Annotated in this window: 87 protein-coding genes, 1 tRNA gene and 1 pseudogene (1 of these 89 running past the window's edge); 34 read left to right on the forward strand and 55 right to left on the reverse strand. The window is 44.1% G+C overall.

Annotated elements, in window-relative coordinates; genetic code table 11:
• The 3 genes and pseudogenes from VB073_RS09215 to VB073_RS09225 form a co-directional block, all read left to right on the forward strand.
• Positions 1-289, forward strand: a pseudogene (locus tag VB073_RS09215) (hypothetical protein); the annotation flags it as partial.
• A 620-nt stretch (positions 290-909) separates the two neighbouring features.
• Positions 910-1,035 (forward strand): hypothetical protein, encoded by a 126-nt coding sequence (locus VB073_RS09220; RefSeq protein ID WP_323403873.1) that lies wholly within the window; start codon positions 910-912, stop codon positions 1,033-1,035.
• Between the two features lie 44 nt (positions 1,036-1,079).
• The gene (locus VB073_RS09225; protein WP_323403874.1) at positions 1,080-1,736 is read left to right on the forward strand and encodes a hypothetical protein; all 657 of its coding nucleotides are present in this window, start codon (positions 1,080-1,082) and stop codon (positions 1,734-1,736) included.
• Positions 1,737-1,806: 70 nt separating this feature from the next.
• On the opposite strand, the gene VB073_RS09230 is transcribed toward VB073_RS09225, so the two are convergent.
• The 13 genes from VB073_RS09230 to VB073_RS09290 form a co-directional block, all read right to left on the reverse strand.
• On the reverse strand, positions 1,807-2,940 hold the full coding sequence (locus VB073_RS09230; protein WP_323403875.1) for a DUF4861 domain-containing protein: 1,134 nt from the start codon (positions 2,938-2,940) through the stop codon (positions 1,807-1,809).
• Between the two features lie 93 nt (positions 2,941-3,033).
• Positions 3,034-3,825 (reverse strand): gluconate 5-dehydrogenase, encoded by a 792-nt coding sequence (locus VB073_RS09235; RefSeq protein ID WP_323403876.1) that lies wholly within the window; start codon positions 3,823-3,825, stop codon positions 3,034-3,036.
• A 60-nt stretch (positions 3,826-3,885) separates the two neighbouring features.
• Positions 3,886-4,728: a 5-dehydro-4-deoxy-D-glucuronate isomerase gene (gene kduI / locus VB073_RS09240; protein WP_323403877.1), complete on the reverse strand. Its 843-nt coding sequence runs from the start codon at positions 4,726-4,728 to the stop codon at positions 3,886-3,888.
• 89 nt (positions 4,729-4,817) lie between these two features.
• Positions 4,818-7,649: a glycoside hydrolase family 88 protein gene (locus VB073_RS09245; protein WP_323403878.1), complete on the reverse strand. Its 2,832-nt coding sequence runs from the start codon at positions 7,647-7,649 to the stop codon at positions 4,818-4,820.
• 124 nt (positions 7,650-7,773) lie between these two features.
• Positions 7,774-9,051 (reverse strand): family 16 glycosylhydrolase, encoded by a 1,278-nt coding sequence (locus tag VB073_RS09250; protein WP_323403879.1) that lies wholly within the window; start codon positions 9,049-9,051, stop codon positions 7,774-7,776.
• Positions 9,052-9,163: 112 nt separating this feature from the next.
• On the reverse strand, positions 9,164-10,612 hold the full coding sequence (locus tag VB073_RS09255) for a DUF6600 domain-containing protein (RefSeq protein ID WP_323403880.1): 1,449 nt from the start codon (positions 10,610-10,612) through the stop codon (positions 9,164-9,166).
• A 106-nt stretch (positions 10,613-10,718) separates the two neighbouring features.
• The gene (gene rsxA, locus VB073_RS09260; RefSeq protein ID WP_323403881.1) at positions 10,719-11,303 is read right to left on the reverse strand and encodes an electron transport complex subunit RsxA; all 585 of its coding nucleotides are present in this window, start codon (positions 11,301-11,303) and stop codon (positions 10,719-10,721) included.
• Positions 11,304-11,315: 12 nt separating this feature from the next.
• Positions 11,316-11,915 carry an electron transport complex subunit E gene (locus VB073_RS09265; RefSeq protein ID WP_323403882.1) on the reverse strand — a complete coding sequence of 200 codons (600 nt, stop codon included), beginning with the start codon at positions 11,913-11,915 and terminating at the stop codon, positions 11,316-11,318.
• The gene (locus tag VB073_RS09270) at positions 11,908-12,600 is read right to left on the reverse strand and encodes an RnfABCDGE type electron transport complex subunit G (RefSeq protein WP_323403883.1); all 693 of its coding nucleotides are present in this window, start codon (positions 12,598-12,600) and stop codon (positions 11,908-11,910) included. Before VB073_RS09270 ends, VB073_RS09265 begins: the two co-directional genes overlap by 8 nt.
• Positions 12,593-13,558: an RnfABCDGE type electron transport complex subunit D gene (locus VB073_RS09275; protein WP_323403884.1), complete on the reverse strand. Its 966-nt coding sequence runs from the start codon at positions 13,556-13,558 to the stop codon at positions 12,593-12,595. The genes VB073_RS09270 and VB073_RS09275 overlap by 8 nt, the downstream gene beginning before the upstream one ends.
• A 13-nt stretch (positions 13,559-13,571) precedes the next feature.
• Positions 13,572-14,909 (reverse strand): electron transport complex subunit RsxC, encoded by a 1,338-nt coding sequence (gene rsxC, locus VB073_RS09280; RefSeq protein WP_323403885.1) that lies wholly within the window; start codon positions 14,907-14,909, stop codon positions 13,572-13,574.
• A gap of 18 nt (positions 14,910-14,927) precedes the next feature.
• Positions 14,928-15,782, reverse strand: coding sequence for an RnfABCDGE type electron transport complex subunit B (locus VB073_RS09285; RefSeq protein WP_323403886.1), 855 nt, complete (start codon positions 15,780-15,782; stop codon positions 14,928-14,930).
• Positions 15,783-15,821: 39 nt separating this feature from the next.
• Positions 15,822-16,262 carry a SoxR reducing system RseC family protein gene (locus tag VB073_RS09290; protein ID WP_323403887.1) on the reverse strand — a complete coding sequence of 147 codons (441 nt, stop codon included), beginning with the start codon at positions 16,260-16,262 and terminating at the stop codon, positions 15,822-15,824.
• Positions 16,263-16,569: 307 nt separating this feature from the next.
• Here VB073_RS09290 and VB073_RS09295 point away from each other — a divergent pair, with 307 nt between their 5' ends.
• From VB073_RS09295 to VB073_RS09310, 4 genes are all read left to right on the forward strand, one after another.
• Positions 16,570-18,825: an aconitate hydratase gene (locus tag VB073_RS09295; RefSeq protein WP_323403888.1), complete on the forward strand. Its 2,256-nt coding sequence runs from the start codon at positions 16,570-16,572 to the stop codon at positions 18,823-18,825.
• 4 nt (positions 18,826-18,829) lie between these two features.
• Entirely contained in the window at positions 18,830-20,089 is a 1,260-nt protein-coding gene (gene icd, locus VB073_RS09300) for an NADP-dependent isocitrate dehydrogenase (RefSeq protein ID WP_323403889.1), read from the forward strand.
• Between the two features lie 121 nt (positions 20,090-20,210).
• Complete coding sequence (locus VB073_RS09305; protein WP_323403890.1) at positions 20,211-21,566, forward strand: citrate synthase; 1,356 nt, start codon at positions 20,211-20,213, stop codon at positions 21,564-21,566.
• Between the two features lie 4 nt (positions 21,567-21,570).
• A complete protein-coding gene (locus VB073_RS09310; protein WP_323403891.1) occupies positions 21,571-22,800 on the forward strand; it encodes an NADP-dependent isocitrate dehydrogenase in 1,230 nt (409 codons plus the stop codon).
• Between the two features lie 148 nt (positions 22,801-22,948).
• On the opposite strand, the gene VB073_RS09315 is transcribed toward VB073_RS09310, so the two are convergent.
• Positions 22,949-25,105 (reverse strand): elongation factor G, encoded by a 2,157-nt coding sequence (locus tag VB073_RS09315; RefSeq protein WP_323403892.1) that lies wholly within the window; start codon positions 25,103-25,105, stop codon positions 22,949-22,951.
• Between the two features lie 432 nt (positions 25,106-25,537).
• Between VB073_RS09315 and VB073_RS09320 the strand changes: the two genes are divergently transcribed.
• Positions 25,538-28,213: a calcium-translocating P-type ATPase, PMCA-type gene (locus tag VB073_RS09320; protein ID WP_323403893.1), complete on the forward strand. Its 2,676-nt coding sequence runs from the start codon at positions 25,538-25,540 to the stop codon at positions 28,211-28,213.
• 42 nt (positions 28,214-28,255) lie between these two features.
• On the opposite strand, the gene VB073_RS09325 is transcribed toward VB073_RS09320, so the two are convergent.
• The 11 genes from VB073_RS09325 to VB073_RS09375 form a co-directional block, all read right to left on the reverse strand.
• Complete coding sequence (locus tag VB073_RS09325) at positions 28,256-29,452, reverse strand: PLP-dependent aminotransferase family protein (protein WP_323403894.1); 1,197 nt, start codon at positions 29,450-29,452, stop codon at positions 28,256-28,258.
• Between the two features lie 205 nt (positions 29,453-29,657).
• Positions 29,658-30,083, reverse strand: coding sequence for an ACT domain-containing protein (locus VB073_RS09330; RefSeq protein WP_323403895.1), 426 nt, complete (start codon positions 30,081-30,083; stop codon positions 29,658-29,660).
• A gap of 73 nt (positions 30,084-30,156) precedes the next feature.
• Positions 30,157-31,452 carry a phenylacetate--CoA ligase gene (locus VB073_RS09335; protein WP_323404274.1) on the reverse strand — a complete coding sequence of 432 codons (1,296 nt, stop codon included), beginning with the start codon at positions 31,450-31,452 and terminating at the stop codon, positions 30,157-30,159.
• A gap of 66 nt (positions 31,453-31,518) precedes the next feature.
• Positions 31,519-32,139 carry an indolepyruvate oxidoreductase subunit beta gene (locus tag VB073_RS09340; protein ID WP_323403896.1) on the reverse strand — a complete coding sequence of 207 codons (621 nt, stop codon included), beginning with the start codon at positions 32,137-32,139 and terminating at the stop codon, positions 31,519-31,521.
• A 164-nt stretch (positions 32,140-32,303) separates the two neighbouring features.
• Positions 32,304-33,875 (reverse strand): thiamine pyrophosphate-dependent enzyme, encoded by a 1,572-nt coding sequence (locus VB073_RS09345; RefSeq protein ID WP_323403897.1) that lies wholly within the window; start codon positions 33,873-33,875, stop codon positions 32,304-32,306.
• A 376-nt stretch (positions 33,876-34,251) separates the two neighbouring features.
• Positions 34,252-36,414: a polyribonucleotide nucleotidyltransferase gene (gene pnp, locus VB073_RS09350; RefSeq protein ID WP_323403898.1), complete on the reverse strand. Its 2,163-nt coding sequence runs from the start codon at positions 36,412-36,414 to the stop codon at positions 34,252-34,254.
• A 302-nt stretch (positions 36,415-36,716) separates the two neighbouring features.
• A complete protein-coding gene (locus tag VB073_RS09355) occupies positions 36,717-37,835 on the reverse strand; it encodes an OmpA family protein (RefSeq protein ID WP_323403899.1) in 1,119 nt (372 codons plus the stop codon).
• 151 nt (positions 37,836-37,986) lie between these two features.
• The gene (locus VB073_RS09360) at positions 37,987-40,674 is read right to left on the reverse strand and encodes a collagen-like protein (protein ID WP_323403900.1); all 2,688 of its coding nucleotides are present in this window, start codon (positions 40,672-40,674) and stop codon (positions 37,987-37,989) included.
• 163 nt (positions 40,675-40,837) lie between these two features.
• Positions 40,838-41,215 carry an HU family DNA-binding protein gene (locus VB073_RS09365; RefSeq protein ID WP_323403901.1) on the reverse strand — a complete coding sequence of 126 codons (378 nt, stop codon included), beginning with the start codon at positions 41,213-41,215 and terminating at the stop codon, positions 40,838-40,840.
• A 472-nt stretch (positions 41,216-41,687) separates the two neighbouring features.
• Positions 41,688-43,517, reverse strand: a complete 1,830-nt coding sequence (locus VB073_RS09370; protein ID WP_323403902.1) for an ATP-binding protein — start codon at positions 43,515-43,517, stop codon at positions 41,688-41,690.
• A gap of 401 nt (positions 43,518-43,918) precedes the next feature.
• Positions 43,919-45,016: a helix-turn-helix transcriptional regulator gene (locus VB073_RS09375; RefSeq protein ID WP_323403903.1), complete on the reverse strand. Its 1,098-nt coding sequence runs from the start codon at positions 45,014-45,016 to the stop codon at positions 43,919-43,921.
• A 27-nt stretch (positions 45,017-45,043) separates the two neighbouring features.
• Here VB073_RS09375 and VB073_RS09380 point away from each other — a divergent pair, with 27 nt between their 5' ends.
• From VB073_RS09380 to VB073_RS09395, 4 genes are all read left to right on the forward strand, one after another.
• Positions 45,044-45,187: a hypothetical protein gene (locus tag VB073_RS09380; protein WP_323403904.1), complete on the forward strand. Its 144-nt coding sequence runs from the start codon at positions 45,044-45,046 to the stop codon at positions 45,185-45,187.
• Positions 45,188-45,200: 13 nt separating this feature from the next.
• On the forward strand, positions 45,201-46,358 hold the full coding sequence (locus VB073_RS09385; RefSeq protein WP_323403905.1) for a TlpA disulfide reductase family protein: 1,158 nt from the start codon (positions 45,201-45,203) through the stop codon (positions 46,356-46,358).
• Between the two features lie 142 nt (positions 46,359-46,500).
• Positions 46,501-46,971 carry a transcription elongation factor GreA gene (gene greA / locus VB073_RS09390; protein ID WP_323403906.1) on the forward strand — a complete coding sequence of 157 codons (471 nt, stop codon included), beginning with the start codon at positions 46,501-46,503 and terminating at the stop codon, positions 46,969-46,971.
• 220 nt (positions 46,972-47,191) lie between these two features.
• Positions 47,192-47,581, forward strand: coding sequence for an HIT family protein (locus VB073_RS09395; RefSeq protein WP_323403907.1), 390 nt, complete (start codon positions 47,192-47,194; stop codon positions 47,579-47,581).
• A 41-nt stretch (positions 47,582-47,622) separates the two neighbouring features.
• Here VB073_RS09395 and coaA read toward each other — a convergent pair whose 3' ends face one another.
• Together coaA and htpG are read right to left on the reverse strand one after the other, a co-directional pair.
• Positions 47,623-48,573: a type I pantothenate kinase gene (gene coaA, locus VB073_RS09400; protein ID WP_323403908.1), complete on the reverse strand. Its 951-nt coding sequence runs from the start codon at positions 48,571-48,573 to the stop codon at positions 47,623-47,625.
• A gap of 315 nt (positions 48,574-48,888) precedes the next feature.
• Positions 48,889-50,784 carry a molecular chaperone HtpG gene (gene htpG, locus VB073_RS09405; RefSeq protein WP_323403909.1) on the reverse strand — a complete coding sequence of 632 codons (1,896 nt, stop codon included), beginning with the start codon at positions 50,782-50,784 and terminating at the stop codon, positions 48,889-48,891.
• Positions 50,785-51,125: 341 nt separating this feature from the next.
• Here htpG and VB073_RS09410 point away from each other — a divergent pair, with 341 nt between their 5' ends.
• Positions 51,126-51,644, forward strand: a complete 519-nt coding sequence (locus VB073_RS09410; protein WP_323403910.1) for an RNA polymerase sigma factor — start codon at positions 51,126-51,128, stop codon at positions 51,642-51,644.
• 152 nt (positions 51,645-51,796) lie between these two features.
• Here VB073_RS09410 and lon read toward each other — a convergent pair whose 3' ends face one another.
• Positions 51,797-54,241, reverse strand: a complete 2,445-nt coding sequence (gene lon, locus VB073_RS09415) for an endopeptidase La (RefSeq protein ID WP_416349532.1) — start codon at positions 54,239-54,241, stop codon at positions 51,797-51,799.
• Between the two features lie 238 nt (positions 54,242-54,479).
• Here lon and VB073_RS09420 point away from each other — a divergent pair, with 238 nt between their 5' ends.
• The 11 genes from VB073_RS09420 (at position 54,480) to VB073_RS09470 (ending at position 62,012) form a co-directional block, all read left to right on the forward strand.
• Positions 54,480-55,190 carry a tRNA1(Val) (adenine(37)-N6)-methyltransferase gene (locus VB073_RS09420; protein ID WP_323403911.1) on the forward strand — a complete coding sequence of 237 codons (711 nt, stop codon included), beginning with the start codon at positions 54,480-54,482 and terminating at the stop codon, positions 55,188-55,190.
• A 118-nt stretch (positions 55,191-55,308) separates the two neighbouring features.
• Positions 55,309-55,845 (forward strand): hypoxanthine phosphoribosyltransferase, encoded by a 537-nt coding sequence (gene hpt / locus VB073_RS09425; protein ID WP_323403912.1) that lies wholly within the window; start codon positions 55,309-55,311, stop codon positions 55,843-55,845.
• 58 nt (positions 55,846-55,903) lie between these two features.
• Positions 55,904-56,641: a TonB family protein gene (locus VB073_RS09430; RefSeq protein WP_323403913.1), complete on the forward strand. Its 738-nt coding sequence runs from the start codon at positions 55,904-55,906 to the stop codon at positions 56,639-56,641.
• A 69-nt stretch (positions 56,642-56,710) separates the two neighbouring features.
• Positions 56,711-57,688 carry a polyprenyl synthetase family protein gene (locus VB073_RS09435; protein WP_416349533.1) on the forward strand — a complete coding sequence of 326 codons (978 nt, stop codon included), beginning with the start codon at positions 56,711-56,713 and terminating at the stop codon, positions 57,686-57,688.
• A gap of 43 nt (positions 57,689-57,731) precedes the next feature.
• Positions 57,732-58,427, forward strand: a complete 696-nt coding sequence (locus VB073_RS09440; protein WP_323403915.1) for a hypothetical protein — start codon at positions 57,732-57,734, stop codon at positions 58,425-58,427.
• Positions 58,424-59,200, forward strand: a complete 777-nt coding sequence (locus VB073_RS09445) for a TatD family hydrolase (RefSeq protein WP_323403916.1) — start codon at positions 58,424-58,426, stop codon at positions 59,198-59,200. Before VB073_RS09440 ends, VB073_RS09445 begins: the two co-directional genes overlap by 4 nt.
• A gap of 188 nt (positions 59,201-59,388) precedes the next feature.
• Positions 59,389-59,476 (forward strand) — tRNA-Ser (locus tag VB073_RS09450).
• A 126-nt stretch (positions 59,477-59,602) separates the two neighbouring features.
• Positions 59,603-60,394 (forward strand): MotA/TolQ/ExbB proton channel family protein, encoded by a 792-nt coding sequence (locus VB073_RS09455; protein ID WP_323403917.1) that lies wholly within the window; start codon positions 59,603-59,605, stop codon positions 60,392-60,394.
• A gap of 5 nt (positions 60,395-60,399) precedes the next feature.
• On the forward strand, positions 60,400-60,882 hold the full coding sequence (locus tag VB073_RS09460) for a hypothetical protein (protein ID WP_323403918.1): 483 nt from the start codon (positions 60,400-60,402) through the stop codon (positions 60,880-60,882).
• Positions 60,883-60,921: 39 nt separating this feature from the next.
• Entirely contained in the window at positions 60,922-61,551 is a 630-nt protein-coding gene (locus VB073_RS09465) for a biopolymer transporter ExbD (protein WP_323403919.1), read from the forward strand.
• A gap of 2 nt (positions 61,552-61,553) precedes the next feature.
• A complete protein-coding gene (locus VB073_RS09470) occupies positions 61,554-62,012 on the forward strand; it encodes a biopolymer transporter ExbD (RefSeq protein WP_323403920.1) in 459 nt (152 codons plus the stop codon).
• Here the strand turns inward: VB073_RS09470 and VB073_RS09475 are convergent.
• Positions 62,009-63,229 carry an anaerobic sulfatase-maturation protein gene (locus tag VB073_RS09475; protein ID WP_323403921.1) on the reverse strand — a complete coding sequence of 407 codons (1,221 nt, stop codon included), beginning with the start codon at positions 63,227-63,229 and terminating at the stop codon, positions 62,009-62,011. The two genes, VB073_RS09470 and VB073_RS09475, sit on opposite strands and share 4 nt — an antisense overlap.
• Positions 63,230-63,399: 170 nt before the next feature.
• Here VB073_RS09475 and VB073_RS09480 point away from each other — a divergent pair, with 170 nt between their 5' ends.
• Positions 63,400-63,795 carry a DoxX family protein gene (locus tag VB073_RS09480; RefSeq protein WP_323403922.1) on the forward strand — a complete coding sequence of 132 codons (396 nt, stop codon included), beginning with the start codon at positions 63,400-63,402 and terminating at the stop codon, positions 63,793-63,795.
• Between the two features lie 120 nt (positions 63,796-63,915).
• Here VB073_RS09480 and VB073_RS09485 read toward each other — a convergent pair whose 3' ends face one another.
• From VB073_RS09485 to VB073_RS09505, 5 genes are all read right to left on the reverse strand, one after another.
• The gene (locus VB073_RS09485) at positions 63,916-65,124 is read right to left on the reverse strand and encodes an ABC transporter permease (protein ID WP_323403923.1); all 1,209 of its coding nucleotides are present in this window, start codon (positions 65,122-65,124) and stop codon (positions 63,916-63,918) included.
• Entirely contained in the window at positions 65,108-66,319 is a 1,212-nt protein-coding gene (locus VB073_RS09490) for an ABC transporter permease (RefSeq protein WP_323403924.1), read from the reverse strand. Before VB073_RS09490 ends, VB073_RS09485 begins: the two co-directional genes overlap by 17 nt.
• The gene (locus VB073_RS09495; protein ID WP_323403925.1) at positions 66,316-67,314 is read right to left on the reverse strand and encodes an HlyD family secretion protein; all 999 of its coding nucleotides are present in this window, start codon (positions 67,312-67,314) and stop codon (positions 66,316-66,318) included. Before VB073_RS09495 ends, VB073_RS09490 begins: the two co-directional genes overlap by 4 nt.
• 51 nt (positions 67,315-67,365) lie before the next feature.
• Positions 67,366-68,892, reverse strand: coding sequence for a TolC family protein (locus VB073_RS09500; RefSeq protein ID WP_323403926.1), 1,527 nt, complete (start codon positions 68,890-68,892; stop codon positions 67,366-67,368).
• Positions 68,893-68,963: 71 nt separating this feature from the next.
• On the reverse strand, positions 68,964-69,404 hold the full coding sequence (locus VB073_RS09505) for a MarR family transcriptional regulator (RefSeq protein ID WP_323403927.1): 441 nt from the start codon (positions 69,402-69,404) through the stop codon (positions 68,964-68,966).
• 491 nt (positions 69,405-69,895) lie between these two features.
• Here VB073_RS09505 and pepT point away from each other — a divergent pair, with 491 nt between their 5' ends.
• The 3 genes from pepT to VB073_RS09520 all read left to right on the forward strand — a co-directional run bounded on the left by pepT (position 69,896) and on the right by VB073_RS09520 (position 73,300).
• Positions 69,896-71,125, forward strand: a complete 1,230-nt coding sequence (gene pepT / locus VB073_RS09510; RefSeq protein WP_323403928.1) for a peptidase T — start codon at positions 69,896-69,898, stop codon at positions 71,123-71,125.
• A gap of 1 nt (position 71,126) precedes the next feature.
• Positions 71,127-72,212, forward strand: a complete 1,086-nt coding sequence (gcvT, locus tag VB073_RS09515) for a glycine cleavage system aminomethyltransferase GcvT (protein WP_323403929.1) — start codon at positions 71,127-71,129, stop codon at positions 72,210-72,212.
• Positions 72,213-72,304: 92 nt separating this feature from the next.
• Complete coding sequence (locus VB073_RS09520) at positions 72,305-73,300, forward strand: lysylphosphatidylglycerol synthase domain-containing protein (RefSeq protein ID WP_323403930.1); 996 nt, start codon at positions 72,305-72,307, stop codon at positions 73,298-73,300.
• A gap of 69 nt (positions 73,301-73,369) precedes the next feature.
• On the opposite strand, the gene folD is transcribed toward VB073_RS09520, so the two are convergent.
• The 6 genes from folD to VB073_RS09545 form a co-directional block, all read right to left on the reverse strand.
• Positions 73,370-74,251: a bifunctional methylenetetrahydrofolate dehydrogenase/methenyltetrahydrofolate cyclohydrolase FolD gene (gene folD / locus VB073_RS09525; RefSeq protein ID WP_323403931.1), complete on the reverse strand. Its 882-nt coding sequence runs from the start codon at positions 74,249-74,251 to the stop codon at positions 73,370-73,372.
• Positions 74,252-74,442: 191 nt separating this feature from the next.
• The gene (ffh, locus tag VB073_RS09530) at positions 74,443-75,771 is read right to left on the reverse strand and encodes a signal recognition particle protein (protein WP_323403932.1); all 1,329 of its coding nucleotides are present in this window, start codon (positions 75,769-75,771) and stop codon (positions 74,443-74,445) included.
• A gap of 261 nt (positions 75,772-76,032) precedes the next feature.
• Positions 76,033-76,536 carry a DUF4488 domain-containing protein gene (locus VB073_RS09535; protein WP_323403933.1) on the reverse strand — a complete coding sequence of 168 codons (504 nt, stop codon included), beginning with the start codon at positions 76,534-76,536 and terminating at the stop codon, positions 76,033-76,035.
• A gap of 125 nt (positions 76,537-76,661) precedes the next feature.
• Positions 76,662-76,787, reverse strand: coding sequence for a DUF6994 family protein (locus VB073_RS17450; protein WP_416349534.1), 126 nt, complete (start codon positions 76,785-76,787; stop codon positions 76,662-76,664).
• Positions 76,788-77,020: 233 nt separating this feature from the next.
• Positions 77,021-78,346, reverse strand: a complete 1,326-nt coding sequence (locus VB073_RS09540) for a MutS-related protein (protein WP_323403934.1) — start codon at positions 78,344-78,346, stop codon at positions 77,021-77,023.
• A gap of 26 nt (positions 78,347-78,372) precedes the next feature.
• Positions 78,373-79,767, reverse strand: a complete 1,395-nt coding sequence (locus VB073_RS09545) for an ATP-binding protein (protein ID WP_323403935.1) — start codon at positions 79,765-79,767, stop codon at positions 78,373-78,375.
• 276 nt (positions 79,768-80,043) lie between these two features.
• Here VB073_RS09545 and VB073_RS09550 point away from each other — a divergent pair, with 276 nt between their 5' ends.
• The 4 genes from VB073_RS09550 to VB073_RS09565 all read left to right on the forward strand — a co-directional run bounded on the left by VB073_RS09550 (position 80,044) and on the right by VB073_RS09565 (position 84,230).
• Entirely contained in the window at positions 80,044-80,967 is a 924-nt protein-coding gene (locus VB073_RS09550; protein WP_323403936.1) for a cation diffusion facilitator family transporter, read from the forward strand.
• 78 nt (positions 80,968-81,045) lie between these two features.
• On the forward strand, positions 81,046-82,335 hold the full coding sequence (locus VB073_RS09555) for an MATE family efflux transporter (RefSeq protein ID WP_323403937.1): 1,290 nt from the start codon (positions 81,046-81,048) through the stop codon (positions 82,333-82,335).
• A 158-nt stretch (positions 82,336-82,493) separates the two neighbouring features.
• On the forward strand, positions 82,494-83,051 hold the full coding sequence (locus VB073_RS09560) for a DUF3267 domain-containing protein (RefSeq protein ID WP_323403938.1): 558 nt from the start codon (positions 82,494-82,496) through the stop codon (positions 83,049-83,051).
• 108 nt (positions 83,052-83,159) lie between these two features.
• On the forward strand, positions 83,160-84,230 hold the full coding sequence (locus VB073_RS09565) for a DUF3810 domain-containing protein (protein WP_323403939.1): 1,071 nt from the start codon (positions 83,160-83,162) through the stop codon (positions 84,228-84,230).
• A gap of 36 nt (positions 84,231-84,266) precedes the next feature.
• On the opposite strand, the gene VB073_RS09570 is transcribed toward VB073_RS09565, so the two are convergent.
• The 3 genes from VB073_RS09570 to VB073_RS09580 form a co-directional block, all read right to left on the reverse strand.
• Complete coding sequence (locus VB073_RS09570; RefSeq protein ID WP_323403940.1) at positions 84,267-85,586, reverse strand: TolC family protein; 1,320 nt, start codon at positions 85,584-85,586, stop codon at positions 84,267-84,269.
• 205 nt (positions 85,587-85,791) lie between these two features.
• Positions 85,792-88,848 (reverse strand): efflux RND transporter permease subunit, encoded by a 3,057-nt coding sequence (locus VB073_RS09575; RefSeq protein WP_323403941.1) that lies wholly within the window; start codon positions 88,846-88,848, stop codon positions 85,792-85,794.
• Between the two features lie 6 nt (positions 88,849-88,854).
• The gene (locus tag VB073_RS09580; RefSeq protein ID WP_323403942.1) at positions 88,855-89,961 is read right to left on the reverse strand and encodes an efflux RND transporter periplasmic adaptor subunit; all 1,107 of its coding nucleotides are present in this window, start codon (positions 89,959-89,961) and stop codon (positions 88,855-88,857) included.
• 309 nt (positions 89,962-90,270) lie between these two features.
• On the opposite strand from VB073_RS09580, the gene VB073_RS09585 reads away from it, so the two are divergent.
• Complete coding sequence (locus VB073_RS09585) at positions 90,271-90,972, forward strand: SGNH/GDSL hydrolase family protein (RefSeq protein WP_323403943.1); 702 nt, start codon at positions 90,271-90,273, stop codon at positions 90,970-90,972.
• A 101-nt stretch (positions 90,973-91,073) separates the two neighbouring features.
• On the opposite strand, the gene VB073_RS09590 is transcribed toward VB073_RS09585, so the two are convergent.
• The 5 genes from VB073_RS09590 to VB073_RS09610 all read right to left on the reverse strand — a co-directional run bounded on the left by VB073_RS09590 (position 91,074) and on the right by VB073_RS09610 (position 101,858).
• A complete protein-coding gene (locus VB073_RS09590) occupies positions 91,074-92,342 on the reverse strand; it encodes a fimbrillin family protein (RefSeq protein ID WP_323403944.1) in 1,269 nt (422 codons plus the stop codon).
• Positions 92,343-92,735: 393 nt separating this feature from the next.
• Positions 92,736-95,453, reverse strand: a complete 2,718-nt coding sequence (locus tag VB073_RS09595; RefSeq protein WP_323403945.1) for an alpha-L-rhamnosidase — start codon at positions 95,451-95,453, stop codon at positions 92,736-92,738.
• A 21-nt stretch (positions 95,454-95,474) separates the two neighbouring features.
• Entirely contained in the window at positions 95,475-98,258 is a 2,784-nt protein-coding gene (locus VB073_RS09600) for a family 78 glycoside hydrolase catalytic domain (RefSeq protein ID WP_323403946.1), read from the reverse strand.
• Positions 98,259-98,373: 115 nt separating this feature from the next.
• Positions 98,374-100,989 (reverse strand): alpha-L-rhamnosidase, encoded by a 2,616-nt coding sequence (locus tag VB073_RS09605; protein ID WP_323404276.1) that lies wholly within the window; start codon positions 100,987-100,989, stop codon positions 98,374-98,376.
• 29 nt (positions 100,990-101,018) lie between these two features.
• Complete coding sequence (locus VB073_RS09610; RefSeq protein WP_323403947.1) at positions 101,019-101,858, reverse strand: DUF4886 domain-containing protein; 840 nt, start codon at positions 101,856-101,858, stop codon at positions 101,019-101,021.
• Between the two features lie 355 nt (positions 101,859-102,213).
• Between VB073_RS09610 and VB073_RS09615 the strand changes: the two genes are divergently transcribed.
• Positions 102,214-103,890: a hypothetical protein gene (locus VB073_RS09615; protein WP_323403948.1), complete on the forward strand. Its 1,677-nt coding sequence runs from the start codon at positions 102,214-102,216 to the stop codon at positions 103,888-103,890.
• 417 nt (positions 103,891-104,307) lie between these two features.
• Here VB073_RS09615 and VB073_RS09620 read toward each other — a convergent pair whose 3' ends face one another.
• The 7 genes from VB073_RS09620 to VB073_RS09650 all read right to left on the reverse strand — a co-directional run.
• Positions 104,308-107,070 carry a family 78 glycoside hydrolase catalytic domain gene (locus VB073_RS09620; RefSeq protein WP_416349535.1) on the reverse strand — a complete coding sequence of 921 codons (2,763 nt, stop codon included), beginning with the start codon at positions 107,068-107,070 and terminating at the stop codon, positions 104,308-104,310.
• Positions 107,071-107,124: 54 nt separating this feature from the next.
• On the reverse strand, positions 107,125-108,096 hold the full coding sequence (locus tag VB073_RS09625; RefSeq protein WP_323403950.1) for a sugar phosphate isomerase/epimerase family protein: 972 nt from the start codon (positions 108,094-108,096) through the stop codon (positions 107,125-107,127).
• 40 nt (positions 108,097-108,136) lie between these two features.
• Positions 108,137-109,612 carry an Ig-like domain-containing protein gene (locus tag VB073_RS09630; RefSeq protein WP_323403951.1) on the reverse strand — a complete coding sequence of 492 codons (1,476 nt, stop codon included), beginning with the start codon at positions 109,610-109,612 and terminating at the stop codon, positions 108,137-108,139.
• A complete protein-coding gene (locus VB073_RS09635) occupies positions 109,609-110,883 on the reverse strand; it encodes an alpha/beta hydrolase (RefSeq protein ID WP_323403952.1) in 1,275 nt (424 codons plus the stop codon). Before VB073_RS09635 ends, VB073_RS09630 begins: the two co-directional genes overlap by 4 nt.
• Before the next feature lie 134 nt (positions 110,884-111,017).
• Positions 111,018-112,631: a DUF4998 domain-containing protein gene (locus VB073_RS09640; protein ID WP_323403953.1), complete on the reverse strand. Its 1,614-nt coding sequence runs from the start codon at positions 112,629-112,631 to the stop codon at positions 111,018-111,020.
• A 15-nt stretch (positions 112,632-112,646) separates the two neighbouring features.
• Positions 112,647-114,425, reverse strand: coding sequence for a RagB/SusD family nutrient uptake outer membrane protein (locus VB073_RS09645; protein ID WP_323403954.1), 1,779 nt, complete (start codon positions 114,423-114,425; stop codon positions 112,647-112,649).
• A 28-nt stretch (positions 114,426-114,453) separates the two neighbouring features.
• Positions 114,454-115,343: the final stretch of a TonB-dependent receptor gene (locus VB073_RS09650; RefSeq protein ID WP_323403955.1), read on the reverse strand. It continues 2,170 nt past the right edge of the window; 890 of the gene's 3,060 nt are visible here — the last part of the coding sequence; its start codon lies off the right edge, out of view; it ends in the stop codon at positions 114,454-114,456.

Consider the following 115,343-nt stretch of genomic DNA (forward strand, 5'->3'; position numbering starts at 1 on the left):
GGATTTTACCCGAAGGGATTTGAAGAGGAATGTGAAATTCCTTTCCAAACGGGAGGCCCGTAAAAAATTCAATGCGGATATGGCGATTACCTATAAACTCCCTGTAATGGAAGCCCTAAATTCTCTTGTAGGACAAAAAGGGAAGGAATATACCCACTGCGACGTATTGATGATACACAAGAATGATCTGGGCCCGGTATTTTTGTATTGCTTCTATACCGATGAAGGCTATAAGCACCGGAAACAGTATTACAACAAATTAGAAAACGCCGTTGGATTCAAACAATAATCTGTAGCATGAATTGAGAAGGATCAATGGTTAATTGCCTTGGTTTATTTATAAGTAAGGTAAATATGGCGTTTTAGTTATTGCCAAGTTTAATTTATAAGAATAATATGATGAAAAAGTTGAATGTTTCTGAATTGAGGTCGAGTAAAAGATTTTATCTTCTGTCAGATTTTGAATAAAGACAGTTTGTTGGTGGTGGGTCCGGATCCCCTCCTCCCACATGGGACTGCACCTTTAACGCCTTCGTCTCCTATATGGGAAATCAGGGTTATAATGTAGATAAGAATGAATTAGTTAATTCCTATTGTTCATATTATGGAATTTCCAAACAAGATATAATTAATGATGGAGTTGTAATGAATACTTTGTTTGATGAATTTATCTGTTCTACATATCAGATCAATATGACGCCTCAAGATTCTGGACCTGATTCTCCTGATGGTACTTTTCCTCCAAATTATTTAATGTATATGAATGTAGATATAATACTGGTGAAATACATACTGTAAGACCAATACAAGCTATTGCTGAAAATGGAAATATATTTGTTATAGTATATGACCCGACTCACCAGAGAACCTATCGTGTGCCGCAATCTGAAATAACCGCTTTCTTTACATATGATAAACAATCTGTATTTGGGCTGCCGGGATATTACGGATATCCGGGGGATGACAATAATCCTGGATATTCTGGTTATCCAGGGTATCCGTAGGATGATAATCCTCGATATGGATATTCAATAATTTTATAGTAAAAGGTCTTTGTTTAAATTTAAATATAGGAATAGATGAAAAAAATTATACCGTTATTATTTATTATCATAGCGCAATTATGCCCTGTAAAGGGTCAGGATGTCCCGAAGATTGTGGGATTGGCTACCCCGGAGAGTGTATATAAAGCAATGGATCTTGAGTATATTCCGGTTGAGGGATTTTCTCTAGATGATAATTTTGTGAGTTGGGAACCATATACCTCTCATGGTCCATCTACTATCATACATACAGAGCACAATAATTTCTTTTGTTTGATAGATATTTTTTATAGTGTGAAGAGATATGATGTTTTTCTTAAAGAGGAGAGAAATATTTATTATTTTAATCACATAAGAGATAATTTGATCGATATAGCTGGAAAGTATAATGAAAATAAACGGGAGGATTTTACACAAAAAGATTTGAAGAGGAATGTAAAATTCCTTTCAAGACGGGAGGCTCGCAAAAAATTCAATGCGGATATGGCGATTACTTATAAACTCCCTGTAATAGAAAATATAAATTATATTATAGAACAAAAGGGAAAGGAATATACCCACTGCGACGTATTGATGATACACAAGAATGATCTGGGTCCGATATTTTTATATTGCTTCTATACCGATGAAGGCTATAAGCACCGGAAACAGTATTACAATAAATTAGAAAAAGCTATTGGATTCAAACAATAATCCCTATAAATAGCTTGTAGTATACAAGTTATTTATAGGGATGTAAAGTAGGGAATGAATATAACCCTGTTCAATATGTGATAGTAAGGGGTTGATCGATCCTTATTTTCTCTTCTTTTACGAACTGCATCCACTCTTCAAAGTTGTCGAAACCGGCTTTGCTCCATCCACCTCCTGCGTAATAGGTGTAAGATGTGCCGGGCTGATAGTTGTTCAAACCCAGATAATGCCCGTTTGCAATCCTGGTATCCTTGAATCCTGTAGGATGGATGGCAGCAGTGTAAATTGTACCGTTTACTTTATCGGCAGGCGTCTCGTAGGCGATAATGCCGGAATTGTCGCCGTAAGTGATTTCCGGCTTATTTTTCTCCATCACAATACCGGTTGCCACGATCAGTTGATCGGCATCTACCTCGAAGATATTAGTCACTTTGTTGAAAAGACTATACGCATCTAATGAGATGATACGTGTTTCTGTGACCGTTTTGCCTCCTGCATTATATCGCTCGTAGCTAAGGTTGAAGGTGATACGGAGCGGTCCGTTATCAAGGATCTCCGCTCTGATGAAATTATCGCCCAGGCAGAGAGTGTCGTTGTCTACGGGGGCGGTCATTCCCAAACCCAAAGTTCTTCCGACCTTGTAAAAGTCCAACCCTTCGCCGTGATCCTGATGATAGGAGGCCACGCCAGCCAGATCGTCCTTATACCACTTGTCGATAACCAGTGATTCTGTTTTCTTCGCCCAGAAATCCATTCCATTACTGATCTCACCGGTCGCTTTCAGGGCAGGGCCATAGATTCGGAAGGCTACACGGTTGTTTTCCCATGCGAAATCATCCTTCCGCTCGGGAACCAGACGGCCATAAACCATAGGAGGAAACGACTCGGGTTGGCCGATTGCGATCCGGAAAGAGGTTGTTTCTCCACCGTGCAACGAAACCGGAAAAATAAGCTCTTCTATCTTACCCGTTCCGTTGGTTATAAGTTGATAGGGGAGTTGTTTCCCCTTCTTGTCAGTCACGATGATTGTTTTCCCTTCAGAAAGCGATAACTTCTGTTGTACCGTTTCCCATGAGACTTCCACCATCTCATTTTCTCTCTCTCTGGAACTCGGATTGGTCACTCCTATTGTCAATCCCTTTTTGGAACTGCACCCTATAGAGAATGTTATCAATAGGAGCAATATGAAATATTTTGTCTGCATACTTTTTTGATGTGTTGATTTAAAGATATGTTGATTTGTAGATTGATGTAGAATTGAAACCTATCCTATTCACCCAACCACTCTTCCACCTGTTTACGGTTGTTTCCCTATATATGCCAGAATACCGCCGTCCACATAGAGGATATGGCCGTTTACAAAGTTGGAGGCATCCGAAGCGAGGAAGAGGGCGGGTCCTGCCAGGTCTTCCGGGGTTCCCCATCGTGCAGCAGGTGTCTTGGAAATGATAAAAGAGTCGAACGGGTGACGGGAGCCGTCGGGTTGTCTTTCCCGTAAAGGGGCTGTTTGTGGGGTTGCAATATATCCCGGTCCGATACCGTTACACTGTATGTTGTATTCTCCGTATTCGGAGCAGATATTACGGGTAAGCATCTTCAATCCCCCTTTTGCAGCCGCATAGGCAGAAACAGTCTCACGCCCGAGTTCACTCATCATGGAGCAGACATTGATGATCTTTCCATGCCCTTTCTTGATCATATGGGGAATGACTGCCTTGGAGACGATAAACGGCCCGTTCAGATCGATATCGATCACCTGGCGGAACTCGGCGGCGCTCATCTCGTGCATCGGTATCCGTTTGATGATACCGGCGTTGTTGACCAGGATATCTATTACGCCTATCTCTTCCGTTACCCGGACAATGAATTGATTTACCGCCTCTTCATCGGTGACGTCGCATACATAGCCATGGGCCTCTATCCCTTTCTCCTTATAAGACGCAAGGCCTTTATCTACCAATCCCTGATTGATATCGTTGAATACGATTTTGGCGCCGGCTTCTGCAAAAGCGGATGCCATGGCAAATCCGATACCGTAAGAGGCTCCTGTGACAAGCGCTATTTTCCCTTCCAATGAAAAATTAACCATACTATTTATATTGATTGGATGTAACTTTTTATTTGATATACATGTAATCCCGGATTTTCCTTATCGTAAGTCGACGATCTTTGAAAAATCCTGATCGCCGTAATCGAGGTTTTCACCGGCCATACCCCAGATGAAAGTATAATTGGAGGTTGCTGCACCGGCGTGGATCGACCATTCCGGAGAGAGTACCGCCTGGTCGTTGTGCATCCAGATATGGCGTGTTTCATCGGGTTCACCCATAAAATGGCATACTGCCTGGTCTGCCGGCACTTCAAAATAGAAGTAAACTTCCATCCGGCGTGAATGGATATGTGACGGCATGGTGTTCCATACGCTTCCCGGAGCCAGTTCGGTCATCCCCATCTGCAACTGGCAGGTCGGCAGTACCTGATTCACAATCATCTTGTTGATATTCCTGTGATTGGATGATTCCAAAGATCCCATCTCGGCTACCACCGCATCCGATTTGGTCACTTTCTTATCAGGATAGTTACGGTGGGCTGTTGCCGAGTTGAAATAGAATTTCGCCGGTTTTGCCGCATCGTCACTCTCAAAATAGACCTCCCGTTCACCGGAACCGAGATAGAGCGCCTCCTTGTAGTCGAGTTCAAAGATAGTTTCCCCTACCTTTACTTTTCCTTTACCTCCTACATTAAAAATGCCCAGTTCGCGGCGGCACAAGAAAATTGGTTGTTTTAGCGGATCAATTGCTTCCAGATGCAACTCTTCGTTTACCGGCATTGCTCCACCCACCACCATCCGGTCGTACATCGAATAGACCATATTCACTTCATCCGGAGCAAATATTTTTTCTATGAGAAAATCCTTTCTCAAACGTTGCGTATCATAAGACTTTGCATCTTCGGGATGCGCTGCATAACGTAATTGATAATTTGTCTTCATATCCTGTTTTTAGTTTATATTCTTTTCCTGTATAAAACCTCAGGCTTCCTTCCTGCAGACCTATTGAGAGGAAGGTAGTGTCGCATTGTTTAGTTGGGATTCAATATATCAATCCTCTGATCAAGTAAGCCGTTTATATAGGTAGACAGAATCCCATCCTTATATTTAATTCTTAACAGAAAACGCTCCGGTTTCTCCGGTGAATACCATTTTCCATTGGTGCCCCTTGCTATCTTTCTCCAGTTTTCAGACGTTCCCAGAATATTGCTGCTTTGATATACTTTCCCCTTATATATGATCTCTGGCTTCACTGTTTCTCCATTCAGACAATAATCCAGATCACCGAGTTGGAGTAAATGGCCCTGATAATTGGCCGTATCCGGGGTGATGATAACCGATAAATCAAAATCTTTTTTAGGATTAAACTTGAATTTCTTATTAATATCGGATAAAGTACTCTCTTTGCTTCCCTCCGTTTTCGAATGAAATCCTTCAAAATCACAATAGATGGATGTACAAAAGCCTTGGGGCCGTTGAGCACTGACAATCCAGTCATAATAATTACCATGCATCCATGTCAGTCTCAGAGGAGTATTTTCTGATCCGGGAATCAGGTAGGGACGCACATTGTTGAGCGGTGAATTATTAGTCATAGCTTCTTTCGAAACGATACGTCCGTCCTCATCCAGCGTATATCTAATAATCTCGTACACATTCCCGTATTTACCTCTCTGCGGAACCGAACAATAGATGATATTCGTGTTTGCCGGATCAATGGTCATCCCGCCACTATAGCACTTCTCGATGTCGTCACTCTGGTGAAAATGCCCTCCCGCATCGGCTAAAAAACTCTTTCTCCATTTCTTCCCGGTCCAGCGGACATAATAGTAGGCATGTTGGCTTTTATCTTCATTGATTCGCACCATAGCGATGACCGGTTTTTCCTGGGAGTCCATGGCTATCTGCCACACCCAATCCCGTTCCGGAGAATTATCGACAACGGTATTGGGATATTTCCCGACGTACTCGTCACTCTTATCAATCCTAAACGGTTTTTCTGAAATATTTGAAAGGATATTCCCATCTATGTCCTCCAATTGTTGAGAGTTGATATTGATATAATTGAAATAGATGAAATTGGGAAGTTCATTGTCTGGATGTCCGGTTGTATAGGTCATGTAAATTTTATCTTTCCCGTTTGAGGCATACTTTGCATAGGGACGTGCCCCTGTCGATTGTACTATTTGATGGGGACCCCAGGTGATAGTTACATTGTCTTTACTGTCGGGCAGGGATAATCTGGCGATAGTGGGGTGCCATCCTATTCCACGCCAGCAAAGATAGAAGTGGTTCGGATCATCAGAAAGGATGAAAGGGGAGGGGTAGGTGGTGTTATTTTCCGTTTCTATTCTCTTTTCTTCACCCAAAGTAGTTATATCGCCTGGTTCACGGGATACACGGTAATAGAAACAGGGTTCATCGGTATGACGTGAGTAAAATATCATGATCCGCTCGTCGGGAAGTACAAGAAAAGTGGGATTGTTGTGATCATCGGGTTGAAAACAGGAACGGATGAGAATTTCTTCCTGCATATTCTTGTTAAAGTCATATTGCATGGCTTTTATGTTCCCATGAATATCTATATAGCCGATATAGGTTTTGTTGATATTCCCATTCTCACTTTTGTAGTGTAGCGCTCTCGGATCACCAAACCAACACCAGGCACCTTCGCTGGAGACCTGATGTACTTCTGAAATATTTTCGAAATCACCGAAAGACTCTTTCTCTGCTGTAGTAGCCCCCAGCTTACGTGCATACTCGCATGCGGCCAATAAAAAGGCACCTACACCAAAATCGGCTGTGCTTCGGGGACCCACATCTTTATGTTGATCGGCTCTTTCCCCGATAGGTTGCACATACCCGATTCTTCCATCAGGTTGTAAAGCTGTATTTGATAAATAATTCCATGCTTTTTCAATCACACTTCCGTATTCACTTTCTTCCAGGATGCCGTTGTTAACTCCCCATAGTAATCCGTAAGTAAAGAATGCTGTGCCACTTGTTTCTGGTCCCGAGGCATGTGCCGGGTCAAGCATGCTGCGTGTCCAATAACCTTCGGGTTGTTGGGCTTTTGCGACTGCCTTGGCTATAGAGCGAAAACGATCAACATAAAACTGCCGGTCTTTATGAGCTAATGGGAAATCCTGCAGGACACGGGCAAACCCGGCAAGAACCCATCCATCACCACGCGCCCAGAAATCTTTCTTTCCGTTAACAGTCTTATGAGAAGGATATACATATTTATGATCACGATAATATAGCCCTTCCTCCTGATCGAACATAATGGAGTCGGCATAATGCAGATAATCAGATAGTCTTTTCAGATAGAGATTATTTCCCGTCAGTCGATGTAAACGGGTCATGACCGGCATAACCATATAAAGCCCATCCGCCCACCACCAGAAGTCGTTACGGTCAAGACTCATTTGATATTCCATCACCTCGAGTGCACGTGCAATCTTATAGTCGGCAGGGGATAACTTATAGAGATCTGCATATACCTGGAAACAGATCTGGAAATCCCCGAACAGTACATATTGGTCTGTTTCCCCATAAGTTAGTTTCCACTCGGATCTGTTGTCTGATTTAGCTCCTTTCCACTCGTTCTGGTTGGCCCACGCTTCTGAATATCTCAGGTATTCCCCGTTCCCTGTCAGAAAATAAGCTTCCATATTTCCGGTATGATAAGCTGCATAATGCCAAAAGGAATTGCCGTGTTTTGGGTTCTGAGTTTGCCAATAACTATTTACTTTATGAATTATGTCGATAATCTCTTTTGCCTTATCAGAACTTTTCGCTATAACGGTGGTGCTTCCCAGGAAAAGGAGTACAGTCATGATTATTGTACTTCTTCTATTCATTGTCGTCATTATAAATATCTGTTGATCGCACAACTGAATACGAAGTTAAACAAAATTTTAGAATATTCCTTGTAAAGAGTTCATTTCTATGGTATCTATTTATCCATTAAACCATATTTTGCTTTCACTTTATCGGAGGTTGCGAATAATCAATTTTTTCTTTTGCATATACACGCACAAAATCGACATACATGTCAGAACCATTACCATAACGTTCAAGATCTATCGGCCAACCGCTTATCCCGCCGATCGCATAATTAATCAGAAAAATATGTGGGTTCAATGATTCATCGTTGGTAGGATGACGAAGTACTTCGATATCATCAAAATAGTAGACGGTTTCTTCCAAACCTACCGAAACAGCATAAGTGTGGAATGTAGTCGACCAATACGATTTACCTCCCAACTCCATGATCGGTACCACCCGGTCATATTCTTTTTTCTTTGTTCCATCCTGATTTTTTTGTCCCCAGAAATGACTGACGATGGAGTATCCCGGATGATTGGGATTTCCTTTACCCACACCACCGTAAGCTTCTACAATATCCAATTCGTCGCCAATCATGCCATTATCCAATTTGGTTATTGTCCAGAAAGCGGGCCAGGTGCCGGGAGCGGACTGGGCCGTAAAACGACATTCCATATAAAATGGCGCTTTTACCCAGAAGCCTTTACCATCCATATCACACGAAGCAATGATACCCGAACTTCCTTTTGTGCCGGGGCGCTTGCGTGCTTTTATTTTCAGGTAAGTATCCACCTGTTCGAATGGATTATCCGGACCGTCGACATCCGAAAAAATATAGCCGCTAAAGTCTCCGAAACGAGGTTTATGCGCACTATATCTGGCCCCTCTGCCATCGTTTGATATGGAAAGCGGACCGTCAAAGTCATCCTGAAAGACTAATTTCATACCTTTAGCGCCATGTGGGATTGTGTCGGGTACACCTTGGTTCCATTTTATACCACCTTTATTGTACAATTGAAGCTCAAAAAAATCCTTCGACCCTTTCTCATTGTGGGCGTAGATACGGACATTCATCGGACCGGTAGGAAACCTGTCCGCATTAAAGGAGAAGGAGCCTTCTCCTTTTTTGTCTATTTTGATACCTTTTGGCGTTAGATTGACATTATGACCCCAATAACCTGGATTTTCTTTTGTGGGCTGACTCCAACATAAAGCTTTTGCATGGTCCATTCCTTCTGCCTTGAATTTCACTTTTACCTTTCCTTTTACTTCCGTACGGCACGCCGGTTCCATTATTTGAATAGATTGTATCCATTCCGTATTTCCATCATTCTGCCCATGATTGAAATCAACATATTTATATTCCGACTCCTGGGATCGGATTGACATAAAACTTAACAGGCATAAAGCTAAAACGGGTATTATTTTCTTCATTTTAATATATTTTTTTTACCCTGGCTATCCGTTTCAGGGATAACCAGGGTTGCTATCTTGAATAGTTTCCCCCGGATATTGGAACATAGCCCGGGATTATTATCTGTATGGCCTACCTCCTTCCGGAAGATCTGCCGGAATTATTACTTTCCTTGCTATTGCTGCTCTTTGATGATGACGAAGTAGAGGTGCTGCTGCTTCTATTAGTGGAAGAACCGGAACTTGACCTTACACTGCTGCTACTTTCATTATTGCTTCGGGTAGAAGTTTGGGATCGGGTAGTGGTAGTGCTTCTCTCATTCGAGTTGCTTCTTTGTGATGGGCTTACGGTTGTACTTCTCTCATTCGAACTGCTTCGTTGCTGAGGGCTTACGGTTGTACTTTTCTCACTTGAAGTACTTCTTTGTTGTGGGCTTACGGTTGAATTTCTGTTTGTATTTTCCGAAGTCCCTTGCGACGATCTTACCGTCGTACCGCTGCTACTTCTCGTGGAACCCTGTGGAGTAACGGTAGTATTTCTATCGTTGGATGAGTTGGTTCGGCTATTGGTTACCGAACTGTTGCTGTTCCTCTCAGAGGAATTTCCCTGAGATCTTACGGTGGAATTCCTATCTGTGCCTGACGAGCTCTGCGACCTCACCGTTGTTGATGAGTTACTCCGTGAATTTGTCCCTTCGGAAACCCTCGTATTGTTATTGCTGCTTCTGACGTTTCCGCTGCTGGAACTACTGTTTGTCCTACCGCTTACTGAAGAAGACCTTGTACTGGAGGATCTGCTATTGTCGGCGTCGGGACGATAGACACTTACCGAATTACCGCTCACCCTTGTAACCCTGCCCGAACGATTATTGTTACTTTCGAGCCTGCGTACCGTAGCCTTCCTACCTGTTTCACGTTCGTAGTCCCTTACGCTCGGTCCGCTGTAATAACGGTTATCGTTATATATATAGGTATTGTTGATGATAGTCGTCCTATTATAGATGGTTGGGCTGTACCTGTCATAATACCTGTACATACTGCGATTATACATGTATCTGGTAGGCAGGAAGGTCCAGTAATTGTGAGGAGCATTCACGTGGATATGAATGTTGACCCCAGGGCCCATCGGTGCCCAGCCGTAATAACCGCCACCGCTTCTCCACGATACCCAGGCAGGCGCCCATTCGTAACCGGGGATCCATGCCCATCCGTAGTAATCGTCATAATACCACCGTCCATAATGGAAAGGTGCCCATCCCCAGGAGAAGTTCGATACCCAGGTGTTTCCATAATCGGTCACCACCCAATATCCATTGGTTGCATACGGATGAAACTCTCTCCCAACGTTGGGAACCCAGATGCGGCCGTAATGACGGTCGTTGATCCATCGTCCGTGAGGTCTCAATTCGTTATAGAAAACGTTGAACGATATACCACCTCCTTGATAGCCGTCGTCATAATATTCCTCTTCGTAATAGGACTCAGCATATCCTTGAGAATAGACATAACTCCGAGAGGTTCCGCATGACCAAAAGAGTAGCGCGATCACCGCGAAAGAGAGGAAATTTCTTAAAGCTTTCATATCCGTAGTTATTAAAGGGTGTAACTTCTTTTCTTTTGCAATATGACATCCTTTTTACGGAATGGTTTAACACCCATCGTCAAATCCACCTTCCCACTTTTTTCACCTATCTAAACACCTGGTCTATCCCGGAGAATCCCATAAACGCCATGGCCATAATACCGGCTGTGATCAGGGCGAGGGGTATTCCTTTCATGCCCTTAGGGACTTTGGTGAGCGCCAGTTGTTCACGGATACTTGAAAAGATGATCAATGCCATGGCATATCCCAGGGCGGTGGCTATGGCGTAGATGACCGACTCTAAAAGGGTATAGTCCTTCTGTATCACTAGAATTGCCACACCGAGTATCACACAGTTGGTAGTGATCAGCGGTAGAAACACACCCAGCGCCTGGTATAATGAAGGGGATATTTTCTTGAGAACGATCTCCACCATCTGCACCAGTGCAGCAATCACTAAAATAAAGGAGATCGTTTGCAGATATTCCAGCCCGAAGGGTTCCAACACTCCTTTTTGTAGAAGAAAGGTAACAATGGTGGCAATGGTCAGTACAAAGGTGACAGAGAGCCCCATGCCGATGGCGGTATCCAATTTCTTCGATACACCCAAGAATGGGCAGATACCCAGGAACTGCGCCAACACCACATTATTTACAAATATGGCAACTATAATGATACCGATAATTTCCATAATGATTGAGTCTTAGTTGGATTGTTCTTTCTTTTGGAGTCGGTTGAAAATGGCGATCAGGTAACCCAGTACAATGAAGGCTCCGGGCGCCAATATAAATATCAGTGAGCCGAACTGTTCAGGGAAGATGTTCAGTGAGAATATTTTTCCGGTGCCCAATAGCTCGCGTATTGCACCCAATAATGAGAGTGCAAAAGTAAATCCCAGTCCGATTCCCATTCCATCGAAGATGGATGAGATTACGTTGTTCTTTGAAGCAAATGACTCCGCTCTCCCCAATACAATACAGTTTACTACGATCAGCGGGATGAATATACCCAGACTGTCAGCCAGCGCCGGTACGTAGGCATTCATCAGCATTTCGATAATGGTTACGAAAGTGGCGATCACTACGATGTAGGCAGGAATACGTACCATGTCGGGGATGATGTTTTTCAGCATCGAGATGGCTGCGTTGGAACAGACTAACACGAACATTGTTGCCAGTCCCATACTCATCCCGTTGATGGCCGAACTGGTTGTTGCCAGCGTGGGGCACATTCCCAGCAGCAACACGAAAATAGGGTTTTCTCTAATGATGCCGTTAACCAGTACTTTTAGATTGTTACTCATTGTTGTTTCCTCCTTCCTCCGTTGTTTGCGGTTCATTATTGTTATCTGCCACTCCGGTACCATTTGTTGCAACTGGTAATTCGGTGTCGCCGGTTATTACATTCTTGCTCGCCGTGTACGCGGTATAGGCTCTGTTCACCGCTTCGAGGAATGCCCTCGAGGTGATGGTCGATGCGGTAATGGCATCCACATCTCCTCCGTCATTCGAAACGGCTAGTGCACCTATCGACAAATCCCGTCCAATGATTGATCGGGATAATTTGGCTGTATCTTTGAACCACTCCGACATTTTCGATCCTAATCCCGGTGTCTCTGCATGTTGCAACACCGAATAATTCATAATCTTGTGTTTCATATCGAACCCTACCATGATCTGAATGACTCCACCAAACCCGTTGTTGGAAGAACTGATCAGTGCGTATCCCACAATCTGATTACCCTTCCTTGCAGGGTAAACCCGCAGAGAATCGCCCTGCCTGTCCGGAATTAGAAACGCTTCCGAAACCGGATCATTGTCAAACGCAGGTACCACTTCGCTGATGGCATTCTGTAATTTTATCGCTTTAGCATCCGCAATCGGTTGCGCAGTCATTTTATTTACCTGCGCCAATAATATTGCACCTGTGAGACATATTAACGAAAGCGACAGGAACATATTCCTGAATGTTGAATCCAATTTAGCCATGTTTCACTACCTCCCCGAATCGTTTTGGCGTTGTGTAGTTGTTGATAAGCGGTGTAAGGGCATTCATCAGCAGGATTGCAAATGAAACTCCTTCCGGATAGGCTCCCCAGAGTCGTATGGTGATGGTGATAAAGCCGATTCCAACACCGTAAATGATCATTCCCTTTTTTGTCATCGGTGATGTTACATAGTCGGTAGCCATGAAGATCGCCCCCAACATCAAACCACCTGAAAAGAGGTGAATCAGCGGATTATAGAATGGAATGGGGTTAATGATGTACAGTATCCCGGTGAAAACGGCGATAGTAGCCATGATAGAGATTGGAATATGCCATGTGATAATCTTTCTCCCAAGTAACCAACCCAATCCAAGAAGGAGTGCCAGGGAACTCATTTCACCTGTTGATCCGGCTTCGGTACCGAGGAACATCGTCTGTAGCGACGGTAATAATTCGGGATTGAGCTTTAGATTACCCAGAACGGTTGCCGAACTGATCGCATCGACTGCACCTGAGGTCTCTGGTGTCGGCCAAACCGTCATTTGTGCCGGGAATGAGATCAGCAGGAAAATACGTCCTGCAATGGCAGGATTAAAAATATTATTGCCCAATCCCCCAAAAGAGAGTTTTACCACACCGATGGCGAACAGGCATCCCAGCGCCAAAATCCAGATGGGAAGGTTGGACGGAACGTTGAATGCAAGCAGTACGCCGGTGATGATAGCCGATCCGTCGAAGACAGTTGGCGTTTCTTTCATCATATATTTTGTGATGAGATATTCAAATCCCACGCAAAAGAGTACAGCCAGTGCGGTAATGATCAAAGCATCGAGCCGGAAGAGGTACAAGGCGATCATGAACGCCGGAATAAGCGCGATAAGCACATTGTACATTTTCTTTTGGATCGTCTCCCCGCTATGTATATGGGGGGAAGGAGAAACAATGAGTTTGTTTTCCATATATGTAGTCACTCTAAGCGTTTGTTTTTCTTCCTCTGATAATTTTATTCACTTTGCCCTTACCCAGCCGGATATAGTCGAGCAATGGCCGATCGGCAGGACATATGTAGCTGCATGCTCCACACTCGATACAGTCGATGATGCCGTTTTTCTCGGCGTCATCCCATACCTCGAACTCGGTGAGGTTCATCAGTAGCGTAGGATTCAATCCCATCGGACATACATTCAGACATTCGGCGCACCGGATACAATTCTTCATCGCTTTCCGTTTAGCTTCCAATGTAGGAATAAGCAATATCCCCGAAGTACCTTTGGTCACCGGTACGTCGATACTTGCCAGCGCCTTCCCCATCATGGGACCACCGCTGACGATCTTGCCGGTTGTCTCCGGTATCCCTCCGGCAGCATCAATCAGGTGGCTTATAGGGATACCTACTCGTGAGAGGATATTGCAGGGATGTTTCACATCCTTTCCGGTGACGGTTACCACCCGTTCTATCAGAGGCTTATTCTTCTGAACCGCTTCATAGACCGCCAGCAGCGTTGCCACGTTTTGTACCACCACACCTGTCGCGATAGGCAATACGCCACTTGGCACCTGACGTCCTGTCAAGGCAGCGATCAGTTGTTTTTCACCTCCTTGTGGATATTGTACTTTGAGGGTTTCCACACTAATGCCGGGATATGCTTTTACACATTTCTCGAGCTTCTCAATGGCGTCTTTCTTGTTGTTTTCAATACCGATGATTGCCTTGTTCACACCCAATGCTTTCATCACGATGGTAATCCCCACTACGATTTCCTCGGTCCTTTCCATCATCAGCCGGTGATCTGAAGTAAGCCAGGGCTCACATTCCGCACCGTTAATGATCAGCATCTCGGGTTTTGATCCCGGAGGAGGGGTTAGTTTTATATGGGTAGGAAAAGTGGCACCACCCATACCTACAATCCCGGCAGCAGCGATCTTATCAAGGATTTCTTTGGATGAAAGAGTACACTCTTTTTTCAGGAGAGGAGAACGGTCGACCGATTCTTCCCATTCATCGCCTTCTACTTTGATGAATACGGCATCACGTTTGTATCCGCTTACGTCGATCGCCTCATCAAGTTTTAGCACGGTTCCCGATACAGAAGAGTGGATATTGGCTGAAACAAATCCTACCGTTTTCCCGATAAGGGTTCCCACCTTTACCGTATCGCCTTTTCTGACGACAGGCTGGCAGGGAGCGCCGATGTGCTGGCCCAGGGGTATGACTACCTCATTGGGAATAGAAATGGGTTGTATCGCATTCGCTGCAGATACCTTCTGTTCTTTTGGGTGAATGCCGCCAATTCTGAAAGTCTTTAACATACTATGATTTCCTTAATCTTACACGTTCACTCTAACTTTGTCTTCTCTCGATGATATGTCTTTCCGGGGCGGGAAATTTAGTTCCAGGATGGAGTGGGTAGGACACACTGGCACGCATTGGCGACAAAGCCGGCATTTATCGTCGATGATATATGCCAGGTTATTCTCAATGGTAATAGCATCAAACTCACAAACCTGTTGACATTTATTGCATCCTATGCAGGCCACTTTACACGATTTCCGCACTACGCCTCCTTTTTCCTCATTCATGCAGCTCACATAAATCCGTCGTGATTTAGGCCCTTGTTTACGCAGTTCGATGATATCTTTGGGACAGGCTTTTACACATGCACCGCAGGCGGTGCATTTCTCTTCCACCACTTCGGGGAGTAATGTCCCGGGGTTGATATGAATGGCGTCGAATATACAGGAGTCCATACAGTCACCCAGTCCAAGACAACCGAAAGAGCATCCGGTGTCTCCGCCGTAAAGCGCTGCCGCGATGGTACAATTGGACACCCCGTCATAGAGGTTGATACGGGAACGTTTCTCACATGTCCCGTTACAGCGTATTACCGCTATCTTTTTCACCGTTACCGGCGCTGTTTGTCCCAGAATTTCTGCTACGATGTCCATGGTATTTTGGCCTCCCACTGGACAATTGAGCCCTTCGAGTGTTTCCGCCTTTACGCAGGCCGATGCAAACGATGCACACCCCGGGAATCCGCATCCCCCACAGTTGGCTGTCGGTAAGGCTTTTTGGATCTCCTCTATGCGGGGATCCTCCACTACCTTGAATCTTTGCCCTATCAGATATAATATGGCTGCACTACCAGCGCCTATCAAACTCAAAGTTATAACGGCAGTTATCATATTATTGAATTATTGTTTTAAGAACTTGGAAAAATTCACCTATTCACCTTCCCACTTATCCACTGTCCTACCTTCCCACTTCTTTATGCTAAACTGAAACGATTTAGCCATTTTTTTTCGGAAGAGATAAAGAATCAGGTAATAGGGGATAAGAGCAGCCATAGCACTTATTGCTGCTTCAGTTTCACTGAAGTCCCACAACGATAAAGTGAGAATAAGTGTTAATATTATCAAAATCAGAGGTATAACAAAGGCCCATAAAACAGCTTTGTAGCCCGTTGACTCTTTTCCCTCGATAATCACCCGTTCGTTTTTATGGAATCCGCCGGAGAAGTCGGCTACCTCTATAAGTTTTTCTTTCGAGTCGCCGGCCATACAGATCCCTTTGGCATGACACGTACTACAGGCCGATTGTTGCAGGATACGTACCGTCACACAATTATCACAGATTTTCTCAATAATTCCTTCGTGTTCAATCATGAAATAATTGTAAAAAATCCCTTATCTTTTACTTCCAACATCAAGGCAAAGTTAAGATTATTTTTGAGATATGTAAATTTTTTTTTGAACTAACTCATGGTTCAGACGTTAATATGCTGCCAATAATAATTGTCATTCAATTTTTCATTCTGATACCCTGACTTGAAATATAGATTTTATTTATAGGGTAGGCGCTGTAAGTTTCTCTGACTTAGTCGAACATTTACAGAACGGTATTTGTTAAAAAGTTGAATTGCGATTTGAAATGATGAAAATTTGAAAATAACGTATTTAATACTCTATCCTTATGGTTTTTGACATTGACATGATTCGAAAGGTTTATGACCATCTTCCTGAAAAGATCAGGCAGGCAAAAGATATTTTGCAACGGCCTTTGACCTTGACCGAAAAGATCCTTTTTGCACATCTCTGGCCGGGAGTTCCTGTAAAGAACTATCAGCGTGCGAACGACTATGTGGATTTTGCACCTGATCGTGTAGCCATGCAGGATGCCACAGCACAGATGGCGTTGCTTCAGTTGATGAACTCCGGCCGTACCAGTGTGGCAGTACCCTCCACAGTCCACTGCGATCACTTGATACAGGCATATAAGAATGCCGATGTTGATTTGCAGACAGCCAATATCACCAACAGGGAGGTATATGAGTTTCTTCGTGATGTCTCCAATAAATATGGGATCGGTTTTTGGAAACCGGGTGCCGGAATCATTCACCAGGTGGTACTTGAAAACTATGCTTTCCCCGGAGGAATGATGGTTGGGACTGACTCGCACACCCCAAATGCGGGGGGATTGGGTATGATAGCCATTGGTGTGGGTGGTGCCGACGCAGTGGATGTGATGGCCGGCTTGCCCTGGGAGTTGAAAATGCCTAAACTGATCGGAGTGAAACTGACCGGAAAGTTATCGGGATGGAGTGCACCCAAGGATGTGATACTCAAAGTGGCAGGTATTCTCACCGTAAAAGGGGGAACCAATGCCATTATCGAATATTTCGGCGAGGGAGCGGCATCACTCTCGGCTACAGGGAAGGGAACTATTTGTAATATGGGTGCTGAAGTGGGCGCTACCACCTCCATTTTTCCCTTTGATGAGAAGTCGGCAGCCTATCTTGAAGGAACCGGAAGGAAAGAGGTGGCCGACGCGGCACGCAGAGTGATCGAATATCTGCAACCCGATCCGGAGGTAGTGGCCGATCCTGTAAAATATTACGACCAGTTGATCGAAATAGATCTCTCCCTTCTCGAACCGCATATCAACGGGCCGTTTACTCCCGATGCCGCTTATACCATTTCGGAATTCGGAAAGGCTGTTAAAGAGAATAACTATCCACAGAAAATGGAGGTAGGCCTGATCGGTTCATGTACGAATTCATCCTATGAAGATCTTACCCGGGCGGTTTCCATTGTGAAGCAGGCGCGTGACGAGCATGTGCCGGTAAAAGCGCAGTTCCTGATCAATCCCGGTTCGGAACAGATCCGTTACACGGCTGAACGCGACGGCATCCTGGAAGTCTTTGAAGAGGCGGGTGCGACTATTATCGCCAATGCCTGCGGCCCCTGTATCGGGCAGTGGAAACGCGAAGATGATGTAAAAGACCGTCCCAATTCCATCGTCACTTCTTTCAACCGTAATTTCGCGAAGCGGAATGATGGTAATCCCAATACACATGCATTTGTGACATCGCCCGAACTGGTAGCCGCACTGACTATTGCCGGAGATCTCTGCTTCAATCCGTTGACCGATACCCTTCGGAATGAGAGGGGAGAGTGGGTCAAACTGGCCGAACCGACCGGTTTTGAGATGCCTCCCGCAGGCTACGATGTGAAAGATGCAGGATATCTGGCACCATCGCAAGACGGTAGCAGTGTACAGGTATCTATTGATCCCAGTTCCAATCGGTTGCAAAAACTGGATCCCTTCCGTCCATGGAATGGTGAAGACTATATAGGGTTACCCCTGCTTATCAAGGTAAAGGGAAAATGTACTACCGACCATATTTCCATGGCCGGACCGTGGCTTCGTTTCCGTGGACATCTCGACAATATCTCGGATAACATGCTGATTGGAGCGGTAAATACATTCAATAATGAAACCAACTCCGTACTCGATCCAGGTACCATGGGCTACTCGCCCGTGCCGGCATTGGCCCGTAAATTCAAAGCTGATGGAGTCGGTTCGGTAGTCGTGGCTGAAGAAAATTACGGCGAAGGCTCGAGCCGCGAACATGCTGCCATGGAACCACGTCATCTCAACGTGAAGGTGATCCTGGTTAAATCGTTTGCACGTATTCATGAGACCAACCTGAAGAAGCAGGGAATGCTGGCCCTTACTTTCATCAATAAAGACGATTATGACAAGGTGCAGGAGAGGGATAAGATCAGTGTGAAAGGGTTACGGGGCTTTGCTCCCGGTCGCAATCTGACAGTGGAATTGCTGCATGCCGACGGTACCAGGGATACCTTTGAAGTAGGCCATACCTATAATGAACAGCAGATAGAGTGGTTTAAAGCCGGAAGTGCACTCAATGCCATGAATAAGTAAAGCTATGGCATATATAGTCCGTCAAGACGATAAGCTGATCGTTCCCGATCGTCCCGTCATTCCTTTTATCGAGGGTGACGGCATAGGTAAAGAGATTACTGCTCTTGTGCAGATGATTGTAGACAAAGCAGTTGATAAAGCATATGAAGGGAAGAGAAAAATCGAATGGAGAGAGGCGCTGGCCGGAGAAAAAGCATTCAACAAGGTAGGGAACTGGTTGCCTGACGAAACTATAGAGGCTTTCCGTACCTGTCTGGTAGGTATAAAAGGGCCGCTCACCACACCTGTCGGAGAGGGGATACGCTCTCTTAATGTGGCGTTGCGTCAGGAGTTGGATCTCTATGTCTGCCTTCGCCCTGTGCGATGGTTCAAAGGAGTAGCTACTCCCTTGTTACACCCCGAAAAGGTACATGTTACTATTTTCCGTGAGAATACGGAGGATATCTATGCCGGTATCGAGTGGGCTGCCGGTACGCCTGAATTGAAAAAAGTGCTGAAATTCCTGCAGGAAGAGATGGGTGTTGGCAAGATCCGTTTTCCGGAAACCACCTCCCTGGGTGTAAAACCTGTCTCTGTGGAAGGGACAGAACGATTGGTGCGGGCAGCTATCGAGTATGCGCTGAAGCACCGATTACCTTCCGTGACGTTGGTACATAAAGGCAATATTATGAAATTTACCGAAGGAGGGTTCAAAAAATGGGGCTATGCTCTTGCCGAACGGGAGTTTCCCGATCAGACGTTTACAGAACATATTTTCAACAAGATAAAGGCCGAACGTGGTCTTGAAAAAGCTGTGGAAGCATATAACCAGGCTATTGAATCGGGAAAAGTCTTTGTCAAGGATGTAATTGCTGATGCATTTCTTCAGAATACACTTCTCAAACCGGAAGAATATTCGGTGATCGCGACACTTAACCTGAATGGTGATTATATTTCCGATCAGTTGGCGGCCATGGTAGGCGGCATCGGTATTGCTCCGGGCGCCAATATCAATTATCTTACCGGACATGCTATTTTTGAGGCAACACACGGGACCGCACCCGATATTGTGGGAAAAGGGAAGGCAAATCCCTGTTCCATGTTGCTCTCGGCGGTGATGATGTTGGAGTACCTTGGATGGGAAAAAGCCGGTAATCTGATCACTTCCGCTTTGGAACTGCTTTTTGAAAACGGATATGGAACTTCTGATCTGGCGAGGTTTATGGAAAATGGGAAGCCATTGTCAACATCCGATTTTTCACGCAAAGTGATTGAGAATTTATAAAAAAAGTTTACTTCTGTAAACAAAGTCAGGAGAAAGAGTGTTAAAAAGACAGAGGTGCCACTACCTTGTCGCCATTTAAATAAAACCGCATAAGCAAGATAAAAAAACAAAATATATCACTATGAATAATGAACAATTGAGAAAAACATTGTCGGATTCAGTTGCCTTCACAAGCAATATCGACAAGGATCTTTTTACAAAGATGGGGGTGAAGCGAGGCCTTCGTAATGAAGATCATTCGGGCGTGCTTGCCGGACTTACCCGGGTAGGTGATGTAGTGGGTTATGAACGTCAACCTGATGGTACATTGACCCCTGTCCCCGGTAAACTTTTCTACCGGGGAATGGATGTGGAGGAACTGGTGAAAGGGGTACAGCAGGAAAATCGCCTCGGATTTGAAGAAACCACTTTTCTGCTTCTATCAGGACGTCTGCCCAATAGGGAGGAACTGGAAGCTGTGGAACGGTTGATCGCACAGACCATGCCGTTGAATCATACGGCGACGATGAATATTATGTCGCTGAAAGGGGGGAATATCATGAATATTCTGGCCAGAAGTGTACTGGAACTCTATACGTATGACGAGAATCCGGATGATATCTCTCCCGAAAATCTTATGAACCAGTCCATCAACCTGATTGCCAAATTCCCTACCATTATTGCTTATGCTTATCAGGTGTTGCGTCACGATCAGATGGGGCGTTCACTGCATATCAGACACCCGTATGAAGACCGCTCCGTAGCTGAAAACTTTTTGTTTATGATGAAAGGTCGGAATAATTATACAGAACTTGATGTGAAAATCCTCGACCTGGCATTGGTACTGCATGCTGAACACGGCGGAGGAAATAACTCTACCTTCTCGGTGCGTGTTACAAGCTCGACCGAGACCGACACTTATTCAGCGATTGCCGCAGGTATCGGATCATTGAAAGGACCTCTCCACGGAGGTGCCAATATCAAGGTACAGGGTATGCTGGAAGATATGAAGCAGAATGTGAAGGACTGGACAAGCCAGCCGCAGGTAGATGATTATCTGACCAGGATATTGAATAAGGAAGCGTACGATCGTACCGGTCTTATCTATGGTATCGGACATGCTGTCTATACCGTAAGTGATCCGCGTGCCATATTGCTCAAAGAGATGGCGCGTGATTTAGCCAGAGAAAAAGGACGTGAAAAGGAATTCGCCTTTATGGAGTTGATAGAGGAACGGGCCGTGGAAGTATTTCTTGGTTTCAAAAAGAGTACTGCTAAGGCGCGGACTTGTATTAATGTCGACTTCTATTCGGGATTTGTGTATGATGCTATCGGATTGCCGCCGGAAGTATTCACTCCGCTCTTCGCGATGGCGCGTATCGTGGGCTGGTCGGCTCACCGGATCGAGGAGATGAACTTCGCCAGCAAGCGCCTGATCCGTCCGGCATATAAGAATGTGCGTGAGATGCAATCATTTATCCCGATGAAAAAGAGATAAATCTATGCGAAAAATAAAAGTAAATAATCCTGTAGTTGAGCTGGATGGCGACGAAATGACCCGTATTATCTGGTCGTTCATCAAGGAGCAACTGATCTTGCCCTATCTCGATCTTGAAATCAAATATTATGATCTCGGTATTCAACATCGTGATGAGACCGATGACCGGGTGACAGTGGAGGCAGCCGAGGCCATCAAGAAATACAATGTAGGCATCAAATGTGCGACTATAACTCCCGACGAAGCACGAGTGGAGGAGTTCGGACTGAAGGAGATGTGGAAGTCGCCCAACGGTACTATTCGTAATATCGTAGGTGGAACCGTATTTCGTGAACCGATCATCTGTAGCAATATCCCCCGGTATGTGCAGGGATGGACTGAACCTATCATCATCGGACGTCATGCCTTCGGAGACCAGTACCGTGCTACCGATAAGATGATCAAGGGAAAAGGTACGCTTAAACTGACCTTTACCAATGAAGAGGGTGAGACCCAGAGTTGGGAGGTCTATAACTTCAAAGGTGATGGAGTTGCCATGGCGATGTATAATACCGACGAATCGATTTACGGATTTGCACGCTCATCATTCCAGATGGCGCTGACGAAGAAATATCCGCTCTATATGTCCACCAAGAACACTATCCTGAAAGCTTATGACGGCAGGTTTAAGGATATTTTCCAGGAGGTGTATGAGAACGAGTTCAAAGCTGAGTTCGAGAAAACAGGTATCACTTACGAGCACCGGTTGATCGATGATATGGTGGCTTCGGCCATGAAGTGGAGTGGTGGATTTGTCTGGGCTTGTAAGAATTACGATGGTGATGTACAATCGGATACGGTAGCACAGGGCTTTGGTTCGTTGGGAATGATGTCCTCGGTATTGGTGACACCTGATGGTATGACGGTGGAAGCAGAAGCGGCTCATGGTACTGTAACACGACACTATCGCCAGCATCAGCAGGGCAAGGAGACCAGCACCAACCCTATCGCCTCTATCTTTGCATGGACCAGAGGATTGGCACACAGGGGCCGGCTTGATAACAATCAGCCGCTGATCGACTTCTGCGAGAAACTGGAACAGGTATGTATTGAAACTGTGGAAGACGGAGAGATGACCAAAGACCTGGCACTGCTTGTCTACGGAAATGATGCGGCACGTAGTACTTACCTTACTACGCAGGAGTTTCTGCAGGCACTGAAGCGCAATCTGGAGAAAAAGTGGATAGGTGGATAGGTGATTAGGTAAAAAAAGGTTTTGTTTTATAGATTGACAAGATTTGAATTCGTGGTCAGTACAAGAAGTGATGATTTAACAATAAAAAATAAAAACAGGGGCGGCCAAACGGTCGTCCCTGCATGTTGAGATAGTGTGGTGATAGTTATTATTCGTCCTTTTCCTGTGCTTCGTATGCTTTCAGCAGTTTATCCTGCACGTCGGAAGGAACCAACTCATAACTGGCGAATTTCATGGAGAAAGAAGCCCTTCCACCAGAGATTGAACTGAGCGATGTAGAATAGGAACTCATCTCTTTCAAAGGTACTTTGGCTTTCAGTTTTTCAAATCCTTTCTCACTCTCCATACCCATGATCATGGCGCGACGTCCCTGCAGATCGCTCATCACATCACCCATATATTCACCGGGAACGGAAACCGTTACGTCGTACACCGGTTCGAGGATCTTGGGTCCTGCATTCTTGAAGGCTGTACTGAACGCGTTCCGTCCTGCCAACATAAAGGAGATCTCATTGGAGTCTACCGGGTGCATCTTACCGTCGTAGACGATTACCCGTACATCGCGGGCATATGATCCTGTAAGGGGGCCCTGCTCCATACGTCCCATGATACCTTTCAGGATGGCAGGCAGGAAGCGGGAGTCGATAGCGCCACCCACTATACTGTTTACGAATACCAATTTTCCACCCCAATCGAGGTTGATCTCTTGTGTATCGCGATTCTGTACTTTATATTCCTGTCCATTAAAGCGATAGACTTCCGGAACGGACATCCCTTCGGTATAAGGTTCTACGATGAGATGTACTTCCCCGAACTGGCCGGCACCTCCCGATTGCTTTTTGTGGCGGTAGTCGGCACGTGCCGATTTCGTGATGGTTTCACGATATGGAATTTTGGGTTCCAGATATTCGATCTCGATCTTATCGTTGTTCTCCAAACGCCATTTCAATGTCCTGAGGTGAAACTCACCTTGCCCGGAGACGATCATCTGTTTCAACTCCTTGGAGTTTTCTACCAACCAGGTGGGGTCTTCCTCTTTCATACGGGTGAGTGCTTCACTCAACTTTTCGGCGTTCGATTCGTTGATAGCCTTGATAGCCCTGCGATAACGGGGTTCCGGATAACGGATGAAGTCGAATTTATTATCAGCATCCTTGGCGTTGAGCGTATTTCCTGTGCGTACATCTTTTAGTTTCACTGCGGCACCGATACTACCTGCCTGTAACTCTTCCGCTTTATTACGGATCTGTCCGGCAACGGTGAAAAGTTGCACCAGACGTTCTTTTGAGCCGCGGTTGGCATTCACCAGATCGTCACCTTCTTTCACCGAACCCGACATTACCTTGAAGTAAGATACTTCACCGATATGGGGTTCCACAGTTGTTTTAAAGAAGAAAAGGCTTGTGGGTGCCGAAGCATCGGGTTTCACCTCTGTTCCTTCGCTGTTGACCGGTGCGGGTACATCAAACGGGGAGGGAGCTACCATACTCAGAAAGTTCATGATACGGTGTACTGCCATATTCTTTTCGGCTGAAGCACAGAAGAGAGGGAAAAGACTGCGGCTGATCATCCCCTTGTGGATACCTTCCCGCATCTCCTCTTCGGTGAGCGAACCCTGCTCGAAGTATTTTTCCATCAGTCCCTCGTCGTTTTCGGCTGCCGCTTCGAGCAATACCTGGTAATATTCACCCGCTTTCTCCTGTTCTCCGGCGGGAATCTCCAATACGTCGGGAGCAGTTGCACCCGGTTTCCATTTATACAATTTCTGTTTCAGTACGTCCACGATTCCGTCGAAAGAGGTGCCGCTGCCAATAGGATACTGTACCGGTACCACTTTGCTGCCATACTGTTCTCTCAGGCTGGCAAGCGTATTGTCGTAGTCCGCTTTGTCATGATCCATCTGGTTCATCAGGAAAACCAGTGGTTTATTCAACTCGTCCACATAGCGGAGTTGGTTCACGGTACCTACCTCTACACCGTTGGCGGCATCAATCAGCATCAGTGCCATGTCGGCAACATTGAGGGCAGAAACAACACCTCCCACAAAGTCGTCCGAACCCGGACAGTCGATGAAATTCATCAGTTTATCTTTCCACTCATAAGAAAAAACAGTGGAGAAGACGGTATAACCATACTCTTTTTCTACTGGAAAATAATCACATACGGTATTTTTTCCATCTATTGTACCACGTCGTTTTATAAGACCACACTCGAAAAGCATGGCTTCTGCGAGAGTGGTCTTACCTGAGCCTGCATTACCAATGAGGGCAATGTTCCTAACTTCATTTGTTTTGTAAACCTTCATGATTAGAAAATATTTTAATTAATTAGTTTAATGCGTCAATATGTCAATATGCCAGTGTGCTAATACGAGATTCGGAGACGAAAAAACTCGGAGATGAGGAGTTTTTAATCCCAAATCCTACATCTCCAAATCTAAAATCCAAAGTCTTGGTTCTTGACTCTTGGCTCTTGACTCTAATTTTTAATCGTATGAAAAAAGACTTTGCTACGGTGTAAAAACCGGCAAAGTCATGCCATCTCAAATGGCGCTGCAATATATAAAAAACGTACGACAAACAGTAATTTTGCAATTATGTTATATAACATGTTTTGGGGAATATGATGGTGAAAAGTATTGAAAATGGCTAACTGGTGAACCATTGTTTTTCTCAGTTTGTTTATTTTTCATCTGTTTTGGGTTATCAGGCATTAGCCCACGTTAAATATATAAAGAATGAAGGATCATTATTACAATCAACCGGTAAAAGAGGTATTACAACAATTAGAGGTGTCATCCAGTACGGGGCTTTCAGACAATGAAGTGAAAGAGCGTCTTAACCATTATGGCCCTAACCAGCTTGAGTCGCGAAAGCAGAAATCGTTGCTTGCCATGTTTTTCGAGCAGTTCAAGAGCATGATGGTGGTTATCCTGCTTGCGGCTGCCATCCTGTCGGGTGTGGTCGGCGTGATGGAGGGTGAAGGGCTGATAGAATCATTTGTAATCCTTGCCATATTGTTGGTGAATGCTATCATCGGTATGGTACAGGAGAAGAAAGCACAATCATCGCTGGAAGCGCTCAACAGGATGAGTTCACCGCATTCGAAAGTGTTGCGTGGTGGGCAGGTGACTGAAATAACCTCCACTGAAATTGTACCCGGCGACATCGTTATCCTGGATACCGGCGATATTATCCCTGCCGATCTACGCCTGATAGAGGCCGTTAATATGCAGGTACAGGAGGCTGCACTCACCGGTGAGTCGGTTCCCGTAGAAAAGAATCATCATGCATTGGAGGCGAAAGAACTTCCACTGGGTGATCGCGACAATATGGCTTTTTCTACCAGCACCGTGACTTACGGTCGTGGCAAAGGTGTGGTGGTAGGTACCGGTATGCAGACAGAAGTGGGCAAGATAGCCCATATGCTCCAAAATACGCAGCAGACAGAAACACCGATGAATAAACGACTTGGACAGCTTGGTAAAGTGCTGGGTTACGTGGCGTTGGGTATCTGCGTCTTTATATTTATAATAGGGGTATTGTACGGCAACGATTGGCTGGAAATGCTGATGATGGCTGTCAGCCTGGCAGTTGCTGCCATTCCCGAAGGATTACAGATTGTCTCTACCATTGTGCTGGCTATTGGTGTACAGCGTCTGGTGAAGCTGAACGCGATCGTGCGTACCCTGCCTTCGGTGGAAACACTGGGAAGTACCACGGTGATCTGTTCCGATAAAACCGGTACCCTGACCCAGAATAAGATGACGGTCGTGGAAGGTTGGGCTGGCGGTAATCGCATTGACTTCCGTAATCCTCCCCTTCCCGAAGAGCTTGATAGTGATGAAAGGATGTTGCTTCAGTCGTCGTTGCTCTGTACCGATGCCCATCTGAAAAAGTTGCCCGACGGAAAGCATGAAACCGCCGGCGATCCCACTGAGATCGCCATTGTGGATGTAGCGCTCAGCCTGAAAATGGATAAGAACGAACTGGAGAATCGCTTTACCCGTGAGAATGAAGTGCCGTTCGATTCCGAAAGGAAGAGGATGTCTACCATCAACCGGATGGAGGAGGGGCAGCTGCGTGTAAACCTGAAAGGGGGACTGGATGAGGTGTTAAGCATCACTACCCATATCCTTATCCACGGAAAAGTGAGGCCTATCACAGAAGAGGACAAGGAGACCATCAGGGAAGAGAATCACCGGATGGCACAGTCGGCATTGCGTGTGCTTGCCATAGCCTATAAGGATATGGATGCACTGCCTGCGGAAGTGAAAGTGGAAACGGTGGAGAATGGTCTTATCTTTATCGGTTTGCTGGGGATGATCGACCCGGCACGCCCCGAAGCGTTGGAGGCGGTGAAGAAATGCCGGACTGCCGGTATCCGTCCCGTAATGATTACCGGCGACCATAAGGTGACTGCGGTAGCGATTGCCGATGAGATAGGGATCTACCATCAAGGGGATAAGGCTATCACGGGACCTTATCTGGAGGAGATGGACGATGAGGCGCTTTATAATGATGTGGAGTCCTATTCTGTGTATGCACGTGTGGCACCTGAGCATAAGGTGAGGATCGTGAAGGCGTGGCAATCGCACGGTGATATCGTGGCGATGACAGGTGATGGGGTGAATGATGCACCGGCACTCAAACAGGCCGATATTGGTGTCTCTATGGGAATCGTCGGTACCGAGGTAGCCAAGGAGGCATCCGATGTGATCCTGACAGATGATAACTTTGCCACCATCGTCAAGGCGGTGGAAGAAGGACGAAGGATCTACGACAATATACTGAAGGTGATTCAGTTCCTGTTGTCGGCCAATGTGGGTGAGGTATTGCTGATCTTTATCGCCTCCATTGTCAATATCGGTAATCCGTTGACACCTATCCTTATTCTATGGATAAACCTGGTGACGGACAGCCTGCCGGCGCTGGCATTGAGTATGGATCCTGCCAACCGGGACATCATGACCCGGAAGCCGAGGGATCCCAAGAAGGGTTTTTTCACCAGAGGGATGATATGGAGAATCGGTTACCAGGGAGCGACTATCGGTTTGATTTCACTGGCTGCCTATATCATAGGCTTTAAGGATGGAGGACAGCCGTTAGGACAGACCATGGCGTTTGCGGTATTGGGCTTCTCTCAATTGTTACATGTGCGTAATTTGCATTCCAATATCGACTCCTCGTTTCGTACCAGCCTGTTCAGCAATATGGCATTGCTGGGAGCGATCTTTGCATCGGCGCTCCTGTTGGTGGTCGTGCTGTTAATCCCCGGACTGATGGATATCTTTGGCGTGACGGCGATGGATAGTACCCATTGGATGTATGTGGGAATCCTCTCGCTTGTACCTATCGTGGTGGTGGAACTGGTGAAACTAATGAAACTCAACCATAGCAAGGATGATTATTAGTTGATGTGGCTACATGGATAAGTGCCTAGATGCCAGAGTGTATTATCCGTAGATTTCTTTGATGGCTTCCGCGATGAGGGGAACACCCTGACGGATGGTTTCTACATCGGTGTTGCAAAAAGAAACTCGCATATAGTTGTTTTGGATGGCATCGGGATCGAAAGTCTTTCCGGAGACGAACACTACTCCTTTCTCGATCGATTTTCTCAGGATGGCGGTTGCATCGGTCCCTTCCGGTAGTCGCAGCCAGGTATAAAAACCTCCACGTGGCTTTTCGAAAGTCACGTAAGAGGGTAAAGATGCTTCCAGTGCTTCTATCATGGCCAATCCCCGCTTTTTATATTCCAGCCGCACACTGGCCGTGTAGTTATACACATCTCCCCGCCGGATAAACTTGTCGGCGATCACTTGCGATATGCTGGGTGAGCAGGCATCGATCGATTGTTTGATCAGTTCGCATTTCCGGTAGATTTCCTCCGGCACCAGCATCCATCCCAGTCTCAATCCGGGACCCAGTATCTTGGAGAATGATCCGGTATAGCATACATCGATCCCCTCAGGATCCATCGCTTTGATCAACTGCATTTCGGGCAGGTCTTCCTCATAGAAATAGAGGTCGCTGTAGACATCATCTTCGATGATGGGGATATCTCTGTCTTTTAGCAGGTCTATGATCTGCTCTTTTATCTTTCGGGAGTAGATAATTCCTGCAGGGTTATGGAAGTTGGGCGTATAATAGAGGAATTTGGGAGTGGGTAGGGTAGAATCGAGCCGCTTTTTGAGTTGTCCGATATCCATTCCGTCCTCTTTCAGTGGAACGGTGATCAGATTCGCATCGTAGGCACGGAATGCCGAGAGGGCTCCGATAAAGCTGGGTGTTTCCACCAGTATCGGATCGCCCGGATCAATGAATGCCTTCGCAAGGATATGGATGGCCTGCAATGCTCCCGTAGTGATGATCAGCCGGTTACTTTTTGCCGGCAACCCTTTCTTTTCCAGATAAGCGGACAGTGATTCTAACAACGAGGGTAATCCCGTTGTCGGGCCGTATTGCATTGCTACCTGTTTTTCCTTTTCAGTGAGGGATTGATAGATAGTGTCGATTATTTCGAGTGGGAACAGTTCATTTCCCGGCATACCGCCGGCGAAAGAGATGATATCGGGAGCCGTAGCGAGGCTCATTAAGTCGCGGATCTCCGAAGAACGGAGATTGGCTACACTGGTTGCGAATCGGGACATGTCTCTAATGTGCTAATGTGAATAATATGCCAATGTGGTAATAAAAGACTGGGGAGACTGGGAGACGAGGAGTATCCCAAATCCTATATCTAATATCCCAAGTCTTGGTTCCAACAATCTTGGTTCCAGCAGTCTTGGCTCCAATAGTCTTGTTTCTAATAGTCTTGGTTCCAACAGTCTTGGCTCTAATGGTCTTATTTTTGAATCAAAGCTGATAAATATCCGACTGGGACAATAGTTTCATTCCTTTTTTTTCCAGAATCTCTGTCACTGCGGATATATCCGAGGTACGGATTACTGCCAATGCAACATCCCGGTTTGAGAAAGCATACATATAATCCACGTTGATATTTTCTTCGGTCAGTATTTTCAGTATCTGGTAGAGTGCTCCCGGCTCGTCAGGCATATTCACGCAGGCTACATCGGTCAGCCCAATCGAGAATCCAGCTTTCTCCAGTACCTCTTTTGCCAGTCCGGGCCTTCCCACCACCATCCGTACAATGCCGTAGTCGGTCGTTTCAGCCAGATTCAACGCGATGATGTTCACATCATTTTCAGCCAGAATACGGGTGAGACTGGTAAGACGTCCCGACCGGTCTTCCAAAAAAACGGATAATTGTTGTATATGCATCCTGTTGATTGTTTTATGATTTCTGTTTATCTTTCCTTGTTTATCGTGCAAAGTGCACTTTTTGCATAGTACCTTATTTCCTGTAGTCGATGATTCGTTTTGCTTTTCCTTCGGAACGTTCTATGCTGTGAGGTTCCACTAATCTGATGATGGCGCTGACTCCCAGCAAGCTTTTGATGTTATGGTCGATCCGTTTTCTGATCCCTTCCAGCTCACGGATACTGTCCGACCAGTTCTTCTCATCGATCTCCACAAGTACTTCTAGCGTATCGAGGTTGCTCTCCCGGCGGACGATCAACTGGTAATGCGGCGAGGTCTCTGACATCTCCATCAGTACCGATTCCACTTGTGACGGGAAGACGTTTACACCCCGGATAATCAGCATGTCGTCGCTCCGGCCGAGGCATTTCTCCATGCGTACCAACGTGCGTCCACAAGCGCATTTCTCCCGGTGGAGGCGGGTGAGGTCACGAGTCCTGTAGCGCAGCAGCGGCATTGCTTCCTTACTTATAGTGGTGAATACCAGTTCACCCATCTCGCCATCCGGCAATACCTTCAGGGTTTCGGGATGGATGATTTCGGGGATGAAATGATCTTCGAAGATATGGCTCCCGCATTGGCATTCGCACTCCATCGAGACACCCGGACCGATTACCTCGCTCAGGCCGTAGATATCGTATGCTTTTATATTAAGCAATTTTTCTATCTCCTTGCGCATCTCGTTGGTCCACGGTTCCGCGCCGAAGACGCCAGTCCTCAGTTTGATATCATCGGGAGAGATATCCTCTTTCAGGATGCTCTCGCCCAGATGTGCCGCGTAGGAGGGCGTACAGGCCAGAACTGTCGCGTTGAAGTCGGTCATGAATTGCAACTGTTTTCTGGTGTTGCCGCTTGAGATGGGGATGACGGTCGCTCCCACTTTCTCTGCACCGTAATGTAATCCCAACCCGCCTGTAAAGGGGCCGTAGCCGTAGGCAACCTGGATGGTATCTCCGCTATGTATGCCTGCCATGGTGAGGCTTCGCGCTACCACCTCCGACCAGATATCGATATCCTTTTGTGTATAGCCTACCACTGTCGGTTTACCGGTAGTACCACTCGATGCGTGTATTCGTACCACATCACTCTGGGGTACCGTAAAGAGCCCGAACGGATAATTTTCCCTCAGGTCTTCTTTGGTGGTAAAGGGAAGGTCGTTGAGTTGATCCACACTGCGTATATCTCCCGGCTCAATGCCTTTCTCTTTCAGCCGATTCCTGTAAAATGGTACGTGGTCGTACATTCGTTGTATCATACCGGAGAGTTGCTTGCTTTGTAGTTGGTGCATCTGCTCCCTCTCCGCGCACTCCCTTTCGGGATTCCAAATCATTTTATTCTGTTGCATATTTTCAAGGGTGTTCTCATTTTTACCGGACGGGTCTCGTTCCGGATCATTTTATTTTGTTGTGTAAGGACTATTTTCACAGCCTCGCTCCGGATTCTGTTCTGTTGCCTGTTCCTTTCCGAGCCTGAAGGCTTTTATATTCATATTGACCATCTCTTCTCCTTTCCTTCCGAAGAACAGGGAGATTGCTTTTTCGAGTTCTTCCTCCTCTATCCCTATGTAAGGTGAGGCGGCTCCCAGCATTACCACGTTGAAAGTTTTCGGGCTGCCTGCTTTTCTGGCGAGTGTTCCGGCTTCTACCGGCACATGCGTAGCTGATTCCTCGATGGTAGCCATTAACTTCTCCTCATCCGGGTATTGGGGGATATTGATATAGGGTTCGGTGGCGGTAACGATCACTCCTTCTGGTGACAGGAAAGGCAGGTAACGAAGCGACTCCATCGGTTCTATCGACAGAATCAGGTCTGCTTTACCGAGTGGAATCAGATCCGAAAATATCTCTTCGGACGAGATCCGCAGGTGCGATTCCACCGCCCCACCGCGTTGACTCATACCGTGTACTTCAGCCTGCTTCACGTGCAGACCCAGATTTATTGCCGCCAGGTCGATAATCGATGCGATGGCAAGTATTCCCTGGCCACCCACACCTGCTATGATGATGTTTTTGTTCATTTTTTTTAATTTAGAGCCAAGCCAAGCATTCCCGAACGTTTTTCTCCGTTCAAAAAATGCATTGAAACATTTTGTTTCTTAAGAGATTTTATTAATTGACAATGATTTCAGACTTCTTTTTCATTACTCACATTGGCATATTGGCACATTGGCATATTGGCACATTATTTCCTTGCTGTTTGCACGCATTCCCGCTGGGCGATAATCACGGAAACGCCCTGATAGTCGATTTCTTCTTTCAATATCCTGCAGTTCTCCCCGAGATTTTTTTTGAGTGGTACGATCGACCGGATATGTGCTTCTTCCACGCCGATTCCCCTACATATATTGTGAAAGCGGCCTGTTCCGGCGGAATTTTGTCCCCCTGTCATCGCGGTAGTGCCATTGTCGGATATGATGACGGTCATGGGCGACCTGTCGTTCACCGCATCGAGTAATCCTGTTATTCCCGAATGGGTGAAGGTGGAATCCCCGATTACACATAGGGCGGGACGCATTCCCGCATCGGCTGCTCCTTTTGCCATGGTGATAGCAGCTCCCATATCCACGCAGGTGCTGATAGCACTGTAGGGCGGTAATGCGCCGAGGGTATAGCATCCGATATCACCGAATACATGGTGTTCCGGGTATTCTTCCATTGCCTTGTTGATGGCGTCAAACAGGTCCCTGTGGCTGCACCCTTTGCATAACATGGGTGGGCGGCCTGCCACAATACCGGGTATGGTGCGTATCTCTCCTGTATCTACTCCCAGCGCTTTGGCCAGGAGGTTGGGTGAGAGTTCACCTGCCCGGGGCAGTGCACCGTCTAGTCGTCCCCGGAATTTGCTATTCCCGAAGTATCCTTTCAGCAGCTCTTCATAGACGGGATATCCCTCTTCTGCAATCAGTATGTCGGAATATTTTTTGGCAAACTGTGAAATCAGTTTTTCCGGAAGCGGGTATTGGGATATTTTGAGTACCGCTACCGACAGGTTATGTGTCCTGATCACTTCCATTGCGTAGTTGTAGGCGATGCCGAAAGCGATGACAGCCGTTCTGCTTTCTCCTTCGGTTACCCGGTTAAAACCCGAGGTTTCCGAGGTGTCGGCCAACTCCTGTTGTTTTTCGAGTAGCCGTTGGTAATTTCTCCGGGCGTTGGTGGGCAGGAGAATCCATTTCCCCTTGTCGCCGGAAGGATGCAACTCGTTCTGCTCCCGCGGCTCCCTGCGCAGGACTGCCGCACGTGAGTGGGAGAGGCGTGTAGGGATACGCAGCATTACCGGAAGCTCGGTTTTTTCCGACAGGTCGAACCCCCAACGTACCATATCGTAGGCTTCCTGCTGGTTGGACGGTTCTAATAACGGTATCATCGCGAATTTGGCATAGACCCGGCTATCCTGTTCGTTTTGTGATGAGTGCATCGAAGGGTCGTCTGCTACCGCAATGACCAATCCTCCGTGTATACCTGTGACGGCAGAATTCATGAATGCATCGGCTGCCACGTTCAATCCCACATGTTTCATGCAGGTAAGGCTCCGTTTCCCGGCATACGACATTCCCAATGCTGCTTCGAAAGCCGTTTTCTCATTCGTCGCCCAGGTCGATCGTACCGATACCCCGTTGACCGGTTGTGACCGTTGTATGAATTCCGTAATTTCAGTGGAAGGAGTGCCCGGGTAAGCGTACACGCCCGATATTCCGGCGTCGAGCGCTGCCTGTGCGATGGCTTCAGCTCCTAATAGTAATTGTTTTTGCATATCTTTCCGTTTGGTTCCTGTAGATTACAAATTATACAGGAATCCCGCTCAATAGTGTGTTTCTATTATAAAAATAAAGATTTAGGTTACAAATATAGTGAAAGCCGAGAAAAAAACCAAGCTTGGTTGAACTATTCTGTCAAGTGAGAGCAGAACGAGTTTACTCGTTTTGCCGAACGCAAGAGTAATCTGACTCGTTGAATTTTTCCGGGAGCATCCTATATTATGGAAATATAGGGTTTGTATGTACGAAGCTCAGAACTGAAACAATAACGTTACTAAAGTTTTACAAACAATTTCCAATATTGGGGTGATAACAAAAAAGCGAACCTTTTCGGGCTCGCTTTTACATATATATATTGTCTGTGTCTGTTTCTTACTCTGCGCTTTGGTTGCTGCCTCTGTCGGGACGTTCAGGCCTTTCAGGGCGTGGGAGCAATACTTTGCGGGAAAGTTTGAACTTACCGGTTCTTGGGTCGATATCCATTAGTTTCACCTGGATCTTATCGCCTTCCTTAATGCCGGCATCTTCTACTGTTTCTAGCCGTCTCCATTCGATTTCGGAAATGTGGAGGAGTCCGTCTTTTCCGGGGAGGAATTCACAGAACACACCGTAAGGCATTACCGAACGGACGGTGGCTTCGTACACTTCGCCGATTTCGGGGATAGCCACGATACCTTTGATCTTCGCCATGGCAGCATCGATAGAGGCTTTGTTGTTGGCTGATATCTCCACGCGGCCCTTGTTGTCGATCTCTTCGATGGTGATGACGGTGCCGGTTTCTTCCTGCATTCCTTGGATGATCTTTCCACCCGGGCCGATTACGGCACCGATGAAATCTTTCGGGATCTCGATCACCTCGATACGCGGAGCATGTGGTTTCAGGTCGGCACGCGGCTCGGAGATGGTCTCCATCATTTTTCCCATGATGTGTTCACGGCCTGCCTTGGCTTGTGCCAATGCCTGTTCGAGGATCTCGTAAGAGAGTCCGTCTACTTTGATATCCATCTGAGTGGCGGTGATACCGTCTCTGGTTCCGCACACTTTAAAGTCCATATCACCGAGGTGGTCTTCGTCTCCCAGGATGTCGGAGAGAACGGCAAAATTCTGTCCTTTATTTTCAGAAATCAATCCCATGGCGATGCCGCTCACCGGTTTCCTGAGGGCTACCCCGGCATCCATCATCGCCAGTGTGCCGGCGCAGACAGTTGCCATGGAAGATGAACCGTTCGACTCAAGGATATCCGACACCACGCGTACCACATAGGGATATCCTTGCGGAATCATCCGTTTGAGGGCGCGATGTGCCAGGTTGCCGTGTCCTATTTCGCGGCGACCTGTGCTGCGTTGCGGACGGGCTTCTCCTGTAGAGAAAGGCGGGAAGTTGTAGTGCAACAAGAATCGGTCGGTACCATGCACGAGCACATCGTCAATGATCTTCTCGTCTAGTTTGGTACCCAAAGTGACGGTCGACAACGACTGGGTTTCACCACGGGTGAAGAGAGCCGAACCATGTGGTCCCGGGACAAAATCCACCTCGCTCCAGATGGGGCGGATCTCTGTGGTGGCACGGCCATCGAGCCGTTTGCCTTCATCAAGGATACAGCGGCGCATCGCTTCTTTCTCTACATCGTGGTAGTAACGTCCTGCAAGCGCTTTTTTCTCTTCTCTTTCTTCTTCGGGGAGCGACTCCATGAACTCTGCCAGGATCGCTTCGAAAGCTTCTATACGTTCATGTTTGTTGGGATTCTGTGAAGAGGCTACTGCATAAGCCTTTTGATAGCATGTGTCCCATACCTGCTTGCGGAGTTCTTCGTCATTCTCCTCATGGCAGTAGGTACGCTTTACCGTTTTGCCCACCATTTCAGTCAGTTCTATCTGGGCCTGACAATGTCTTTTGATCTCTTCATGGGCGAATTTGATGGCATCGAGCATTTCTACTTCTGATACTTCATTCATCTCACCTTCCACCATCATGATATTGTCGATAGTAGCGCCTACCATGATATCGATATCGGCTTGTTGTAATTGTTTGAAAGTAGGATTGAGTACTAACTGTCCGTCAATACGTGCTACACGTACTTCCGAGATAGGTCCGTTGAAAGGTATGTCTGAAACAGCCAACGCTGCGGAGGCAGCCAGTCCGGCTAAAGCATCGGGCATATCTTCACCGTTAGAGGAGTAAAGAATCACATTTACAAAAACATCGGCATGGTAGTCATCCGGAAAAAGGGGGCGGAGTGTTCGGTCGATTAATCGGCTGGTCAGTATCTCTGAATCGGAAGGTCTTCCTTCACGTTTCATAAAACCACCCGGGAAACGTCCGGAGGAGGCAAACTTTTCTCTGTACTCAACCTGTAACGGCATAAAATCGGTTCCGGGGGTTGCATCTTTGGCGGCGCAAACGGTAGCCAGTAGCATGGTGTCTCCCATACGGAGGGTAACAGCACCATCGGCCTGTTTTGCCAGTTTCCCCGTCTCCAGCGTAATCGTGCGTCCGTCTGACAGCTCGATTTGCTTAACAATTGGATTCGTCATAAATGATAAGTTATTATTCTCTTTGTATAAAATCTCCCAAAGATACATAAAGTTTTGGTTTCTTGGCGCATTCGTGGTTATAAATCTTCTTCTAATTCAGTTTCTACAATTTTTTTGACACACCGAATATATATTATATAGTATACTATAATTTCTTGCGTCTGGTTTATAAAAAATACAGGAATGCGTTTTACAAAAAGGCATTCCTGTTTCCCGGAAAAAGAATATAAATTTATTACTTGTTTATATAAACGATGAGTGAGTTATTGTAAAAATGATTATTCTTTTCCGTGACTACTTTTTTATTTCTTGGCTACCTCCACGCGGCGGGCTTTTATGGTAAGTGCTTCCTGTCCGGAAGTTTTGGAATCTTTACCGGCACCGGAAGTAGAAATCCTTGCTGCATTTATACCCTCTCCCACGAGATATTTCTTGACTGCTTCTGCTCTCCTGAGCGAAAGTCCGTCGTTATAGGCGTTAGATCCTTTGTGGTCGGTATAACCGGTGATGATCACATCGGCGTTGCTGAATTCTTTCAGTACTGTCACGATGGTCTTCAGTTCTTCGGCATATTTTTGGGTATCCAGCTTGTCACTGTCGAAATCAAAGTGTACTGCCGGTAGTGTGGGAAATTCTTTCGCCACGGGAGCCGGAGCAGGAGCCGGAGTTGGTTTCGGAGCCGGTGCGGGAGCCGGAGTTGGAGCGGGAGCGGGAGCCGGTTTTGGGTCATGATAGACCGGTTCGGTTCTCTTGTAGGTTTTACCTAAGTTGATCTTGATACCTGCCAGCGCGTTGAATTGCCAGTCGGGGTTTTCGGCTTTTTTCGAATTGAAATGGTCGTCAAGTGCCGAGGCGTTACATTCCAAAGCAAGGGCTACTGCGTCGCTCAGGCGGAAATTCAATCCTAACCCAACGCGTCCACCTATGAAGCCGCGGCTTTCTTTCCACAGGTATTCCAATTTGTAGTTGCCCAATTTCGATTCGAGGGCAGTTGCACCATCATTCTCAAATCCGTAGGCATAGGCTCCTCCTGCAAAGAGGTAGGGGCTTACTGTCCGTTGCGGGTTAAATCCGCCAAATGCTGATGCCAGGTCAAATACCAGGTCGAGGTTTCCTTGTACGAACTTGAAGTCGTATACTTGTGCGGGAGCTACCCAACCGCCTTTTCCTTGCCAGCCGCTTGCACCCAGCCTCACCCCGAACAGAGGGCTGAAGTTATATCCCAGGTTCAGTGCTGCTGCAGGCGATATCAGGTCCATAAATTTGGCTTCTCCCAGTGTATGGGCCGCACCTCCTTGCAATTGCAGGTAGGCATGCGGTTTAAATACTGTTTTGGTCTCTTCCCCGGTTTCTCCTTGCTGTGCCGAAGCCAATGCGGGGACAAGTATGAATGCGAAAAAATAAATGAAAAACTTTTTCATAGGTTTGTTAATAAATTGGTTATGTATTCCATCAGGACCGTACGTTTATGCATAGTAAAATCCTATGTTTGACAGGTCTGCTTCACATTGGATTTGAAAAAAAGCAGGAGGAAACTGCTTTGTCCCCTCCTGCCTATTATGAAAACTAAACTTATTCAGGTTTAACCGTGATTGCATCAGCGGCTCTGGTTATTTCAGCAAAGGAAGCTATAAACTTAACCTGTGCATCAGCAACCTTCTGTTCTGATTGTAATCTGGTACCGGCATTCTGCCATTCCAATACACTGGATTTGTTTTCAGCGTCGCCACCCACTTTAGAGATGGTAGTGTAAACCTGTCCAGGTGTTAATGTATAGAATAAACCGAATGTAGGAGCAGTGATATCCACATAATCACTAGCCTTTACAGTGTTGGCACCATCGGCTGTTTCAGCAACACCCTTCGTTACAATTCTCTTTCCATTGAAAAGAACAATGTAATTTTCTTTGATGTCCTGAGTATCTTTCTGACCATTCACCTTGTCGATCAATTGGAAGTCAGTTGGAGTTGCCAATATGATTTCGAACGGATTCACGAAGTGTACTTTGAAATCAAATACATCTGATTCGTTATTCGGATAACCTGTTACAAACTGCATATCGTATACTCTTTCTGCAGTAGTCAACTTCGTTGTCAAATCCATCAACTGTCCAGCAGTCTTGTTGGCATTGGTTCCAAGAGCACCGTCAATTGTAGAGGCAGTGGCCGGAGTCAATTGTGCACCTGTTTGAGCCGGAGTTGTAGCTTTGAACTGGAAGGTATGGGTAGCTCCGTCGATCTTACCATTGGTTGCAGCTGCAAATACATTTCTGTAAGCTGTAGATCCGTGTGCAAATGCTTCACCCAGGTAGAGCTGCATCAAATAACCGCTACCGGTATTCATACCCTTAGTCATTACATCGGTTGCAGATCCGTTGTAGCGGTATCCTGCCAGAATTGTCTTGTCAAGAGTCGGCTTCTGGATATTGTATTTGAATACAAGGTTCAATACCGGACGTGATGAACTGGTCGGAGTAAATGTATAGGTTACAGTTGTCTGACCAAACTTGGCAAGCGGAGTAATTTGATATTTCACCGCATAAGAGTCTACATCGGGAGCATTAGGAGAAGTAACGATACCTCCCATGCCATGGTCTGCAGGATTAGCAGGAACAACAGTCATAGTTGCTGCATTGTAGATCGTAGTGAATTCGTTGTGAGACAAACCAAGTTCTGTATAGATCTGGTTCATTTTCTGCCAGCCAATGATGATGTCTGTTTTGTTATCAACGATTGCAGTTTGACCTTTAAACAGATTAGCATAAGGTATTGTACCGGCATCGAATGTATAAGTCTTAGGTGTTACTGGCACCGGAGTACTTCTTACGACTTTGAATTTGATATAACCTGTTGCCAGGACAGCGTCGTTAAGGGTACTTTTTAAAGTGACTTTAATCAACGGAGTTCTGTCGATAGCTGCAGTTCCCTGTAATACAGATAATTTGGTTCCATCCAGTTTTACAAAATAATTCTGATCGGTAATACCGTCGAGACCGTCAAAATTGACATTGGTAGAAAACTCGAATTTATAATCGCTGAAACCATATGCTTCAAATAACTTCTTGGTACTTCCTGCAGCAGCCGGAGTAGCTGTTGCCCATACATAATCCAACAGGTCTACATCTTTAGCTGTGTAAAGAAGATCTTCGTGGTCGTTGGTAGCACCAATGGCGGGAGCAGATGTCCTGTAATCAACGAACGGAGTTTTCTTTGAATCGGAGATCGTTGCAAGATATTCTACCGTGTTTACTTTTACGTAGTCAGAGGTAACTACAGCACCATCTTTGTTGGTTCCTTGTAAAGCTATCACCCTTTCTTGTCCGGCAGCTGGTTCAGCCCATTTCTTTACCTGGAAAGTGAATTCACCCCAACCGAATTTTTCGGTTACGGCAGGAACTTCAAAAATACCTGTTTCGTCTTTATCGGGAGCGGCACGGAATTTCACAGAGTTGCCAATATAGTCCCACGTAGTTTCTGAAATATCCGCAGAAGAGGGGTTGAATCTGAAATTCAATTTCAGGTTAGTCTGGAATGTAGACTTTACTGTAGCAATACCGAGAGTACCATTGATATAACCCATATCGGTTACGCCCAAACCTTTTTCCATTTCATCCGGTGCGAACAATAAACCAGCAAGAGCAGTTTTACCCAAAGTGATACCTTCCGGACCGACACCATCTATATTGTAAAGGGTCACAACGCCGGTTGCAGGATTATAAACTGCAGTAATATTACCTTCCGGTAACCATTTCTGAGTGGTAGCTTCGTCTTTGCCTTCAGCATCTACTTTGTGCCATGTACCATCTGAATGTGGATAGTAGTATACACCGTCTTGACCGGCAGGACCTTGAGGACCAGCGGGGCCAGCAGGACCGGTAGGACCTGCGGGACCGGCAGGACCTTCAGCTCCTTTCCATGATTTGTCGGTTTTCACACCGTCGATGTACCAGAAACCATCAGCGTTAGCGGTGATTACTGATCCAGGAGTGCCATTAGTGCCATTAGTGCCGTTGGTGCCGTTGGTTAGGTCATAAGTACCCTTGTCGGTGGTAATTTTTACCCCTGTAGAGGTTTGTTCAACTTTGGTGATAACGGCTCCAGCTTCAACTTTGGTCTTAAGATCGTTCAAAGTTGTACTGATGCTGGCAATCTTATCTTCTAGATTGCTGATGTCATCATCATAGTCCTTACAAGACGTAACTGTGACGAATGCCGCAATTACCGCGAAGACTAACAATTTAAATAAATAATTTTTTTTCATACAATAAAAATTTAATAATAAAAAATGGATTAAAATATTACACAATTGGTGTTCTTTTTATTTTATAAATTTAAAATAGTCAGAGATATTGCCTCTTTCTCCTGAGACCCTCCAATCATATCATCCTTTCCGGTATGGCTTACAATAGGACTATTTGCCGGGGTTATTCCACCTCTTCGAATTGGATATGTTGTAAAGTCTTTTTTAACTCGGGAGAAGGAGTAAAAACTACCTTCATATTCTTTATATTTTCGGGTGTGAATTCTTCCGGGTTTTCAACGCCTTCACTTGATAGTGAGAGTCGCAGTGTGCCGAAATTATTCAGATTTACACTGTACCCCTCTATTAAATAGCGGGGAATTTCATCGACCATATTTTCGATTACATTAATTACAGCTCCCCGAGCCAGAAACGACTTGCCTGCAATGCCCTTGCTCAATTGGTAATTATTGATAGTACCTGCTTTCACAGGGCTTGCATACCACTTCCGTTCTGTGTCGGGTTCGAGCGGATTAGCTTTTTGAATTAGTTTATACTTCATAGACCTCTATTTTAATTGTTTTCTGAATATGATCGCATACCGGATAATAAGACTTGTTAATGATGTTTCTCTCTAAAAGGTTGAATATGACTCTATTTTGTTGTTTGTTTCATTGTTTGTTACGCTTTGAGCAATTTTTTTGTCCGTTCCTTGAAATTCTTCTGACCGTTTAGCGTTTTTTTTTTGTTTTCTCGTTTTTATTGGTTCCGAACGTTTGAAAATATTTGGACGTCCTTTGAACCGCTATATATTTTCGATGACAAACTTACGCTTTTCGCTAAACTCGGGTTAGGACTTTTGCTGTTAAATATAGGATAAAATAGGCTTTAACATTCATATGTATTAGTATACTTTGCGCAGATTAAAAATATAAAATATTGATATATAAATTAATATGTGTGCTAATATACATTTGAAAAGATTTTATTTTTCCCCGTTAAAAAGTATCCTTTTTATTCGTTTTAATAACAAATTATTTCCGGTTCGACAGTACTGAATTTTGAGGTGAACGTTTGAATTGAGTGGGGGTGATTCCGGTGTATTTTTTAAATACCCTGGAAAAATAATTCACATCATAAATGCCACATTCAACGGCTACCTCTCCAATGGTCTTGTTTTGCGTGTTAAGTATTTTTTTCGCATGGGAGAGCTTTACCTGCAGGATATATGCACTGGAAGAATGTCCGGTAATGACATTCAGTTTCTTATTCAGTTGAGATACACTGATTGCCAGCTCCTGGGCCAGTTTTCCGGAAGCAAAGTCGGGATTTTTCATTTCACGATGAATGATATCAGTGACATGCCGAAGGAAATCGATATTGATGTTTTTATTGTTTCCCGGTTCCGCTATTTCATCTTTTAACACTGCCCTGCAGTATTTCTCTTTCAATAGCTGGCGGGTTTCCAGTAAATTCTCCACACGCAGTTGCAGTTCTTCCGGATAAAAGGGTTTACGGATATAACAATCGGCTCCGCTTTTCAATCCTTCAAGCAAATCCGATTCCCTGTCCTTTGCCGAAATAATGATTACCGGAATATGGTTGAGTAGCGATGAAGCCTTTATCTCCCTGCATAGTTCAATCCCGCTCTTTTTCGGCATGACCGCATCCGTGATCACAATATCGGGGATATGTTTATTGGCTATATCCCATGCTTTCTCACCATTGCCGGCATGTATAATATTGTATTGCTCCAGGGGGAATAGGGAGCGGATGTAGAGGGCGATGTCCTTATTGTCTTCTGCCAGCAGGATGGTCGTACGCGGATCTTCTTCGTTCGGTTCGAAAGAGATAAGTCCATTGACTTTCTCCCCGGCCGCGATAGCCGTTACGGGTGACATGCCGTTTTTCTCGGATGTCCATCGGGGGTAGGGCTGCTTTTCATTTCTCCGCAGAGGCAGTTCGATAGTGAACATAGTTCCTTTTCCTACCTCACTCTTCACCTCGATAGTACCCTCAAGGGCTTCTGTCAACTGCTTGACAAGCACAAGGCCTATCCCGTTGCCGCCAGTTGTCGTTCCGTTTTGCGGGTATTTATAGAATAGATCGAAGATATAGGGCAGTCTCTCCTTCTCGATCCCTCTGCCTTGATCAATCACTTTGATCACCATCTTTTTCCGGTCTCTCCTGTCCATCTCCAGAATCAGGTTAATACGCGATCCCTCGTCACTGTATTTGACTGCATTGTAAAGGAGATTATAGAGTATCTTGTTGAGCCAGTCGGGAACGAAGTCGGTTTCGATCTCGGGTTCGTTACTGAAAAAGAATAATTCTATATCTTTTTGTTTTGCATATACCTGGAAGGTTTCTGATACCATTTGTACAAAAGTGATTATATTGCCGGTTTTCCATTCCACCTCCTTGTCGGATGTTTGTAGATTAGCTATGTCGAGCAGTTGGGAGACCAGTTGGGAGAGGTTTTTGCCCTGCCGCTCGATGGCATTGAGATAGATGGATAGGTTGCCATTTGACAGGTGCTTCTGATCCGAGAGTTGCTTGCTCAATCCCACTATTACGGTGAGAGGAGTACGTATTTCATGCGTGATCCTGGCAAAGGTATCGCTGAGGAATTGTTCTTCCTGCTGCAATATACGGTTGTTCTTCTTCCTTTCAATAATAGCAAACAAAAATACCAGTAGAGCCAGTACCAATAATGCAACTCCTGTATATATACCTACTTTTCCGGTATAAAGATGGGATAATTGCATATTCAATATGGGCAGATAAAAAACTCCGGTAATTTCTCCGAACGAAAAAAAGTTCTCCGGCAATTCTCTGAATAGATGAAGGCAAAATAAGTTCATGCTAATGTAAATTAGGTTGCTATTCCTTTACCCTTGATGTAAGGAATAGGAATTCATACGATCTTTAGATTCTTGTTTTTTTACCTCTATTATTATAATGCAAGATAGCACTTTTTTGTCCTTATGTACTAATATTATTCCTTGTGAGATTTTTTTGGAAGATGGCTGACAGGTTAGAGTCTCTTTTTTTATTTATTTTTAACTTTGTTTGCTCATTGTCATTTGATCTTCGCCTATTTGTTATAGCACCGGGAGACAGATATTTTCAGGATACCAATCTTGATATTACCTGTAGCAAAGGTAAAAATCCAATTCGCATTACTCTTCCCAAAACTTAAAAAGGTGTCTCATGGTTTTGGGAATTATGCTATTTTTTTGAAAAATATTAAGAAAAGGTATGTTTATTCACTTTGTTGCGGGTGCTGGAGTTCACGCCGGTACTCCATTGGAGTCATTCCCGTAACGGCGACGAATTGCCGGTAAAAAGTGCTACTGCTGGGAATACCGATTTTCTCACCGACCTCGATGAGCGGTATATTAGAATCTTGAAGGATCAGTTTCTGCGCTTCGCTTATTCGTACTGAATTCACCCATGAACGAAAATTCTGGCCATATTCGGTATTGATGAAACGCGATAAATAGGCCGGATTGGTATTCAATTCGCCCGATAATGATTTCAGGGAAAGGGCCGGGTCGGTGAATTTCTTCTTTTCGATCCACTTGCTCAGGGAGGTCCGAAGTTGTACCGAGATCTCATGATTGTTGGAAGGCTGGTTTTCCGCTTCCGATATTATCGGAGCGATATGATGGAAAAGAGTGACGTAGTTAATAAATTTTAGTGCGAAGTAGACATAAAAAGTAGTATAAGTAATCATGAAAGCAGTAAAAACCTGTTTATTCACGAAAAGGGATGCTACCGAGAGGATACCCACACAGGCAGCCATGTAAAATGCTTTTCCTACCCATCTCAGACGCCTGTATTCGTCACCTGAGAAATAATTGTCAAGTCGTTGGCGATAATGGGAGTACTCTTTCACAAAAATCATTATATAATAAACAAGTTGCAGGCAATATAGGGCCAGCATAACGCCAAAAAACGGGTAGAGGTATGGTTCGACAGTCGTAAAAAAGAGTATGACAAGTATGGCGGAAAAGAATAACATTGGAATGATGTTCATTCGTATCCACCGTTTAGTTATATATCTTGGATTGATCAGGGTAACGGCCGATAAAGTGAACAACAGTGCCTGGAACGAAGCCGCAATGAGAGTGAATACTTCCACCGACATATCGCTGTTGTGCTCTGTCTCTCCCCAGATCCTTGACTGGATGAGCAGGGCAAGAATAATATAGGCTATAGCAAGCAAACGGCGTGAGATCCGGTAGTTCCTTAAATCCGGTTCCTTGGGCGTGGATATGGTTAACAGGGAGATGCCCATCACAAATATGATTGTCGATGCAATCATGGGGATGATTGTGTACGTGTCGATGTCTAACATATGAATTCTGATTGAGCTGCAAAGATAATGAATGCTTTCATAATTGTGGAGATTTATGTGAGTTTCAAAATAAAATCATGTAATTTTGCAGGGAAAAGTGAGACGGTGTGGATAGGTGGACAGTGGACAGTGGATAAGTGGACAGTGGATAAGTGGACAGGAGGATTTTAAATAATAACAGAAAATGAATTCATTGGGAAGATTTTTGCCGTTTTTGCTGATCGGCATCATGCTTTTTTCCTGTAAACAGGGAGAGGCCTTTAAAGTGACTGGGAAAATAGACTCGGCCGAGGGTGATACGTTGTATCTGGAGCATCGCGGGTTGGGAGGGATCGTCAAACTCGATTCCGCTGTATTGAAAAGCGAAGGATCGTTTTCTTTCAAGCAGCCGGCACCTGCGAACCCGGAGTTCTATCAATTACGTATCGGGAAACGCGTTGCCGTTTTTGCGGTAGATTCCACCGAAACGCTTCACGTGACAGCCGATGCATCGGATTTATACCAATCGTTTAAGGTAGAGGATTCTCCTGTCAATGATCAGATGAAAGAGGTGGATACATTCACACGGCAGGCTGCCCATGAAATATCTGACCTGGAAAACCGGCATAAAACCGGAGCGATTGACGATATGGCATATATCACCTTATTGGATTCCACCTTGCTGAGGTATAAAACGGATGTGTCGCGGTTAATTCTTGCCAATCCTTCGGGAGCAACCGCCTACTATGCCATCTTCCAGAAGATAAACGATTATTTGATTTTTGATCCCTATAGCAGGCAGGACTATGCCATGTTCGGGGCTGTTGCTACTTCGTGGAATCAGCGCTATCCCGATACGGAAAGGACAAAACACCTGTACGAGTTTACTATGAATGCGTTAAAGACAAGAAGACAGCAGGAGCAACAGGCAAAATTATTCGAGAACATACCCGTGGAAGAGGGCTCGGGACTCCCCGATATCGTACTGCCGACAATAAATGGGAAAAAGATCCCTCTCTCATCACAGAGGGGGAAAGTAGTATTGCTCGATTTTGTAGTGTACAAAGCAGATTTCTCGCCGAAACATAATATGGACCTGAACAATCTCTACACCCGTTACAAGTCGCGTGGTTTTGAGATATACCAGATATCGTTCGACTCGGATGAACATTTCTGGAAAACATCAGCGGCTAATCTTCCCTGGCTGACAGTGAGGGATCAGCGATCGGTTAATTCTTCATTGCTGGCTCTCTATAGTGTGCGACAACTGCCTACGGCATTTCTGCTCAATGGTGAGGGGGATGTCATAGCCCGGATAGAGGATTACAACCAACTGGCGGTAGAAATAGGTAAAGTGTTGTAAAACATATCCGGAAAATTTTGCTTAATTGGGATAAAGCATTATCTTTGTAAAAGTATAAACATGGAAAAAGGGGTTCCGGTCTTGTTGTGAAGGCCGGAATTCTTTTTCTTTGCGTTGAGTTTAAAGAATAAAAAAAGGGATTATGGCTGTAACGTACATGACCGAAGAAGGCCTTCGGAAATTGAAAGAAGAATTGGTAGAGTTAGAATCTGTGCAGAGACCTGAAATATCTCGTCAGATTGCCGAAGCCAGGGACAAGGGTGACTTGTCGGAAAATGCTGAGTATGATGCTGCGAAAGAGGCACAGGGTATGCTGGAAGCAAAGATCTCCCAGTTGAAAAACCTTATTGCCAACGCCCGTCTTATCGATGAGAGTGCCATCGGTACGGATGTGGTTCAGATCATGAATAAGGTGACGATCAGGAATATGCAGACGAAAAAACAGATGACCTATATGCTTGTATCGGAGAGCGAGGCTGATCTGAAAAGTGGTAAGATTGCCGTCAATACTCCTATTGCCCAAGGTTTGATGGGAAAGAAAGTGGGTGATGTGGCCGAAATAAAAGTACCTTCCGGTACAATGACTTTTGAGATCGTCGAGATTTCGATTTGAAATAGACTATCGGAACCAAGACTTTTAGAACCAAGCATTCCAGAACGTTTTCACCGTTCAAAAAATGCGTTGAAACATTTTGTTTCTTAACAGACTATTAGAGTCAAGACTCTGGATGTATGATTTAGGATGTGAGATTTAGGATTTAGGATTCAACAATCCAACAGTTTAACGATTTGACTCCGTCGATTTTCAATTCACGATTCAACAATAAAAAAGAATGACAATTTTCAGTAGAATTATCGCGGGAGAAATTCCCTCATACAAGATTGCAGAAGATGAACAGTTTTATGCTTTTCTTGATATTCATCCGATGTCGAAAGGCCATACGCTGGTCGTTCCTAAACAGGAGACCGATTATATCTTTGATCTGGATGATACCCTTTTGGGTGATATGGTTATTTTTGCTAAAAAAGTGGCAAAGGCCATTGAAAATGCTATTCCCTGCAAAAGGGTGGGAATGATGGTGGTCGGTCTGGAAGTACCACATGCCCATATTCACCTGATCCCTATTCAAAAAGAAAGCGACATGAGCCTTGCCAATCAGAAATTGCATCTGTCGGCAGAGGAATTTGAAGTGATAGCGGAAAAGATCCGTGCCGCATTTTGAAGTTTTTAGCGTTCTTCACTAAATATTTTCTCTGATTCTTCCTATATTTTCCGGATGCGGATACCTCTGACAAAATGACATTCCCCCTTCTCTAGGATCAGGTCGGCCCGGAAGCGGGTGGGTAGAATATTTTGTTGCAGGTTGGGAAGGTTGATCTCATCCCATACCTCATTGGCAAACTTTAATAATTTCTTTTCCGTGTAGGACGCATACCGATGGAAGTAGGAGTCGGGATTCTGAAAAGCCGTCTGTTGTAGTTTCTTGAATCGCTCAATATACCACTCCCTCAAATCTTTTTCGCTGGCATCCACATAAATGGAGAAATCGAAGAAATCGGAGACGAACACCCTCCTCCGCATTTTTTTACCGGGTGATACCTGTAGTACGTTGATCCCTTCCACAATGAGAATATCGGGCCGTTCGATGGTCTGCATCTCTCCTTTGATCAGATCGTAATAGAGATGTGAATAAACCGGTATCTCGAAGATATTGCGCCCCGATTTTACACCCGCGAGGAATGCCAGCAGCTGTTTAGCATCGTAACTTTCCGGAAAGCCTTTCTTATTCAACAGGCCGCGTTTCCGTAATTCGTCGTTGGAATAGAGGAAGCCGTCGGTAGTAATCAGTTCTACTTTTGGTTGCTCCGGAGTCATGGAGAGCAGCTTTTGTAATACCCGCGCAGTGGTACTCTTTCCTACAGCCACACTTCCGGCAATGCCGATGATGTAGGGGATAGGTTTACTTTTATTGGAGAAAAATTGGTCCCGTTCATTGTGCAGATTGCGGTAGTGAGTGATATGTATCTGAAGCAACCGGATCATGGGGATATAGATATCCTCCACTTCGTCGAGGGTGAGAGGTTCGTTAAGCGCCTGCAGCTTGGTGAGGTCGATATCAGAAACGGGAAACATGGGATGATCCTCCAGTTTGCTCCACTCCTCCCGGGTAAAGGAGCGAAAAGGAGAAAAAGTCACCTCGTAGTCTTTGTTCATTACACTGCTTTTTGCTGCAAAGATAAAGCAAAAACCGGTAAACGTAACTGTTTACCGGTTTTTTACTCAATTACCCGGAGTTGAGATAAGAGGATAGGTGGTTTTAATGTGCCAATGAAACTAATATGCTAATATGCCAATGTGCCAATATGAATAATGAGATTGGGAGATGAGGAATTTTAATTCCAAATCCTACATCCAGAGTCTTGATTCTAAAAATCTTGGCTCTAAAAGTCTTGATTCTAAAAGTCTTGGCTCTAGAAGTCTTGATTCTAAAAGTCTTGGCTCTAAAAGTCTTGATTCTTGGTTCTATACTCAAATCATCTCAAAACTTCTCTTTACGAAATTGTTCAATGCTTCACCTTTGAGCATCCCATTGGAGAGAAGGGCAAGGTCAACCAACTGCCTCAACCGGTTGTCGGCCGAAACCTGGGCGATGAGTTCATCTTTCTCCTTGATTTCACTATCGTCGATAAGAGCCTTGACTAACGGATGTTGTACATTCAGTACGATCTGGTAGGTGTCGGGTATCTCACCATAGAAAGCCATCTGTTGCTGCATCGTAGCCATCTCTTTCATACGCCGGGAGAATTCGTTCTGGGTGATCTGGAGAGGTCTGGCGTTTTGTCCAAGGGCTTTGAAGTCGACACTGAATTCTGTTTTTTCTATGGGGGGCAGTTGTGATTTCACCGCCTCCGACACATTCTCTTTCTGTTTGTCGGTCAGTTCCACTTTGGCCGTCTCTTCTTTCTCGATGATATGTTCGATGGTGTCGCTGTCCACCCTCACAAAGCGGGTTTTCTCCGATTTCTGTTCCATAAGCCCCATCCAGTGGGTATCGAGCTGACCATCCATCAGAAGCACATCATATCCTTTCTCTTTTGCCGCTTCGATATGGCTGTATTGTTCCTGTCGGTCATTGGCATAGAGATAAACCAATTCCCCATTCTTGTCGGTTTGTGAGGATTCCGTAAGCGTTTTATACTCTTCCGGTGTAAAATATTTGCCCTCCATATTCTTCACTAAAGCGAACTTGAGTGCCCTGTCGCAGAATTTCTCGTCGGAGAGCATACCATATTCGATGAACAGTTTCAGGCTATCCCATTTCTCTTCATACCTGGTGCGTTCTTTCTTGAACAGCTCTTCCAGCTTATCAGCTACCTTTTTAGTAATATGGCTTGAAATCTTTTTTACATTCTGGTCACTTTGCAGGTAAGAGCGGGATACGTTCAACGGGATATCGGGCGAGTCGATCACACCGTGCAGCAATGTAAGAAATTCAGGTACGACGCCTTCTACCGAGTCGGTTACAAATACCTGATTGCTGTAAAGTTGTATCTTATTGCGTTGCAGGTCGAGATTGTTCTTTATTTTCGGAAAATAGAGGATTCCGGTGAGATTGAACGGATAATCCACATTCAGGTGGATCCAGAACATGGGTTCATCGGCAAGGGAGAGGGGATATAACTCCCGGTAGAATTTCAGGTAATCTTCCTCCTCTAATCCTGCCGGTTTCTGTCGCCAGAGAGGATTGGTGTCATTGACTAGGTTATCTTCTTCAGTATCCACATAATTACCATCTTTCCACTCCTGTTTTTTTCCAAAGACAATGGGTATCGTGAGGAATCTGCAATACTTTTTGAGGAGTGATTCCACCTTCGATTTTTCCAGAAATTCCTTGTTGTCGTCATCAATATAAAGGATGATATCGGTTCCCCGATCCGCCTTTGTAGTCTCTTCCATCGTAAATTCCGGTGTGCCGTCGCACGACCATCTCATGGCTTGTGCATCCTCTTTATAGGATTTGGTGATAATCTCCACTTTTTTAGATACCATGAATGAGGAATAGAAACCCAATCCGAAGTGTCCAATGATAGCATTCGCGTTCTCTTTGTATTTATCCAGGAAGTCATTGGCAGAAGAGAGCGCTATCTGGTTGATATATTTATCAACTTCTTCTGCAGTCATACCTATACCGCGATCGGAAACGGTGAGCGTACCTTTTTCCTTGTCAATGGAAACGTGCACCGTGAGATCGCCCAAGTCACCTTTATAATCGCCCACATCGGCTAAGGTCTTCATTTTCTGTGTAGCGTCTACCGCGTTCGATACTATCTCACGGATAAAAATCTCATGATCACTGTAGAGAAATTTCTTAATAATGGGGAAAATATTCTCTGTCGTTACCCCTATCTGTCCTTTTTGTACCATATTTTTTTTAATTACCAATTACTGATTATATTGCTGTCCTCCTGTCCACCTAATAAAAGCAAATTGTGTGCCATAAACCGGGGGTGAGAGATTATTTCTTCAAATTTATTACAATTGGTTATCCGGTAATTTGAACTATAAATTTTTTTTATCTGTTATCGAGTGGTTTAATGTATATTTTTATATGGTTAATATATTGATATTTAATTATATATCTGGTTATGTTCATTTGTTAACACTAATTAATCGTTTTTGCATATGAAAAGAGATTTTTTTCTGAGATATCTCTCTATATTTGCAGAGACAACGATCATTTAACACAAACTAAAGCAGTATCGCTTATGAAAACAAAGATTTCTTTCGAAAAACAGCTATTGGGGCTGCAGGACAATATGTTCAATTTCGCATTGACATTGACAGCCGACAGGGAAGAAGCAAAAGATCTGTTGCAGGAAACAACACTTCGTGTGCTGGATAACAAGGAAAAATATTATGAGAATGTAAATTTCAAGGGATGGGTTTTCACCATCATGCATAATATTTTCGTGAACAATTATCGCAAGATTGTAAGAAGTCAAACTATTATTGACAAAACGGAGAACCTGTATCATTTGAATTTACCGCAGGATTCCGGTTTTGATACTCCTGATGGGGCTTATACGATTAAAGAAATCAATAAGGCGATCAATAGTTTTACTGATGAGTACAAGGTGCCGTTCTCTATGCATGTTTCAGGATATAAATATGAAGAGATAGCACAACATCTTGGATTGCCGATCGGGACTGTAAAAAGCAGGATATTCTTTGCCAGGAAAAGGCTTCAGGAATTGCTTAAGGATTTTAGATTTTACTCTGAATAAATAGAAGAGTAAAGAATAGAAATAACTAAGACCCCTTCCATTATGAAGGGGTTTTTTGTGAAGTATTAGAAGTGTCGACAATACAGAAAAAAAGAGTATCCAAAGGGTTTTAATACCGGATGGATACTTTTTTTGTCATCAAAAACTATAAACTATTTTTCTTCTTTTGCCGAAAAGAGTTTTGGATAATCTACCTTCTCATCCATAAGTGCCTGATCCAATACTTCTTTCACATCGCTTACATAAAGAAAGGTCAGTCCTTCCACATATTGAAGGTTGATCTCGTCGATATCTTTCTTATTCTCTTTGCAAAGAATGATCTCTTTGATACCTGCCCGTTTTGCTGCCAGGATTTTCTCGCGGATACCACCAACCGGAAGCACTTTCCCGCGAAGGGTGATCTCGCCGGTCATGGCCAGGTTGGGGCGTACTTTCCGTTGGGTGTATACCGATGCCAGTGAGGTGATCATCGTGATGCCCGCTGAGGGACCATCTTTGGGTATAGCACCTTCAGGCACATGAATATGAGTATTCCAGTTGTCGAATATCTCCGGATCGATACCTAGCTCCTGTGCATGGGAATGTATATATTCCATGGCGAGCATGGCCGATTCTTTCATCACATCCCCCAGGTTTCCGGTGAGGGTAAGCTTACCCCCTTTTCCCCTGCTGAGTGAACTTTCTACGAAAAGGATCTCTCCTCCCACGGCAGTCCATGCCAGTCCGGTTACCACTCCAGCGTACTGGTTACCCTGATAGCTATCCCTGTTATACTCCTCAATACCCAGATATTCTTTCAGGTCGGATACCTTGAGCGTTTTTGGATAGGGCTCTTCTGCCGCGATCTTACGGGCTACTTTTCGCATGATCTTGGCAATTTTCTTGTTCAGTTCGCGTACCCCCGACTCCCTCGTATAGTTCTCTATGATTTTCTGCAAAGCTGGTTTGGATATGGTGAAAACTCCTTTGGCGATGCCGTGGTTCTGGAGCTCCTTGGGAATCAGATGTCGATGGGCAATCTCAATCTTCTCCTCAGTGATATAACCACCCACGTTAATCAGCTCCATCCGATCGACCAAGGGCTGGGGAATGGAATTGAGGTTGTTGGCTGTGGCGATGAAAAGCACTTTCGAGAGATCATAATCGATGGAAAGGAAATTATCATGAAAAGTAGAGTTCTGTTCCGGATCCAATACTTCGAGTAGTGCCGAGGAGGGATCGCCCCTGAAATCATTTCCTATCTTGTCTATTTCGTCCAATACGAATACCGGATTGGATGTACCTGCCTTCTGTATATTCTGGATAATCCTTCCCGGGATTGCACCTATATAGGTGCGACGGTGACCACGGATTTCAGCTTCATCATGAAGACCTCCCAGTGAGACACGTACATATTTTCTATTGAGTGCTTCGGCAATTGATTTTCCCAGAGAGGTCTTGCCTACTCCCGGGGGGCCGTAGAGGCAAAGGATGGGAGACTTGAGGTCGCCTTTCAGTTTCAGTACGGCCAGGTGTTCAATAATTCGCTCCTTTACTTTTTCCATACCGAAGTGATCTTTATCGAGTACCTTCTGTGCATTCTTTAAATTGAAATTGTCTTTGGAGTACTCACCCCAAGGCAGTTCGAGAATGGTCTGCAGATAACCGAACTGTACCGAATAATCGGGCGACTGGGGATTGAGCCGTTCCAGTTTCTGTACCTCTTTTTCGAATGTCTTCACTACCTCATCACTCCATTTTTTTTCTTTTGCCCGTTTTCTGAATTCATCGATCTCTATCTGTTGGGTATTTCCTCCCAGTTCTTCCTGAATGGTTTTAATCTGTTGTTGGAGAAAATACTCTTTCTGTTGTTGATTCAAATCCTCGCGGGTCTTCATCTGGATATTCATCTTTAGTTCCAGTACTTGGGACTCACGGTTGAGGATCATCAGCAGGCGATAGGCCTGTTCCTTCTCGTCGTTGATGTTCAGTATCTCTTGCTTCTCGTGTCCTTGAATAGGCAAGTTGGTGCCACTGTAACTGATCAGCATATCGGTGAATGATTCACTGCTGAGAGTTTGTACCAATTCTCTGGGTGGTTCACCCAGCAAGTGAAGCATATGAAGCAGGGAATCGCGGATAGAATCGAGGATTGCTTTGAATTCTTTATCCTCTTTCGATGCTTTCAGATATTCCCTTATTTTGAATGTTGCTCTCATATAAGGTTCAGTCTGGGTAATCTGCTGCCACTCGAATCGTTTCCTTGCCTGCACGATGATACTCAGATTGTTGTCTCCCAATTCGATGACACGGATCACTTCAGCAATCACACCTACCGGATAAAGATCGCTCTCTTCAGGGTCATCTACCAAAGAGTCCTTTTGACAAACCAGTCCTATATACTTTTCTTTCTTGCCAAGCGATTTGATCAGTTCCAGTGATTTTTTACGCCCTACCGATACAGGCAGTGTGCTACCAGGAAAAACAATGGTATTTCGTAAAGGAAGCAAGGGGAGGGTCTCCCCCAACTGGGATTCGTCGATATCCTGGTTCCCGTCGACGAAATCGCTCGTAATAAAAGATATTACATTCGTTTCAGGAAACTCTTCAGAGGTCATATTTTTTTTAAAAGGATTCATCATTGTATTTGTTTCTGCCTTCAAAACAGAAAAATGTTTATTTTTGTTTTTTGTTTTGTTTCTTTCGTCGCACTTCGCCAAAGTTCAAACAAATCTGAAAGAAAACAGTTCTTTGTTTTATGGAACAAAATCCGTGCCAAAAAAATGTTGAATTGTTGAATTGGTAAATTATTCACATTGGCACATTGGCATATTAATCACATTGGCATATTGATTTATGAGTAATCCCTATTTTCGATTCAAACAATTTACCGTCTTCCACGATAAGTGTGCTATGAAAGTGGGTACCGATGGAGTTCTTCTGGGTGCCTGGAGCAGGGTGGAAGGGATGCAGAGAATCCTTGATGTAGGGACGGGTTGTGGCCTGATTGCATTGATGATGGCACAACGTAGTTCGGATGCGAAAATAACAGCTATTGATATTGATATTTCCTCAGCAGAACAGGCGAAAGAGAATGTCATGAATTCTTCTTTTTGTGGCAGGATCGAGGTGAAAACGCTCTCTTTGCAGCAATATGCGGCAACAAAACCGGCGGCTTTAGACCTGATTGTTTCCAACCCCCCTTTCTTTTCAGACTCGATATTGCCTCCGGATCAGAGGCGGTCCGGCGCCAGACATTCGGTTACCCTTACTTTAGATAATCTATTGCATCTTTCAGCGAGTTGTCTTGCTACTGACGGGGTTTTATCTATTATACTTCCTTATGACAAGATGGAGGATCTGGAGCGGTTGAGAGTGACACACAATTATTATTTGAAACGGCAAACCTCCGTATACCCTTTGCCGGATAGAGAGCCCAAGCGTTTTCTGGCCGAACTGACATTGACGCCGGTAGATATGCCGGAGATAACTTCCCTAACCATAGAGTCCTCCAGACATTGTTATACCGGTGAATTTACTCATCTGGTAAAAGATTTCTATCTTTAACCCTTTCTCCATTCTCATTTCTAACTTCCCAAATCTCACATCCTAATTCTCTTTCTTCCTTCAAAATTTTCGTAAGATCATAAAAAGTAGTAATTTTGAAACTTAAAAAAACGGAATAGTGAAAGAAATTATTACTATCAGAGATAGACAGTTTGAATTGTTTATCGAGCAAGAGATCATCGAGCAGGGAATAAAACGGATTGCTGCACAAATAAATGCAGATTTGAAAGGAAAAAACCCGATCTTTCTGGCTGTGCTCAACGGGGCCTTTATGTTTGCCGGAGAGTTGATGAAAGAGGTTTCCATCCCCAGTGAAATAACATTTGTCCGTCTGGCATCCTACGATGGGACAACTACAACGAACCATGTGCAGGAAGTGATGGGACTGAATGAGAGCATCGAAGGCCGTTGTGTAGTGGTAGTGGAAGATATTGTGGATAGCGGAAACACTATGGTGGCATTGAAAGAGGAGTTGGAGAAATTAAACCCGCAGGAAATAAAAGTTGCCACTTTGCTGTTTAAACCCGCTGCACTCCGCCAGAAACTACATCTCGATTATGTGGCCCTTGAAATCCCCAGTGATTTTATTGTGGGCTATGGTTTGGACTATGACGGGTATGGCAGAAACCTGAAGGATATTTACAAGGTAAAATAGAACCATCTCTGTCATATCGGTAGTTCGCTGTAAAACAGACTGTAGATAATAAAGAAACATGGACAGAGACGAGGTGAAAAAATCGTCGGAAGCGAACTTGGAAAAGGATAGAAACACATATATCCTTATGGGGATGGTGCTGGTACTCTCTCTCCTCTTTTTTGCTTTTGAATGGTCGACTAAACCCCGGAAACCGGATGAGAGTGTCTTCGTTCCGTATATTGAGCCCGAAGAAGACATCGTGATTACTCGTCGTGAAGAAGTTTCTCCGCCGCTACTCCTTCCTCCACCTCCACAGCTTCGGCCGCATACTGTAGAAGAGATAACGCCAGAAGAGATTGAAGTGGTAGATAAGGAAGTGGATGTGATCATGGAGATACCAGATGAAGAAGTCAAGCCCCAGAAACAAGAGGGAATTTTCATTCCGCCACCCCCTCCCCCCCTTCCCAGACAGAAAGTTGAGGAAGAAGAAACGGACGAGATCTACAAAGTGGTGGATGAACAACCGGAATTTCCGGGAGGACTGATGGCCATGAACAAGTACTTGAATGACAATCTCAGGTATCCGGGTATTGCCCTGGAAAGAGGACTCTCAGGTCGTGTACTTTGTATCTTTATAGTTGAAAAGGATGGTAGCATTAACGATGTACAGGTGCTGCGGGGTGTAGATCCTTCACTGGATAGGGAGGCTGTTCGGGTGGTTCGGCAGATGCCTCCGTGGTCACCCGGGAAACGGAGTGGAGAGCCAGTACGTGTTCGCATTACGCTGCCGGTCAATTTTCGCTTGCAACACTAAAATGAATTCATATGTAACGAGGGCTGCTTTTGAATTCCAGAGGCAGCTTTTTTACTCAAATAGACTATGATGGTGAATAAAATAGCTGTTTTTGAAAAAATCATAGATGAAGCCTCTAAGGGTGTATTGAAAGATTGTTCGCCCCAAACCCTTTTCGTTCCAGCCAAATATATACTTTCACTGGGAGGTAAAAGGATTCGTCCCTTATTGACACTGATGGCGATGGATCTTTTCAGCAAAAATGCTGAAGAGTCTTTAGATGCCGCATTGGCAGTGGAGATTTTTCACAATTTTTCCCTCGTGCATGATGATCTGATGGATAGAGCCGATCTGCGGAGGGGGTATCCCACAGTCCATAAAAAGTGGAGTGATAATAGTGCTATTCTTTCGGGCGACGCTTTGGTAATAGAAGCTTATAAATATATCGCAAAAGTTCCTGTAGGACTGCTTCCCGAAATTTTAGAACTGTTTTCTACCACTGCCATGGAAATATGTAAAGGGCAGCAGTATGATATGGATTTCGAACGGCGTTTCGATGTGACAGAGGATGAATATCTTGAGATGATTCGACTGAAAACGGCCGTACTCATAGGTTGTGCCCTGAAAATTGGAGGAATTATCGCTGGAGCTCCCCCCAGGGATGCCGATTTGCTTTATCAATTCGGGATTAATATGGGCCTTGCATTCCAACTAAAAGATGATCTGTTGGATGTATATGGTATCCCTGAAACATTCGGGAAAAAAATAGGAGGTGATATCTTGTGTAATAAAAAAACTATTCTGTTGATCAGGGGTTTGAAGAATGCGGATAATGCACAGAGAGAGGAATTAAACAGGTGGTTAACAGCAACCGGCTATGATCCCGAGGAGAAAATCAGGTCTGTTAAAAATATCTATGATGAATTAAATTTGAAATTTGTAGTTGAAAATCTTATTGAAAAGTATTATCTTGCATCGCTTGATTGTCTCTCTTCAGTCAACGCTCCCGACAATAGTAAAAGGGATCTGATAAACTTATCGGAGAATCTGATGTACAGAGAGAAATGAAAAAGAAAAAAGAAGAGGTTATTGATGAAATAACCCAATAGATATGCCCTATCGTAGATTACCAAATACAGACAGCGCCCGTATCCGGGCCTTGAGGTCAGCAGTTGAAAAGGCGGTTGATACCGATTTTCAGAAATTGTCGTTTTCCACAGGAATTCTTGAGGAGGCTAGGGGAGTGCTGACTCATTTCGAACATTTATCCACCCGTTATAAGCAGTTGTACGAAACCCAGGTAAAAGCTGGGAAATCATTTGCCGGCAAAATGAGAAATGCCCGCATGTATATTTCCCATTTCATACAGATATTATACATGTGTGTGATGCGCTCCGAAATCAAAGAGGAGCAGCTGGCGCTTTACGGATTGAAAGAATACAATTTGATAGTTCCTGATTTAACATCCAATGAGCAGCTGTTGGAGTGGGGTGAGAAAATAATCAATGGCGAGCATCAACGTACTTCACAGGGCGGTGTTCCTATCTATAACCCTTCCATTGCAAAGGTGAATGTAATGTTTACCCTTTTTAAGGAAGGATACCAGACTCAAAAACTACATCAGAAAGCCACTGTCCGCATTTTGGAAGAAGTGGCTGCATACCGGGAGAAGGTGGACCGGATCATCCTTCAGATATGGGAGGAGGTAGAAAAATATAATATCGATTTGCCTCTTGAAGAACGGCTTACCAAAAACCGTGAGTATGGTATTGTCTACTATTATAGAAAAGGGGAGATTGTGGAATGAAGTTCATTGATACGCATTCCCATCTGTTTGCAGAGGAGTTTGAGGATGACCTTCACGAGGTGGTAGCCCGTGCCAAAGAGGCGGGAGTGGAAAAAGTACTTTTACCTAATATTGATGAGAATTCGGTCTCACGACTGAAACAGTGTGTGTCTGATTATCCCGGTTTTTTTTATCCCATGATGGGCCTGCATCCAACCAGTATATCTATAGATTGGGAAAAGCAGTTAGAGATTATCTGCCGGGAGTTGGAGGCCGGTGGTTATATAGCGGTGGGAGAGATTGGAATTGATCTTTATTGGGATACTTCGTGGAAAGAAGTACAAATCCATGCATTTGAAGCACAGTTGAAATGGAGTATTGAGAAAGATTTACCGGTCTCTATCCATTTCAGGAATGCTACCGAAGAGGTAATACAAAGTATTCGAAGGGTAGGAGCACCCTTATTGAGAGGGGTGTTTCACAGTTTTGGAGGTACGAAAGCAGAGTTGGAGGCTATATTGGATTTGGATAATTTCCTGATCGGTATCAACGGAGTAGCTACTTTTAAAAATTCCGGTTTGACTGAAACCTTGAAGTATTGTCCCGTCAACCGATTAGTGCTTGAGACTGATTCTCCCTATCTGGCACCGGTACCTTATCGGGGAAAAAGGAATGAGTCGTCTTATTTGGTGTATGTTGTTGCGAAATTGGCCGAAATATGGAATGAAAGTCCGGAATCAGTTTCACTAATCACCAATCGCAATGCGGAGGCATTATTCAAATTACCCCATTGATTTCAGCTTTTATGGATCATTCAGAGAACTGAAAATGGATTTTCACTAAAATTATTGTGGCAGGAGTAGTATATGTTTGATAAATTCTGTAATTTTGTTCTCTGAATGGAGCGGAGATAAACTGTTTCTCGTAGTTTGGATCCGTTTTCTGAAAAATCTCTTTCAAAAGAGATTTCCATTTTCTTTAGGGAGAGATGCTCGAGTGGTTGAAGAGGCACGCCTGGAAAGCGTGTATACGCCAAAAGTGTATCGCGGGTTCGAATCCCGCTCTCTCCGCTCCCCCCACAGTAAAAAATCACACCAATAAAGATGCAGAAATCAATATTGATTTTTGAGTGTCACTACAGTTGCCTTTTATTTTTTTGTGTCGGTAAAGATCATAAATAAAAAATTGAACGTATAATGAAAAGGGTATTTGCAATTTTAGCGCTTTTCGGAATAATGTCCGCTGGATTGATGTCGTTTATCCTGGCGCAGGATACTTCCGGAGAGACAGAACAAGATGTCGTTACCTCGATTGGCGGATATACAGGCGTTCAGGAAACATCTGGAGGTTTTCACCAGGCGTTAAAAGTAAAATTTATTGAGGGTGGAGCCGGCTTTATGAGTACCATCGCTATCTGTTTTGTTCTGGGGCTAACTTTCTGTCTGGAAAGAATAATCTATCTTAGTCTTGCAGATGTGAATCCTGATCCGTTCCTGGATAAAATAGGCGATACCCTTGACAGAGGTGATCTGGATGGAGCCAAAGATATCGCACGCAATACCAGAGGTCCTGTCGCTTCCATTATTTATCAGGGATTACTCCGGCTCGACCAGGGTCCTGATGCGGTGGAGCGTTCTATCGTTTCTTATGGTGGCGTACAGTCGGGTTTGCTTGAAAGGAACTTTTCATGGATCACCCTCTTTATCGCTATTGCTCCTTCTCTTGGATTCCTGGGAACGGTAGTAGGTATGGTCATTGCATTTGATGATATCCAAAGAGCGGGAGATATGAGTCCCGCTATTGTTGCAGGGGGTATGAAGGTAGCCTTGATTACTACTGTAGCTGGTTTGATAGTGGCTATTACCCTCCAGGTTATCTATAATTACATCCTTTCAAAAATGGAGGGTATTCTTAACAGGATGGAGGATGCTTCCATCACTTTCCTGGATCAGGTAATAAAATACAATGTGAAATACAAAAACCTGTAATTGTCATGGCTGTAACAAAAATACACAGAACTTCCAGGTTCACCCTTTATATAGGAGTTTTGATTACTCTTGTGGTATTGGGATTATTCTATCTGGGAGGTGAGGTACCGATGTATGAGCACCTTGTAGCCGATATGAGCCAGCCCAGGTTTACAGATCTTTTACTATATTGGTGTTATCTGCTCCTGGTTATTACAGTCGTTGTTTGGGCACTATTTATGATAGCCTCGTCATTGAAGCAATTGCGGGAGAATTCCCAAAAAGCGTTAGGTGGCTTTTTAGCTCTTTTAGGTCTGGTCGCACTGCTGGTGATCACGTATCTAATCGGTGATGAAACTCTTTTAAATATCCCTGGATATGAGGGAAATGATAATCGCCCAGCGATGTTAAAAATTACGGATATGTGGCTTTACAGTTCATATGTCATGTTTTCGGTAACAATACTGGCAATGATAATCTTACCGTTGATTGTAGGAAGAAAGAAATGATCGGTCCTGTTAAAGGTCAATTTAAAAAAAGGTTTTTTCATGGCAAGGTCAAAAAGAAAAGTTCCCGGACTTAATGCAAGCTCAATGGCAGACATCTCATTCCTTTTGCTGACCTTCTTTTTGCTTGTATCGAATATGGATGTTGACACCGGGCTGGCACGACGGCTACCGCCTCCCCCCCATACAGAGGCTAAGACCTCTGTGGAAGTAGAACGTAGGAACTTGCTTGTGGTGGCGGTGAACGCCCGGGACGAAACGATGGTGGGAAGTCAGTTAGGTACCGAATGGTATACCAACGAAGCGGAATTAAGAGGAGAAGGAGGAAAGATCGCATTAAAGGAAAAGGTGAAGGAGTTTGTATTGAACAGGACGAACAGCCCCAACCTTCCTCACCTGGTAGAAAAAAATTTCGGCCCTCCGATAGGAGTCGTGCCCGTCACTGCAGCGCATGTGGTTTCTATCAGGAATGATGCTACCACCAGTTATAAAGCATATATCGCTGTACAGAATGAAGTGGTGAGAGCATACAATGAGTTACGGGAAGAGGGGGCAAGGAAGTATTTCAATGCCTCTTATCGGGAATTGACGGAAGCGCAGAAGAAACAGATTCAGGATCTCTATCCCCAACGTATTTCGGAAGCAGAACCTAAAAATTATGGATTACAATAATTATGGGAAGATTTCATAGAAACGGTAAAAGGGAGATGCCCGAAATGAATACGGCATCTATGCCCGATATTGTTTTTTCTATATTGTTTTTCTTCATGGTTACCACTACGATGCGCTCAGAGGTACCGCTCGTAAGGGTTAAGGTGCCGACTGCTTCGGAAGCCCAGAAATTAGAAAAGAAGTCGTTGGTTACCTATATCAATATCGGTCCACCGGCAGATGCAAGGTTGGGCAGTGGTACGCAGATGCAGTTGAATGACCGGTTTGCCCATGTCTCCGAGATTCAGGATTACATAGCACGTGAGAAGGCCAGTATGAATGAGATGGATCAACCGCTGATGACTGTTTCTATCAAAGCAGACGAAGATACGCGGATGCAGTATATTACAGATGTAAAGCAGGCGTTGAGACAGGCTTATGCGCTAAATATCAATTATTCTGCACGGAAAAAGGAGAATTAATGATTCCTGGCCCATGCCATCACATTGGCGGGTGGACGTTTGGCCAACAGTTCCTGTTTCATAAAATCCATATAGGGTGCTACATGGGAGAAAAATTTATAATATCCTTTGCATAGGTAATTTAATCCGTCGTTGCCATATTTGTCCTTTATAAACCTGTTCTTGGGACATTCGCCATAACAGGCGAAAAGCATATCACATTCAAGACATTGCTGTGGAAGGGAATCAAATTTATCATTCCCAAATTTCAACTGTTCTTCGGAATACATCATCGAGGTGAGTGTCCTACTGTAAATGTTGCCTAACCTGTATTGAGGAAAGACAAAATGATCGCATGAATAGACATCCCCATTGAATTCCATCACACCCGCATGGCCGCAGGTCCTGGCCATGGTGCATACTCCTGGCTGAACTCCTACCCAGTTGGCCAGTGTGGAGTCGAAGAGCTGAATAAATATCTTTCCCACATCCTGTTTGACCCATTCATCGAAGATTGCACAGAGAAAATCCCCCCATTTCCCCGCATCGACAGTGAAGGGTGCCAGTTCCAAATCATCACCTTTCTCTTGTGCAGTGGCTAATTTCAGCCCGGGGGTGTTCTTGTGCAGACGCTCCACGATAGGAGTGAACTGTATATATTGGCATCCGATCTCTTTGAAGAAGCCGTAGAATTCTAACGGGTAATCCACGTTGTAATCGTTGACTACAGCCATACAGTTGAATTCCACGCCATGTTTCTGCAATAGTTGAATACCTTTCATGACACGGTGAAACGAAGGCCGTCCCATCTTATCCCGACGATACTCATCATGAAAATCCTGAGAACCGTCGATTGATATACCCACCAGAAAATTGTTTTCCTTGAAAAAAGCACACCATTCATCGTTGAGCAATGTCCCGTTAGTCTGAATGGAATTGTCGATCTGCCTGCCACCGGCCTGTTTTTTTTGTAATTCCACTGCCTTTTTGTAAAATGAGAGAGGACGCATCAGCGTTTCTCCTCCATGCCATGTGAACATTATCTGGGGAATGGTCTGGGATTCAATATATTGTTGGATGAAGCGTTCAAGAAGCTCTTCGCTCATCACCTGGTTTTTTCTTCCATAAAGAATAGCCTTTTCCAGATAGTAACAGTAATCGCAATCGAGGTTACACTTCGAACCGACAGGTTTGAGCATTACATACATTGGTCTGGCAAAGGGAGCAAAAGTAGACATATCGATTCTATTTATAAGACAAAGATAAACAATTTATAATAGTAGGAGGTTTAGAAGGCTGAAAAATGTGGTTAGGTGAATAGGTGGTTAGGTGGATGAGAATCCTACATCCAAAGTCTTGATTCTTGTGTCTTGATTCTAAAAAAATATATATGAACAAAAAAAATTTATTGCATTTAGGTTGGTTACTATTAAGAGTAGGTATAGGTATATCTATTTTTCTACATGGTTTTCCTAAAATTACCGGTGGAACGGAACTGTGGACAGCCATAGGTAGTAGTATAGGAGTATTCGGAATCAATTTTGCTCCTGCATTCTGGGGCTTTTTAGCCGCAGTTGCTGAGTCGGTTGGCGGGTTGCTTTTCGCCCTGGGTTTATTCTTCCGCCCCGCGGCAGTTATGCTCACCGGCACGATGACCGTTGCTTTGGCAACGCATCTTGCTGCTGGGGATGATTTTATGATATACGGACATGCACTCGACCTGTTGATTGTTTTTGCCGCTTCGATCCTCATCGGAGCAGGTAAGTATTCATTCGATGCGAAATTGCTGCCGAAGATCGCCTGATTTGAGAGGCTTGGCTACATAATTGGACAAGTCTCTTTTCATATTAAAAAATTCCCTTTGTCTGCCGGCAGACAAAGGGAGTTTTTTGTTGTATATATACTGTCTGGCACTGGTTTTTCTTTATTTTTTCGTAGTATGCATTTGTAACCGATAGGCAAAAATTGTGGACAGGAAGTATATGGCTGTTTGAATCCACAAGGCGATGTATTCGAATTGAACCTGATCCAATCCGGCGCCCATTGAATTGATTTTTAGATATCCCTGGATACCGAATGTACTTGGGAAGATTATCGCGAATGATTTCCAAAGCCACGACATATTGGATTCTGGCCATGAAAATCCGCTCAAAAAGAGTAATATGACCGAGAAAAAAGGAAAAATAACCATTGCAGTCTCCCGATTGCGGATAAATACCGATATCAACATTGAAAAGAAGATTACAGCCAGAAGGAATGGAGTGAAAAACCGGATAATATCTAACGGATTACCAATATGAGGCAGTTGAAAGATTCGTGGCACAGCCAGTAATATATAGGAACAAATCACAATATACATACTGAAATAGCAGAGTGCTTTACCGAAGATGGTAGGGAAGAACTTACCCTTCTGACGCAATTGTGGATCTATTGTAACCAGTTTCTCTTCCCGCAACGTACCGGTCAGCATGGTGATTCCGAAAAAGAGGGTTTGGTGAATAATGACGACAAGTACCACCGGGAGAAGGAAACTGGCAAATCCCATCGGCTCGTTGAACAGAATATTCTTTTCATAACGGAAAGGAGCTGCTGAGATTTCGGCTGACCTGCCCGTTATTCCGGCTGCATTCATCCGTTCTATTTTGATATCCTTGCCTGCTTCGAGTATGCCAAGATTGGCTCCCAGCATCATGGTGCGGTAGTACATGAAACTACTCATGTCGCAATAGAACGATACGGTAGCCTGTTCATTACGATTGATCTTCTCACTGTAGTCTTTCGGAATGTAGACAACGCCATGTATTTTTTGCTTGTAGAACCACTCTTTTGCCTCTTCGAGATTATTCAATTGGTAGGCCACGTTCAGGTCTGGAGTGGCATCCAACCGTCTTACCAACTCGCGTGACCGGGCGCTTTGGGAATCATCAATCACGGCAATAGGCATATCGTGCATGGTCTCGTTACGATAGATGGATGGATAGAGGATTGGATAGAAGAGTGTCGCTCCAAGAAAAACGACAACAAGTCCCGAATCTTTCAGGATGATCCGGTATTCATCCAGCATAATGTAGATAACCCGTCGTAACTCATGTAAAAGCCGTAAAATGAAATTGGATTTATTGTAGTTGTTCATTGAATCTACTGTTTTTTATTGCTGACCTGTCATGTTGCGCGATGGTATTTCTTAACCGTGGATATACCAGAAATGGTAATAACAAAAATACCAGTATCCCCGCAAAGTATATCAGTGAATAGCGTATATCCGCACCATTCAGCGCTTCATTCACATATATCTTGAAATAGTAACGGATGGGGAAAAACCATGCGAAAATTTGTGCTCCATGGGGCATTGCCTCAATTGGAAAAGTAAAACCTGCATAGGAAAAGCTTAATAATCCGTAGAATACTCCAACACTGATAGAATCCCGCAATTGCCGGAACAGGCCGATAATGAATATGCCGACGGCTTGATGTGCCATGACAAATAGAAACATGGCCAGCGACATCCACGCAATGCTGCCGTTCATAGGGAATCCCATCACTTCATAAAGCAGGAATAGCCCTAATAATCCCAATAACGTGAAAAGTATGGTGTGAGGTAACACCTTACCTGTCAGCGCTGATAATATTGATTCATTACCTGTCGAGAGCCATTCACGGGTGGTGTTTTGTTTCATCTCCACACCTATGGCATAAATGGTGAACATAATGATGAGCAGTTGTAACACACCGGGGAGTAATACATTCGATAGATAGACACTGTAGTTGGTATAGGGATTGCCTATCTGATGTGTATCCATTGCGATGGGCTGTAAGATAGGTATCAGATTCTCTTCGCCGGTGATACCCCTTGCCTGTAATGATTGTTGCAGGATGAAACCCGACATCAGTTCGCTGATATAGGTCAGATCCTTATACGAAAGCGATCCTGCTACCAGGTAGACATCGTTCACATAATAGGCGATGGTAGGCTGCCGGTTGGTAAGCAGATCGGCTTGAAATCCTGCGCCTATATCGATGATAGCATAAATATACCCTTTTTGCATATCCTTACGGGCTTCGGTAAAAGAGGCATACTTACCCACTATCTCCACGTTGGGAGATGCATTTATATTCCGTTCGAGGGTACGTGACAACGATGAATTATCGCTATCGACTATCCCGATAGGAAGTTGTTCCGGTAATCCTTCCGACATCAGTGTCAGGAAGAACAGGTAGCAGAAAAGCATTGCGAATATCGAAGAGAGAAAATAAACAGGACGGGTTAACATCCGTTTCCACTCCCTGCAAGCCACATCCTTTATCTGTTGTATAATTGAGTTGTTCATCTGTTCACTACTAACACCGTCATTCCGGGGCGAAGGTCTTTAATAGGTTCTACCGGTTTGGCACGTATCTCAAATGTCTTCAGGTCGAAATCACCGGTGGTTTTGGTGGCCTTCCAGGTAGCAAACGAAGCCATCGCCTTTATATAGGTGACTTCCAGTTTAGCTTCCTGATTATTCAATGCCGGGATCTTTACGGTGATTATTGCTCCTTTTTTCATGTCGTTCAGTAGATCTTCACGCACATTGAAACTGAACCACATATCATCCAGATTAGCGATATTCATGATGGGAGCACCAGTACCGACCAATTCTCCCTGTTTGGGGAATATCTCCGTGATCTCTCCGGAAATGGGGGCGATAAGGGTTATCTCTTTCATGTAAGCTTCCACCTCTTGTACAGCTCCTTGTGCCCGGTCGACCATTGCCAATGCAGCCGCTTTGTCTTCTGCTTCGGTACCGTTTTTAGTCATATCGTATTGTGTTTTGGCGGCAGCAGCCTGAGCAACAGATGCCTGATACTGGGCTTCTGCTTCATCCCGTTTTTGAGCTGTAACTACTCCTTTTTCAAAAAGACGTTGTGTACGGTCGTACGATTTCTTGGCAATATTCACACCCACTTCGGCTTTTTGCCACATCTCGTAAGCACCCTGGATCACTTCACTGCGAGCACCCTTCTGTGCTTTGCGGTCTTGTGCCTTTGCCGCGTTTTGCGCAGCCGTAGCTTGTGCCAGTTTCGCGTAAATTTCGGGGCTGTCGATGAGTACCAATGTGTCACCCTGTTCAACCCGTTGTCCCTCTTCTGCCAGAAACTCTTGAATACGTCCGGCTACTTTACCCGAGACACGTACCTCGGTTGCCTCTGCAGATCCTTGAATAACGACCGGTTCCGGTTTATATATGATCCATCCGATAATAAAGAGGATAATTATTACAGCGATGAGCCCTACCAATGCAATCCGCAGATTGCGTATGTTTTCTTTTTTTTCTTTTTCCATTTCAATGTATGTTGTTAAATTGTCGAATCATTAAATCATCGAATCATCAGATTAATAGAGATTTCCAATCGATTTCTTCAGGTAGAGATTGTTGAGCTTCACATCTACCGTTGCATCGAGATATTCCGACTCAGCCGATAACCATGCTGTTTGCGCCATAAGTAAATCGGTGGAAGTAATCACCCCGGCTTCAAAACCTTCCTGAGCATAAATGAGGTTCTCTTTGGCATTTTCCACATTTTTGCGGGTCATTTCCTGTTTCTTCAGGCTTTCATTGATCCGATAGCTGTTTTGATGAATTTGGAGTTCAATCTTTTCTTTTGCTTCTTCCAGTTCGAGTTTGGCTATCACAACCTGAGTGCGTGCCGCATTGAGAGTGTGAGTCTTCTGCCCGAAGTGAAACAAGGGTACAACAGCAGTTATTCCTACGGTAAACATACCGTTGAATTTTTTCTCAACCCCTTTGAAAGCGTTAGGATTGGTGGTGACATATCCTCCGGTAAGGGCGACTGTAGGCATAAAACGGGAAGCCATAATTTTGGTGTTAGCTTCGGCTATACTGCCTGCCTGTGTAAGCATCTTGATTTCCGGCCGGTTTGCCCAGGCTTGTTCTATGGAAAAAGATGGTTGCACATCGATCGTTTCATTCAAATCTGCATCTTTCAATTCTATTTGTTCTTCCAGCGGTAATCCGCATAATTGATTCAGCGCCATTCGGGAAAGATTTAACCCGTTCTCAGCTTTAGTCAGTGAAACATCAGCCTCGTTCAACTTTACTCTTATTTTCAGGGCATCTGCTTTGGTGGCCAATCCTTCTTCCTGAAGTGCCTGCATATTCTTATCAAGTTCGGCAACGAGATTACGATACTCTTTTGCCAACTTTACTTTATTCTCCAATGATACCACACGCCAGTAAGCCTCATCGACATTCACTAAAAGTTCTTCCGCCTTTTCCTGAACGTGGGCTTCGGCAATTGCCCGGTTCGATTTAGCAATATTATTAAGTTGGACGATCTTGCCTCCCATGAAAACTGGCTGTACAAAACTGATGCCTCCTACGAAAATATTATGCATATCGAATTCCATCGCATCCTTTGGCAAAATAGCGTGATTTTTCCATTGTAAGTTCTCCGGATTTTTTTCAGGATCAAACGGGCTACCCTGTGCATCTAATGGAACAGGTTTTCCATCAATCAATATAAATTTATTGTTGATGGCTGATTCTTCGAAAGTGAATGTTCCGTCGGCATTTGGGGTAGGACGCGAAGTGGAGGTGATGCCGGTACCGAAATTACCGTTTGCATCCAGTACACCTATCGGTAGATGTGCATCCTCGCCAAGGAGAGACACATTTTTCTGATTATAGCGATACGATCCGTAGGCCGATATATTTGGGAAGAATTCAGCAAATGCAGCCTTCGATAATGATTTGGCAGCATTCACATTCTCTTCGGCTATTTTTAATGTTTTATTGTTCTCCAGCGCTAATTGCCGGCATTCTTGCAAATCTACCAGTTGCTGTGCCTGTAAGGAGGGAATAGCGTAGAAGCAAAAAATAATGAATAGTAATTTCTTCATAATCTAAATAGTTAGTTAGACAACTATTTGTCTGAATGTGAATCTTATTTATATCTCCAATAACCTGAAAACTAATATATTTTTAAATTGTGCATGATCCGTAGTAACACATCTTTCGCCCGGATTAGCTCATCGTCTGAAATACCTTCAAGCGCGTAATTGACGATGTTATGTACCACTTCGGTGGTATTTTGCTTAAGAGCAATTCCCTTGGGAGTGAGATGGATGAGATTGTTACGACGGTCTGCCGGATCAGATACCCGTTTCACCAGATCTTTTTTTTCAAGGTTGTCTATCAATCGGGTTACGCTCGGTTTGTCTTTTTGGGTAAGATCGCAGATTTCCTGTTGAATGATCTTGTCTTTGTCCCATAAACAAGATAAAACAGTCCATTGCTCGGTCGTGATATCAATTCCTGTCTGGGCAAATGCTTTTAGTACGGTGCGATTGATTACCCCCGAAATCTTTCCGGAGAGAATTTCAAATATTTCACGTTCTGTTACTTTCATCATAGGCGTTTTTTTTGGTTGCATAAACAACTAATTGGCCGCAAAGATATATCTTTCATTGGATAGTTGTCCCTGATTTGAAATTCTTTATCTTGATTTAACTTTTCATTAAGGAGTCGATAGGTGGAGTAGACAAACAGGAGATAACGCTAACAGCCTAGGGGTATCGGGATTCGGGTTCATTGGGATTTAACCGTATCGATTCTGCTATGTTAAAAAAATGTCACGAATCCTGATAATTAATCATCAAGGGGAATAAAAAAAGGGTAAGCTTACTATATCGCGCCGCTACAACCAAATACCCTTGCTTCGATCAAGACCTGGGGGATTCAATGGGAGCTGACCGTATAGGACTTACCCAAGTGCAAAGATAAGGCTTTTTTTTGAGTTACAAAATGGTGAAATTGATTTTTACTATTCAGTCCCTTTTTTTATCTTTGCGGGATGAGTGCGATTTTAAGTATAAGAAGAATATTACCAAACATAAAATAATCATGGATATTGTAGATCGGTTTATAAAGTATGCTCGCATCGATACACAATCGGACGAGAACAACACTCAAACCCCCAGTACACAAAAACAGTTCAACCTGGCTAAAGAAGTAGAACAGGAAGCGTTGGAGATGGGACTGACAGACGTAAGCCTGGATAACAATTGCTATCTGATGGCTACATTACCGGCAAATACACAGAAGAAAGTACCGGTAATCGGTTTTATTTCCCATTTCGACACCAGTCCCGACATGAGTGGAAAGAATGTGAGTCCGAGGATTATAAAGAGTTATGGGGGAAAAGAAATTGTCTTGAATGAAGCAAAAGGAATTATTCTTTCTCCCGCCGATTTTCCCGAGCTACTCGATCATATAGGTGAAGATATTATTGTAACTGATGGAACTACACTGTTAGGGGCGGATGATAAAGCCGGCATTGCAGCTATTATGAACGCGATGCAGTATCTGATCGACCATCCCGAAATTGAACATGGTAAGATCCGTATCGGTTTTACACCGGATGAAGAAATCGGTCGCGGTGCTGATAAATTCGATGTGGTTAAATTTGGTGCTGAATGGGCATATACCATCGACGGAAGTGAAGTGGGGGAGTTGGAGTATGAGAATTTTAATGCTGCTTCAGCTAAGATTGAAATACAGGGGCGAAATGTGCATCCGGGATATTCCAAGGGGAAGATGATCAATGCACTACATCTTGCCAACGAACTGATATCTCAGTTACCCGAGAATGAACGTCCTGAACATACCATAGGATATGAGGGTTTTTTCCATCTGATCTCCTTGACAGGCACTGTGGAGGAAGCTACTCTCTCTTTCATTATTCGTGATCATGATCGTGAGAAATTTGAAAATCGTAAACAGTTGATGGGTAATGCTGTAGCTCTGTTGAACGAAAAATACGGAGATCGACTTACGCTACAGATGAAAGATCAGTATTATAACATGCGGGAGAAGGTTGAACCGGTGAAATATATAGTGGACTATGCCTACAAGGCGATGGAAGAGATAGGGGTGAAACCCAATGTAAGACCTATCCGCGGAGGAACTGACGGTGCACGTCTCTCTTTTATGGGACTTCCCTGTCCCAATATATTTGCCGGAGGTATGAACTTCCATGGTAAATATGAATTCTTACCCATACCTTCCATGAAAAGAGCATCGGAGGTGATAGTGAAAATAGCCGAAATAGTAGCCAGAGAGGAAAAAAAATAAGATGAAAACAACTCCATTTACTGATTTGCATATTAGCCTGGGAGCCAAGATGCATGAATTTGCCGGATATAACATGCCCATTGAATATTCCGGTATCATAGACGAACACATGACGGTAGTGAATGCGGTAGGCGTATTCGATGTATCCCATATGGGTGAATTCTGGGCTAAAGGACCTAAAGCATTGGAGTTCCTGCAACGGGTGACCAGTAATGATGTTTCCGTGCTTAAGCCCGGAAAAGCACAATACACCTGTTTCGTGAACGAAAAAGGTGGGATAGTAGATGATTTTATCGTCTATTATTACGAACCTGACAAATATCTTTTAGTGGTGAATGCCGCCAATATAGAGAAGGACTGGGCCTGGTGCCAGCAATGGAACAGTATGGGTGCGGAACTGGAGAATGCATCTGACCATATGGCCCAATTGGCGATACAGGGGCCAAAAGCAATAGAGACACTCCAGAAGCTGACAGACCAGAACCTTTCAGACATTCCTTTCTATGAGTTTACGACCGGTAATCTGGCAGGAATAGAGAATGTAATCATCTCGAATACCGGATATACTGGTGCCGGAGGATTTGAACTCTATTTCTATCCCGAACACGGACCGAAAATCTGGGATGCACTCTTTGAAGCGGGTGCGGAGTTTGGCATCAAACCAATCGGACTGGGTGCACGGGATACCCTCCGTTTAGAGATGGGTTATTGCCTTTACGGAAACGATCTGGATGATACTACCTCGCCCATACAGGCAGGCCTGGGATGGATCACTAAATTTGTGGAAAATAAACCGTTTATAGGACGTGAGATCCTCGAAGAAGAGAAAGCTAAAGGTGTTTCACGTAAGCTCTGTTGCTTTGAAATGGTGGATAAGGGGATACCCCGTCACGGATACGAGATCGTGAACGCGGAAGATGAAGTGATCGGAAATGTGACCTCCGGAACTATGTCACCTGTATTGAAGATTGGCGTTGGCATGGGGTATATAAAACCTGAGTTTGCGAAGCCGGATACTGATATCTATATAAAGGTACGTAACCGGAACCTGAAGGCAAATGTGGTGAAAGCGCCTTTCAGAAAGTAGGAGAAAGTAATCAATTTATAGCCCGCGATATATCGAATGTCGCGGGCATACAATTTTAATTTGATAGGATAAAAGTATTCTCCTATTTTTTTATGCAAAAAAAAACGAAGATCGCCCGGAATCTGTTTTTTCTTCTTGGCGGAGTGGCATTGGGTGTATTGATTTACAAGACAGGACCTGACAATATTTTAGATAATATAAAGCAGACCGGTTGGTGGTTCGTGCCAATTATCGGAATGTGGATTATTGTATATCTTGTAAACACCTACTCTTTTTATATTATTTTGAATGACGGAAGTGAAGACGCAAAACGAGTAGGATTTCTACGACTGTTTCAACTGTTTGTCAGTGGTTTTGCGATCACTTATATCACTCCACTCGGAATGATTGGTGGAGAACCTTATAAGGTGCTCGAACTGAGGAAACTAATTGGAATAAAGAGGGCTACCTCTACTGTTCTTCTCTCGACGATGATGCGGCTCGTTTCGCATTTCATCTTCTGGATGGTTTCAATCCCACTGTTGCTTTTCTTTGTGCCGGTACTTTCGGGAGTGATGCAATGGATCATTATACTCGCCAGTGTGATGTCGGGGCTGTTCCTTTTCTGGGCATTCAAGGTATATACCCGGGGAGGTGTGGAGAGTGCTGTAAAGAGGGGGAGCCGTCTTCCCTTTTTTGGAAAGAGAATAAGGGCTTTCTATAAGCATAATCAGGAGAAAATCAGTCAGATGGATGATTCTATTTCCGATCTCTATAAGAATCGCAAGAAAGATTTTGTCTTTTCACTCGGATTGGAGATTTTCGCCCGGTTTTTTATGTGTGTGGAGGTCTTATTGATTATGCAGGCGATAGGCTGGCCTGTTTTTTTCGGAGAGGGTGTATTGATCGAGTCTATTCAGTCGTTTGTCTCTAACCTCTTCTTCTTTATGCCGATGCAGATGGGAGCCCGTGAAGGTGGATTTGTAATTGTATATAGTATTCTCTCAATACCTGCTTCCTATGGTGTCTTTACCAGCCTGTGCAAGCGTATCCGTGAATTGTTCTGGACAATGATCGGATTACTGTTGATCCGGATAAAGCGAGATTAAGAGTGAGCCTTTTATTGCTGGTTCTGAGCTAGGCTGTGAGAGGGTGAGATGCTACCCCCCCCAATTATTTTAGCCGTAAATCTCTTTTTTTCCGGCCAGGAGGGTATTCTTTAATAGTGAGACAATAGTCATGGGGCCTACGCCGCCCGGGACGGGAGTGATGTAGGAACATTTGGGTGCGACCTCCTCGAACAGTACATCGCCGGTGAGTTTAAATCCCGATTTGGTTTTATCACTGGGAACACGGGTAGTACCCACGTCGATCACCACCGCACCTTCTTTTACCATATCTCCTTTTAGGAATTCTGGTACACCTAATGCGGCAATAATGATATCGGCTTGCAGGGTAATCTCCTTTATATTGGGCGTACGGCTGTGGCAGACGGTAACGGTGCAGTCTCCGGGATAGGCTTTCTGTACCATCAGCATCGATACAGGCTTACCGACAATGTTACTGCGACCCAATACCACACAATGTTTACCCTTGGTTTCTATTTTATACCTTTTAAGCAACTCCACGATACCGGAGGGAGTAGCGGAAAGGAAACAGGGCATACCCAGAGACATGCGACCCACATTCACTGGATGAAAACCGTCGACATCCTTATGGAAATCGATGGCTTCGGTAACTTTTGTTTCGGAAATATGTTTTGGTAAGGGTAATTGTACAATAAAACCGTCAATATCTTTATCGTTATTCAAACGATCCACACATGCGAGCAACTCTTCTTCGGTGACATCATCCTCATAACGGATCAACGTGGAGTTGAATCCTACCTCTTCACAGGATTTTACCTTGTTGGCTACATATGTTTCGCTCCCTCCGTCATGCCCGACCAATACCGCTGCCAGATGAGGCGTCTTGCCTCCCGCAGCTTTTATATGTGTTACCTCTTCGGCTATCTCTTTCTTTATCTGTGCGGCAACCGCTTTTCCGTCAATAAGCTTCATCTCTCTGGTTTATTTTAATTTTATTGTTGTTCGGCTTCGCCGTTTTTCAGTAGTTATTCATGCTTCGCATGTAATTCAATAGTAATTCAACTTCGCTGTTATTCGTGCTTCGCACGTAACTCAATAATAACCAGATTACAACCGAACAACTGTCGAACAACAACTGGAAATCTACTGAACAAACAATCGAACTACCTGCGTCTCATATTATTCCGCATTGCCTGACGACCATCTCCGGAAGTCATCATTTTCATCATCTTGCGGGTTTCATCGAACTGCTTGAGGAGTTTGTTTACTTCCTGTACATTGGTTCCGCTACCTTTGGCGATACGGGCACGACGGCTTCCGTTCAATATCTCGGGATTGGTACGTTCCTGGGGAGTCATGGAACGGATAATGGCTTCAATGCCCTTGAAAGCATCGTCATCGATATCCAGATCCTTGATTTGTTTGCCTACGCCGGGAATCATCGATGCCAGGTCCTTCAGGTTACCCATCTTCTTGATCTGCTGGATCTGGTTGATAAAATCGTTGAAGTCGAACTGATTCTTGGCTATCTTCTTTTGCAGGCGGCGTGCCTCTTCTTCATCATATTGCTCCTGTGCCTTTTCCACCAGAGAGACGATATCACCCATACCGAGGATACGGTCTGCCATACGTTCCGGGTGGAATACATCGATAGCATCGAGTTTTTCACCGGTACCTACGAACTTGATAGGCTTATCTACTACCGACCGGATGGATAACGCTGCACCACCCCGGGTATCACCGTCGAGTTTGGTGAGTACCACCCCGTCGAAATCAAGCCGCTGGTTGAATTCTTTGGCGGTGTTTACCGCATCCTGTCCTGTCATGGAGTCCACCACGAAGAGGATCTCCTGTGGATTGACCGCCTTCTTGATCGCTTCGATCTCGTTCATCATCTGTTCGTCGATAGCAAGACGTCCCGCGGTATCGATGATGATCAGGTCTTTCCCGTGCTGACGGGCATATTGTATAGCGTTCTGTGCAATCTTGACAGGGTTCTTGTTCTCTTCTTCCGCATAAACCGATACACCGATTTGTTCGCCCAACACCTTTAGCTGCTCGATAGCAGCGGGACGGTAAATATCGCCGGCTACCAATAATGGGTTCTTGCCCCGTTTGCTTTTGAGCATGTTGGCCAGCTTGCCTGAGAAAGTGGTTTTACCGGATCCCTGCAAACCCGACATCAGAATAATGGAGGGATTTCCCTTGACGTTAAATTCGGCAGCAGTGCCTCCCATCAGAAGGGCCAATTCGTCGTGCACGATCTTCACCATCATTTGTTCCGGCTTCACCGCGTTGAGTACATCCTGTCCCAGCGCTTTCTCCTTTACTGTTTCGGTGAATTCCTTGGCAGTTTTATAGTTCACGTCGGCATCCAACAGTGCACGACGTACATCTTTCAATGTTTCGGCTACGTTGATCTCGGTGATCTTTCCCTGTCCTTTTAGTATCTTGAATGACCTCTCCAGTCTTTCACTTAAATTCTCAAACATAATATATTTATACTGTTTTTGTTTCGCTCTTTAGACAAACGATGTACAGATGCCAGATTCCCGTAATTAATGCGGTACTCGGAGAACTTGAATATCTTCTGAAAGTAGCTCATTGTCTGCATTATCCTTTGGCATATACATGGTTCTGCTTAGAAAATACAAAAGTACATGAAAATCGATGTATTTCCAAGCAAGTGAAATGAAAAACTGTCTGCGGAATCAGCTATGTATCTTTACGGATGGCAACGAGTGTTTTTGGGACTAGTTGATTATTCCTGCGTCTTTGAGTTTTTTCAATTCGACACTGGGGTTGCCCTGTTTCAATTTTTTCCAGATTTCGAGTCCTACCATTCCCATATCATTTTTGTATGATGATTGTAGGTAACCGTCACTAATGAAGATGTAATCCAAGACTACATCCCTATTCGCAAAATCCGGATTGGAATGATAATTCACATGCTCAATATACTGATTAGATGATACTATCTCATATGTTCCTGAAATAGTAATGAGCGATAGGACAGGAGTAATAAACATCGCAGTGAGTTCTCCTGTATTCCCGAAAACCTTATAAAAGTATGCTGGTTGGAGTTTTGTGGTATCCAACTCAATCACCCCGGTTTGAGGGTCCCTTTTTAGATCTCCAGTTGGAATACATAGTTGCCATACACCCTCCAGTGGGGTTTCACTACTTTCAGTCGATGTTTGTGCATTCAAGACAAAAGAGCCGAGGACTAGAAAAAGAACAGTTAAAATTGATTTCATTGTGATATAATTTAGGTGTATACTTTGTATGCCAAATGTAGTGAATAATTTCCTGATCATCAAATGTATTATGTAGAAATTACCATTCAACGTTAATATGACGTTTTTGTATCTTATCTATTGATTCATCGTGCTTGGTTTATCGTATGTTTTCCGTCAACTCTGTTGTTGGGAAATATAATGAGGGCTCCAATAGTTGAACCAGCATCAAAAAGTTTGTTTACTTCTTCTGGTATTTGTTCTGTACCGATTTTTCCATATCTCTAGTCAAGATGTTGGGGAAAAAGTTTTGATGTTTTTATCTTTTGTTTCCATCGTCGTCGTTTTCTTATTCTTTAAAATATTCTATAAATATTACTTTCATATTCGATCCGGATTTCAGAAAGTCCTGCTTCCATCTTTGCAAAGTTAGCTAATAATGGAATAGCATGCAGATAAGAAAGTATGAAATAACAGTATTGTATGCCTTACTGACCGTAACATTTTAGTTTTCCATTATTGAATTTAGAATATCCGCAATTTTTTCTTTTTTCACGATGTACATCCCCAACCTTTCATGCGAAACCCCATTTTTTAATACGTATTCATAAACTGGCTTCCCATCAATGAACTTCGAATCAAAGTATTTAAAATCAACGGTAGGTAATTGATAGAGCTTTTCTGCAACTTCGGTAATATGAGTTGAAATATAAAATGTACTTTCCTTAATTTGGGCAAATGATTCTATGATAAGTAATGAAGCATCAAATGCATCCTTGACATTTGTACCTCTAAACAATTCATCAAAAATCACAAAAAGCCTGTTTTTTTCTTTAAGTTTAATTGCTACTTCTTTAATCCTTCTTACTTCACTATAAAAATGACTGTAGCCTCTATTCAAGTTATCCGAAAGGTTGATAGTTGTAATTATCCCATTGTATATGGATATTCTCATTTTTACAGCTGGAACTGGAAATCCTAAATGAGAAATATACATGGCAATACCTAATGATCTAAGAAATGTTGACTTACCCGCCATGTTGGGACCTGTCAAAAAGCATAAGTTATTTGACTCTGTAATTTCAACATCATAAGGCACTGCATTTTTTAATAATGGGTGATGTAATTGCTGGATGGAAATAATGGGAGAAGAAGAATCAATGTAATCTACAAATGCCAGGTTATTCTCGGCGGCAACTCTACCAATTGAACAATAGGCATCAAAAAGATATATTGTTCGAATAAAATCATATAACTCATTCTTATACTTCTTTCTGAACAGGAAATCCATGCGACTAATATCTTTAAAACTAATTTTATTTGCATCCTCAATTGTCCCTAAATCTATATGATTGATAAATTCTTTTATGTAGCCTATTAACTGCGTTAACTCCTCCGGAATATCATTATTCAGTTGATAAATTAGTTTATTTATATCTTTTATTAGGTATATCAACTGCTGAACCCCCGACAGAATCAGATAATAGTCATTATTTTCAGATTTTAACCGATATGATACACTCTGAAGGAAAGCGTCAATTATGTTATTTCGTAGAGATGAAACATTTAAACGCATGTATGTCTCAATAAAATCTAATTGAGCTGAATTTATTTTTAAATCCAAATCAATGGATGAAATATAGTGTATCAGCTCACTCCTTTTTTGTAATTGTTGTAAGTCTGTCAATGGATTTCCCATTAAGGTTAGCAGACACTCTTTACCACCATTGGTCTTGGTTTTATTATAGAAACCAAATATGGAGGCATTTGATCTTCCGTCTCCAAATATTTCAAGGTCATTGATTGTCTGTTTATCTAATTCAAATTTCATCTCTTTATTTATTTGTGCCTGCGGTTCTATTCGTCAGTCTTGTGTTTTATGAACGTGAATGTAGAATCTGGCAAGTTGTTCTTTTGTGCTATCATGTCGTTGAAGAGAAACAAATAATACAACGGAATATTCAATAGTCCTTCATTGTATTCCAATCCTTTGAGTGAGAAACGCAAACTTAACTCAGGTTTGTACTTATTGCGGAAAATCCGCAAACTCTGTCCTTTAACCTGTTCACCTGATTTTACTTCTATTGGAAAAATTGTGTTGTCTTTTGAAACGACAAAATCAAGTTCGCTTTTGCCTTTTGGTTGATTAGGATGGTCAGCGTTGTTTGCCCAATAATATGCTTCATCGAAGCCAAATGAACGAAGTTGTTGTAAAACGAAATTTTCGGCAAAAGCACCACCAAAATTTGACCAGATATTGTCATCGCCAATAACGACGGAAGCGGGTAATCCTGCTAATTGTCGCAATAGACCCACATCGAGTGAATAAATTTTGAAATCAGCGTTGTTCGCGTAAAACGACAGCGGTAATCTGTTTCCATGCACGACAAGGTCGATTTTGTAAATCAAACCGGCATCGAGCAACCAATCGATTGCAAAGGCGTAATCCCTTCCTCGTGCCGATGGCTCTATCGTTTTGTACACGAACTTGTGATTTTCTTTGGCAAACTGTTGTGGAACGCTATCCCATAGGTTGCTGATTTTTCGTGATTCGGCGCTAGTGGTATGTTTACTAAAATCATCTTTATAGTCGGCAAGAATATTTTTTAAAATCATTTCTACACGATTAATATCTTTACTTTCAATCCATTCTTTGACAGCAGCAGGCATTCCTCCAACGGCTAAGTATTGCTGAAATAAATCTCGAAAATCGCTTTCAATGAGTGGCTTGCGTAAATTTTCTATTGCTTTGTGTGCCTCCTTTGTTTGATTTTGCATACCAAAAGCCCAATAAAATTCTTCTAAATCCATAGGATAAAGCCGTAATCTATTCACTTTGCCAACAGGAAACGAAGTGCCACTGTGCAAAGCGATTCCGAGCAAACTTCCCGTAGCAGCAATATAATATTCAGGTGCATCTTCTGCAAAATATTTTAAAGAGGTCAACGCACGAGGTACCTCTTGGATTTCGTCAAAAATCACAAGTGTGTCGTTCTGACTAATTGGCGTGTTATGTTTTAACGATAGATAGTTAATAATGCGTTTCGGTTCAATATTACCCTCAAACAGAGCGAGTAATTCAGCATCCGCTTTCTCAAAATTTACGTGTATTATATTTTTGAAATGAACCTTACCAAAAAGAGCCTCAAGCAAGTAGGTCTTTCCGACTTGTCTTGCTCCCTCTAATAGCAGTGGTAGGCGTTTTTCGCTATTTTTCCACTCCAATAATTGTTGCAATAATTTTCTTTGCATAATAATTTTGGATTGATATTCCGACTGTGAAGATATAAAAAATCACATTATTAGTATTAATAATGTGATTTTATTTCTAAAGTTGTGGGGTAACCTTATAAATGGGATGTGACCATTGGAATCTAACTCCATGAGAATGACAAAAAATATGACTATTCTTCACAATAAGATAGAATGAATTGTATTTGGGTGTAATAGGAATACCGAAAAAGTCGCTGCCATTTATTCACATTCATCTAAAATGACTACTTTTGTTGGCTCTTAAGCATGGCTGCAATGAAAAAGAATCCACTGCGTAAATTTATATATCTCTCTATTGCCGCTGCAATAGTCACCATTCTACTGAAATTTTACGCTTATTTTGTGACCGATTCGATGGGGTTTCTGTCGGATGCGCTGGAGTCATTTGTAAATCTGTTTGCGGCGATCTTTGCTTTGGTAATGCTCAACATCTCACTGAAACCGGCGGATAAGGAACATGAGTTCGGACATAGTAAAGCAGAATATTTTTCTAGTGCGGCGGAAGGGGCACTTATCCTGATCGCTGCTTTCACTATTATTTGGTCGGCTGTCCCACGGCTTATCGATCCTCGGCCGATAGAGAATATCAACACCGGTCTGCTCTTTTCTTTGTTGGCATCATTGGTGAATCTGGGAGTGGGACTTACATTGATTCATCAAGGAAAAAAGAGGAGTTCCCTTCTGTTGGAAGCCGATGGGAAGCATTTGCTGACCGATGTGTGGACTTCGGTGGGTGTGATTACGGCCATCGTGATCGTGAAATTTACCGGCTGGTTGATTGTCGATCCTATCATTGCCATTCTGGTGGCACTCAATATCATCTACACGGGATATAGGTTGATAATGCGTTCTGCCAGCGGGTTGATGGATGCTTCCCTGCCTGAAGAGGAGGTGGAAAAGATTACTTCCTACCTGGATTCACTGAAAGAGCAACAGATTGAATACCACTCACTGTTAACCCGGGCTGCCGGTCGCCGCAAATTTATCGCGATGCATGTGCTGGTTCCGGGTAAGTGGACGGTCAAACAGGCACACGATCGTGCGGATGAGATAGAGCAAACCATCGTGAATATGTTTGACGAGCCGGTGACGGTTCATACCCATCTGGAGCCAGTGGAAGATCCTGCGTCGATGAAGGATATCGGTATCGACCGGCAGGAGATCGACTGGAATCCATAAAAGAGAAATCGGCCAACCCAGAGAGATAATAGTAGGCAAATTTCCGGTATATCGTCTTTTTGGTGTAATTTTGCCCTAATGGACAAAAAAATCTTCAGGCTTGCCCTTCCCAATATTATCACCAATATTACCGTTCCCCTACTTGGGATGGTAGATATTGCCATTGCCGGTCGGCTCGGATCGACTGTCTATATCGGTGCCATCGCCCTCAGTGCGAATATCTTCAATATGATTTACTGGAACTTCGGTTTTATCAGGATGAGTTCCAGCGGTTTTGCCTCCCAGGCATTGGGTGCCCGCAATTTTCCGGAGGTGATGAATGCTTTTATCCGTTCACTGGTAATTGGCCTGGGAGTAGGATTGCTTATCATACTCCTGCAATACCCTATCGGGATGTTGGTTTCCAGTCTGATACAATCTGGTCCTGAATCGGCCGAGCATGTGATGACCTATTTTCATATCGTCGTATTTGGAGCTCCTGCGGTGTTGGGGTTGTATGCCTTCAATGGTTGGTTTATCGGTATGCAGAACGCGAGGATCCCGATGATGATCGCTATCCTGAATAATCTTCTCAATATTCTCCTGAGTATCTTTTTTGTGTTCGGTATTGGTATGAAAATCGAGGGGATCGCCCTCGGAACAACACTTTCCCAAACCATCTCCTTCATGGTGGCCGCCGCCTTCTGGTGGAGATATTATCGCCGGCTACGCAAATATATCCGTAAGGAGACGATTTGGGACAGGCATGCCATACGCCAATATTTTAGGGTGAATAGTGATATTTTTGTCCGCACCTTTTTGTTGACACTGGTGACTACCTTCTTCACCTTTGCCTCTTCCGGGATGGGTGAGACCATACTGGCTGTAAATGCTTTGTTGATGCAGTTCTTCATGCTCTTTTCCTATTTTATGGATGGCTTTGCCTATGCGGGCGAAGCGCTGACCGGCCGTTTCATCGGGGCAAAGAACCGGATGTATCTGCAATGGATGGTCCGCAGGATTTTCTTCTGGGGATTGATGGTCAGCCTTGCGGCAGTGGTGATCTATATGTTCTTCCCCGATCCGATCCTGCGCATCATGACCAACGACCTCGATATTATTGCGTATACCAAAGAGTTTATGTTCTGGACGGTATTGATTCCCATCGTCGGCTTCGCTGCTTTCCTGTGGGATGGCATCTTTATCGGGGCGACCGCTTCCACAGAAATGCGGAATGCGATGATCCTCTCGTCTGTGGTCTTTTTTGCCTGTTACTTTATCATGACCCCTTTATGGGAAAATAATGGCCTCTGGTTGTCCTTTATCCTCTACCTTTTAGTGCGGGGTGTTACACAAACATTTTGGGCGAAGAAAGCACTTCGGTTTTAGGTGGATAGGTGGACAGGTGAATAAAAATGCCATTAAGTGTTGTCCCTACACAACAATTTATATCTTTGTGGTGTGAAGGTCGAAGTACAATCAAGAAATTCTGAAATTGAAAAACAGGCTTCAGATAACGCTGTGAGTTTAATTACATCATTTTAGCAATGGATATTTTTGAGGATTACGAAAAGGAGAAGAGAACGATCAACCTGTATGCGGCAAATGGAGTGGCACTGGCCATTACCGCTGCTGCGGCGGCATTTTTCGGTGTTGCTTTTTACTTCATCTGGAGGCCGCAGCACTTCCTATCAATACAGCAAAGTTTGTTGTTTGCTTTGATATTCATTGCGGGAATTGTTGTGCATGAACTGATTCACGGTTTTTTCTTCGGCTTATATGCCAGAAATGGCTTTAAAAGCATCCGTTTTGGAGTGATGTGGCAGATGCTTACTCCTTACTGCCACTGTAAAGAACCCTTGAAGGTGAAGCATTATTTCCTCGGAGCGTTGATGCCGGCGCTGTTGTTAGGGATTATCCCGGCGGTGATAGCGCTTTTTAACGGCAGCGGAATGATGTTGCTGTTTGGTATTATCTTTACCGGTGCTGCTGCAGGCGATTTTATGGTGGTCTGGATGCTGAGAAAGGAACATCCGGAGAGCTATGTGCAGGATCATCCGTCGGAGGCGGGGTGTTTTGTGTTCCGTAAGAGGGGGAAAGTTTGATATGATACGATGTGTAAGAATCCGATAAAATTCCCACCGGTGCAAGTTGGAAGTTTGATCCTGTTTGAGGTGTAAGTTTTGGCCAGAAATGAATACTTTTACAGTCTGATGAGAGAACGTAGAGACAAAATACCGAAGCGACAATTTGTGCTTTTGTTGATTATTGCAGTTCCACTCTTTGCGATGATCTTTCTGTTTAGCCTGAGCACAGCGCTATCAGAATGGTATATGCATGTGATTTACCCGGTTATAGCAATAGTACTATCCTTTGTATCTAACCTTTTGCCCTTTTCGCTATACGATATTTTCCTGATCGTAGCGGTATTGTTATTGGTCAGATTGATCGTTTTGGTTATTATACGTAAGATTTCTTTTTCGAAATTCCTTTTCCGATTGATCCGGTTTGTGACGGTCATCGTTGTCTGGTTCTATTTTGGATGGGGAATCGCATACTTCCGGGAAGATTTCTACCATCGGAACGATGTAGTGGAGAAGAAGTTTGATCCGGAGGTTTTCAAGGAGTTTGCAGTACGATTTATTGACCATGCAAACCTTTGTTATACCGATTGTGTAGACATGGATAAGAACGATATCAGGAGTGAAATAGAATCATCATATCGGCTATTACACGAGTCGTTAAGGATATCATACCCCAACGGAAAGAGGAAGCCCAAGCTGATGATGTTCGAAACAGTCTATTCGAAGATGGGTGTTTCGGGGTATTTCGGACCCTTTTTGAATGAGATCCACGTGAATAATTATAGTCTGAATTTCAGTTATCCTTTCACTTTGGCGCATGAAATGGCACATCAGTTCGGTATTGCCAAGGAATCGGAGGCGAATCTGTATGGATTTGTAGTATGTAGCAGTAGTAATGACAAAAAAATCCGGTATAGTGCGTATGTATCCACGATCAGGTATGTGTTGAACGATATACGGCGTTTTCTTCCTGAAGAGTATGAATCGTTAGCTTCAACTATCCGACCGGAGATTATTGCCGATCTGCGGCGAAACAGGGAGCATTGGCTCGCAGCAAGGAACGAATCACTGTCTGATATGCAGGACAGGGTATATGATGCTTATCTCAAAACAAATAAAATCAGTTCCGGACAGGCCAATTACTCCGAAGTTGTTGGATTACTGATTTCAAACTACGATATTTTAAATCCTTCACCCTAAAATCTTACATCTAACATCCCACATCTTAAATCCCAACTACTCCAAATATTCCCCGATCTTCCCGCTGATCTGTAACAGTGAGATCTCGTAGAGTTTGGTCCTGTATTGCGCGGTGAGAAGGCGTTGTTCTGCTTCGAGCAGGCTGTTTTGTGCTTCCCTCAGCTCTAATCCGGACAGGTCGCCGATCTTGTACCGTTCCATGGCGATCTCGTAATTCACTTTGGCATTGTGCAGGCTTTCGCGTTCCAGGTTGGTCAGTTCTATGTTATTCTGATAGGACAACCACATATTGGCAAAATCGCTTTCCAGCCATAATTTGTTTCTCTGCACCTGTAATTCACGATTCTGTACGGTGATTTCGGCATTTTTTTGTTCCCTTTTTCGATTGAATCCGTCGAAGATCGTATAGCCGAGGGTTACCCCCACACTTGGTCCCCATGTGCGTTGCCTGTCGAGTGTGCCGGTGTTATAATCATAGTGGGTAAAACCGTAGCCGGCATTCATCCGAAGGTAGGGATAATTGTGGCTTCTCAGGTTTTTCAGGTCCAGTTCGCTCAATGTCTTGTTTTTCCCGCTCAGCAGCAGGCTTGTGTTATGCTGCATCGCCTGGTTAAACAACTCTTCTTTAGAAAGGTCGGCATCAAAGAGAATAGTGGTATCTTTTGCCAGGAAGTGTTGCTCCACATCCCCTCCCATCAGTTCATTCAGCCGAATCCTAGAGCTATTGAGAGTTTCGTACTGTTGGATAAGCAGGGAACTGTCGGCATTGAAATAGACCCTCGCCTGTTGCAGGTCGAGTTGGGAAAGTGATCCCACCTGATAGCGTGCTTCCACGATGCGTAACCGTTCTTTGGAAAGAGATACTGCATACTGAAGATTTCCAAGTCGTATCTGTTGTTGCACATAATTGTAGTATTCCGCTGTGAGGTCGGCCACGAATCCTTCCACCGCCAGCCGTGTGTTCAACTCGCCTATGGATTGCAACTCTTTCAGCCGTTTATAGTTTGTCTGTATCCGAAACCCTTCGAAGAGAGTCCAGTTGAGGTTTAGTCCGGCATCCAGCGTCTGTGTATTTGAATTACGAGTTTCTATTGTCCCCTCTCCATTTACAGGATATTGGTCAGCATTATTACTACGAAGATTATAACCCGAATTCAGGCTGACTTGCGGCAGGAATCCGGCATTCCCTAATGTGACATTATTGTCCGAGATCAGTTCTTCATTGCGTACGATACGCAGATCATAATTATTTTCCAACCCGATCCTCAGACATTCCTGCAAATCCATTACTGGCTGCGCGAACGCAGCAGATGCAATCAGGAGAAAGAGTAGTATCGGTGTATTTTTTATTGTCATATTGTTCGGTTGTTATTCGGTTGTTATTCAGTTGATGTTCAGTTGTAATTCGGTTGTGTTCAGTTGTTGTTCGATAGTTGTTCGATTGTTATTGAGTTACGTGCGAAGCACGAATAACAGCGAAGCTGAATTACTATTGAACTACATGCGAAGCATGAATAACTACTGAATAACGGCGCAGCCGAATAACAATAAAATCATCACATCAATTTTCCTCTTTCCTTTTCAGCCTTCTTTTCAGTTTTACTTCCCTGTCAGTAGAGAGATAGACATACATTGTCGGGACGATATAGAGGGTGAATAGGGTAGAGATAAGCAATCCGCCCACTACGGCTGTACCCATGGCGATCCGTCCATTGGCACCTTCACCGCTGGCGAACATAAGCGGCAATAATCCGAGTACTGTAGAGATACTGGTCATCAGGATGGGACGTAGCCGCTGTGTGGAAGCATCGATGATGGATTGGAGTTTACTCTCTCCGGCACTCTGCCGCTGGTTGGCAAACTCCACGATAAGGATCCCGTTCTTGGTCACCAGCCCGATCAGCATGATGATACCGATCTGACTGTATATGTTCATCGTAATCCCGAACATCCACATGAACAGTAAGGCACCAAAGAGCGCTAGTGGCACAGAGAACATAATGACGAATGGGTCTTTGAAACTCTCGAACTGGGCTGCCATCACAAGGAAGATCAGCAGGATTGCAAGGCCGAAAGCGAAAAACAGACTCGAGGAACTCTCCCTGAAGTTCCGGGATTCACCTTCCAGTGCCGTCCTGAACGAATCGTCCAGTACTTCGGAAGCAATTCTGTCCATCTCTTCCAATCCTTCACCGAGGGAATAACCCGGAGCCAGACCCGCGGTAATGGTCGCGGAGTTGAATCGGTTGTAGCGGTAGAGTTGGGGAGGGGCTACCGATTCTTCCAATCTCACCAGATTGTCCATCTGGATCATCTGATCTGACTTGTTCTTGATATAAATGGCTTGCAGGTCGATCGGCGTGTTGCGTTGCTGGCGGTTGATCTCACCCAGGATCTGATACTGCTTCCCGTTCATATAGAAATAGCCCATCCGCTGGCCGCTCAACGCATATTGCAATGTTTGACCGATGTCACGTGTACTTACCCCTAATATGGCGGCTTTGTTACGGTCAATAAGTATTCTTGTTTCCGGCTTGGTGAACTTCAAATCGACATCGCTCATCTGGAAATAAGGGCTGGCGTTTACTTTTTCCATAAAGGGAGGGATAAACTCCTGTAGCTTTTCAATGTTGGGTGCCTGCAGAATATATTGTATCGGCATACCGGCACGGCGTCCCCCGAAAGTGGATTGCTGTTGTACAAAAGCACGGGCCGCGTTTTCATTTTTTACAGCACGAGTGAGGGCTGCGGCTATCTCCATCTGGCTGCGTTCGCGCTTGTTCATGTCGGGCAACACTATCCGTACCATGCCAAAAGTGCCGCGGGTCATATTGATGTTGGATTCTCTTTCCGGTGCGATGGAGTCGGCTATTTGTGAAATACGCTCGTTATAGTCCCTGATAAATTCGTAGGTAGCCCCTTCCGGAGCGGAACTCCGGATCATAACTATGGAGCGGTCTTCAAGGGGAGCCATTTCAGAGGCGATGGTATTCCAGAAGATAACGATAAATATTCCAGAAACGATGATAACCGGTAATACAAGCCATTTGTGACGTAAGAAGGCCCTCAGTGAGGTATTGTAGATATTATTCAATCCATTGAAAATAAATTCAGTCTTTTCATGCAACTTATTCTTTTTCCGTTTTGAGGTGAGCATCTTCGAGGATAGCATCGGCACGAAAGACAGTGCAGCAAAAGCGGAGATAATAAGTGCGCCGGATATCACAATACTGAACTCACGGAACAGACGGCCGGTCATCCCTTCCAGAAAGACAATCGGGAAAAATATTGCTACCAGGGTAATTGTTGTTGAAATTACAGCAAAAAAGATCTCTTTCGAACCGACGATGGATGCCTCTTCCGGATCCATTCCACTTTCTACTTTCTGGAAGATATTCTCTGTGACCACGATGGCGTCGTCTACTACCAGTCCAACCGACAAAACGATTGCCAACATCGACAAGACGTTGATGGAGAATCCTGCCAGATACATTACAAAGAAGATGCCGATCAGCGAGATCGGTATTACGAGTGCAGGGATCAGTGTCACTCTCCAGTTCCTTAAGAAAATAAAGATGATGGATACCACCAGGATAAAGGCGATGATCACAGTCTCTTCTACCTCGCTGATGGAAGCACGGATAAACTTTGTGTTGTCGAACGCCACGTCGAGGGTCACATCCTGGGGAAGATCTTTTTGCATCTGCTCCATGCGGACCCTCACTTCGTCGGCAATATTGATCTGGTTGGCGCCCGGCTGCGGAATAATCACGCAACTCACCATTGGCACCCCGTTTCTCTTGAGGATATTCTGCCGATCGGCTGCATCCAGTTCGGCATATCCTACATCGCGGAAGCGTATGACCCGGAAATCATTCTCTACCAAAATGAGATTGTTGAATTCTTCGGGTGTCTGCATCAATCCCATCGTCCGGATGGATTGTGATATCTGGTCACCCTCGATACTACCGGAGGGAAGTTCGACGTTTTCCCTGTCCAGCGCATTTTTAATATCCAGGGGAGTGACATTATAGGCGGCCATCCTGATGGGGTCTAACCATAAACGCATGGCATAGCGGTACTCTCCCCAGATCTCCACCGCACTCACATTAGAGATGGTTTGCAACCGCTCTTTGACGGTGAGGTCGGCGATCTCAGAGAGCTCCAACATGGAGCGGTTGGGACTTTGTACGGTAATCTGCATGATGGGATCGGAGTCGGCATCGGCTTTCGACACCGTCGGGGGATCGACATCACGGGGAAGGTATCTTTGTGCGATGGAAACTTTGTCCCGCACGTCGTTTGCGGCGGTTTCCATATCCACGCTCAATTCAAATTCCACCGTGATCCTCGCGCTTCCCTGACTACTACGGCTGGTCAACGAACGGATACCTGGTATACCATTGATATTTTGTTCCAGCGGTTCGGTGATCTGGTTCTCTATCACCTCCGCATTGGCACCGGGATAGGATACCTGTACGGTGATGATAGGGTTGTCCACGTTGGGATATTCACGGATGGGTAGACTGGTATAGCCGATCAATCCGAAGATGATAATGATCAGCACCAACACCGTAGCCAATACCGGCCGCTTTATACTTAATTCCGATAGGTTCATCTCGTTTTAATCTGTGCTGTTTTCAACCATTTGACTGATCTGTACCGGCATCCCGCCTCGTAACTGCATCACACCAGTAGTCAGAAGGGTGTCGCCCATGTTCAGGCCACTGATCACCTCGACCGATGAGGGGGTACGCATGCCTATGATAATCTCTACCTCTCTGGCCTTGCCATTGTCGTATAGATAAGTGATATCACGTCCCATCTCCTTTACGGTGGAGATCCCCGGGATGACGATGGCATTGTCTATCTGATTCAGGTTGATCCGTACGTCGGCGGATTGACCCGGCTTGATCTTCCCGTCTGTATTGGGATAGCGGGCACGGGCGAAGAGGCTGAGCGTCTTCACGTCCAACCTCGATTCTATAGCGTAAACTGTGGCATGGTATTCCGACAGGTCGTTTGCTACTTTGAATGAAATTTGAGAGCCAGGCTTGATCTTGCTCAGTATATTCTGGTTAAGAGAAAATTCGATCTTCAGTGGTGATATCTTGGTGAGGCTAGTGACTACGACCGAAGGAGAAGCATATGCTCCTTCACTCACCTGCCTCAGCCCGATCATCCCGTCGAAAGGAGCCCTCAGTTCGGTTTGCCGGATACGGGCCTTCACCAGCTCTATATCAGCTTTCAATGTCTCCAGTTGGGTGGCAATCGACTGGTAGGTTTCCTGGCTGATGGCATCTTTTTCTAACAGTGTCTGTTGCCGGTAGAGCCTGTCTTGTGCCAGCGGCAACTGGGCTTCGAGTTTCTTGAGCTCGGCCTGTAGGGGAGCATCATTCACTTTGGCGAGTAGTTTCCCTTTTTGTACGAAGGAACCCTCCTCAAAATAGATGTCAGTAATCTTACCCGAAGATTCGAATGTGAGATTTACCTCCTCGTCGGGTAACAACACCCCCGTAATGCTGAACATATTGTTGAGGGTCTGGGGTTTCAGTACCGTGGCGTTTACCATAAGTGCCGACCTGCTGTTTCCGGCGGGAGCAGTACGCTGAATAGGCTCATCTTTCTGATTTCCTGAAATAAATAATTGCTTGATCTTTGGGAAAAATGCCATCCCCAAAATTAAAATTGCGATGGAGGCAAAAACAGTTATTTTCGTATTCCTGTTCATATAATTGTGTTACTCTTTTAGTCGTAGAACAATGTGGAAATGACATATTATTAGATTACTGCCTGAACCAGTTAATAAATCGTCACCTCAAAATTCTTATTGATAGCCCTGATATTACAGGGTAAAAACCTTCCAAAATTACCGATTAAAATAGAGAAAAAGTAGCGCTTATACTGATTTTAGTTTTTTTTAGCCCTAATAATCGATGTATCGTTCAAATAAATCGATGAATTTGTCCTTGATCAGGAATTAAATAACTATTTTTGACATTCGAAAGAGTAATTCAATAGGATTAAAGAAATAAACAAGATGAATGTAAAAAGATTATTTTTCTCGCTAATATTCGTGATGAGTAGCATATTGTTGTTAGAAGCGCAGGATTGGGCTAATCTGAACCGTTTTAGGGAAGATAATGCGAAGTTGGGACCTGCCAAAACGTGTGATAACCGGGTAGTTTTTATGGGTAATTCCATTACGCAGGGCTGGATAGAAAAGGTGCCCGAGTTTTTTGAAGGTCGTGCCTATATTAATCGGGGGATTAGTGGTCAGACTACACCTCAGATGTTGCTTCGTTTCCGTCAGGATGTCCTTAATTTATGGCCCAAAGTGGTGGTAATCCTTGCCGGAACGAATGATATCGCGGGTAATACGGGGCCATCGACGCTGGAGATGATCGAAGACAATATCCATTCTATGACCGAATTGGCGCAGGTTCACGGTATACAGGTGGTGTTATGTTCCGTTCTTCCTGTATATGACTATCCGTGGCGCACCGGGTTGGAACCGGCTCCGAAGATTGTGGAACTGAACAAGCGTATCAAAGAGTATGCCGCTATGCGTGGAGCAGTTTATTGCGATTTCTTTTCAGCTATGGCTGATGAACGTAACGGCTTACCTAAGAATCTGTCGGAAGATGGGGTGCATCCTAACAAAGAGGGGTATGCCATTATGGGGCCTTTAGTGGATAATGCCATTGCACGTGCATTTCTTATGTGGAAAGAATTCAAATAATTATTTTTCAGTAGAATATTTTTTGAGATTACAGTGAATGTGTCCAATCCTTGCGGAATACCACAAGAATTGGACACATTTTTATCCTTTTCCATTGTTGATCATTTAAACTGATATCCTTTCACATCTCTTAAGGCAGGTACTGAATAATAGGCATTAAGGTTACCTTTGAGGAGTACCTTCTTGCCAATATTGTCAGGATTGTCGGGGATATTCAACGCTGCTTTGATGGAGCCCGTAGAAGGCAAATTTACCGGGATCATTTTCCCCGTATCGGTTTCACCAGGAGTATCAGCCAGTGCGATATTGTTTTGCTTTGCCCCATCCGCACTGGGAAGAAATTTGTTGATACTTCCGTCGAATGATCCCACGATAAAACCTTCCACCCACACACCCGTTTTTCCCTGGTTATTTTTTACTTCCGCTACGGTGTAGGGGGCTCTCTGTGATCCTTTGATAAGGGGAGGGTTTTCTTCTGTACGGTCTGCAGTCATATTTTCTGTTAAGCCGGTTGTCCAGTCCGTTATATTTCCTCCGGTAATCATCACGGATTCATTGCCGAACAACGTAACGTTGTAGGTGTATTTGGTTGATTTTTGGAAAGCGTTTATATTGAGAGCTTCCGATAAAGATAATTTATATACTTCAAACTCTTCTCCGATAATGAACCATAGGTGCATACCCGACAGGTTGTTCGTGGGAAGCAATATCGCTTCGACAATCGACTCTGCGATATTGATCTTTAACTCCACATCCCCGAGAGCGGAGGCAGAAGATAAAGTCCCTGTCACCAAATCGAAGGAGGCTTTGGTTGCCGTGTTGGAGATGATCACTGACAAATCATTTAAATTGAACGCCGTACCATGGTTTATGTTCAGTACTATTTTGGACAACTGATGTGTAAACAACATGTTCACATTCGGATTGCCTGAACTGACACCCTTGGCATTGGTAGAGTATAACAGGTCGATATCGGCTTGTACCGACTGATTACTCAGGTCAACGTCATAAGAGAAATTGGTAATCTCTTTACGATAGGGATAATAGCCTATCAAATCGACACTGGAACCATTGAACGGAAAAATAATCTGATCCGTTTCATCAGTAGGTTCGAAAGAAGAACTGCCTGAAGTTACATACTGTGCATTCTTTTTGAGTGCAGAGGAGTTGAGTGTTTGCCCTGCTTTTACCATATAAATGCCGATAGCATCGTCTTTATCCCAGGAGGAATTGGAGGCACGGGTGGTTAACCCGTTAATTTCAGCTTTTAGTTGGAGTGGTTTTCCTACTTTGTTGGAATCTATCGTGTCTCCTTCGCACGAACAGATGGCAATGCAGAGTAACAGCATTACGAAATTTTTAGCTTTCATGATGGATAATTTTGATGTGGTGTGGGAGTAAACCTGTTAAGGTGAACTTCAAATAGCATAAAAGAATCTGTAATAATGGCGATAATTTACGGTAAAGGGATACAAATTGCGCGAATCAATTAACGCTGACAATACTCATACACCGTATTACAATTATTATACGGCGAAAAAGATAATCTGTTTGAGCCCGAATGGACTTTTCTGTAAATAAAACTATCTATGTGTCAGATAGATATAAATATTGTCTACAAATTTAATGAATATATAATAAGGGCCAAATGTTTTAACTGAAAAAATTAAAACAATTGGCCCTTTTGATTAATTTATAATGGTTCTAAATAATATTTGTGATTTAGGAATTACATTTTACATCCTACATCTAAAATCTCAAATTCAATTATTGAGTTGATAACTTCCCGAGCCTAATTCTATCTCAATTCCGGTTTCTGTTTCAGTTACATTTCTCACCCCTTCTCCAGTTGGTGTAATAATATTCAGCGCTTTTGGTAACCTGATAACTGCCGAACTATTTCCCGGGATGGTGATATCCCAATGGAACGTGCCATTTTCTTTTTTCCATTCACTTTTTATCTCACCATAAACGGATTTATAGGCGGCTTTTACATGTGACAAGCCTTCGGGGAATTTCGGTTCCATCAGAAGTTTTTTGTAGGCTGTTGTTTCGGGGTGGTTTTTGATACCTGCCAGATCTTCGTAAAACCAGATAAGCAGATCACCCAGTAGCATGACGTGATTGGCAGAGTTCATTGCCGGATCGGCCGTATCTCCGTTCCACAGTTCCCAGATAGTTGTCGCTCCTTTTTCAATCATATATCCCCAACTGGGATAGGTACGATTGGAAGCGATCTTGTAGGCCAGATTCACATTTCCATGTTCGGTTAGCCCGCGCATAAGGTGCTGAATTCCCAATACTCCTGTACTTACGTGTCCGTTGAAATCCACTTCCGTTTTCCGTACTATATTGCCGAATACTTTTTTCTCGTATCCTTCCGGCACCAATCCTAGGCGGAGTGAAAGCATATTGGCTGTAACAGTATTATTATCATACAACGCTGAGTCAACGTTAAAGAAGCGGGCATTATAGGCATCCTTTAATCTCGCTGCCAGCTCTTTATATCCGGGTATATCACCTTCGTTTCCGGTAATCGCGGCAAATTCGCACATCAGGTCCAGCAGACTGTAATAGACTGTGGTACTCAGTACAGGACCAGCGGTAGTGCGCGACGGGTCACGAGAATGGATGAGTTCCTGCGATTCGGGAGGCATACACCAGTCGCCATAGGTATCTTTGGTAAGGACATAATCCTGCATGGATACCTCCTGGATATGTTCCATGTAGCGTTTCATGGAAGCATAATGTTTTTTTATCGGTTCGGTATCTCCATAATTCTGCCATAACATCTTTGCACCGTAAAAATAGGCTGCCGGCCAGGTAACGTCGTCGTTGAATATGGTCCAGTATCGTGGAGATACATCGGAAATAGAACCCTGGGGACTTTGTGAGTCTTCGATATCCTGTAACCATTTGCTATAGAGAAGCGCATTATTGAAAATAAAAGATTCTCCGAAGCAACCGGTAGTACGATCTCCCAACCAACCCTGTCGTTCGTCGCGTTGTGGACAATCGGTGGGCATATTCCTGTAGTTGCCGCGGATACCCCAGTAAGCGTTTTTGAATATCTGGTTGATGGTTTCGTTGGAAGTTTCGAATTGTCCGGTGGTCTCCATCTCATCATAGATTACTTTTCCGGTAAAACTCGATAGTTCTGGCTGGTAATCTAACCCGGAGATCTCTACAAAACGGAATCCATGAAAGACGAAAGAGGGTTCCCAACTGAACTCTCCATCTTTTACCGGGGTATAGATATCCGTAACTTTTGCACCTCTGAGGTTTGCCATATATAGTGTGCCATCAGGATTGAGCAGCTCTGCGAAGCGCATGGTGACAGGCTGATCCTTTTTTCCTTTAAGTCGGTTGATGGTTACCCAGCCCACCATATTCTGACCCATATCCATGATAAATTTTCCATCGGCCAGTTTTGTGATGGATACAGGCTTTACTTCTTCCATCACCCGGATACTCGGGTTCGGTTGCACGGTGAGTTTCCCTTTGGGTGCATCCATGATGTCAGCCTGTTTCCACGCTGAATCGTCATAGTCTGTTTTATCCCATCCGGGAAGTTCCAATCGGGCATCATATTCTTCTCCATCAAATTCATTGTTGGCAATGATAGGACCTTTGGAGGTCACTTTCCAGGAATTGTCGCTGACAATCACATCCGTTGAGCCGTCGCTGTATTCAATCTCCAGTTGTGCCAGCAGACGGGGCAATCCAAACATGATGCTCCAGGCGTCACGCATGCCGAAATAACGGCCGTTTCCTAATTTCACCGCAAGCATGTTGGTGTTTTTCCCAATCAGAGATGTGACATCATAGGTGTTGTAATAGACTTTTTCGGGAAACCAGGAAACCGCGGGCGCCAGTACATCATTCGAAACGCGCTTCCCGTTGATATAAGCTTCGTGGGCACCTTGTCCCGAAATATAAAGTACGGCCCGTTTGGGCTTTTGTTTACTATCGAATGGTTTTCGCAGATAACGGGCAGCCAGTCGGGTATTTTTTTGATTGGTCTCACCTGGATTGGAAAGTGCATTTTCACCGATCCATTGTGCCTTCCAACCCGAATCCGGTAAAGTCATCGACCAGTGGTTGATTTTGCTCCATGCTGTCTCTCCCTGGTTGGTGCTTATCTTTACCCGCCAGTAGTATACATCTCTTGGCGAAAGGTTTTCCCCGCTATAGGGAACCAATATGGAAAGGTCACTTGGAATAACTCCGGAATCCCATAACAGATTTGTTCCTTTTTTTAGATCCTGCTCCGATCGGGCCACCTGAATCTGATAAGTTTTTTGTTGCAGATCGGGTTGACCGGAAGTAATCTGCCAGGAAAATCGCGGAGTTGAGGTACCCAATCCCTGTGGATTTTCCTGCATTTCTGTTTTCAGTGATTCGATTTTCACCGTTGCACCCTGACACCCTGCCACTAGTATAGACAGGGTAAGTCCGATTAAAAAATAGATGTGTTTCATTTCGTTGAATCGTTGAATTGTTTAATTGTTGAATCGATATTTTCCAGCGGGGACTTCAAACAGGATATAACCCTCTTTTTTGCCTTTTTCCTTTACATGTTCAGCGTTTACAGATACTGCATTCTTGTTATCGTCGGGGAATAGTATTGTGGCGGTACAGTTAGGTGGCACCGTTACGTTTAGTACGGTCTTTCCATCTTTCCGCTTCCACTCCGACTCGATCAATCCTGCGGGAGAATCGAACGAGGCCTTCGCTTCCGAGATTTGTGTTTCGGTGAATTTCGGTACCCGTACTTCAAATTTCCTGAATCCGGGAGCAGCGGGATCTCTTCGGATACCTGCTACCCCGTCGATATACCACGCTCCGGGATAGAGAAAGGAGCTGTGCAGGAGTGAATGTCCCGGTAAATCTTTTTCCCACATTTCCCACATGGTAGTAGCTCCGCTTTCACGCATAAGTCCCCAACTTGGATAAGTGGTCTGGGATGTCATGGAGAAGATAAGATCATCACTTCCCTCTTCACGCAATACTTTGAAGAGCATTGCTCCTGCGGTAATTCCCACATCGATATGTCCCTTTTTATTGACAAGGATCTCTTTAGTCAGGCTCTCCATCACTTTAGGGCGTAATTCCGCGGGCATGATATTACCATAGAGGGAGGCTGAAAGGCTACGCATCGATCTGTCGGAGTAATTATGATCGTTCGGGTGATAATATTTTAAATGAATGGCTTTAGATACCCTTTCTGCCTGTCTTCTCCATTGATCTGCTTCCTTCTCTTTTCCGATCGCTTTTGCAATCTGTGTCGCCGTTTTCAGGTTATATATCCAATAGCAGTTATTGAAGAAAAGGTTCTCATCGGAATTGTTGTTCATCCCCTGTGATGTAGCTCCCGGCCAAAGCCAGTCGCCCAGAAAGTCCCATTGTCCTCCATATCTTTTGAGCATATCATTTTCGACATGGGTGTCGAGGAACTCTAACCACCCTTTGATCATCTCGAAATTCTCTTCAAGCACCCGTTGGTCTCCGTAGTGTTGATACATGAACCAGGGAAGGGTGACCACGATGCCACCCCATGCCGGCCCGCCTCCTCCATGGTAGGTGGGTGCTGTCTGGGGCAGTATACCTCCCCCCAGTATCCTGCCGCTACCTTCCTTCTTACGTGCCCACGACGGATCATTCATATTTCCTACCATCGGTTCCGTACCCTGTACATCACGCCAATCCTCCAGCCATTTAGTATAGAAAGCGCCCAGTTTGTAGTTGAAGAGACCTGTTTCGGAAGTAGAGTGAGCATCACCTCCATACCCGAATCGTTCGCGTTGCGGACAGTCGACAATAAATCCACCAAGAGAGAGATTTTCGAAAGTCCATTTTACTGTATTGTAGATCCAGTTCTGCAACGGATCGGAACACTCGAATCTGGCTGCATCATCGAAAGCGGTACGTACCATCCACCCTTTGATCTCCTCTTTTTTCGGAGCTGATTTCAGCCCTTTGATCGTGATCCATCTGCCCGAACTGTAATTGAAGCGGTTTTCGAATATTCCTTTTCCTGACGCCCCGATTACGTAAGAATTCATTAGCCCGAACGTGATATCATTCTGTTCCCTTTCCGAAAAAAGGAAATGAACGGTATCACCGGGATTGCCCTGTACCGAAATCTGTGTCCATCCCGCGAAATTTAGTCCCATATCCACACGGTAACTACCGTCGGAGCGCGCCTCGATGAAGGTAGGATGGATTTCATCCATCAATTTATTGGTCTCTACCTGTTGGGCTGATAGTGTCAATGCCGGAGTGTATACTGTGGCATGTTTCCAGTCACTGTCATTCAGGTCGGTCAGGTTCCACCCTTTCACCTCTTTATTGGCATCCCAGAATTCACCTCCATATCCGCCTACACCAAATCCCCAGTTGCCGGTCAGCCTGTTGGGACTCGGATGGGTTTTCCACGACTCGTCGGTTGTGATCCTGATTGGTTTTTGACCCTTCTTGCCATGGATGTCCGTTTGGGCAATCACGAGGGGAGTGCGTGGCTTATCGGGGGTCGCATAAGGCCCGAAGATAGACCATGAAGTTCCCAGCCACAAAGCAATGACGTTGTTTCCCGGAGTCAGTGCGGATGCAATATCGTAGGCGATATAACGAGCCCGCTTGGTATGATCCGTAACTGCCGGTGCCAGCAGATGATCGTCTATTCTTTTTCCGTTAACATATACTTCATGATATCCTACCGAAGCCACAAACAGGGTTGCTCTGGAGGGTTTCACCTTTAATTCGAATGTTTTACGGAACCAGGGATCCTGCATCTTGTTAGGCCCTTCTGCGGGATTATATGCCTCATCTGTCCCGATCCATTCCGCCGTCCATTCCTCCTGCGAGAATAATCCGGTGCTCCATTCAGCTGTCTCACTGTAAGTCGATTCATTGCTGTTTTCATCTTTTACAGTTACTTTCCAGAAATATTGCTGGTCAGACTCCAGCGGCTTACCATCGTATGCAATCAGTTGCATATCATCCGACAACACCCAGCCCGAATCCCAGATATCCCCTTTTTTCTTATCCAATCCTTTGACAGAACTACTCACAAGAATACGGTATGCAGTCTGCCGTTGTCCGTAAGCCGATTCATCCGTGGGTTTTAATACCCAGCTAAAACGTGGACTTGCTACATCTAATCCTGTTGGGTTGGTCAGATATTCGCAGGTTAGATTGACGGGAATAACCGATGATTGTTTACTCCCAAAAACCGTTATGACGGTGAGGACTGAAAAAATCGATAAGAAGAGTATCCGTTTCATTTGTTTAGATGTTTAGAGAATGGACAATTGAGAATGACTTATTTTCTAATTCGTCTCATTGGCACATTGGCACATTGGCATATTGGCATATTGGCACATTGGCATATTAGTCACATTATTTTCCAACCGTAAAAGTAAGATCATGTGTTCCCGCATCCAGTTTTACCAGTTTGTCCCCTTTTATATAATCGGGGAGATACAAGGTGGCACTGCTGTTTGGAGGCACTACAACGTGGTAGCGTATCTTTCTTTTTTTCCATTCCCATTGCGATCGGATTAAGCCACGGGGTGATTGAAACTGTGCATCGAATCGCTCAAGGCTTTTCTCGAAATGGGGACGCAGGATAATATGCTTGAATCCGGGTTGTGCCGCATCGGGATAGATACCTCCCAGTCCTTTGAAGAACCATGCACCAACATCACCGAACATCATGTGATTGTCGGAGATATCACGTGTAGCTGCGAGATCCCAGTTCTCAAGGAGGGTTGTGGCACCATTCACGATCCACCAACCCCAGGAGGGATAGGTATCCTGTACCGCCACCTTATATGCTATTTCGGGATAGCCGTTTTCACTTAACGCATTCAGGATGGCTTTGGCTCCTAATGTCCCCACGTCCAGGTGGAATCCGGTTTCTTCTACCTTCCTTGCAAGATTCTGCGCTACTTTGGGTGCTATATCTTCCGGTACCACTTTCCATTGCAATGGCATGCTTAATTCGGTTTGTGTGCCGCTGGCATACATGCCTGTTTCACGATCCAGGTATTTCTTGTTGATCGCATTTTTAATTTTCCCAGCCAGCGTAGTGTAATAACGATGATCCGCTTCTTTTCCGAATAGTTCTGCTGCTTCGGCCAAAATTGTTGCATCTACATAAAAATAGATGGAGGAGGTCAGTTCCAGGTTTGACCGTGATTTCACCGGTACCCAGTCGCCGCGTCCCCAGGAGGTAAGGCCTTCCGGACTTGTACGGTCTACATAATCCACATACCGTTTGATGTTATCATAGCAATCTTCCAGCAATTTGCTGTCGCCATAGAATCTGTATATCTCCCATGGGATAATGGCAATGGTACTGGTCCAGTCTAATCCGTTGTGAGTTCCGTATCCCCATCCTCCTGTAGGAATAATATCGGGTAATACGCCATTGGGTTGTTGCTCGTCCCTATGGTCGGCCAACCACTTCTCATATACAGTGATACCATCGAAATTATACAATGCCGTTTCGATCGCGAAATGAGCATCGCCGGTCCAACCGTTCTTTTCTCGTTGAGGGCAATCGGTGGGATAACCCATCAGATTCGACAAATAGGCATTGTTGGTAGCCTTCCATATCTTATTGATGAGGTCGCTCGAAGTCTCAATTTTCCCGACGGGAGGGACGTCGCTATGCATAAAATGGGCAGTTATGCTATTTTCATCCAGTTGGATCGGCTTACTGCTTGTGACTTCCACATAACGGAACCCTTTGTAGTTGAAGCGGGCCATAAACTGGTCTTCTTTTTTTCCGCTCAGGATAAGAATATCTGTCTGGAAAGGATCTTTTTCCGCATCGCCCCGGTAATAGACATCAATATTCGACATATCTACTCGGCCGTTGTCATACAGGCGTTCACCATGCTTTATACGGAGCTCGGTACCTTCTTCACCGGTGACTTTGATTTCAGTCACTCCCGACATGTTTTGTCCAAAGTCAAATACATAGGTTTGTGCATCTATCTTATTGACTGATTTAGCGGGGAATGTGGATACGTTACGTATCGGTCTTAGCTGCTGGGCGGTAACATTTTGCGATGGGACACCTCTCAATCCCACTCCATGCCATTTAGAGTCGTCAAATCCCGGTTTGCTCCATCCGTTCAGTTCCAACCGTGCGTCGTAATGTTCAGCTGTATAAATGTTGTTCTTAATGATAGGACTGTCTGTTTTTTTCCAGCTAAGGTTAGTAGAGATAGTCTCAACTGTACCGTCGGTATAGGTAATACGCAGGTCGAGACAGAAAGTGGGGCGGTTGCGCCAAGGTGCCCGGTGAAAATCCCATACACCCATCGCCTGGTGGTTGTACCACCCGTTACCGAGGGTCACTCCAATGACATTTTCACCCTTTTGCAGTTGAGTGGTTACATCGTGCGTAAGATAGAGGTTTCTTCTGTCAAAGCGGGTGTACATCGGGTCAAGTCGGTGGTTGCCGATCTTTTCTCCATTGACGTGAAGTTCGTATAATCCGGCAACAGCTATATATACACGCGCAGAAGCTATTTCTTTGTTGGTTTCGAATTTTTTACGAAAGTAGGGTGCCGCTTCATAATGGATATCTTTCCCGTCACCGATCCAGTTTCCCTGCCAGTTACCAATATCCATCATTCCGGTTTCAAAAGATTGAATGCCCGACATGCTCTCTTGTTCTGATCCATCCCATACGGTCACTCTCCAGTAATATTTTGTAAAAGGATCAAGATTTTTTCCATCATAAGTGGCGAGTTGATTGTCAGAGTTCACTTTGCCCGAATCCCATATCGATCCTTCACCCTTGAGCATTTTCATTGAATCAATATCGACAATAATCCTGTAAGCGGACTGAAGTGCGCCCTGCCTGCTATCATCTATCCTCCATGTCAATCTCGGACTGGGATTATCTATGCCAATGGGGTTTTCCAAATGGTCTGTTTTTAGGCCAGTTGGTAAAGGAGTTGACTCACTTCTTAGAATAAAGCTGAATATCAGGAACATAAAAAGAATGAAGAGACGGTGAAATGTTGTCATAATATCGGGATGTTTGTGATTTTACTTGGATTAATTACAGCAAAGTGTGCACTTATTTGAGCGATAAAAGCGACTGATTCGTCTACGGTATCCGGTCTATAGTTGGTCCCGACAACGCATTTTCCAGTGAGGATCTCGTACCATGCGCATGCTGCCGTGTACCTGCCAAAAGTTAGTTCCAGATGGTATCCGTCACGGAACAGAGAGTCTCCTAAGCGGCTTGTGCGGGCATTCTGGATAGCGGTGCCTGCCGGAACAACCACCGGTATATTCAGTTCAGAGGACACTCTCCGGGCTGTTTCTACAATCTTGTCATACATGAGCATCGGATCCCTGTTATAGTTGGCGAATCCCGGATGGTTTACATCCCAGGCATATCCCCAAGTCATGTGAAGAGTTAGTTGCATGTCCGGATTGGTGGCATACTGCTTTACATAATCGATTAACCTGGGTAGGTAAGGGAAGAAGGATTCATAGACGCCGGCATTAGAACTGACTTGTTGCAGGCTGATGAAATCCCAATCCTCATCTTTTATTCCTTGCTCCAGTGTAGTTTCTCCGGTCATTTCCTTGATCCCATTGACAATCTTCCGATAAGAGTATGCTGGTCTATTTTCTCTGGCGTTGTTATTATGCATTTCCAGGGATGCTCCAGCGATCGCAAGATTGCCAATAATGAGCGTATCTCCATTGGCGGCTCCGATCTGGTATAAATAGTGTTCGAGAGCATCGTCGGAAAAACTGTTCCCTATAGCCAGCACTTTGATTTCTTTTGCATAAATAGAGGTTAAAAAGAGAAAGAACAGAAAAGGGAAAATGACTTTTTTTGAAAGCATATTTTTTATCATTTTAGTGTCGCACATTGTCTCCTGAAATTGACCCCTGTTTTAAATATTATTGTGAACAAGATGAAACCCGTTCAATTTTACAAAAATAAAGAATTATTTCCATTTTGAGAGTTGTTCAGAATGATATAAAGGCTAAGAGATTTGATATGGTAAAGATATCATGATATTTCCAGCCTCTCAACTCCTAAATCTTTTTATATCTTTGCCTTGTCGTATAATATGGATTGGATCTTTCCGATAATACATTTATATTTAACGATATATCCGATAATATATACCGCTTTTTTATTCTTTATTCTCTGAATAATCAACTTGGTTTTTAATTGTGAAACATCAGTAATTTATGAAATTTCGAATTTTTTTGGCCGTTCTGGCGATGACTTTTGTCTTTCAGTCATGTCAAAATCAGAGAAGGAATGAATCGACAGAGGATTCTCCCCGAATAGTGAATATCATTAACTTTATTCGACAAACAGAGCCCCGAATTGAGAGAATCACGGATGAAATACTCTATCAGACCGTTGTAGAGCAGGTAAAATTGTTGAAAGAATACCAACTGAAGGGAACATTTCTGCTTCAATATGATGCGTTGATCAATCCTAGATATCAGGAGTTACTTAAAAATGAACTTCTTGACGGTTCTGAAATCGGAGGATGGTGGGAGATAACACAACCTCATGTGGAAGCTGCGGAGATTGAATGGCGGGGAATTTATCCCTGGGACTGGCATGCCGATGTCGGTTTTTCACCGGGATATACGCCTGAAGAACGTGAAAAGCTGGTGGATGTATATATGGAAAAATTCAAATTGATATTTGGAGAATATCCTTCATCGGTAGGATCATGGTTTATCGATGCCTATACGTTAGGTTATATGTATGATAAATATGGGATCAAGGCCTCGTGCAATTGTAGGGATCAGATTGGTACCGACGGTTATACCCTTTGGGGCGGATACTGGGGACAGGCTTATTATCCCAGTCGCATCAATGCATATATGCCTGCTCAAACCGAGACAGGGCAGATACCCGTTCCGATTTTTAGGATGTTGGGGAGTGATCCCAGCTATCAGTATGACCATGGGGTGGGGCAAGGCGTAAGCCAATCCGTCACCACGCTTGAACCTCTTTGTCGGGAAGCGGGAGGAAATCCGGAATGGGTCAAATGGTTTTTCAATACGATGTTCGACGATCCTGCTTTAGGATTTACCTATGTGCAGGCCGGACAGGAGAACTCATTCACATGGGATGCGATGAAAGATGGACTTGCAATTCAGATCCCGTTGATCGCCGAACAGTGCAAGATGAATAAAATCAGGGTTGAAACCCTCGAAGAGTCGGGTGCCTGGTTCAAAGAGAATTTTAAAGTTACGCCTCCCACAGCGATCAGCTCACTGAGTGATTACCGTCCACAAAATCGTAAAACGGTATGGTACAACAGCCGTTTTTATCGCACGAATATCCTTTGGGAAGGTTCTTCATTTAAAATTAGAGACATACATGTTTTTAACGAATCCGTTGAATCGGATTATTATAAGAACAGGCTTACCTCTTCACAATGCTATTATACTACATTACCCATTGTAGATGGAAATTTATGGAGTAATGACAATTACTTGGCAGGCATGAAACTATATTACGTTATTGGTGATGGTGAATGGGTAGAAGCAAAAAGCAGTCATTCACCCCTAATCACAAAGGGAGAGGATTGGCTTTCTGTGGCATGGACCCTGGAAAATGATATCGCCACACTAACTATGCTCTTCTCTGAAGATAAGACGGAAATCAGCTGCGAGGCCAATTCAAAAGATTTCAAATGGGAATTGAATCTGACTACTGCTCCCAATATTGATCTTCCTTTCACCAACCTCTCTGAGAAGGAGATAGATGCCAGATTGAAGAATTTCGACTATCAGGTGAAATTGGATCAAGGATTACTCAAAGATACAAGGGATAGTTCGTCGGGCTCAGTTTTTACGTTGACACCTACCGGTCATAAAATTACGATTGCTTATAATTAGAGTCGGTCTACTATGAACAGATTGAAACATAAATATTCTATATAAAAATTAAATTCTATAATCTATATCTTTTTACTTGGGTTAGTTGTGCTTGTCGCGTTCTTGAAAGAGCCGGCACCTAATGCAACATACGTGATAACCGGGAATTTTTGGAACAATGAAAAAAAGATGTTATCCAAAAGGACGTGGCCGATCAATACAATTGTATATGGGTTCCATTGTCTCAACTTGAGACGTCGGAGAATAAATCTACTTTAGATACAAAAGTATCCGGAGCCGATGGACAATGGCATATAGTTTTCGAAGACGGAAAAACAGCGCCAGGTGTTGCAAACCATCCGGGTGATCTGGGAATGAAAAATATTGCCACAACAATTTTTAATACGATCAGAGGTAATTAGTGAGGTGTGGATTTTTTTATTCTTTTACTTTAAATTCATAATTTCCCGATCCTACTTCAAAAATCACCCAATTTGTTTCGCTTCGTAAAAATTTCACCTCCTGGGCATTCGACACATTTTTCTCGCTTTCTGTGATCTGTTTTTTATCTTTCGCCGGGATATATACGATAGCTTTGCTGTTTGCCGGAACGGTAATATTCCACTCAAAAGAATCTCCGCTCTTTTTCCAGGCACTTTTTATCATTCCGTGAAGGGAATGGTAGGATGCTGTTACATGAGAGAGTCTATCCACCACATGCGGTTTCATCTCTATCTTCTTAAAACCGCTATTTCCCGGGGCATTTTGAATCGCTCCCAGATATTCATAAAACCAGACAATAAGATCGCCCAACAGCATGACGTGGTTTTGAGAGTTCATCGCAGGATCTGCGGTATTGCCGTTCCAGAGTTCCCATATAGTGGTAGCCCCGTTTTCAATCATATACCCCCAACTTGGATAGTCTCGGTTGGTCGCTATCTGAAAGGCAAGGTCACTTCGTCCATATGTCGATAATCCTCGCATCAGCCATTGAATTCCCACTAACCCGGTGCTTACATGCCCGTTGAAATCATGTTGGGTCTTATGGACGATATTCTCAAATACTTTCTTTTCATAACCTTCGGGTACCAAATTGAAACAGAGTGATATCAGATTGGCCGTAACGGTATTGTTACTGTACTGCGCTGTCTCCTTGTTGAAAAAACGGTTATTGTAAGCTTCTTTGATGAGTGCCGCCTGATCTGAGAATTGTTTTGATTCATCTTTCTTCTCCTGCAGTAGCGCAAATTTCTCCAATAGGCATAACATGTGATAATAGAATGATGTTCCCAGCAGTGTGCCATCGGTCTTGCGTGCCGGATCGCCCGAATGAATCATTTCCGGTGATTCGGGTGGCATACACCAATCCCCGTACAGGTCGCGGGGCATGATATGATCCACCATAAAATTATCACCCATAAATTTCATCCATTTTTTCATGGATTCGTAATGCTTGATAATTGGCCTGTCATCCCCATATTGTTTATATATCATGTCGGCTATGATGAGATAGGCTGCTGGCCAGGTCATGTTGTCATTGTAATTCTTCCAATAAGCAGGAGCTATGTCGGGGATACTTCCGTTTTCTAGCTGCGACTCTTCTATGTCGTCGAGCCATTTTGCGTAAAGGTTGTGGTTATTGAAAATAAAACTCTCACCCAATGATCCGGTTGCCCTGTCTCCGAGCCAGGCCATCCGTTCATCACGTTGAGGACAGTCTGTGGGCATACCCCGGTAGTTACCGCGGATACCCCAGTAAGCGTTCTTGTATATCTGGTTGATTATGGCGTCGGAACTCTCGAAAGAACCGGTTGTCTCCATCTCGTCGTAAATCACCTTGCCTTCGAAGTTATCTATGGTAGGAATACCGGGATAACCGGTAATCTCAACATACCTGAATCCATGATATACAAAGGATGGCTCCCAGAATTCTTCACCCTCTCCTTTTAAAGTGTATATGTCGGTAACGAAGGCATTCCTAATATTGGCCATATAGAGTGTTCCATCCTCGTTCACTACTTCGGCGAAGCGTAGTTTTACCTTATCTCCGGCTTTTCCTTTTACTTTCATGCTGAGCCAACCCACCATGTTTTGCCCCATATCCAGTATGTACATTCCCGGTTTGACCTCTGTGACAGTTGTAGGAGATAACGAATCCATAATTTTTATGTTGCCATTGAGTTGTGCCTGGAGTATGCCTTTGGGGGCCTCTACCAATTCTACCGGCATCCAATGGCTGTCATTGAATCCGGGATTATTCCAGCCCGGCATTTCCTTACGGGCATCGTATTCCTCGCCATCGTATTCATTATTGGCCAATATAGGACCATCTGCCGTTATTTTCCAACTGCCGTCACTGATCAGCGTTCGCCGGCTGCCATCTTCATAATCGATTTCCAGTTGGAGGATCATCTTGGGAAATCCATAGTTTTCGGTGGGCGGTAGGGGTGGATAAGAATTATCCTCAATGGTTCTCATATTGAAGAAACGGCCGTTACCCAGCGTTACGCCGATAGCGTTATTTCCCGACGCAAGGAGGCCGGTGATATCAAATGTGTTGTACTTTACACTCTTCGAATAATCGGTAGGTGTGGGTGACAACACCTGGTCTCCGATTTTCTTACCGTTGATAAATGCTTCGTAAAGCCCTAATCCGGAGATATAAAGGGTTCCTTTGGTTACTTTTTTCTCATTCTTGAATTCCTTACGGAGATAACGGGCGGCCAATCTTGTTTTTTCTTTCAACACATCATTGGGAAAACTCTTGTCAAGCCCGATCCATTGAGCCTGCCAGTCCTTTCTATCCATAAATGCCATTGTCCATTGGGCCGGCTGACTCCAGTCCGACCCGCCACGGTTGGTCGTTACTTTTACTTTCCAATAGCAAGTGATCCTGCTTTCAAGAGGAGTTCCGCTATAAGTGACATTCGCTGACCTGTCGGATTTTACTTTCCGGGAATCCCATAGATCACCTTCGTCATTATTGAGTTTTTCCATGGAGGAGGCCACTAAAATATGGTATGATTTCTGGCTGATTCCTCTGGGTACGCCACTGATTTCCCAACTTAAAAAAGGGTGGATAACATCAATTCCGAAAGGGTTTTCCCGAAATTCGCAGCGCAGATGACTTACTTCTATATCGGCCTGAGACGAACATGCAAGGAAAATTAATCCAATTATAATCGTACTTATTTTCATCATGTTGGAGATGATCTTATCCCTCCCTTTTTCAGTTGGTTTCATTTGTTTATTGTTTTATTTGGCGAATAATACTTTACGTACAAACTTGGAAGTAGCCACGGCATCGTTCATTTCTACCAGCGCTTCTATTTCGGCAAAATTTTCTTCCACGATCTGTTCGAATGCACGTACCCATGAGATACTTTCCGCGATAGCTTCGGTAGCATCTTCACGATATGGATATTGATCCATGGATAGCCATCCTGCATAACCGGTTTTTTTCAGGTGGTACAGGAGGTCCAGATAAATAGTGCTGTGTACGGAACCCACGATCATATCATCGTCCCATCCGCCGTGATTGTCGTTGAAGTGCATGTGGAAGAGCAGGTCGCCTGCACGTTTTGCCAATACCACCGCTTCAGCTACGTTTTCGCCGGCATAGAAACCATGGCCGGTATCGATACATACACCCACGTTCTTACAACCGGTTTCGATGGCTGCTAGAAGAGTATCCGCCATACGGGCATGGTATGAGAAGTTTCTTGGCTCTTTCGGTTTGTATTCCAATGCGAATTTTAATGTTGAAAATTCCTGTGCCAGTGCGGCGGTATTATCCCGCAGCCAGTCACGTTTCCTGTCGTAATTAGTGGTCAACAGATAGTCGTAACCTTCCTGTCCCATCCACAGGTTCAGGATCTTACAATCCATTTCGAGGGCCACCTCACTCATCTGACGCAGGTAGTCGAGGCCATGTTGACGGATAGCGGGGTCACTGCTGGTGATTGATCCTTTTCCGTACAACTGTACGCCGAATACGTCAGGTATAATAGAAACGCATGTCTTTCCGTAGTCCGCCATCCGTTTCTTCATCTCCTTCACGTTGTCGGGCCGGATATCCCATGTGCCGACCAGTTCGATACCGTCCACATAGGGGATCTTCACTGCACGGGCCAACATCTCTTCGGTGCTGGGATTGTCCTTGTAACTCTTGCAAAAACGATCGCAGGTGTTACCTAAGTTTCCTAAAATAACTGAATACTTGTACATAATACTAGTTTTTAAAAAGTAAAAAATGGAATAACTATTTTTATTCGTATATCTCCGGGATATCAATCAAAGTTTGCTTGTACATACTTTCTCCTCCTTTTTCGTTCGGATGATGATAGATTTGCCATCCATAACTGCCGGTATAATCCTCCCAGTACATCATCGATTTATCCACCTCTTTCCCATCACCATTCAGGGAGGTGGCAATATCAAACTTGCAACCGTTGATCCCGAACTTTTTCCGTACCTGTTCTATGAGTTGATTATTCTCTATTTGTGTGCCGCTTTCGTTACAGGGAATACTATTCAAAATGGGAATAGCACCTTGTTCCCTGATATAGCGTACCAATTCGGACAGGTTTTCTTCGGTATTACCTCCATTGGTGCCTATGGTAACCATCACATAGTCGCATTGGATGTAGGGTAATTCATTTTTCATGTAATCCAATAACAGGTTGATATTACCACCACCCCGCCCGCTGGACATCGCATTGTCGTTTAATTTGCTGATGATCATCTGTGTCCATGCCTGCGGAAAATCGCTCGTCGGGAAATAACCTTCCGGTTGCGTGATGGAATCACCGTACATCAATAATTTTACCTTTTTTTTCAGGGAATATACTGTGATTTGCTTTACCAGCATGAATGTACCGCTTATCAAGCCGAAACAATAGTGGTCCCATTGCATTCCCACACTGAATCCAGCTTGTAACGCGCCTTTACCACATCCTCCTTGTCCGTCATTTGTAACAGATACTTCTTCTGCTTCATTGGTTTGTATATCAATGACACGTATTTTCGCCTGTTGGTAAATATGGTAGATTTCAATGATATATTCCCTGTCGCCCTGAAGAAAAGGGATTGTCTTTTCGGTCACAGGATTTGTACCGATAGTGAAACGCTTGCCCGGAACATCTATAAATGCATTAAAATCACCCTGGCTACTTTTGAAGATTGCTTTGGTGTCAGGCGCTAGCTTAACATGGTATCTTACCATTCTTTCGGCTAGCGCATAGAATTTATCGAGCTTTACCACATTTTCTGCCGAGGTAATATATAATCCTTCGTCATTGTATTGACCGGTATTATTCAATTGTAGTTCGGGCAGGGTACCCCTTTTGGACAATTTTCTATCGTATAATATGGCTTCCTGGTCAGTTTTACGGGGTTCTACTTTTACGGGGATATTTACCTTTATGCTCTGGTATTCGACTATGATCGAGGCTGTGCCCGAGTTCACAGCTTCCACCATTCCACCCGTGACTGTCACAATCCTTTCATCCGTTGTACTCCATTGAAAAGTTGGCTGGTGTGCAACAGCCGGAACCGCAGAGGCTTTGAGTTGCTCTCTATCACCAATCTCCATGGTTAGCGCTGTTTTATTTACATGGATATTTTCAATCTTATATTCTTTTTGAATATCGTTATTACTGCATCCGATAAAAGAGATTGCCTGAAGAAGCGATAAAAGAACGGTAATCGAGAATTTTTTTTTCAATATAATTATTTGCGTCATTTCTGATTATATTTATAAATCATTTCTGTTTTTTCTGATTGTAAATTAAAATGATTGATCGATTGTATACTAATTTTTGTTTGTTTCTTTATTGGCTTACCAATTATAAATTTCATTTTGGGAATATTTATGGGAGTAGTATTATCTCCGTTCGTGTCAAATGTTTGGTATGATCCAGTTTCCGGTAACCGGTCTATAAGCTTGTCATCTTCATAGATGTTGAAATGCATGATCCCCGACTCTATATCGGCATCAGCTTGCCATGTGACAACTAATGCATTATCCTCACTTCCCACTCTTAGGTCAAAGGGAGCCGGAGGAGGTGTTTTGTCGATAACCGTTCCGGTGGAAACGAATTCTTGCCAATTTCTGGCTGTCGTTTCGTCGGGAAACAGGCACATTCTACTTTTATCACCTCTATAGTCCGATTCTTTGAAAATAGCGAACGACAAGGTGTCGCCAAGCCATGATTTATCCCGTTGAATATCTCTTAAACCAAAAGATCCATCTTTAGGCAAACGTTGTTTTAAAGCAGCTTCAAAAAAAGGAATCATCATATAACGAAGATAACTGAAATTATGGTTCTGTCCTTCATTATAGGCGATACTTGCAGGGGCGTCCATTGAACGGAGCTTGTTGAATGTGTTGACTGCTGTTTCGGGGCAGCGAATTTCCGGGGTGCCGTCATTTGCTCCCGCATGGCGTAAAAGTAATGGAATTTTTGCAGCTTTGCAAGAATAATCCCATTGAGGATCTCCTGCCGCAGAATAGCAGACCACAGCTAAAATCCGTTCCGGATAATCCCGTAGCATGGCAAGCGACCAATACCCTCCTCCGGAATGTCCCCACAAAAGGAAGGGAGCAGTTTCCAATTCAAGGTGACTGGTTTGTATGCCGACTTCTTTTAATATCTTGAACAATGCGTTGGCACTGCCCGATGTGGGTTCCTTCCAAATGTGGCAGTCCCCGTAGAGAGCCGTTTCAACAATTGCCAGTTTCCATTTTTTTGCAAATGCCTGATATTGTATATCGTAGGGCCTGGTAATACCAAACTGCTCCATTGTGCATCCGTGTTGGAGTACGAGTATGCCCTGTAATGGAGTGGAGGTTTCCGGGATAAAAATTCCATAATCAGCATGATTTGCAAAAGTGCAATCATCCGCATCCAATCGTATTGTAATAACCGTATCGTTGTTAACTGATTTTGCCTGTTGACTGATACAAAATACATTTACAATGACAAGAAATAAAATTACTCTTTCCTTTTTCATGTGATTACAATTATTTATTCAAGTTTCGCATGTCATATATACTCCGAATTAACTTGCAAAATTTGAGTTATTTACTTTCGTCTTTACTTAAAATGATGGCAGACGTAAGTACAGTCTGCCATCAAAGATGAGATTTATTTTGTGGACAATTCAAATCCTTTTATAAACATATCACTCCAGGGGATGCCCGTAGCTTCGTAAATACTGTGTGTGTTATACACTACACCAATAGTAATATCGGATGCTTTCTCGATTGTAAAGGGAATTGAGTTTATTGACAGTTGCTTGGCTACCAAATCGCTATATCCTAGAACTTCCGTGGCGCTGGTTACAGTATTGTAATCAGGCAATGTTGTGCCTTTGGCTACGATACCGTACATATCAACACAAGCGGGATTAGTCGTATGTCCTGCATCGATATTCAAGACATAACTTCCTGGTAGAAAGTAGAGTGTCTGATAGATTTTACCGTTCGATACGAGTGAAACACCCCAAACTGCGGCACTCCAGACGCAAAAATTACCGCTATCAAAACTGATATAGGTATTACTGTTATGTATCCATTTCGTTACTTTTTGCATCCTGTTGGCACCTACGGCAGGAAATAAATCTGATCCATCACCTTCAAATGGAAATTTTGCATTTTCCAATGCAGGAAGAGTCTGACCATTCGTTCCACTGGTTTCTAACTCATTAAACAAATCTATTTCGGCTATTGGAGAGGGAGTAGTGCTATTATATCCATTTAGGACTGTTATTTTGAAATAACGGGCAACCGCACGCTCTTGAAATGTAATTTTCTGTCGGTAGCTATTGGCCTTTAGGTTCCCTTCCCATGCAACTTCCCAATTTTCGTCATCGCTACTGGTTTCAAGACGAAATCCTTTCGTGAAACTGGTGTTGGTTAATTCTTCCGTTTGCAGGAAGAGAAAACCTTCGAATATTTTTTCACTTTGCATATCCACCTTTATCCAATGAGGAGAAGAGTTGTTTTGAGAATACCATACTGTACTGGCATCGTTGTCAATGATATATCCGGAGTTGCTTCCAGAACCTTCATCGGAAGAGCCTGTTATTTTCCAGATCTCTTTTTCGAATTTTTTCATTGCAGCTTCTTTCGCATTAATTGGGGATGTGACATATTCGTCAATAAAATCGGTTGAAGGTTTATACACCGAACAAAAGTAATAAATTTCACTTAGGTCAATGTTGTCGATAATGATTGAATTATTTGCACTATTCATCATCACACTATCTTGCTCTCCGGAACTGTTTTTAAAACGTATCCGTACACCGACCTCTTCGTCCCGGATTTTGTCTCCAAAAATCATTTCGATGGAAGTGGGTGAGATGGTTCTCTGCGTGACCAACATACGATTGGTTAAATCGCTCTGGAAACTATTTCCGTAAATGGTAACTTTTGTTCCTTTCGGATCCGAAGATATCCCCTCATCGTTGAATGTGACAACCCTAATAATTTGTTCTCCTTCGGTCAACTCTTCTACGATAAGGGTTTGTGTAGTCTCTGTATGGTCGATTGTAAATTCGTTAAATTTACCGTTGCCGTAAAAAACTTTCCCGGATTTGGATTCCTTGGGTGCCTGAAACTCAACTTTAACCCTGTATTTTCCGGGGTAGGCTTTTAATTCGCTCACTACCGGTGGAGGGCTCACTTCTTCTGTTTGACAACTTATAAATAGGCCGACAAGCAGAAGGGTAATCAAAAGTAAGTATGTTATATGTTTCATAATGATATAAAGTATTTATTGCCAAGCTGTGGGCTGTGTTATTGAAGCTAATTTTTTTGCATCTTCCAGAGGAATAGGCATTACCAGATATTTATCGGTATAAGAGTTGTAATCCCTAATTTTCCTGCGTTCATAATGGAATTTTCCTTCATCGTCTTTGGTGATTCTCATTCCGGTGATAAAACGATTGGTTTCATTGAGAATTTTCCATCTGCGTTGGTCATGAAATCTCCACCCCTCAAGACAAAATTCCACCCGGCGTTCATTTCTTATCCGTCCCATAAGGAAGTCATAGCTTTTCTGAAATCCGGGAACATCTTCTATTTTAGGTTGTAAAGCGCGCTCTCTAATAACATTCAACATACTCATTGCTCCATCCAAGTCCCCCAATTCACAGAGTGCTTCAGCTCTGTTCAGGTAAAATTCAGCCAACCGGAAAAAGACCCAATGAGTAGGTTCATTACCGCTGCTGTTCCCAGGCCCCCAATATTTGATTTGTTTATCTTTACGACTGTAATATCCGGTACATGAACGCTGGGTCTCTTGCGAAATGATATTGTTGAAAGCGTTTCGGCCACCCACAAATGTTTCTACTATAAATGGTTCGGTACAATTATAGGGTACACCGTAATCGGCCATATTATAGAGGATGTTTACATAGAAACGCGCATCCCGGCTTGAATAAGGATCGCCCCCGGGAGCTTCGCTATATCCAAGTCCTGCGGCTGCGGGATTCACAGTGATCTTGGTACGCGTGGCATCGTTATAGGCTACAGGTAAAGCTCCATTGGTCATTTCGAAACAATCCACAAGCTCTTGTGTCGGCGATTCTCCACAATTCCATACATGGTTGATAGTGGCATAGGGATAAGTGCCAACGTCTATGCCGTTGGTATTGTTAATATGCGAGTTGTCAGACCAAGATCTCCAAATAATTTCCGATACCGTAGTGGAAAAAGCCCCGGTAAATAATTTTTTATAGTCATTCATCGCTACAAGGCTATACTCTGACATGTTTACCACATCTTTTGCGGCATCGGCGGCGCGTTGCCATTTACTCTTGTCTTTTTCGGGATTATTGAGTAAACTCGCATTATTGAGTAATACACGGGCACGGATGGCATAAGCAACGCCATTGTCCACGTGGCGGGCTTCACTGGGTGTTTGTCTGTTCGGTAGAATGCCAGATTTGATAACATCCATCAGTTCTTCGGATATTTTGGTGGCTATCTCGTCATAGATCGGCCGTTGTAGGTTATTCCATTCATTATAGTTAGCATCAAATGGTTCTTCTATCCAGGGCATCGGACCATAAAATTCCAGCAGGTTCATATAGAACCAGCAACGGAGTATGCGGGCTTCGGCTACCCAGGTGTCCCGTTCTTGTGCCGTGATAACGGTTGATAGGGGTAGATATTTTATAGCGTTGTTTGCAAAGCGGACACCTCTCCAAAAATCGGGCCATAGTTGTTCAGGGTTTGTATGCCAGCTCCATTTTATAACAGGGTTGCTAAGGGAAAGAGATCCGTTATGCCACTCATAAGCATCATAGGTGGCAGCCCAGAATGCGTTGTCTGTTAAACATTCTATCGGGTTATGGACAAATGAGATCTGATCTCTTGCCAGATATATCTGGCCATACGTTTCATCTATCAGTCCTTTGCTCCGTGAATAGTTGCTTAACACTTTGTCTATTGTGATTTGCCCGTCGGGTGTTTTATCCAACACACTTTCACATCCATAGTGGGAGATAAACCCTGCTATGATAATAAATATGATAGTTATTCTTTTCATTGTGTTTTATGTATAAAATAGGTGATCGTTAGAACGAGATATTTATTCCCATATTATAGGTTTTGAAAACAGGATATAACAGTTCGTTATTCTGCTCAGGATCTTGATATTTAACGGGATAATTATCAAAAGTCAGCAAATTTAATCCGTTCACATAAAAACGTATCAGTGACGCATTGATTACTTTGGATATTTTTGCCGGGAAAGTATATCCGACTTCAAGATTCTTCAGCCGGAGATAATTTCCATTTGTATACCAAAAATCGGCACGCACTTTACTGGCATTACTCCCAGGCTCCAGACGAGGATAGGATATCTTTTGCCCATTATCATACCGCTCCTGGCTCCATGCTTCTTTGTGCCATTCGTTGAAGTTATAGGTTTCCCATATTTTTTGTCCTGTGAGGTAATAGCTCCTTGCTGCAGCCCCTTGCCACATCATGCTAAAGTCGAAGTTCTTATATTGAAAATTAAACCCAAGCCCAAATGTCCACTCCGGTACTTCGGGATCACCAATGGGTACCATATCTTTTTCATCAATTATGCCATCTCCATTTTTGTCCTTATATTTTAAATCGCCCAGTTTGGGTGTGGCTCCTACTCCTGACTGGTCATACCAGTCCAGGATATCCTGTTCTGTATTGAAGAACCCTGCCGTTTCATACCCGAAATTTTGCCCCAGTCTAAATCCGGTACTCCGTAGGCGATAAGCATAATCTTCAGGAAGAAATACCTCGCTTAAATAAATTACCTTGTTTCTGTTAAATGCGCTGTTCGCCCTGATATCCAGTCGTATGTCCCTGTTAATCGATTTCTGATAAGTTCCCGTTAACTCAAACCCCTTGTTCTCTATGATGCCGGCATTCACCTTAGGTATAATTCCCGAGACATTCACTCCGCCTGTGCCAAACATACCGG

This window comes from Proteiniphilum sp., assembly GCF_034927365.1.
In the GTDB taxonomy this organism is placed as follows: Bacteria; Bacteroidota; Bacteroidia; order Bacteroidales; family Dysgonomonadaceae; genus Proteiniphilum.

Coding starts and splice junctions, on each gene's coding strand:
- VB073_RS09220 (WP_323403873.1), top strand. CDS start 910: ATGATAAACAATCTGTATTTGGGCTGCCGGGATATTACGGATATCCGG.
- VB073_RS09225 (WP_323403874.1), top strand. CDS start 1,080: ATGAAAAAAATTATACCGTTATTATTTATTATCATAGCGCAATTATGC.
- VB073_RS09230 (WP_323403875.1), bottom strand. CDS start 2,940: ATGCAGACAAAATATTTCATATTGCTCCTATTGATAACATTCTCTATA.
- VB073_RS09235 (WP_323403876.1), bottom strand. CDS start 3,825: ATGGTTAATTTTTCATTGGAAGGGAAAATAGCGCTTGTCACAGGAGCC.
- kduI (WP_323403877.1), bottom strand. CDS start 4,728: ATGAAGACAAATTATCAATTACGTTATGCAGCGCATCCCGAAGATGCA.
- VB073_RS09245 (WP_323403878.1), bottom strand. CDS start 7,649: ATGAATAGAAGAAGTACAATAATCATGACTGTACTCCTTTTCCTGGGA.
- VB073_RS09250 (WP_323403879.1), bottom strand. CDS start 9,051: ATGAAGAAAATAATACCCGTTTTAGCTTTATGCCTGTTAAGTTTTATG.
- VB073_RS09255 (WP_323403880.1), bottom strand. CDS start 10,612: ATGAAAGCTTTAAGAAATTTCCTCTCTTTCGCGGTGATCGCGCTACTC.
- rsxA (WP_323403881.1), bottom strand. CDS start 11,303: ATGGAAATTATCGGTATCATTATAGTTGCCATATTTGTAAATAATGTG.
- VB073_RS09265 (WP_323403882.1), bottom strand. CDS start 11,915: ATGAGTAACAATCTAAAAGTACTGGTTAACGGCATCATTAGAGAAAAC.
- VB073_RS09270 (WP_323403883.1), bottom strand. CDS start 12,600: ATGGCTAAATTGGATTCAACATTCAGGAATATGTTCCTGTCGCTTTCG.
- VB073_RS09275 (WP_323403884.1), bottom strand. CDS start 13,558: ATGGAAAACAAACTCATTGTTTCTCCTTCCCCCCATATACATAGCGGG.
- rsxC (WP_323403885.1), bottom strand. CDS start 14,909: ATGTTAAAGACTTTCAGAATTGGCGGCATTCACCCAAAAGAACAGAAG.
- VB073_RS09285 (WP_323403886.1), bottom strand. CDS start 15,782: ATGATAACTGCCGTTATAACTTTGAGTTTGATAGGCGCTGGTAGTGCA.
- VB073_RS09290 (WP_323403887.1), bottom strand. CDS start 16,262: ATGATTGAACACGAAGGAATTATTGAGAAAATCTGTGATAATTGTGTG.
- VB073_RS09295 (WP_323403888.1), top strand. CDS start 16,570: ATGGTTTTTGACATTGACATGATTCGAAAGGTTTATGACCATCTTCCT.
- icd (WP_323403889.1), top strand. CDS start 18,830: ATGGCATATATAGTCCGTCAAGACGATAAGCTGATCGTTCCCGATCGT.
- VB073_RS09305 (WP_323403890.1), top strand. CDS start 20,211: ATGAATAATGAACAATTGAGAAAAACATTGTCGGATTCAGTTGCCTTC.
- VB073_RS09310 (WP_323403891.1), top strand. CDS start 21,571: ATGCGAAAAATAAAAGTAAATAATCCTGTAGTTGAGCTGGATGGCGAC.
- VB073_RS09315 (WP_323403892.1), bottom strand. CDS start 25,105: ATGAAGGTTTACAAAACAAATGAAGTTAGGAACATTGCCCTCATTGGT.
- VB073_RS09320 (WP_323403893.1), top strand. CDS start 25,538: ATGAAGGATCATTATTACAATCAACCGGTAAAAGAGGTATTACAACAA.
- VB073_RS09325 (WP_323403894.1), bottom strand. CDS start 29,452: ATGTCCCGATTCGCAACCAGTGTAGCCAATCTCCGTTCTTCGGAGATC.
- VB073_RS09330 (WP_323403895.1), bottom strand. CDS start 30,083: ATGCATATACAACAATTATCCGTTTTTTTGGAAGACCGGTCGGGACGT.
- VB073_RS09335 (WP_323404274.1), bottom strand. CDS start 31,452: ATGATTTGGAATCCCGAAAGGGAGTGCGCGGAGAGGGAGCAGATGCAC.
- VB073_RS09340 (WP_323403896.1), bottom strand. CDS start 32,139: ATGAACAAAAACATCATCATAGCAGGTGTGGGTGGCCAGGGAATACTT.
- VB073_RS09345 (WP_323403897.1), bottom strand. CDS start 33,875: ATGCAAAAACAATTACTATTAGGAGCTGAAGCCATCGCACAGGCAGCG.
- pnp (WP_323403898.1), bottom strand. CDS start 36,414: ATGACGAATCCAATTGTTAAGCAAATCGAGCTGTCAGACGGACGCACG.
- VB073_RS09355 (WP_323403899.1), bottom strand. CDS start 37,835: ATGAAAAAGTTTTTCATTTATTTTTTCGCATTCATACTTGTCCCCGCA.
- VB073_RS09360 (WP_323403900.1), bottom strand. CDS start 40,674: ATGAAAAAAAATTATTTATTTAAATTGTTAGTCTTCGCGGTAATTGCG.
- VB073_RS09365 (WP_323403901.1), bottom strand. CDS start 41,215: ATGAAGTATAAACTAATTCAAAAAGCTAATCCGCTCGAACCCGACACA.
- VB073_RS09370 (WP_323403902.1), bottom strand. CDS start 43,517: ATGAACTTATTTTGCCTTCATCTATTCAGAGAATTGCCGGAGAACTTT.
- VB073_RS09375 (WP_323403903.1), bottom strand. CDS start 45,016: ATGTTAGACATCGACACGTACACAATCATCCCCATGATTGCATCGACA.
- VB073_RS09380 (WP_323403904.1), top strand. CDS start 45,044: ATGAATGCTTTCATAATTGTGGAGATTTATGTGAGTTTCAAAATAAAA.
- VB073_RS09385 (WP_323403905.1), top strand. CDS start 45,201: ATGAATTCATTGGGAAGATTTTTGCCGTTTTTGCTGATCGGCATCATG.
- greA (WP_323403906.1), top strand. CDS start 46,501: ATGGCTGTAACGTACATGACCGAAGAAGGCCTTCGGAAATTGAAAGAA.
- VB073_RS09395 (WP_323403907.1), top strand. CDS start 47,192: ATGACAATTTTCAGTAGAATTATCGCGGGAGAAATTCCCTCATACAAG.
- coaA (WP_323403908.1), bottom strand. CDS start 48,573: ATGAACAAAGACTACGAGGTGACTTTTTCTCCTTTTCGCTCCTTTACC.
- htpG (WP_323403909.1), bottom strand. CDS start 50,784: ATGGTACAAAAAGGACAGATAGGGGTAACGACAGAGAATATTTTCCCC.
- VB073_RS09410 (WP_323403910.1), top strand. CDS start 51,126: ATGAAAACAAAGATTTCTTTCGAAAAACAGCTATTGGGGCTGCAGGAC.
- lon (WP_416349532.1), bottom strand. CDS start 54,241: ATGACCTCTGAAGAGTTTCCTGAAACGAATGTAATATCTTTTATTACG.
- VB073_RS09420 (WP_323403911.1), top strand. CDS start 54,480: ATGAGTAATCCCTATTTTCGATTCAAACAATTTACCGTCTTCCACGAT.
- VB073_RS09430 (WP_323403913.1), top strand. CDS start 55,904: ATGGACAGAGACGAGGTGAAAAAATCGTCGGAAGCGAACTTGGAAAAG.
- VB073_RS09435 (WP_416349533.1), top strand. CDS start 56,711: ATGGTGAATAAAATAGCTGTTTTTGAAAAAATCATAGATGAAGCCTCT.
- VB073_RS09440 (WP_323403915.1), top strand. CDS start 57,732: ATGCCCTATCGTAGATTACCAAATACAGACAGCGCCCGTATCCGGGCC.
- VB073_RS09445 (WP_323403916.1), top strand. CDS start 58,424: ATGAAGTTCATTGATACGCATTCCCATCTGTTTGCAGAGGAGTTTGAG.
- VB073_RS09455 (WP_323403917.1), top strand. CDS start 59,603: ATGAAAAGGGTATTTGCAATTTTAGCGCTTTTCGGAATAATGTCCGCT.
- VB073_RS09460 (WP_323403918.1), top strand. CDS start 60,400: ATGGCTGTAACAAAAATACACAGAACTTCCAGGTTCACCCTTTATATA.
- VB073_RS09465 (WP_323403919.1), top strand. CDS start 60,922: ATGGCAAGGTCAAAAAGAAAAGTTCCCGGACTTAATGCAAGCTCAATG.
- VB073_RS09470 (WP_323403920.1), top strand. CDS start 61,554: ATGGGAAGATTTCATAGAAACGGTAAAAGGGAGATGCCCGAAATGAAT.
- VB073_RS09475 (WP_323403921.1), bottom strand. CDS start 63,229: ATGTCTACTTTTGCTCCCTTTGCCAGACCAATGTATGTAATGCTCAAA.
- VB073_RS09485 (WP_323403923.1), bottom strand. CDS start 65,124: ATGAACAACTACAATAAATCCAATTTCATTTTACGGCTTTTACATGAG.
- VB073_RS09490 (WP_323403924.1), bottom strand. CDS start 66,319: ATGAACAACTCAATTATACAACAGATAAAGGATGTGGCTTGCAGGGAG.
- VB073_RS09495 (WP_323403925.1), bottom strand. CDS start 67,314: ATGGAAAAAGAAAAAAAAGAAAACATACGCAATCTGCGGATTGCATTG.
- VB073_RS09500 (WP_323403926.1), bottom strand. CDS start 68,892: ATGAAGAAATTACTATTCATTATTTTTTGCTTCTACGCTATTCCCTCC.
- VB073_RS09505 (WP_323403927.1), bottom strand. CDS start 69,404: ATGATGAAAGTAACAGAACGTGAAATATTTGAAATTCTCTCCGGAAAG.
- pepT (WP_323403928.1), top strand. CDS start 69,896: ATGGATATTGTAGATCGGTTTATAAAGTATGCTCGCATCGATACACAA.
- gcvT (WP_323403929.1), top strand. CDS start 71,127: ATGAAAACAACTCCATTTACTGATTTGCATATTAGCCTGGGAGCCAAG.
- VB073_RS09520 (WP_323403930.1), top strand. CDS start 72,305: ATGCAAAAAAAAACGAAGATCGCCCGGAATCTGTTTTTTCTTCTTGGC.
- folD (WP_323403931.1), bottom strand. CDS start 74,251: ATGAAGCTTATTGACGGAAAAGCGGTTGCCGCACAGATAAAGAAAGAG.
- ffh (WP_323403932.1), bottom strand. CDS start 75,771: ATGTTTGAGAATTTAAGTGAAAGACTGGAGAGGTCATTCAAGATACTA.
- VB073_RS09535 (WP_323403933.1), bottom strand. CDS start 76,536: ATGAAATCAATTTTAACTGTTCTTTTTCTAGTCCTCGGCTCTTTTGTC.
- VB073_RS09540 (WP_323403934.1), bottom strand. CDS start 78,346: ATGAAATTTGAATTAGATAAACAGACAATCAATGACCTTGAAATATTT.
- VB073_RS09545 (WP_323403935.1), bottom strand. CDS start 79,767: ATGCAAAGAAAATTATTGCAACAATTATTGGAGTGGAAAAATAGCGAA.
- VB073_RS09550 (WP_323403936.1), top strand. CDS start 80,044: ATGAAAAAGAATCCACTGCGTAAATTTATATATCTCTCTATTGCCGCT.
- VB073_RS09555 (WP_323403937.1), top strand. CDS start 81,046: ATGGACAAAAAAATCTTCAGGCTTGCCCTTCCCAATATTATCACCAAT.
- VB073_RS09560 (WP_323403938.1), top strand. CDS start 82,494: ATGGATATTTTTGAGGATTACGAAAAGGAGAAGAGAACGATCAACCTG.
- VB073_RS09565 (WP_323403939.1), top strand. CDS start 83,160: ATGAGAGAACGTAGAGACAAAATACCGAAGCGACAATTTGTGCTTTTG.
- VB073_RS09570 (WP_323403940.1), bottom strand. CDS start 85,586: ATGACAATAAAAAATACACCGATACTACTCTTTCTCCTGATTGCATCT.
- VB073_RS09575 (WP_323403941.1), bottom strand. CDS start 88,848: ATGAACCTATCGGAATTAAGTATAAAGCGGCCGGTATTGGCTACGGTG.
- VB073_RS09580 (WP_323403942.1), bottom strand. CDS start 89,961: ATGAACAGGAATACGAAAATAACTGTTTTTGCCTCCATCGCAATTTTA.
- VB073_RS09585 (WP_323403943.1), top strand. CDS start 90,271: ATGAATGTAAAAAGATTATTTTTCTCGCTAATATTCGTGATGAGTAGC.
- VB073_RS09590 (WP_323403944.1), bottom strand. CDS start 92,342: ATGAAAGCTAAAAATTTCGTAATGCTGTTACTCTGCATTGCCATCTGT.
- VB073_RS09595 (WP_323403945.1), bottom strand. CDS start 95,453: ATGAAACACATCTATTTTTTAATCGGACTTACCCTGTCTATACTAGTG.
- VB073_RS09600 (WP_323403946.1), bottom strand. CDS start 98,258: ATGAAACGGATACTCTTCTTATCGATTTTTTCAGTCCTCACCGTCATA.
- VB073_RS09605 (WP_323404276.1), bottom strand. CDS start 100,989: ATGTTCCTGATATTCAGCTTTATTCTAAGAAGTGAGTCAACTCCTTTA.
- VB073_RS09610 (WP_323403947.1), bottom strand. CDS start 101,858: ATGCTTTCAAAAAAAGTCATTTTCCCTTTTCTGTTCTTTCTCTTTTTA.
- VB073_RS09615 (WP_323403948.1), top strand. CDS start 102,214: ATGAAATTTCGAATTTTTTTGGCCGTTCTGGCGATGACTTTTGTCTTT.
- VB073_RS09620 (WP_416349535.1), bottom strand. CDS start 107,070: ATGATGAAAATAAGTACGATTATAATTGGATTAATTTTCCTTGCATGT.
- VB073_RS09625 (WP_323403950.1), bottom strand. CDS start 108,096: ATGTACAAGTATTCAGTTATTTTAGGAAACTTAGGTAACACCTGCGAT.
- VB073_RS09630 (WP_323403951.1), bottom strand. CDS start 109,612: ATGACGCAAATAATTATATTGAAAAAAAAATTCTCGATTACCGTTCTT.
- VB073_RS09635 (WP_323403952.1), bottom strand. CDS start 110,883: ATGAAAAAGGAAAGAGTAATTTTATTTCTTGTCATTGTAAATGTATTT.
- VB073_RS09640 (WP_323403953.1), bottom strand. CDS start 112,631: ATGAAACATATAACATACTTACTTTTGATTACCCTTCTGCTTGTCGGC.
- VB073_RS09645 (WP_323403954.1), bottom strand. CDS start 114,425: ATGAAAAGAATAACTATCATATTTATTATCATAGCAGGGTTTATCTCC.